Source organism: Priestia sp. TRN 1309 (assembly GCF_050846875.1).
GTDB classification, from domain to species: Bacteria; Bacillota; Bacilli; order Bacillales; family Bacillaceae_H; genus Priestia; species Priestia zanthoxyli.
In genome coordinates this window covers 115,343-230,685 of sequence record NZ_JBOZGM010000005.1, presented here as the reverse complement: position 1 = coordinate 230,685, position 115,343 = coordinate 115,343, and the positions used below count along the sequence as shown (strand labels likewise).

At 38.4% G+C, this 115,343-nt stretch carries 109 protein-coding genes (2 of these 109 running past the window's edge); 18 read left to right on the top strand and 91 right to left on the bottom strand.

Going from position 1 to position 115,343, the window contains the following annotated elements; translation table 11 throughout:
• Together uvrA and uvrB are read right to left on the bottom strand one after the other, a co-directional pair.
• On the bottom strand, positions 1-1,414 hold the 5' portion of the coding sequence (gene uvrA / locus ACRPLQ_RS20635) for an excinuclease ABC subunit UvrA (RefSeq protein WP_028412038.1). Its footprint begins 1,463 nt before the window's first position; the window shows 1,414 of its 2,877 coding nt (coding positions 1-1,414); the start codon lies at positions 1,412-1,414; its stop codon lies beyond the left edge, outside the window.
• 6 nt (positions 1,415-1,420) lie between these two features.
• Positions 1,421-3,400, bottom strand: a complete 1,980-nt coding sequence (uvrB, locus tag ACRPLQ_RS20630) for an excinuclease ABC subunit UvrB (RefSeq protein WP_033580416.1) — start codon at positions 3,398-3,400, stop codon at positions 1,421-1,423.
• A gap of 335 nt (positions 3,401-3,735) precedes the next feature.
• Here uvrB and ACRPLQ_RS20625 point away from each other — a divergent pair, with 335 nt between their 5' ends.
• Entirely contained in the window at positions 3,736-5,397 is a 1,662-nt protein-coding gene (locus ACRPLQ_RS20625; protein ID WP_033580415.1) for a sigma-54 interaction domain-containing protein, read from the top strand.
• A gap of 64 nt (positions 5,398-5,461) precedes the next feature.
• Here the strand turns inward: ACRPLQ_RS20625 and ACRPLQ_RS20620 are convergent, their stop codons facing one another.
• The 7 genes from ACRPLQ_RS20620 to ftsE all read right to left on the bottom strand — a co-directional run bounded on the left by ACRPLQ_RS20620 (position 5,462) and on the right by ftsE (position 12,844).
• Positions 5,462-6,376 carry a proline dehydrogenase family protein gene (locus tag ACRPLQ_RS20620; protein WP_028412035.1) on the bottom strand — a complete coding sequence of 305 codons (915 nt, stop codon included), beginning with the start codon at positions 6,374-6,376 and terminating at the stop codon, positions 5,462-5,464.
• A 315-nt stretch (positions 6,377-6,691) separates the two neighbouring features.
• On the bottom strand, positions 6,692-6,922 hold the full coding sequence (locus ACRPLQ_RS20615; RefSeq protein ID WP_205689522.1) for a DUF2198 family protein: 231 nt from the start codon (positions 6,920-6,922) through the stop codon (positions 6,692-6,694).
• 20 nt (positions 6,923-6,942) lie between these two features.
• A complete protein-coding gene (locus tag ACRPLQ_RS20610) occupies positions 6,943-8,133 on the bottom strand; it encodes a PDZ domain-containing protein (RefSeq protein ID WP_328141563.1) in 1,191 nt (396 codons plus the stop codon).
• A 162-nt stretch (positions 8,134-8,295) separates the two neighbouring features.
• Positions 8,296-9,735 (bottom strand): S41 family peptidase, encoded by a 1,440-nt coding sequence (locus ACRPLQ_RS20605; RefSeq protein WP_028412032.1) that lies wholly within the window; start codon positions 9,733-9,735, stop codon positions 8,296-8,298.
• Positions 9,736-9,908: 173 nt separating this feature from the next.
• On the bottom strand, positions 9,909-11,117 hold the full coding sequence (locus ACRPLQ_RS20600) for a murein hydrolase activator EnvC family protein (protein WP_033580413.1): 1,209 nt from the start codon (positions 11,115-11,117) through the stop codon (positions 9,909-9,911).
• A gap of 160 nt (positions 11,118-11,277) precedes the next feature.
• A complete protein-coding gene (gene ftsX, locus ACRPLQ_RS20595) occupies positions 11,278-12,168 on the bottom strand; it encodes a permease-like cell division protein FtsX (RefSeq protein WP_014457813.1) in 891 nt (296 codons plus the stop codon).
• Positions 12,158-12,844: a cell division ATP-binding protein FtsE gene (gene ftsE / locus ACRPLQ_RS20590; RefSeq protein ID WP_013085414.1), complete on the bottom strand. Its 687-nt coding sequence runs from the start codon at positions 12,842-12,844 to the stop codon at positions 12,158-12,160. Before ftsE ends, ftsX begins: the two co-directional genes overlap by 11 nt.
• 338 nt (positions 12,845-13,182) lie before the next feature.
• Between ftsE and ACRPLQ_RS20585 the strand changes: the two genes are divergently transcribed.
• Positions 13,183-13,719 (top strand): flavodoxin family protein, encoded by a 537-nt coding sequence (locus tag ACRPLQ_RS20585; protein WP_028412030.1) that lies wholly within the window; start codon positions 13,183-13,185, stop codon positions 13,717-13,719.
• A 25-nt stretch (positions 13,720-13,744) separates the two neighbouring features.
• Here ACRPLQ_RS20585 and cccB read toward each other — a convergent pair whose 3' ends face one another.
• From cccB to secA, 6 genes are all read right to left on the bottom strand, one after another.
• Positions 13,745-14,059, bottom strand: a complete 315-nt coding sequence (cccB, locus tag ACRPLQ_RS20580) for a cytochrome c551 (RefSeq protein WP_013059743.1) — start codon at positions 14,057-14,059, stop codon at positions 13,745-13,747.
• Between the two features lie 124 nt (positions 14,060-14,183).
• Complete coding sequence (gene tatC, locus ACRPLQ_RS20575) at positions 14,184-14,900, bottom strand: twin-arginine translocase subunit TatC (protein WP_028412029.1); 717 nt, start codon at positions 14,898-14,900, stop codon at positions 14,184-14,186.
• Between the two features lie 59 nt (positions 14,901-14,959).
• The gene (locus tag ACRPLQ_RS20570; protein ID WP_028412028.1) at positions 14,960-15,178 is read right to left on the bottom strand and encodes a twin-arginine translocase TatA/TatE family subunit; all 219 of its coding nucleotides are present in this window, start codon (positions 15,176-15,178) and stop codon (positions 14,960-14,962) included.
• A 26-nt stretch (positions 15,179-15,204) separates the two neighbouring features.
• Positions 15,205-16,938 (bottom strand): alkaline phosphatase D family protein, encoded by a 1,734-nt coding sequence (locus ACRPLQ_RS20565; protein WP_432236272.1) that lies wholly within the window; start codon positions 16,936-16,938, stop codon positions 15,205-15,207.
• A gap of 305 nt (positions 16,939-17,243) precedes the next feature.
• Positions 17,244-18,342 (bottom strand): peptide chain release factor 2 gene (gene prfB, locus ACRPLQ_RS20560; RefSeq protein ID WP_114896991.1). Its coding sequence is split into 2 segments (ribosomal slippage): positions 17,244-18,278 and positions 18,280-18,342, totalling 1,098 coding nucleotides; the frame shifts between segments, so codons are not numbered across the junction.
• Between the two features lie 99 nt (positions 18,343-18,441).
• Positions 18,442-20,958, bottom strand: coding sequence for a preprotein translocase subunit SecA (secA, locus tag ACRPLQ_RS20555; protein WP_193426663.1), 2,517 nt, complete (start codon positions 20,956-20,958; stop codon positions 18,442-18,444).
• A gap of 226 nt (positions 20,959-21,184) precedes the next feature.
• Here secA and ACRPLQ_RS20550 point away from each other — a divergent pair, with 226 nt between their 5' ends.
• Complete coding sequence (locus ACRPLQ_RS20550) at positions 21,185-21,589, top strand: GNAT family N-acetyltransferase (RefSeq protein WP_028412025.1); 405 nt, start codon at positions 21,185-21,187, stop codon at positions 21,587-21,589.
• A gap of 73 nt (positions 21,590-21,662) precedes the next feature.
• Here ACRPLQ_RS20550 and hpf read toward each other — a convergent pair whose 3' ends face one another.
• From hpf to ACRPLQ_RS20525, 5 genes are all read right to left on the bottom strand, one after another.
• On the bottom strand, positions 21,663-22,214 hold the full coding sequence (hpf, locus tag ACRPLQ_RS20545; protein ID WP_013059750.1) for a ribosome hibernation-promoting factor, HPF/YfiA family: 552 nt from the start codon (positions 22,212-22,214) through the stop codon (positions 21,663-21,665).
• 188 nt (positions 22,215-22,402) lie between these two features.
• Entirely contained in the window at positions 22,403-22,618 is a 216-nt protein-coding gene (locus ACRPLQ_RS20540; protein WP_223546273.1) for a hypothetical protein, read from the bottom strand.
• 125 nt (positions 22,619-22,743) lie between these two features.
• Positions 22,744-23,145: a flagellar export chaperone FliS gene (fliS, locus tag ACRPLQ_RS20535; RefSeq protein WP_432236262.1), complete on the bottom strand. Its 402-nt coding sequence runs from the start codon at positions 23,143-23,145 to the stop codon at positions 22,744-22,746.
• Positions 23,146-23,161: 16 nt separating this feature from the next.
• Positions 23,162-24,964, bottom strand: a complete 1,803-nt coding sequence (gene fliD / locus ACRPLQ_RS20530) for a flagellar filament capping protein FliD (RefSeq protein WP_432236261.1) — start codon at positions 24,962-24,964, stop codon at positions 23,162-23,164.
• A 202-nt stretch (positions 24,965-25,166) separates the two neighbouring features.
• On the bottom strand, positions 25,167-25,853 hold the full coding sequence (locus ACRPLQ_RS20525) for a YpmS family protein (RefSeq protein WP_224980629.1): 687 nt from the start codon (positions 25,851-25,853) through the stop codon (positions 25,167-25,169).
• 325 nt (positions 25,854-26,178) lie between these two features.
• Here ACRPLQ_RS20525 and ACRPLQ_RS20520 point away from each other — a divergent pair, with 325 nt between their 5' ends.
• The gene (locus ACRPLQ_RS20520; protein ID WP_028412020.1) at positions 26,179-27,576 is read left to right on the top strand and encodes an amino acid permease; all 1,398 of its coding nucleotides are present in this window, start codon (positions 26,179-26,181) and stop codon (positions 27,574-27,576) included.
• A 39-nt stretch (positions 27,577-27,615) separates the two neighbouring features.
• Here the strand turns inward: ACRPLQ_RS20520 and ACRPLQ_RS20515 are convergent, their stop codons facing one another.
• On the bottom strand, positions 27,616-29,328 hold the full coding sequence (locus ACRPLQ_RS20515) for a sodium:solute symporter family protein (RefSeq protein WP_028412019.1): 1,713 nt from the start codon (positions 29,326-29,328) through the stop codon (positions 27,616-27,618).
• A gap of 630 nt (positions 29,329-29,958) precedes the next feature.
• Here ACRPLQ_RS20515 and betB point away from each other — a divergent pair.
• Positions 29,959-31,449, top strand: coding sequence for a betaine-aldehyde dehydrogenase (gene betB, locus ACRPLQ_RS20510; protein WP_430078322.1), 1,491 nt, complete (start codon positions 29,959-29,961; stop codon positions 31,447-31,449).
• 21 nt (positions 31,450-31,470) lie between these two features.
• Positions 31,471-32,673, top strand: a complete 1,203-nt coding sequence (locus ACRPLQ_RS20505; protein WP_432236260.1) for an iron-containing alcohol dehydrogenase — start codon at positions 31,471-31,473, stop codon at positions 32,671-32,673.
• A gap of 42 nt (positions 32,674-32,715) precedes the next feature.
• Here the strand turns inward: ACRPLQ_RS20505 and cudC are convergent, their stop codons facing one another.
• From cudC to ACRPLQ_RS20430, 15 genes are all read right to left on the bottom strand, one after another.
• Positions 32,716-33,270 carry a choline uptake/conversion transcriptional regulator CudC gene (cudC, locus tag ACRPLQ_RS20500; RefSeq protein WP_028409671.1) on the bottom strand — a complete coding sequence of 185 codons (555 nt, stop codon included), beginning with the start codon at positions 33,268-33,270 and terminating at the stop codon, positions 32,716-32,718.
• A gap of 226 nt (positions 33,271-33,496) precedes the next feature.
• Positions 33,497-33,727: a carbon storage regulator CsrA gene (csrA, locus tag ACRPLQ_RS20495; RefSeq protein WP_029714345.1), complete on the bottom strand. Its 231-nt coding sequence runs from the start codon at positions 33,725-33,727 to the stop codon at positions 33,497-33,499.
• 24 nt (positions 33,728-33,751) lie between these two features.
• Entirely contained in the window at positions 33,752-34,174 is a 423-nt protein-coding gene (fliW, locus tag ACRPLQ_RS20490) for a flagellar assembly protein FliW (RefSeq protein WP_028412016.1), read from the bottom strand.
• Between the two features lie 81 nt (positions 34,175-34,255).
• Entirely contained in the window at positions 34,256-35,137 is an 882-nt protein-coding gene (gene flgL, locus ACRPLQ_RS20485) for a flagellar hook-associated protein FlgL (RefSeq protein WP_034264317.1), read from the bottom strand.
• Between the two features lie 2 nt (positions 35,138-35,139).
• Positions 35,140-36,663: a flagellar hook-associated protein FlgK gene (gene flgK, locus ACRPLQ_RS20480; protein WP_154992153.1), complete on the bottom strand. Its 1,524-nt coding sequence runs from the start codon at positions 36,661-36,663 to the stop codon at positions 35,140-35,142.
• 18 nt (positions 36,664-36,681) lie between these two features.
• Positions 36,682-37,143 (bottom strand): flagellar protein FlgN, encoded by a 462-nt coding sequence (locus ACRPLQ_RS20475; RefSeq protein WP_321201868.1) that lies wholly within the window; start codon positions 37,141-37,143, stop codon positions 36,682-36,684.
• Between the two features lie 21 nt (positions 37,144-37,164).
• On the bottom strand, positions 37,165-37,419 hold the full coding sequence (gene flgM / locus ACRPLQ_RS20470; RefSeq protein ID WP_432236259.1) for a flagellar biosynthesis anti-sigma factor FlgM: 255 nt from the start codon (positions 37,417-37,419) through the stop codon (positions 37,165-37,167).
• Between the two features lie 159 nt (positions 37,420-37,578).
• Entirely contained in the window at positions 37,579-37,992 is a 414-nt protein-coding gene (locus ACRPLQ_RS20465; protein WP_048021753.1) for a TIGR03826 family flagellar region protein, read from the bottom strand.
• Between the two features lie 61 nt (positions 37,993-38,053).
• Positions 38,054-38,647: a ComF family protein gene (locus ACRPLQ_RS20460; RefSeq protein WP_321201865.1), complete on the bottom strand. Its 594-nt coding sequence runs from the start codon at positions 38,645-38,647 to the stop codon at positions 38,054-38,056.
• A 95-nt stretch (positions 38,648-38,742) separates the two neighbouring features.
• The gene (locus ACRPLQ_RS20455; protein ID WP_321201866.1) at positions 38,743-40,233 is read right to left on the bottom strand and encodes a DEAD/DEAH box helicase; all 1,491 of its coding nucleotides are present in this window, start codon (positions 40,231-40,233) and stop codon (positions 38,743-38,745) included.
• A 97-nt stretch (positions 40,234-40,330) separates the two neighbouring features.
• Positions 40,331-41,176 carry a DegV family protein gene (locus ACRPLQ_RS20450; RefSeq protein ID WP_033580406.1) on the bottom strand — a complete coding sequence of 282 codons (846 nt, stop codon included), beginning with the start codon at positions 41,174-41,176 and terminating at the stop codon, positions 40,331-40,333.
• Between the two features lie 106 nt (positions 41,177-41,282).
• Positions 41,283-41,720, bottom strand: a complete 438-nt coding sequence (locus ACRPLQ_RS20445) for a YaaR family protein (RefSeq protein WP_028412008.1) — start codon at positions 41,718-41,720, stop codon at positions 41,283-41,285.
• Between the two features lie 120 nt (positions 41,721-41,840).
• Positions 41,841-42,272 carry a flagellar export chaperone FliS gene (gene fliS / locus ACRPLQ_RS20440; RefSeq protein ID WP_081732844.1) on the bottom strand — a complete coding sequence of 144 codons (432 nt, stop codon included), beginning with the start codon at positions 42,270-42,272 and terminating at the stop codon, positions 41,841-41,843.
• A gap of 378 nt (positions 42,273-42,650) precedes the next feature.
• Positions 42,651-43,334 carry a response regulator gene (locus ACRPLQ_RS20435; RefSeq protein ID WP_013059772.1) on the bottom strand — a complete coding sequence of 228 codons (684 nt, stop codon included), beginning with the start codon at positions 43,332-43,334 and terminating at the stop codon, positions 42,651-42,653.
• Between the two features lie 77 nt (positions 43,335-43,411).
• Positions 43,412-44,560, bottom strand: coding sequence for a sensor histidine kinase (locus tag ACRPLQ_RS20430; protein WP_013059773.1), 1,149 nt, complete (start codon positions 44,558-44,560; stop codon positions 43,412-43,414).
• A gap of 438 nt (positions 44,561-44,998) precedes the next feature.
• On the opposite strand from ACRPLQ_RS20430, the gene ACRPLQ_RS20425 reads away from it, so the two are divergent.
• Positions 44,999-45,634, top strand: coding sequence for a YigZ family protein (locus tag ACRPLQ_RS20425; protein WP_028412006.1), 636 nt, complete (start codon positions 44,999-45,001; stop codon positions 45,632-45,634).
• Positions 45,635-45,829: 195 nt separating this feature from the next.
• Entirely contained in the window at positions 45,830-46,828 is a 999-nt protein-coding gene (locus ACRPLQ_RS20420) for an LCP family protein (protein ID WP_028412005.1), read from the top strand.
• A gap of 38 nt (positions 46,829-46,866) precedes the next feature.
• On the opposite strand, the gene ACRPLQ_RS20415 is transcribed toward ACRPLQ_RS20420, so the two are convergent.
• Complete coding sequence (locus tag ACRPLQ_RS20415; RefSeq protein WP_013059776.1) at positions 46,867-47,919, bottom strand: glycosyltransferase family 4 protein; 1,053 nt, start codon at positions 47,917-47,919, stop codon at positions 46,867-46,869.
• Positions 47,920-48,549: 630 nt separating this feature from the next.
• Here ACRPLQ_RS20415 and ACRPLQ_RS20410 point away from each other — a divergent pair.
• Both ACRPLQ_RS20410 and ACRPLQ_RS20405 read left to right on the top strand, forming a co-directional pair.
• Positions 48,550-49,083, top strand: a complete 534-nt coding sequence (locus ACRPLQ_RS20410) for an NfeD family protein (RefSeq protein WP_013059777.1) — start codon at positions 48,550-48,552, stop codon at positions 49,081-49,083.
• Between the two features lie 20 nt (positions 49,084-49,103).
• Entirely contained in the window at positions 49,104-50,633 is a 1,530-nt protein-coding gene (locus ACRPLQ_RS20405; RefSeq protein WP_028412004.1) for a flotillin family protein, read from the top strand.
• Between the two features lie 36 nt (positions 50,634-50,669).
• Here the strand turns inward: ACRPLQ_RS20405 and ACRPLQ_RS20400 are convergent, their stop codons facing one another.
• The 3 genes from ACRPLQ_RS20400 to galU form a co-directional block, all read right to left on the bottom strand.
• A complete protein-coding gene (locus tag ACRPLQ_RS20400) occupies positions 50,670-51,377 on the bottom strand; it encodes a WecB/TagA/CpsF family glycosyltransferase (protein WP_028412003.1) in 708 nt (235 codons plus the stop codon).
• Positions 51,378-51,443: 66 nt separating this feature from the next.
• A complete protein-coding gene (locus tag ACRPLQ_RS20395) occupies positions 51,444-52,727 on the bottom strand; it encodes a nucleotide sugar dehydrogenase (RefSeq protein WP_028412002.1) in 1,284 nt (427 codons plus the stop codon).
• Between the two features lie 246 nt (positions 52,728-52,973).
• Positions 52,974-53,858, bottom strand: a complete 885-nt coding sequence (galU, locus tag ACRPLQ_RS20390; protein ID WP_028412001.1) for a UTP--glucose-1-phosphate uridylyltransferase GalU — start codon at positions 53,856-53,858, stop codon at positions 52,974-52,976.
• Positions 53,859-54,099: 241 nt separating this feature from the next.
• Here galU and ACRPLQ_RS20385 point away from each other — a divergent pair, with 241 nt between their 5' ends.
• The 3 genes from ACRPLQ_RS20385 to ACRPLQ_RS20375 all read left to right on the top strand — a co-directional run bounded on the left by ACRPLQ_RS20385 (position 54,100) and on the right by ACRPLQ_RS20375 (position 59,627).
• Positions 54,100-55,662 carry a replication initiation protein gene (locus ACRPLQ_RS20385; RefSeq protein ID WP_098112245.1) on the top strand — a complete coding sequence of 521 codons (1,563 nt, stop codon included), beginning with the start codon at positions 54,100-54,102 and terminating at the stop codon, positions 55,660-55,662.
• Entirely contained in the window at positions 55,655-58,285 is a 2,631-nt protein-coding gene (locus ACRPLQ_RS20380) for a DEAD/DEAH box helicase (RefSeq protein WP_432236258.1), read from the top strand. The genes ACRPLQ_RS20385 and ACRPLQ_RS20380 overlap by 8 nt, the downstream gene beginning before the upstream one ends.
• Positions 58,286-58,580: 295 nt before the next feature.
• A complete protein-coding gene (locus tag ACRPLQ_RS20375) occupies positions 58,581-59,627 on the top strand; it encodes a LysM peptidoglycan-binding domain-containing protein (protein ID WP_432236257.1) in 1,047 nt (348 codons plus the stop codon).
• A gap of 282 nt (positions 59,628-59,909) precedes the next feature.
• On the opposite strand, the gene ssb is transcribed toward ACRPLQ_RS20375, so the two are convergent.
• Entirely contained in the window at positions 59,910-60,272 is a 363-nt protein-coding gene (gene ssb, locus ACRPLQ_RS20370; RefSeq protein WP_028411997.1) for a single-stranded DNA-binding protein, read from the bottom strand.
• 96 nt (positions 60,273-60,368) lie between these two features.
• On the opposite strand from ssb, the gene ACRPLQ_RS20365 reads away from it, so the two are divergent.
• On the top strand, positions 60,369-60,806 hold the full coding sequence (locus ACRPLQ_RS20365; protein ID WP_048021732.1) for a YwpF-like family protein: 438 nt from the start codon (positions 60,369-60,371) through the stop codon (positions 60,804-60,806).
• Between the two features lie 523 nt (positions 60,807-61,329).
• A complete protein-coding gene (locus ACRPLQ_RS20360; protein WP_028411995.1) occupies positions 61,330-61,752 on the top strand; it encodes a helix-turn-helix domain-containing protein in 423 nt (140 codons plus the stop codon).
• Positions 61,753-61,780: 28 nt separating this feature from the next.
• Here ACRPLQ_RS20360 and fabZ read toward each other — a convergent pair whose 3' ends face one another.
• The 40 genes from fabZ to ACRPLQ_RS20160 form a co-directional block, all read right to left on the bottom strand.
• A complete protein-coding gene (gene fabZ / locus ACRPLQ_RS20355) occupies positions 61,781-62,215 on the bottom strand; it encodes a 3-hydroxyacyl-ACP dehydratase FabZ (protein WP_013059788.1) in 435 nt (144 codons plus the stop codon).
• A gap of 83 nt (positions 62,216-62,298) precedes the next feature.
• Positions 62,299-63,120 carry a flagellar hook-basal body protein gene (locus ACRPLQ_RS20350; RefSeq protein WP_033580402.1) on the bottom strand — a complete coding sequence of 274 codons (822 nt, stop codon included), beginning with the start codon at positions 63,118-63,120 and terminating at the stop codon, positions 62,299-62,301.
• 23 nt (positions 63,121-63,143) lie between these two features.
• Positions 63,144-63,968, bottom strand: coding sequence for a flagellar hook-basal body protein (locus tag ACRPLQ_RS20345; protein WP_098112247.1), 825 nt, complete (start codon positions 63,966-63,968; stop codon positions 63,144-63,146).
• Positions 63,969-64,082: 114 nt separating this feature from the next.
• Positions 64,083-65,084, bottom strand: a complete 1,002-nt coding sequence (locus ACRPLQ_RS20340) for a rod shape-determining protein (protein WP_013059791.1) — start codon at positions 65,082-65,084, stop codon at positions 64,083-64,085.
• Positions 65,085-65,270: 186 nt separating this feature from the next.
• Positions 65,271-65,534, bottom strand: a complete 264-nt coding sequence (gene spoIIID, locus ACRPLQ_RS20335) for a sporulation transcriptional regulator SpoIIID (protein ID WP_013059792.1) — start codon at positions 65,532-65,534, stop codon at positions 65,271-65,273.
• A gap of 275 nt (positions 65,535-65,809) precedes the next feature.
• On the bottom strand, positions 65,810-66,640 hold the full coding sequence (locus tag ACRPLQ_RS20330; protein ID WP_028409695.1) for a M23 family metallopeptidase: 831 nt from the start codon (positions 66,638-66,640) through the stop codon (positions 65,810-65,812).
• 160 nt (positions 66,641-66,800) lie between these two features.
• Positions 66,801-67,823: a stage II sporulation protein D gene (gene spoIID / locus ACRPLQ_RS20325; RefSeq protein ID WP_028411991.1), complete on the bottom strand. Its 1,023-nt coding sequence runs from the start codon at positions 67,821-67,823 to the stop codon at positions 66,801-66,803.
• A 161-nt stretch (positions 67,824-67,984) separates the two neighbouring features.
• Entirely contained in the window at positions 67,985-69,289 is a 1,305-nt protein-coding gene (gene murA, locus ACRPLQ_RS20320; protein ID WP_028411990.1) for a UDP-N-acetylglucosamine 1-carboxyvinyltransferase, read from the bottom strand.
• A 31-nt stretch (positions 69,290-69,320) separates the two neighbouring features.
• The gene (locus ACRPLQ_RS20315) at positions 69,321-70,061 is read right to left on the bottom strand and encodes a YwmB family TATA-box binding protein (RefSeq protein ID WP_028411989.1); all 741 of its coding nucleotides are present in this window, start codon (positions 70,059-70,061) and stop codon (positions 69,321-69,323) included.
• Positions 70,062-70,221: 160 nt separating this feature from the next.
• The gene (locus ACRPLQ_RS20310; protein WP_013059797.1) at positions 70,222-70,458 is read right to left on the bottom strand and encodes a DUF1146 family protein; all 237 of its coding nucleotides are present in this window, start codon (positions 70,456-70,458) and stop codon (positions 70,222-70,224) included.
• 274 nt (positions 70,459-70,732) lie between these two features.
• A complete protein-coding gene (locus ACRPLQ_RS20305; protein WP_028411988.1) occupies positions 70,733-71,137 on the bottom strand; it encodes a F0F1 ATP synthase subunit epsilon in 405 nt (134 codons plus the stop codon).
• Between the two features lie 26 nt (positions 71,138-71,163).
• Entirely contained in the window at positions 71,164-72,585 is a 1,422-nt protein-coding gene (gene atpD, locus ACRPLQ_RS20300) for a F0F1 ATP synthase subunit beta (RefSeq protein ID WP_013059799.1), read from the bottom strand.
• 36 nt (positions 72,586-72,621) lie between these two features.
• A complete protein-coding gene (locus tag ACRPLQ_RS20295; protein WP_013059800.1) occupies positions 72,622-73,479 on the bottom strand; it encodes a F0F1 ATP synthase subunit gamma in 858 nt (285 codons plus the stop codon).
• A 105-nt stretch (positions 73,480-73,584) separates the two neighbouring features.
• Entirely contained in the window at positions 73,585-75,093 is a 1,509-nt protein-coding gene (gene atpA / locus ACRPLQ_RS20290; RefSeq protein ID WP_013085461.1) for a F0F1 ATP synthase subunit alpha, read from the bottom strand.
• A gap of 15 nt (positions 75,094-75,108) precedes the next feature.
• On the bottom strand, positions 75,109-75,654 hold the full coding sequence (locus ACRPLQ_RS20285) for a F0F1 ATP synthase subunit delta (protein WP_176344908.1): 546 nt from the start codon (positions 75,652-75,654) through the stop codon (positions 75,109-75,111).
• A complete protein-coding gene (locus ACRPLQ_RS20280) occupies positions 75,651-76,169 on the bottom strand; it encodes a F0F1 ATP synthase subunit B (RefSeq protein ID WP_013085463.1) in 519 nt (172 codons plus the stop codon). Before ACRPLQ_RS20280 ends, ACRPLQ_RS20285 begins: the two co-directional genes overlap by 4 nt.
• Before the next feature lie 102 nt (positions 76,170-76,271).
• Positions 76,272-76,484, bottom strand: a complete 213-nt coding sequence (gene atpE / locus ACRPLQ_RS20275) for a F0F1 ATP synthase subunit C (RefSeq protein WP_013059804.1) — start codon at positions 76,482-76,484, stop codon at positions 76,272-76,274.
• A 90-nt stretch (positions 76,485-76,574) separates the two neighbouring features.
• Complete coding sequence (gene atpB / locus ACRPLQ_RS20270) at positions 76,575-77,285, bottom strand: F0F1 ATP synthase subunit A (protein ID WP_013059805.1); 711 nt, start codon at positions 77,283-77,285, stop codon at positions 76,575-76,577.
• 18 nt (positions 77,286-77,303) lie between these two features.
• A complete protein-coding gene (locus ACRPLQ_RS20265) occupies positions 77,304-77,675 on the bottom strand; it encodes an ATP synthase subunit I (RefSeq protein WP_165635062.1) in 372 nt (123 codons plus the stop codon).
• Positions 77,676-77,681: 6 nt separating this feature from the next.
• On the bottom strand, positions 77,682-77,903 hold the full coding sequence (locus ACRPLQ_RS20260) for an AtpZ/AtpI family protein (RefSeq protein WP_013085464.1): 222 nt from the start codon (positions 77,901-77,903) through the stop codon (positions 77,682-77,684).
• 297 nt (positions 77,904-78,200) lie between these two features.
• A complete protein-coding gene (locus ACRPLQ_RS20255) occupies positions 78,201-80,393 on the bottom strand; it encodes a S8 family serine peptidase (protein ID WP_165635063.1) in 2,193 nt (730 codons plus the stop codon).
• A gap of 67 nt (positions 80,394-80,460) precedes the next feature.
• Positions 80,461-81,612: a non-hydrolyzing UDP-N-acetylglucosamine 2-epimerase gene (gene wecB / locus ACRPLQ_RS20250; protein WP_063248427.1), complete on the bottom strand. Its 1,152-nt coding sequence runs from the start codon at positions 81,610-81,612 to the stop codon at positions 80,461-80,463.
• Positions 81,613-81,634: 22 nt separating this feature from the next.
• Positions 81,635-82,264, bottom strand: a complete 630-nt coding sequence (gene upp, locus ACRPLQ_RS20245) for a uracil phosphoribosyltransferase (RefSeq protein WP_013059810.1) — start codon at positions 82,262-82,264, stop codon at positions 81,635-81,637.
• A gap of 213 nt (positions 82,265-82,477) precedes the next feature.
• The gene (glyA, locus tag ACRPLQ_RS20240; RefSeq protein WP_013059811.1) at positions 82,478-83,722 is read right to left on the bottom strand and encodes a serine hydroxymethyltransferase; all 1,245 of its coding nucleotides are present in this window, start codon (positions 83,720-83,722) and stop codon (positions 82,478-82,480) included.
• 117 nt (positions 83,723-83,839) lie between these two features.
• Positions 83,840-84,391 (bottom strand): TIGR01440 family protein, encoded by a 552-nt coding sequence (locus ACRPLQ_RS20235; protein WP_432236256.1) that lies wholly within the window; start codon positions 84,389-84,391, stop codon positions 83,840-83,842.
• A gap of 35 nt (positions 84,392-84,426) precedes the next feature.
• Positions 84,427-84,888: a ribose 5-phosphate isomerase B gene (gene rpiB, locus ACRPLQ_RS20230; RefSeq protein WP_028411981.1), complete on the bottom strand. Its 462-nt coding sequence runs from the start codon at positions 84,886-84,888 to the stop codon at positions 84,427-84,429.
• Positions 84,889-84,967: 79 nt separating this feature from the next.
• Positions 84,968-85,396 carry a low molecular weight protein arginine phosphatase gene (locus ACRPLQ_RS20225; RefSeq protein ID WP_028411980.1) on the bottom strand — a complete coding sequence of 143 codons (429 nt, stop codon included), beginning with the start codon at positions 85,394-85,396 and terminating at the stop codon, positions 84,968-84,970.
• A gap of 231 nt (positions 85,397-85,627) precedes the next feature.
• Positions 85,628-86,188, bottom strand: a complete 561-nt coding sequence (locus ACRPLQ_RS20220) for a manganese efflux pump MntP (RefSeq protein ID WP_028411979.1) — start codon at positions 86,186-86,188, stop codon at positions 85,628-85,630.
• A 67-nt stretch (positions 86,189-86,255) separates the two neighbouring features.
• Positions 86,256-87,296, bottom strand: a complete 1,041-nt coding sequence (locus ACRPLQ_RS20215; RefSeq protein WP_325077558.1) for an L-threonylcarbamoyladenylate synthase — start codon at positions 87,294-87,296, stop codon at positions 86,256-86,258.
• A gap of 192 nt (positions 87,297-87,488) precedes the next feature.
• Positions 87,489-87,935 carry a GNAT family N-acetyltransferase gene (locus ACRPLQ_RS20210; protein ID WP_033580397.1) on the bottom strand — a complete coding sequence of 149 codons (447 nt, stop codon included), beginning with the start codon at positions 87,933-87,935 and terminating at the stop codon, positions 87,489-87,491.
• Positions 87,936-88,020: 85 nt separating this feature from the next.
• Positions 88,021-88,914, bottom strand: coding sequence for a stage II sporulation protein R (gene spoIIR / locus ACRPLQ_RS20205; RefSeq protein WP_099000242.1), 894 nt, complete (start codon positions 88,912-88,914; stop codon positions 88,021-88,023).
• Between the two features lie 121 nt (positions 88,915-89,035).
• Positions 89,036-89,887, bottom strand: a complete 852-nt coding sequence (gene prmC, locus ACRPLQ_RS20200; RefSeq protein ID WP_047749575.1) for a peptide chain release factor N(5)-glutamine methyltransferase — start codon at positions 89,885-89,887, stop codon at positions 89,036-89,038.
• Positions 89,887-90,954, bottom strand: coding sequence for a peptide chain release factor 1 (gene prfA / locus ACRPLQ_RS20195; RefSeq protein WP_013059820.1), 1,068 nt, complete (start codon positions 90,952-90,954; stop codon positions 89,887-89,889). Before prfA ends, prmC begins: the two co-directional genes overlap by 1 nt.
• Positions 90,955-91,092: 138 nt before the next feature.
• Positions 91,093-91,707, bottom strand: coding sequence for a thymidine kinase (locus ACRPLQ_RS20190; RefSeq protein ID WP_153252841.1), 615 nt, complete (start codon positions 91,705-91,707; stop codon positions 91,093-91,095).
• A gap of 204 nt (positions 91,708-91,911) precedes the next feature.
• A complete protein-coding gene (gene rpmE, locus ACRPLQ_RS20185) occupies positions 91,912-92,112 on the bottom strand; it encodes a 50S ribosomal protein L31 (protein WP_013085477.1) in 201 nt (66 codons plus the stop codon).
• 154 nt (positions 92,113-92,266) lie between these two features.
• Positions 92,267-93,541 (bottom strand): transcription termination factor Rho, encoded by a 1,275-nt coding sequence (rho, locus tag ACRPLQ_RS20180; RefSeq protein WP_014457752.1) that lies wholly within the window; start codon positions 93,539-93,541, stop codon positions 92,267-92,269.
• Positions 93,542-94,066: 525 nt separating this feature from the next.
• Positions 94,067-95,353: a UDP-N-acetylglucosamine 1-carboxyvinyltransferase gene (locus tag ACRPLQ_RS20175; RefSeq protein ID WP_028411974.1), complete on the bottom strand. Its 1,287-nt coding sequence runs from the start codon at positions 95,351-95,353 to the stop codon at positions 94,067-94,069.
• A 207-nt stretch (positions 95,354-95,560) separates the two neighbouring features.
• A complete protein-coding gene (fsa, locus tag ACRPLQ_RS20170; RefSeq protein WP_099000243.1) occupies positions 95,561-96,205 on the bottom strand; it encodes a fructose-6-phosphate aldolase in 645 nt (214 codons plus the stop codon).
• Between the two features lie 137 nt (positions 96,206-96,342).
• The gene (locus ACRPLQ_RS20165; protein ID WP_013059826.1) at positions 96,343-97,200 is read right to left on the bottom strand and encodes a class II fructose-bisphosphate aldolase; all 858 of its coding nucleotides are present in this window, start codon (positions 97,198-97,200) and stop codon (positions 96,343-96,345) included.
• A gap of 224 nt (positions 97,201-97,424) precedes the next feature.
• Positions 97,425-97,799: a response regulator gene (locus ACRPLQ_RS20160; RefSeq protein ID WP_087944205.1), complete on the bottom strand. Its 375-nt coding sequence runs from the start codon at positions 97,797-97,799 to the stop codon at positions 97,425-97,427.
• A 237-nt stretch (positions 97,800-98,036) separates the two neighbouring features.
• Between ACRPLQ_RS20160 and ACRPLQ_RS20155 the strand changes: the two genes are divergently transcribed.
• Positions 98,037-98,567 (top strand): DUF2529 family protein, encoded by a 531-nt coding sequence (locus ACRPLQ_RS20155; RefSeq protein ID WP_033580394.1) that lies wholly within the window; start codon positions 98,037-98,039, stop codon positions 98,565-98,567.
• Positions 98,568-98,605: 38 nt separating this feature from the next.
• On the opposite strand, the gene ACRPLQ_RS20150 is transcribed toward ACRPLQ_RS20155, so the two are convergent.
• The 9 genes from ACRPLQ_RS20150 to ACRPLQ_RS20110 all read right to left on the bottom strand — a co-directional run bounded on the left by ACRPLQ_RS20150 (position 98,606) and on the right by ACRPLQ_RS20110 (position 111,865).
• Positions 98,606-100,213 carry a CTP synthase gene (locus ACRPLQ_RS20150; protein ID WP_033580393.1) on the bottom strand — a complete coding sequence of 536 codons (1,608 nt, stop codon included), beginning with the start codon at positions 100,211-100,213 and terminating at the stop codon, positions 98,606-98,608.
• A 320-nt stretch (positions 100,214-100,533) separates the two neighbouring features.
• Positions 100,534-101,070 carry a DNA-directed RNA polymerase subunit delta gene (gene rpoE, locus ACRPLQ_RS20145; RefSeq protein ID WP_165635065.1) on the bottom strand — a complete coding sequence of 179 codons (537 nt, stop codon included), beginning with the start codon at positions 101,068-101,070 and terminating at the stop codon, positions 100,534-100,536.
• A gap of 349 nt (positions 101,071-101,419) precedes the next feature.
• The gene (icmF, locus tag ACRPLQ_RS20140) at positions 101,420-104,662 is read right to left on the bottom strand and encodes a fused isobutyryl-CoA mutase/GTPase IcmF (protein ID WP_033580391.1); all 3,243 of its coding nucleotides are present in this window, start codon (positions 104,660-104,662) and stop codon (positions 101,420-101,422) included.
• Positions 104,659-105,303, bottom strand: coding sequence for a TetR/AcrR family transcriptional regulator (locus ACRPLQ_RS20135; protein ID WP_014457745.1), 645 nt, complete (start codon positions 105,301-105,303; stop codon positions 104,659-104,661). Before ACRPLQ_RS20135 ends, icmF begins: the two co-directional genes overlap by 4 nt.
• A gap of 27 nt (positions 105,304-105,330) precedes the next feature.
• Positions 105,331-106,464 (bottom strand): acyl-CoA dehydrogenase, encoded by a 1,134-nt coding sequence (locus ACRPLQ_RS20130; RefSeq protein ID WP_013059833.1) that lies wholly within the window; start codon positions 106,462-106,464, stop codon positions 105,331-105,333.
• A gap of 11 nt (positions 106,465-106,475) precedes the next feature.
• Complete coding sequence (locus ACRPLQ_RS20125; protein WP_028411970.1) at positions 106,476-107,603, bottom strand: acyl-CoA dehydrogenase; 1,128 nt, start codon at positions 107,601-107,603, stop codon at positions 106,476-106,478.
• A 12-nt stretch (positions 107,604-107,615) separates the two neighbouring features.
• Positions 107,616-108,470 (bottom strand): 3-hydroxybutyryl-CoA dehydrogenase, encoded by an 855-nt coding sequence (locus tag ACRPLQ_RS20120; protein ID WP_033580390.1) that lies wholly within the window; start codon positions 108,468-108,470, stop codon positions 107,616-107,618.
• A 15-nt stretch (positions 108,471-108,485) separates the two neighbouring features.
• On the bottom strand, positions 108,486-109,649 hold the full coding sequence (locus ACRPLQ_RS20115; protein WP_028411968.1) for an acetyl-CoA C-acetyltransferase: 1,164 nt from the start codon (positions 109,647-109,649) through the stop codon (positions 108,486-108,488).
• Between the two features lie 104 nt (positions 109,650-109,753).
• Entirely contained in the window at positions 109,754-111,865 is a 2,112-nt protein-coding gene (locus ACRPLQ_RS20110) for a (Fe-S)-binding protein (RefSeq protein ID WP_432236255.1), read from the bottom strand.
• A 198-nt stretch (positions 111,866-112,063) separates the two neighbouring features.
• Here ACRPLQ_RS20110 and cls point away from each other — a divergent pair, with 198 nt between their 5' ends.
• A complete protein-coding gene (gene cls, locus ACRPLQ_RS20105; RefSeq protein WP_051137078.1) occupies positions 112,064-113,257 on the top strand; it encodes a cardiolipin synthase in 1,194 nt (397 codons plus the stop codon).
• 24 nt (positions 113,258-113,281) lie between these two features.
• Positions 113,282-114,235: a UV DNA damage repair endonuclease UvsE gene (uvsE, locus tag ACRPLQ_RS20100; RefSeq protein ID WP_034263994.1), complete on the top strand. Its 954-nt coding sequence runs from the start codon at positions 113,282-113,284 to the stop codon at positions 114,233-114,235.
• Between the two features lie 32 nt (positions 114,236-114,267).
• Here the strand turns inward: uvsE and argS are convergent, their stop codons facing one another.
• Positions 114,268-115,343, bottom strand: partial view of an arginine--tRNA ligase gene (gene argS / locus ACRPLQ_RS20095; protein WP_432236254.1) — the 3' portion only. 595 nt of this gene lie beyond the right edge of the window; only the last 1,076 of its 1,671 coding nucleotides appear in the window; its start codon lies beyond the right edge, outside the window — the gene reads right to left on this strand; its stop codon occupies positions 114,268-114,270.

Below are 115,343 nucleotides of genomic sequence, written 5' to 3'. Positions count from 1 at the left end.
TAATGAGAAAGCTTAGACGCTCACGAATTTCACGCAGTATCATATCCGCAATCTTCATGTCTTTTTCAGATAAACTGAGACTTTCAAAAAAGTCATATGCTTCTTTTACTGAAAAGCGTGTTGTATCTCCTATATGCTTTTCGTCAATAAGCACCGCTAAGCTTTCGCGTTTTAAACGATTTCCTTTACATTTTGGACAAGCTTGCTGAGCCATGTATTTTTCCATTTGCTCACGGATATAATCAGAACTTGTTTCATGATAACGGCGTTCTACGTTCCGAAGCACACCTTCAAATTCGATATGATTTTCTCTTACTTGGCCAAAATCATTTTCATAGCGAAAGTAAATTTTTTCTTTACCGCTGCCATATAATACTTTATCAAATAAATGTTCCGGGATATCTCGAACCGGCACATCCATGTCGATGCCGTAATGTGTACATACGGCTTCAAGCAGCTGCGGATAGTATTGAGAACTTGTTGGCTCCCAAGGTGCAATAGCGTGCTGATGAAGTGTTAAGTCATAGTTAGGAATCACTAAATCTTTATCCACTTCCAATTTCGTTCCTAACCCGTCACACGTTGGACACGCCCCGTACGGACTATTAAATGAAAACATGCGGGGCTCAAGTTCTCCAATGGAGAAGCCACATTTTGGACAAGCATGATGCTCGCTAAAAAGTAATTCTTCCTCACCTATTACATCAATAATTACTTTCCCATCTCCAAGGCGAAGAGCTGATTCCAAAGAGTCCGACAAACGAGCGGCTACACCTTCTTTGACAACAACGCGATCAATCACTACTTCAATGGAGTGCTTTTTGTTTTTTTCCAGTTCAATTTCTTCTGTTATTTCACGCATTTCTCCGTCTACTCGAATGCGAACGTACCCTTCCTTTTTAATATCTTCTAATACTTTTACATGGGTGCCTTTTCGGCCAGATACCACAGGGGCCAGTACTTGAAGTTTTGTACGTTCAGGGTACTCTAAAATTCTATCTACCATTTGCTCAATCGTTTGAGACGTAATTTCAATTCCATGATTAGGACAAATCGGCTTTCCTACACGAGCAAACAAAAGGCGCAAATAGTCATAGATTTCGGTCACAGTTCCGACGGTTGAACGAGGGTTTCGGCTCGTTGTTTTTTGATCGATTGAAATAGCAGGCGACAATCCTTCGATCGAATCTACATCTGGCTTATCCATTTGACCTAAAAACTGTCTTGCATACGCCGAAAGTGACTCGACATAACGTCTTTGTCCTTCAGCATAGATTGTATCGAAAGCTAAAGAAGATTTACCAGAACCTGACAACCCTGTTAATACCACTAATTTGTCTCGCGGGATTTCAATATCGATATTTTTCAAATTGTGGGCTCGTGCACCTTTTACCACGATTTTTTCCATCGCCATGTTTTATCACCCTTCCGCTTTTAATTCTAGAATCAAGTCACGAAGCTCAGCTGCGCGTTCAAAGTTAAGCGCTTTGGCTGCTTCTTTCATTTCTTGTTCCATTTCTTCTACGAGCTTTGCTTTTTCTTTTTTATTGAGTTTATCAAATGCCGGTGCTTCTTCATACGTTTCTGTATCTTCTGCTACTACTGTTGCACGAATTGAGCCTCGAACTTCTTTTTGAATCGTTGTCGGTGTAATACCATGCTCTTCGTTGTAAGCTTCTTGAATACTTCTACGACGCTTGGTCTCATTGATAGCAATGTCCATGGAGTTTGTGATGCGATCTGCATACATAATGACATGTCCATTAGCATTTCGCGCAGCACGTCCGATGGTTTGAATAAGCGATCGTTCTGAACGCAAGAATCCTTCTTTGTCCGCATCTAATATGGTTACTAACGAAACTTCTGGAATATCTAAACCTTCACGAAGTAAGTTAATCCCTATGAGCACATCATATTTTCCAAGCCGCAGCTCTCGGATAATTTCAATACGCTCGAGCGTCTTCACCTCAGAGTGAAGATATTGAACTTTAATGCCAATTTCTTTTAAGTAGTTCGTTAAATCCTCAGACATTTTCTTTGTTAACGTCGTGACGAGCACTCGTTCATTTCGCTTAATCCGGTCGTGAATTTCTCCAATTAAATCATCAATTTGCCCTTCAATTGGTCGAACTTCAATATTTGGATCTAATAATCCCGTTGGACGGATAATTTGTTCAATCACCTCAGGCGCCTTCTCAAGTTCGTAAGGACCTGGTGTTGCTGAAACATGGACGATTTGTTTAATATGCTGTTCAAATTCATCAAATTTAAGCGGACGGTTATCTAATGCAGACGGCAAGCGGAAACCATGGTCCACCAACACTTGTTTACGCGCTTGGTCTCCATTATACATTCCTCTAACTTGAGGAATGGTAACGTGGGATTCATCCACCACAAGAAGGAAATCTTCCGGGAAGAAATCCAGCAGTGTATAAGGTGTGGAACCAGCCGGACGAAGCGTTAAATGACGAGAGTAATTCTCGATTCCTGAACAAAATCCCATTTCTCTCATCATTTCTAGGTCGTAGCGAGTGCGCTGTTCCAAGCGCTGCGCTTCTAAAAGCTTTCCTGCTTCTTTTAACTTCTCTAGCTGTTCTTCTAGTTCTTTTTCAATGTTTTGAATGGCCACACGCATTTTTTCTTCCCTCGTGACGAAGTGAGATGCCGGGAAGATAGCCACGTGTTCACGATCTCCAATAATTTCTCCTGTTAAGGCGTCGACTTCGCGAATGCGGTCAATTTCATCCCCGAAAAATTCCACGCGAATACAGTGTTCATCTCGAGACACAGGAAAAATCTCAACAACATCACCGCGAACGCGGAACGTTCCGCGCTTGAAGTCAATATCGTTTCTTTCGTACTGTACATCCACTAGCGTACGAAGCAGCTGATTGCGTTCTTTTTCCATTCCTACTCGAAGAGATACGACCATTTCTTTGTATTCTTCCGGAGACCCTAATCCATAAATACAGGATACGCTGGCAATAATAATGACATCTTTTCGTTCAAAAAGAGCAGAAGTTGCTGAGTGACGAAGTTTATCAATCTCGTCATTAATGCTTGCATCTTTTTCAATAAATGTATCTGTTTGAGGTACATAAGCTTCAGGCTGATAGTAATCATAGTAACTGACAAAGTATTCGACTGCATTATTAGGAAAAAACTCTTTAAACTCACTGTACAATTGACCAGCAAGCGTTTTGTTATGAGCCATAATTAATGTTGGCTTATTTATTTCCTTAATAACATTAGACATAGTGAAGGTTTTTCCCGTTCCTGTAGCACCTAACAAAACTTGATGCTGCTTACCTTCTTTAATTCCTTTCACAATCTTTTCAATTGCCTTTGGCTGATCACCTTGCGGTTGATATGGGGATACTAATTCAAACTGATCTTTCAAATGAAGGCCTCCGTTTCTATTTTCTTGTTTTATCTATTTTTATTACGATATGTAAAAACCGAAAACACGAACTGATATTCGTATTTTATCACTTTATACTCATAAATGAAACTAATGAGTATTAATCTTATATAGTGTTTGTTTGTTTTGATTTTTTACCCTGTTACTTTATTACCCACTAAATTCTTATACTACCCTTTTCGAGGGGAATACAACTCTTTAGATGAAAGCAATAAAAGAAAGTAAGCTGCCTAATTGTCTGAAAAGGATAGGCTTTTGCGCCAATTTCTAAATTATGATACAGTATAAAAAATATGTACTGAGAGGGGTTTAGTATGGCAAGCGTTGATCAAGTTCTTATAAATAACTCCTTTATAACAGTTGAAGAATCAACTTCTTTAGCTAAAGTGAAATCTGAACTTTCCAACTATGATTTCGTTGTAGTCACAGCAAGTACCTTTTATGTAATACAAAAAGATGAACGATACCTTTTAACAGGTCATGACGAGGCATCGTCCATTAAAAAAGTAATAGCGGACACAAATTGGCCTTCATCTTCTACTTCTACGTTAGCCAATTTACAAGCCAACACAAACTGGAATAGACCAGTCCTCATTCAAGCAGAAAACCAAGAAACCACAATAGGACTTGTAACACCTTCACAGTGGATTACACATTTGCATAGCCAAAATGAGATATTAGCTTCCTATTTTGATACATTGGCAGAAACCATTAATGATGCAGTGACAGCGGTCGATCATGAAGGAAATGTAATCTTGTGGAATACTGCTGCGGAACATACGTATAAGATTCAGAGAGATAATATTATTGGTAGAAAAATCGGAGAGCATTTTAAAGATGAATCCATCATTCTACATACGATTCTAAATGAAGGGCGTCCTGTGCGCGGAACGTATCATCGTCCTAATGAACAAACTCACGTGCTCATCAATGCATCTCCTATTATAAGAAACAACCGAGTCATAGGTGGAGTAGCAACCGAACATGACATTACCAATATTGTAAGACTAAATGAAGAAATTGATGTATCTCTTCTCATTCCGAAAGATAATCCATTTTCTTCTTTTGCGGGTATCAGTCCTGAAATTAAGCAAGCCGTTGACATTGCCAAAAAAGTGGCATCTACAGATATGCCTATTTTATTAACAGGAGAACCTGGTTCTGGGAAAGAAATGCTGGCTCAGGCCATCCACTACGGGGGATCCAAACATAAAGAACCTTTTTTATCTTTAAATTGCGCCACTATTCCATCTGGACTTCTGGAAATTGAACTCTTTGGTCATCAAAAAGACGTCTTTTCAGAAGATCCAACGACCATTGCAGGAAAACTGGAGCAGGCTCATAACGGGACGTTATTTATTGAAGAAATTGATAAAATGCCTCTTGAAATTCAAGTTAAGTTTCTCCGTTACTTGGAAGAACGAGCCTTTTATCACGTTGGAGGCACGGAAGAAATTCAAGTCCAAACCCGAATTGTAGCCTCTACTACGACGCCTTTGGAAGAGTTGCTAAAAGCCGGTGAATTCCATGAAAATCTTTACTATTTGCTGACCGTCATTAATATTATCATTCCGCCGCTTCGAGACCATAAAGAAGACATTGAAGCATTAACGCAGCAATTTGTACAGGAATTTAGTAAAAAGTATAAAAAGAAGGCTCCTTTCATCAGCTCTGAAGTTCTCGAAGCCTTTATGCAATACGATTGGCCAGGAAATATTCGCGAGCTGAGAAATACGATTGAACGAATGATTTTTCTTAGTGATCAGTCGTTGATTACCCTTACGCACCTTCCTGACAATCTGAAGGATGCCAGTTCTTTCACAGAAGTTCAAAAAGAAGAAGATTCTCTCCAAGAAGCTAGGCTAATAGAAGAGACTCTTCAAAAAACCTATGGAAATAAAAGTGCAGCAGCAGATCTGCTTGGCATTTCGCGCGGCACCCTTTATAACAAAATCAAAGAATACGGATTAAACTAATTAAAAAATTCGACACGAAGCTCAGGATACTTGTGTCGAATTTTTTATGTTTCTTGGACTGAACTTATTTGGAGAAATTTTTTAATACGAACCATACGTTGGCGGGGCGTTCGGCTAGGCGTCTCATGAAATACCCAAACCAATCAATTCCGTAAGGAACATAAACCCTGACTTTATATCCTTCTTTGACCAGACGATCCTGTAGCTCTACGCAAATTCCATAAAGCATTTGGAACTCAAACTGATCATTTGAAATGCCGTTTTCTCTTACTAATCGTTTTGTATACTGAATCATTTCCTCATCATGACTCGCTACAGCTGTATAGTGTCCATTTAATAAATGCATTTTAATGATTTTTTTATAGTTTTCATCTACGTCTTTCTTTTCCGGAAACGATACTTCTGGCGATTCTTTGTAAGCTCCTTTTACCAGACGTAAATTAGCTTGATATTGATGTAAGTCATTCATATCTTGTTCTGTACGATAAAGATACGCTTGAATCACAATTCCAATATTATCAAATTCTTTGCGTAATTCTTTATACATATCAAGGGAGATTTGGCAGTGCAAGTAGTCTTCCATATCAATTCGAACAAAAATATCATTCACTCTGGCTGTGTGTAGAATTCTGCGCATATTTTCCATACAAAGCTCTTTGCTAATATCCAATCCTAAAGAAGTCATCTTTAATGATAAATTTGATTGAACGCCCGATGCTGCAATGGCTTCTAGTGTCTGAATGCACATGGCCGTAGATAACCTAGCTTCCTCTTCTGTAAAAACAAATTCGCCTAAATGATCGAGTGTCACAACTTTCCCACCATTGTTAAGCTCCTTGGATGTTTGAATTGCTGATTCAATTGAGTCTCCAGCAACAAAACGAGCTGCCCCCATCCGCAATCCATACTTTTTAGCTAATTTATTCATTGAATGATTTTTGCCAAGCGACTGAAACATCGTTCTCATTAACACTTCCATCGATACTAAACCTCCTTTTATTCATAAAAATCAAAATAAATATAATTTTCAGATTAATTTCTTTATTTTTCTATACCCTAACTACATATTTGTACACGTATTTAAAATAATTTACACAAAATTGTTTAAGTTATTTTATTTACAAACATATTTGTATAATTAATTTAATTATACTCATTTATCGATGGAACCGTAACAACAGTGTTATGAGTTCTAACTCGTTTTTCGACATAAAAAAGCTCTCCACATTTCGTAGAGAGCTTTTGCGTACGTTTTGATAATAGGACGATTCACTTATCATCAAAGCAACAATCTTTATTTTCCAGCTGCTAGCATGCCTTTTGCATATATAAAACCAATGGCTGCTGAAAGTAAATCTATTAAAATAATAAGTGGATAATCTGCGTACCCTTTATATACAGAAACAGCTATCAACAAAAGCGTCAGCGCTGTGGCAACATATAGGTTATATGTTACTCTAGCAAACAGAACAAGCAATATGGCGGGTAGAAAAACTGCGGCAATCGTTTTGACTTCCACAAACATTTCTCCTTTTTATCCGTCTTTTAACCAGCTTGTGAATTACGTTTTGTATAATTGTGTACAAACAAAATACCTAGTTCATGATGTTCGTTGTCATACAATGCTCGCTGAGTAAAGCGAACTTCTCCATTTTCGTCAATAACTTCTAGCTTACAAAAAGCACGGTTATTCACTTGTAATGCTTCATAAAATTTATGGACTTCAGATATAGCGATTCCATTTACTTTAATAATCACTTCTCCTACTTTCAAACCCATTTTCTCTGCCGGAGAATGAGGGATGATTCCTAACACAACCAAACCTTGTGTACGCTTAGTAAATAGTGCGGGCGCTTTTTCATCGCTTCGACGCTGCTGCAAACGAATCCACTCTCTTCCTATGATCGCTAGAATAACAACAGCGACAGCGGCAGGAGGATAAAAAATAGCAACAATTGTAATAATCGTTAATCCCACGCCTAATGCTAATACACGCTTACCGGTAAATTCAATAGATTTAAACGGAACCATACTTTGAATTCGCTGATAAAAACCGATAGCAAAAGGAACAAAAAACAGGCTAAATGATGTTCCGTCAATAGATAACACAGGCCACCATGGAAACACAGACGTAATGGCGCTGCCTGGAATTAAGACAAAAAGCGGAACAACCCATAATTTTTGAGAATAATGAGCCCCAATTTCCTGCCCTCTTTTACTTTTCACAATGGCTGGAGACGTACCTTTTGCTCCAAACTTCCAAATTAAATATCCTTCTGCTAATACAAGCAGCGACATTAAAATAGTAAGAGAAGGTAAATCTGCGTTATGAGCTTGCACAGACCACGTTTGAATAAATCCTTCACCGAAACCAGCTGCAGGAATAAGCAAGGTCGCAAGCACAGCCAGTCCTACGGTATAAGAAGGAGAAAGCCATTTAAACGTCCACGGGCCGCTTATGATAAAAGTTAAAACAGCTACAAGTACAATCGTTCCTATAGATACATAGACACCTAGCAACACGGTAACAACGGATAAAATCAAACCAATAATGATACCTGGAAAAAATAAATATTTTGCTTCTAAAATAAAATCAAACACGCGAACATGAAAATTCTGACGCTCTCTCTTGACGCGAGAAAGACCTACAAAAAACGAGACGAGCAGAAATAAATAAGTTAACGGGTGCAAAAATAAACGCCCGATACCTTTTAAAAGCTCTAATGCAAAATCCATTTTTTCACCACCTGTATTTTTCACATTTTTATTACAACATTTACGATTGATTGTTATGTATCATAGGCTTCTTTATTTTATCAAAATGCATCACTAACCGACAATGTTGTTTTTACTAAAAAAGTTCCGTGCTTTGGAAAAGCACGGAACTTTTTCTACTTCTTATTGACTAGCTAGCTTTAAAGCCGTTTGAAGCTGACGATCTTCATCTTTGGATTTAATTTTTTCTAATAGTTTTGTTTGTAAAAGCGCTGCTGTATCTTCATCAATTTCACCTGTAGCTTTTTGCTTATTGGCTTTTTGGAATGCAGTTACAGCTGTTTCTGTCTCTTTACTAAAATATCCGTCTGTACGTCCAGGTTCAAAGCCAAGGCCTTTTAGCATCACTTGAGCATTCTTCACTTGGTCACCTGTCATATCACGTGTTAATGGCTTTTTATCAACTTGAATTGGATTTGCATAATAGTAATCCGGCTGCTTGACTTCTACCGTTGGTTTTATACCTTTTTCGTTAATCCAGTTTCCATCAGGCGTTAGCCATTTATAGAACGTTAATTTTAAATTACTGCCGTCTTCCATTGGAACAGCTTGTTGAACCGTTCCTTTTCCATAGGATTTTTCACCGACTAGCTTGTATCCGCCTGCTTCTTTTAATGCCCCGGCAAGAATTTCAGAAGCAGATGCACTTCCTCCATCAATCAAGGCCACAATTGGATAATCCTTTTGCTTTTTCATTGAAGAAACCACTTTTTGACGTTCACCGTTACGATCTTCAATTTGAATGTATGGCTTTTTATTCGTTACTAATTTATCGAGCATTTTTTCAACACTCGTTAAATAGCCACCAGGATTTCCACGAACATCTAGAACTAAACCATCAATATGTTTATTTTCAAGTTTTTTCAACTGTTTCGTAAATTCGTCTCCCGTTGACTCAGAGAATGACGTAATTTCCATGTAACCAATTTTTTTATTGTTTACATTTTTAACAGAAGAATAGACGGTTTCAATTGGAATCTCATCTCTTACAACTTTTACTTTCATCGTTTCTTTCACGCCTGGTCTTTGAACATCTAATGTCACGGTAGAGCCTTTTTTACCGCGAATTTTTAATACCGCTTCATTCAATTCAAGACCCGCGATACTTTTACCATCGATCTTTAAAATCTGATCATTTGGTTTTAATCCTGCTTTTTCCGCAGGAGATTGTTTAAACGGAGCTACGATTGTTACTTTTCCATCTACCATGCTTACTTCAGCACCAATCCCCTCAAACGATGAATCAAGAGACTGCGTGAATTGCTGTGCCGTTTTCTTATCCATGTAAGATGAGTGAGGGTCTCCTAAGGTTTGTACCATTCCTTGGATTGCGCCATCTAATAATTTTTTGTCATCTACATCTTTGTAATATTTTGAAGATATCAGTTCGTAAGCCTGCTTGATTTTGTCTAGCTCTTCCTTTTCCACTTTACTATCATTTGAAGAAGTTGTAAGGGGGGTACTGACCGTTCCAGCATTTGCATACTGAATGCCAAAATATGTACCTGCTGCTCCAACAACTAAGGAGAGTGCCATTAATAGTGCAACGATTTTCCGATTCAAGTTCTTTCATCCTCCTCAACCTTAAGCCATCTCTTCTTATTATAATAGATACAACCAAAACTATGTAATAAAAAGGATGCATGTGTTATTTGTAGCAAAAGGCACCACACAAATCAAGTGCGATGCCTTTTTGTTAAACTATATGTTGAGCTTGTACCACGTATGCTAGGAACTTAAAATTTAATATAACGTTCAGGGTTTACAGCAGAGCTTTTGCCTTTCCAATCGCCCTTATGCAATTCAAAATGCAGGTGAGCACCAAACGAACGTCCTGTGTTCCCTATATAACCTAATTGTTGACCTTTATTGATAGATTGACCACTTGAGACGCTGTAGCTCTCTAAGTGAGCATAAACTGTAACCCACGTCTGACCTTCGACATTGTGACGAATAAATACGGCATTACCAAAAGAAGAAGAATGATATGCTCTAATTACTTTTCCGCTTGCTGCGGCTACAACTGGAACACTTTCTCCTCGCTTTCCAATATCAATACCGTAATGTCCTCTTCCAAACGTTTCTCGATATCCAAAATGAGATGTTACCGGGCCCTTTGCCGGCCTCATAAACGACCCGCTTGTAACAGGTGGTGCCTCCTCTGTTGCCCCGGCTTTTTCAATTTCTTGCTGTTGAGCTTGTGCTGCATTTTTTTGATCGGCTAAAATAGAAGCTTGCTCTTCTAATCCAACGGCTTCTTCATTAAATTCTTTTTCCTGATCTTTGAGCGTTTGCATGAGGTGATTCTTTTCATCCACTTGTTTTTGCAGCTGCGCACGAAGATTTTTAAGTTCTTCAAGCGCTTGATTTACTTCCGTTAGCTTGTTTTGAACTTTTGTTTCTTTCTCTTCTTTTGCCTTTTTATCAGCTTCATGCTGCATTAACAAATCGCGGTCAGCCCCTACAATTGTCGAAACCGCACTCACTCTGCTAATAAAGTCTCCGAAGCTTTCAGAGCCTAGCAGTACATCTATGTAATCCACAGACCCGCCGTTTTCTTGTAAAGCACGAGCACGCTTTTTTAATAGCTCATTTCGTTTTTCAATTCTTTTTTTTACAACGTCAATTTCATTTTTCAGCTTTTCGATGTCTTGCTTTGCTTTTTCTACTTCAGCTTCACGGCTGCGGATGTCTGCATTTGTCTGTCCGACTTCTGAATCCAAACGCGCAATCTCAGCTTCTTCGTTTTTTTGCTGTTCTTGAACTTCTTTTAATTTCTCTTTATTTTGATTAATATTTTGGTTCACATCGTTACTTTTTTTCTCTAAATCACTGAGTTTAGTAGTGCTGGCACTTTCTGCATAAGCAACTTTTTCATTACCTATCCAAGCTGTACCTAGTCCAACTAAAACTGCTGCTGTCATTACTAATGTCTTACGTGTCATTTGTTTCTCCCCATTTGCACATATTTCCCCGTATAAACGGGCATTAGCAAGACCCCCATTAGCACTTTTTTCTATTTTTATCTGTAATTACACAACAACCTCACATCTGATAAACATCAAATGTGAGGTTGTTATAATCTATTATGTTAAAAATCTATCTTTATTTTCGTAAGAATTTACGGATGGATAATGTACTTCCCCACATCCCAATTAGACCACCGATTACAAGTAGTAATAGCGATACTTGAAGCACGAATGGAAAAGCAGGTAAAAGTTCAAAGAATCCATCGAACTTAGGCTGAACTTCATTATATAAAACGCTGTACACACCGATAATAACAGCAATTGGCACAATAGAACCAAGCACTCCTAAAAACAGACCTTCAATAAAGAACGGCCAGCGAATAAAGGAGTTTGTGGCTCCAACTAAGCGCATAATTTCAATCTCTTCACGGCGAGCTACAATCGTAATTTTAATTGTATTTGAAATGAGGAACATCGCTGTAAATAGAAGCCCTAAAATCAGTACTACTCCGATATTACGAGCTACTTTCAGCACTTTAAATAACTTTTCAACTTGATCTTGTCCGTATTGAACTTTTGCTGCATACGGATATTTCTCAATTTGTTTAGCTACTTTTGCGACATCAGTCGGCTCTTTTGTTTTAACAACAAACACATCATTTAATGGGTTTTGCTGCTCAAACGGTTCAAAAGCTTGTCCTTCATCACCCATACTATTAATTAAATCTTTTAACTCTTTATCTTTAGAAGAAAACGTCACCGTATCAACTTGCTTAATTGCATCTAGCTTTTCTTTCATTGCTTTTCGATCATCCGCTGTCGCTGCAGCATCAACGTGAACGCGAATTTCCACATCATTTTCAATCAATTTAGCAATGTGATTTAAATTCATCATCAACATAAAAAATACGCCTACAAGCAAGAGCGTCACGGTAACCGCGCTTGCAGATGCGAATGTCATCCAGCCGTTTCTTCCTAAACTTTTAGATCCTTCACGTAAGTGGCGACCGAATGTCCTAGCCTTCATATCCGTATTCACCTCTTACTTCATCACGCACAACATTTCCATTTTCAATCGCAATTACGCGCTTTCGAATTGTATTTACAATTTCACGGTTATGCGTTGCCATTAAAATAGTCGTACCGCGTTTATTAATCTCCTCAAAAATATCCATGATTTCCCATGAGGTCTCCGGATCAAGGTTCCCTGTCGGTTCGTCGGCGATGACAACCTTAGGACTATTCACAATTGAACGCGCAATAGACACACGCTGCTGCTCTCCTCCAGATAATTCATCAGGGAAAGAATCCATTTTACCCTTTAACTTAACAAGCTCTAGCACCTCTAGCACTCGCTTTTTAATTTCTTCGGGACTTTGCTCAATTACTTCTAGTGCAAAAGCAATGTTTTCATAGACCGTTAATTTTGGAAGCAGCTTGAAATCTTGAAAGACTACACCAATATGACGTCTAAAGATAGGAACTCTGCTATCTTTTATTTTTGCTACATTTGCACCGTTTACAATGATATTTCCTGAAGAAGGCTTTTCTTCACGATACATCATTTTAATAAAAGTGGATTTTCCTGCTCCACTTGGTCCTACGATATAAGCAAACTCACCTTGATTAATCTTGATGCTAATGCCATTGATTGCTTTTACACCGTTCGGATACGTTTTATATACATTTTGCATTTCAATCATAAGTAATCACCTAATCAAGTGTGTTATTTTAATACTATGTAAAACTTGTCAAAATACGACAAAACTCTACAATTCAAACCAAAAATTCGACTCTTCTCACGCGCTTTCTCATTATAACATCACTCTTCGTGAAAATAAGCCCCAAAAATATTACATTTTTATTTCAAATATGACATAAGTAGGATATTTTTAGCAGGGTATGAGAATTTATCCTTATTTTTAATTCTGTTGTTTTTTGCTGTTCATTTTTTTACGAATATCGTTAGACAAAGCACATTCATGTCTACTTTTTTACAAACAAGGTATGATAAATAAGAAAAACGATGAGGAGAGATAACATGATCACTATTTATGGAAGTTCACGGGAAAACGGAAATACGGAAGAATTGGCTAAAGCAGTCTTAAAAGATATCAATACTGAAGAAGTTTACTTACGTAGGCATACCATTAACCCCATTACTGATATGCGTCACGATGAACATGGATTTACCAATCAACAAGATGATTATTATGATATAGCGAAAAAGATGGCAGCGCACGATACTATTTTATTTGTTACGCCTCTTTACTGGTACGGTATGAGCGGATTGATGAAGAACTTTGTGGATCGTTGGTCTGAAAGCCTTAGAGATTCGACAATCAACTTTAAAGAACAAATGAAAAATAAGCGCGTCTATGTATTAGTAGTCGGGGGCACAGGCGCATCTGTAAAGGCCCTTCCTCTTATTATGCAATTTCAATACATTGTCGATTTTATTGGTTCTTCCTTTAGCGGATACATCATTGGAGAAGCCAATGCACCTGGAGACATAGCAAAAGATGTCAAAGCTCAACAGCAAGCTATTGTCTTAAATGAACAATTAAAGCAGCTTTAACACAAAAATAAGACGGATACCCGTCTTATTTTTTCTTTGCCAGCCAAGCCGCAACTTTTTTGGCATCTTCTTCATTAATCAGTCCTTTTGGCATACCGCCTTGACCATTGTTAATAATGTTTTCAATTTCAGCTTCTGAGTGCTTGCTGCCTACATGCTGCAAGCTTGGCCCATTTGCTCCTCCTAAATCTACACCGTGACAGCCTGTACAGTTTTTCTTCACAATATCTTCTGCACTCGCTGAAGATTCACCGGCAGATTCATTTTTGGAACTGCCTCCGCCGCACGCGGACAAAACAAGCGCTAGGCCAATTGTTAACGTTAATAATACTTTTTTCAAGCCTTCTCCCCCTTGCTGTAGAGTTTTCACTCTATTATAACCTACTCAAGAATGTTTAAAACACTCTGTTTACAAGGACTTTGTTTCAATTTCATGAATTCTCTCATCGTATTTATGTATGAGGTCAAGCAATTGATTCGTTTCCTAAACGTTTTTTGTATACTACGCGTGAAATTGTCACACTGAGCTCATATAAGAGCAGAAGCGGGACAATGACTAAAATATCCGAAATAAAATCAGGAGGAGTAATAAGCACAGATATCACAATTAAAGCAAAATAAGATAACTTCCTTGCTTTAGCTAACCTCACTGGATTTAGAACCCCTAAACGCGTTAAAAATAAGACAACTAAAGGCATTTCAAATAAAAAACCAAATGGTAAACACAGATTAAGCATAAAACGGAAATAATGCTCCGCCGTAAACATGAGTGAAAACTGATCATTCGACAAACCTGTTAAAAATGCTAAAACCATTGGAAATAAAACAAAATAACCAAACCCCAAGCCACTTACAAATAAGAGAAAAAAGAATGGAATGAAGGTAATCATAATCTTATACTCTTCCTTTTTTAATCCCGGTGAAACAAACCGAAATACTTGATAAGCAGCTACTGGAAGTGTAAAAGCAAGCGCAAAAACAAATGCAATCACCATATAAATCCATACAATTTCACTTGGTCCAAGTACAGCAAGCTTGCCGTCCAAATCTTTCACTAGCCACTGATAAATATCTTGTACAAATACAAAACTGACAATAAGTAAAACTACAAATGCACAAAGTGTTTTAATAATACGAACACGCAATTCTTCAAGGTGCTCCATCAAGCTCATTTCTCCCATTGTCTATTTCTCCTTTCTGACAAGTAGAAATAGACGAGTTTCCTCGTCTATTTCCTTACTTACAATGTCGATTCATTCCTTTTTTGTTCAGAAACGGTTGCTGCCTGCTTTTCTTTAACACTTTCATCATCTGATACGAGCCCTTTTGCTGCTCCTTTAAATTCAGTTAATGTTCGCCCAAACGCCCGTCCAACTTCCGGCAGCTTAGACGGCCCAAAAATAATTAACGCAATGACCAAAATAATAACTAAACCAGGAATTCCAATATTAGAAAGCATACTTGACCTCCTTTCCCTTACTCAATTTACTGCTGTACTTTTTCTTTCTTTTTCAACTCTTGTTTTTCATGTGCTTTCCCGTGTGCCCGCATACGATCTTCCTCTACTTCCTTAGAAATCTTTAGCCCACGCGGCACGTTATTTACTTCAACTTCTGTCATACCTTTTCCATCTTTTTTATATTGAAAGGAAGCTCGAGTTGAAATTTCCGCACCAGGTTCTGTTACAAAAGGCACAACGCGATAATCAGCTTGCCATATATCAGAAGTGACCGTACACCTTACATATCCTCTGTAATCATTAAAGAATGTGAGATGTGGATTTTGACTTAAAATTTTATCCGTATCAGCTCGTTTATCTGCTCCGTTCCCTCCGGAAGTGATGGAGGTGCCAACGAACTCTGCACCAATAATTCTTGAATTAAGATTGGCAAAATCCGTGTGTAAATTAGAAGCCCAGTTAGCGTGCACATCTCCAGTTAGTACAATGACGTTGTCCAACTTTTTCTTTTCAATAAAATCAATAACACGCTGACGATTCGCCGTATACCCATCCCATGCATCCATGCTGTATGTAGGCTTAGCCGCCGTTCCAAATTTTCTGGGAGCAAAGAAAATTTGTTGAGCCAGTACGTTCCAATGACACGCTGATTTTTCAAGATTAGTAAAAAGCCATTTTTCTTGTTCAATCCCTAATAGCGTACGTTTAGGATCAAGAGATTCTGGCGTTTGCGGCTTTGTTCCGTCTCCATTTGCTTGATCGTCTCTGTATTGACGCGTATCCAACACTTGAAAGGAAGCTAGTTTCCCATATGAAAAGTCACGATACAATCTCATATCCGTTCCGTGAGGCAAGGATGTTTGACGCAAAGGCATATGTTCGTAATAAGCTTGATAAGCTGCCGCGCGGCGTTGAATAAATGCTTCTACTGATTGTCCTTTTTCAGGAATTACATTTGCATAATTGTTTTCTACTTCATGATCATCCCACGTCACAATCCACGGAAAAGCAGCATGAGCAGACTTCAAATTGGCATCTGACCTGTACTGAGCATGCCTGTTTCGATAGTCTTGAAGCGTTTGAATTTCTGCGCTGCTGTGAGTACGAACATTTCCGCTTGCAGCCACATACTCGTTTGGTCCATATTCATAGATGTAATCGCCCAAATGAACCACAAAATCCAATTGTTCTTTAACCATATGTTCATAAGCTGTAAAGTAACCATGTTCATACTGTTGACACGAAGCGAATGCAAACGTCATGCTGGCTACTTCTGCATTTGCTGAAGGAAGTGTTTTTGTTTTTCCAACCGGGCTTAACTCATGACCGCTTTTAAATCGATAATAATAAATACGGCCTGGCTTTAATCCTTTTACATCAACGTGAACAGAGTGAGCAAGTTCAGGTCTAGCTATTTCTGTTCCTCGTTTGACAATTCGATGAAAGTCTTCATCTTCGGCAAGCTCCCATTTTACTGGAACGGGTTGATTAGGCATTCCCCCGCCATTCAATGGGTCTGGTGCTAATCTTGTCCAAAGAACAATACTATCTGCTAAAGGATCTCCCGATGCGACGCCTAAAGTGAACGGATAACTTGAAAATTTAGGCGCTGCCGCTGAAACTTCTACTGCATTTAAACCGATAGACTGAGCAATTGTTAAGCCAAGTGATACTCCTGCTACTTTTCCAGCTCCTTGTAAAAAATGCCTTCTATCAAACCCTTTACTCGAAGAAAAACTGTTCTGTTTTACTTGCTCTATTAATTCGTGTAACGATTTATTTGCCACTGCACATGCCCCTTCCTCTTGATTTAACTCAAATTATAAAAGCTGTTTGTAAAAGAGGTATAAAGGATTGTAAAGAAGCATTTACCATAAAATAGGTATTTTAAACCATTTTATTTCATTGACAAAATAAGCGAACGGACGACAGCAACCTTTAAATTTCTGCATTTTCTTAATTTTCTATCTACAAATAGTTCTTTACGCTCGTTTTTCTTCATTCAAATTTTACAAAGTCCTAACAACTAAAAAAAGGCAGCATACCGAGGTATACTGCCTTTTGATTAAATATGAGAACGTAAATACGCATCAATAAACGGATCTAGATCTCCATCCATTACACTTTGCGTGTTTCCGACTTCCGTATTTGTGCGGTGATCTTTTACTAACGAATACGGATGGAATACGTAAGAACGAATTTGACTTCCCCATCCAATATCTTTTTGTTCTCCGCGGATTTCAGCTAGCTGTTCTTGCTGCTTCTCAATTTCTAACTGATACAACTTAGATTTTAACATCTTCATTGCTTGCTCACGGTTTTTAATTTGTGAACGTTCCGTCTGACAAGATACGACTACATTAGTGGGGAGGTGAGTAATACGAACAGCTGAATCTGTTGTATTGATATGCTGACCTCCGGCACCGCTTGCACGGTACGTATCAACCTTCAAATCTTCCGTACGAATATCAATTGAAATTTCATCGTTAAATTCCGGCATTATGTCGCACGATACGAATGACGTATGGCGACGGCCTGATGAATCAAACGGAGAAATACGAACGAGACGATGAACGCCTTTTTCAGCTTTTAAATACCCGTACGCATTATGGCCTTTAATTAAAAGCGTTACACTTTTAATACCAGCTTCATCCCCAGGTAAGTAATCAAGTGTTTCTACTTTGAAACCTTTTTTCTCCGCCCAACGCGTATACATACGTAGTAACATTGAACCCCAATCCTGTGATTCTGTTCCACCAGCACCTGGGTGCAATTCTAAAATGGCGTTATTTTTATCATACGGCTCGCTTAAAAGCAGCTGTAATTCAAAGTCGTTCATGCCTGAAATAAGCTCTTTTAGTTCACTAACTAGTTCTTCTGCTAAATCTTCATCGTATTCTTCTTTTACAAGTTCATGAGATATCTGTAAATTTTCGTATGTTTCATCTAAGTGGTTAAATTGATTTACTGCATCTTTTAAACCATTGGCTTCATTAATAACAGTCTGAGCTGCCTGCTGGTCATTCCAAAAATTTGGATCAGCCATAGTCTCATCTAATTCATCGATACGAGCTTGTTTTGTATCGAGGTCAAAGAGACCCCCTAAAGTCCGCTAATCGCTTAGCTGTTTTGTCAAGTTCTTGCTTAATTTCTACTAAATCCATGAGTTAAACACCTCTATTTTATTTTTGACGCACAGGAAGGAAATGAGAAGACTCATTTCCTTCCTGTACTAGTTCATTCTATACTAATTGACTCTTATTTTATGATTCTTTACCGCAGCAGTTTTTATACTTTTTGCCACTTCCACAGATACAAGGATCATTTCGGCCAACTTCTATCGCATTTACTTTTGGCTTCTTCTTAGCCGGCGCGTCTCCTTCTTTTGGATGAACAGCCGCCTGACCTTGCGCTACTTCTTGACGCTCAAGGTTGTTGTTAATTTCTGCTTTCATGATATACTTCGTCACTTCTTCTTCAATGGTTGCAATCATATTTTCAAACATCGCAAAACCTTCCATTTGGTATTCGCGAAGAGGATCTGTTTGGCCGTACGCACGAAGGTGGATGCCTTGGCGAAGCTGATCCATCGTATCGATATGATCCATCCATTTAGAATCAACTGCTCTAAGAACAACTACTTTTTCGAATTCACGCATTTGTTCTTCAGGGAGCTGCTCTTCTTTTTCATTATAACGAGCTTTTGCATGATCTACCAGCAGTTCTACCATTTCTTCAGGCTCTTTACGGCGAAGATCTTCTTCTGTGACTTCACCTTCCTCAAGAACATTAGCATTTACGTAATCAATAATCGCTTGTAAATTCCATTCTTCTTCTAATTCTTCACGCGGTGTATTTACCTCAACCACACGCTGTAGCGTTGATTCAATCATACGTTCTACAATCGCACGTAAGTTGTCTGAATCAAGCACTTCAAAGCGTTGTTTGTAAATAACTTCACGCTGCTGACGAAGAACATCATCATATTGAAGCAATTGTTTACGCGCATCAAAGTTATTACCTTCAACGCGTTTTTGAGCGGATTCAACAGCTCTTGTTACAATTTTACTTTGAATTGGCTGTGAATCATCCATACCAAGACGATCCATCATCGCCATCATATTATCAGAACCAAATCGGCGCATTAATTCATCTTCCATGGATAGATAGAATTGAGACACCCCTGGGTCCCCTTGACGTCCAGCACGTCCGCGGAGCTGATTATCAATACGGCGTGATTCATGACGCTCTGTACCAATTACAGCAAGACCTCCAGCTTCAACGACACCTTCACCTAGTTTAATATCCGTACCACGACCGGCCATATTCGTTGCGATTGTTACCGCACCTTTGTGACCCGCATTCTCGATAATATCCGCTTCACGCTCATGCTGTTTTGCATTTAAAACGTGATGGCGAATGCCTTTTTTCTTTAATAATGCTGATAAAACTTCAGATGTTTCAATCGCAACTGTACCAACAAGAACAGGCTGTCCTTTTGCGTGGCGCTCGGAAATATCTTCCACTACCGCATTAAACTTGCCTTCCATTGACTTGTAAATTAAATCCGCTTTATCATCACGTGAAATTGGCTTGTTTGTCGGAATAACGACAACGTGCATGTTGTAGATATTACGGAATTCTTCTTCTTCCGTTTTAGCTGTACCCGTCATACCTGATAATTTTTCATACATACGGAAGTAGTTTTGGAATGTAATTGTAGCTAACGTCATGCTTTCATTTTGAATCTCAACGTTCTCTTTAGCTTCGATAGCTTGATGCAAGCCGTCACTAAAACGTCTTCCTTTCATCAAACGACCAGTAAATTGGTCAACGATTACGACTTGATCTTCATCAATTACATAATCCACATCGTTTTGCATCGTTACATGTGCTTTAAGCGCTTGGTTGATGTGATGGTTTAGCGCTACGTGTGAAATATCAAATAAGTTTTCAATGCCAAATGCGCGCTCGGCTTTTGACATACCTTCTTCGGTTAGCTGAACGCTTTTTGTTTTGATATCAAAAGTAAAATCGGTTTCTTTATCAAGCGTGCGAACGAATGCATTAGCTTGAATATAAAGCGCAGTCGATTTCTGTGCGCTGCCGGATATAATAAGCGGCGTACGTGCTTCATCAATTAAGATAGAGTCAACTTCATCGATTACAGCAAAATGAAGCGGACGTTGAACCATTTGTTCTTTATAAAGCACCATGTTATCACGTAAATAGTCAAATCCTAGTTCATTATTTGTACTATACGTAATATCCGCTGCATATGCTTCTTGTTTTTCTTCACGCGTTAAATGGTTTAAGTTTAACCCTACTTTCAAGCCTAGGAATTCATATAAACGACCCATTTCACTAGCATCACGGCTCGCTAAGTATTCATTGACTGTTACTACATGTACACCTTTGCCTGTAATGGCGTTTAAGTATACAGGCATAGTAGCTGTCAACGTTTTACCTTCACCCGTTTTCATTTCCGAGATATTCCCTTCATGCAGAGAAATACCCCCCATTAGCTGAACTTTGTACGGATACATGCCTAACACACGTTTCGCTGCTTCACGTACAACCGCAAAAGCTTCATCTAATAGGTTATCGAGCGATTCACCATTTTGGTAGCGTTGTTGAAATTCAGCTGTTTTTTCACGAAGCTGATCGTCCGTTAAAGACGCTATTTCAGGACCTAACGCATCAATTTGGTCCGCCATTTTTTCTAAACGGCCGATTTGGCGCTGATTGCCGTCAAACACTTTTTTAAATAATCCAAGCATATTAAAACGCTCCTCTATTTATAATCAGTACATTTTATACTATTTTCATTCATATCTGTATCTTTCATTATAAAACATTCTGAGTAAAATTGTAACATTGCAGCTAAACAAGTAGCAACTTGTACCCTTTTTCGTCTGTCTCTTTACTAGTACTACTCTATTAAGGAGTTATTTTCTATTGTGATTTTCCCTGCCTCACTCTTACAATAAAAAAGGGGAATGTAGAATGAACGTTCAAACGATTACGAAAGAACAAGCTTGGGAAGTCCGACATATCGTCATGTGGCCTCATAAAGATTTCAGTTATGTTCAGCTGAAAGAGGATCCATCAGGCATGCACTATGGACTGTTTGAAAAAGGAGAGTTAAAATCAGTTGTTTCCTTATTTATAACAGGTGATGAAGCTCAATTCCGGAAATTTGCTACGCTCAAAGAAGAACAAGGAAAAGGGTACGGCAGTCATTTGCTAAAAGAGGTTTTGTTCAAACTCAAGAATCTTGGGATACGAAGGGTCTGGTGTAACGCACGAGAAAATAAAGTATCTTTTTATCAGGCATTCAAAATGAAAGAAACCACGCGTGTATTCACCAAATCTTCTACACGCTATGTAGTTATGGAACTATTTTTTTAAACAGCTAAAAAAGCAGCGTGCGGAAGCACGCTGCTTTTATTTTACTGCTCTTATTTAAGAAAGACTGTAACCTTTAGTTTGGTTCAATCAATCCATATCGGCCATCTTTTCTTCGGTACACAACGTTTGTAATGTTTGTCTCAGCATTTGTAAATACAAAGAAACTATGTCCTAACATATTCATTTGTAAAATAGCCTCTTCGCTATCCATTGGTTTTAAATTAAATCGTTTTGTACGAACTAGCTCTAATTCATCCTCTTCAGTTGCAACAGCTACGTTCGCTTCACTTTCTAATGCTGCAAATAGATACTTCTCAGCACCTTTTTCACGCATTTTTCGATTCACTTTTGTTTTATGTTTACGAATTTGACGCTCTAATTTATCTAGGACAAGATCGACAGCTGCGTATAAATCACTGTGGGTCTCTTCAGCTCTCAATACGAGATCATTCATTGGGATTGTGACTTCTATTTTTTGATCGTTATTGTAGACTTTTAAGTTTACATTTACGTCAGCAGTTGGTGTCTCGTCGAAATAACGCTCTAACTTACCAAGCTTTTTCTCTACGTATTCCCTAATTGCTGGAGTCACCTCAATGTTTTCACCGCGAATGTTATACATCATGTTCGAACTCCTCCTTTAATCCATTGCTATACCTCTACAATTCTACAATACCCGACACAATCCCTTCCTAAACTATTAAAATTTTTAGAAAATTTAGTGAAAATTTTTGGAACCTGAGAAAAGTTTATGAAAAAACCAAAAAAATAGACCTTCTTCATAAGAAGAAGGGTTGTATTTTTTACGCAAAATTAATTTTTTTTATCGTAAAACATCCCATCAAACGATTTCATTTCGTAAGGGTTTACATAGCTGTTATTATGCTTTTTTTTCACTTTTAGCAAACGGAGATCTTCCATGATTCGATGCCGGATGAAGATCAGATTTTGATCAATCGTCTTATTCATTTCGACAATTTTCTTACCCATCCATTCATGATCTCTACTTTTTGGCGGCAGCTTCTCCATGAGGTCACGTCTTTTTAATAGAAGATACTCTAATTTCTGAATGTCCTCTTCTCGATTTTTGTCAGAAAATATTTGAGTAAGTCGGTAAATCTCGTCAGTTATCTGATACAGTTCGTTTATCATATTTATGCTTGGCCGCCGCTTCCATGGACTTGCTGGCGGTGAAGCTGCACAACTTGCTTCCACGTATCGCGGAACTCTGTTACATATTGTTCGGCTTCATCCAAGCTCTCTATGTCATTTTTTGTGTTCGCTTCAATTAAACACTGGTTGATATAGTCATACATAGTCATCATAGACTTAGCAACTTGCACTTTTGTATCAAGGGTAATCATTAATTCTTGAATAATATTTTGTGCTTTTAACAAATTCGTATTTTTTAGCTCAATATTTTTTTCCTGTATGCCTGTTCGTGCAAGTTTGATAAATTTCAAACACCCGTTATACAGCATAAGCGTTAACTCTCCTGGAGAGGCAGTCTGAACAGCTCCCTGCTGATACGCTTGATATGGATTATTTGCTGCCATAAACGTTCACTCCTTCTTAACTAAAATATTGCGATAACTGCGCGCTTTGAGCATTTGCATTTTGAATGGCTTTCTCCATTGCTGTAAACTGACGATAATACCGGTCCTCTACTTGTGTGAGCCTGCTTTCAAAACTAGTAATTTGGCTGTTTACGCTTTTTAAATTCCGCCCAAGCAAAAATTGTTCACTTGTCCATGTTGAACGGCCAGCGCGCTGCTCAACTTTGGATACGGTTTGAGTAATCGTATCTCGTAAACGTCGTACAATCCCTTTTTCACTTGTTGTACTTCCACTTTTCATAAATAAATCCATAACAGACTGCGGGTCTTTTTCAATTGCTTCTTTTAATTTAGTCCCGTCACCTTCAATCACTAGCTTGCCTCGATCACTATAGTTTGCGCTAGTTGAAATACCGATGTCCGTTAGCTGTGAAAATGCTCCGCTCACTCCTGATACAGAGGCATACCAGTTAGAACGCATTTGATTCAGCCCGCTTGATAAAATTGTGTCTCCTTTTAACAAACCGCTTTTTGCTTTATCATCCCACTGCTCAGCTTGTTTGTCCGTTAGCTTTTCTCTTTCTTGATCCGTCAAAGGCTGATAGTTTCGGTCTCTTTCTTCGGTAATCTTTCCATTAATTTTCTCAATCAGCTCATTATATTTAGTCACAAAATCTTTGATTGTATCAAATACTTTTTGCGTATCATTGCTTACGTTAACGCGCACATCTCCTGTGAAATTATTTTGAAGGGTATAGGTAACGCCTCCCGTTGTAAATGTATTAGACTTACGAGTTGTTTCTAGACCGTTTAGCGTAAATTTTGCGTCTGTTCCTTTCGCATCACCGGCAAGCTGCAGGAATCCCGTCAAAAATTCTCCTGAAAAAACCATATTGGGTCCATCTGGACTGTCGATAGAAGATAAATTCCCCGTATCTTTACGAGTCATGACAACTTTATTCGTTCCTTCATCAAAAAAAGCTGAAATGCCTACTTTTGAATTACTGATTTGTGTGAGAAGGGTGTTTAATGAGGTGGAACCGTCAAATTCAAATGGCGTACTTCCCCCATCTTGAATATTTCCTGTTGCTTTGCCTGTACTATCATAAGTTGTCATAGAAAAGTGCAGCACATTTTGCTGATACGAGAACGCTTCAATTGTGCTGCCGCTTGTTAATGTTGTACCAAACGTCATTTCACCTGTGTCTTCGTTAATGAAAACTTCATCAGAGCCTAATGTTTCCACCTTTGTTCCTATTTTTATGGTATACGCTTTACTTGTACCATCAGTGGTAACAGATAAAGTGCCTATATCCTTATTTACAGCAGAAACAGAACCCTTAGCTAATTTTATTGTGCTAGTATCAGCACTTAACGTTATAGCCGCTTGTTCCACCGTTTTCTCAGTCCACACACTTGAAGCTGTTTGGATTGAATCTCTTTGAGACCACAAGCTTTTTGTTGGATCAATACTAGAAGCAATACTGTTAGCGCTAATACTCTGCGCAGCAGTCGCCATTGTCACGTTTGAAAGGGTATAAGACGCATTTCCTGCTGAGGAAGTAGCTGATGCTTTTACTTTTGTTTCATCTGCTGAAGATACCGTTTTGGACGAATAAGAAGACTGCAAGGTCATATTAAAAGCAAGATTATTAAAGTCTGATAACAGCAAATTCATAGAGCGATAATCGTCGCGCTGCCACTCTAACGTTTGCTTTTGTTTTTTCATCTTATCAATAGGCATTCGTTCAGCCTTCATTAAATCACTGACGATTTGATCAATATCCATCCCACTTGCTAATCCACTTACTCTTACCACTTACCATCACCACCGTTTTTTTATTCATCTATCCATCAACTGCTAGCCATAAAATATAAGTATATTTTTTCGAATCTCCCTATTCGTTCATAGGTTCACCACTTCTCTATTTTGTATCGGTAAAACGAACATTTTTTTCATAGGTCAAAGGGTGCAAGATAGAAAAAGCTCACTTATTTTTTTACAATAAGTGAGCTTTTTATTATTGGCCAAACAAGTTCAGTTTTTGGGATAAATTCCTTTGAATATCCTTAGGAATAAGGTATGGTGCTAGATTTATAATATCTCGTAACGAATCAATGGTTACAGAGGCAGATAAATTTATATATTCATCCGTTGTATCTGCTTGCTCAAACGAAATGGAATCTGGCAAATTATTGAGCAGAGTAATTTCATTCATTTCTTTATCGACCGTGACATCAGAAGACTCGTTAATATTTAAGCGATCCCATACAAGAGACCTCGGAATCGGCATTCTTCCTAAATGCACACTATTCACCTTCAAAACAAGCTTTCCATTCTCGGCATTTGGTGTTACATCAACTACAAACTGTGATTCCATAAAAGATACTACATGTTTATTAATATAAAATTTTATATGTTCCGGAAGCAACTCCGCTTCTGCTCCCTCAACCGTTTCATCATTTTCATAAAGGTAGCTGCGCAAATAATCGTTAACATCGCTCTCGCTCAATCGGTAGCCTAAAATAGGGGAGCCTCCGTTCAGTTCTAGCGACGTCGCACGAGCGGACTTTTCTTGTGCTAGTGAAGATAATGAAGCAGTCTGATCAAGCTTTTCAACATTTCTAACTGGACTAACGAAAAAATACAACCCAAATAAAAGGATAATAAATAGAAAAATAACAGCTATAAATTTTCTCAAACACACGCACCCTTTCAAACATTCTTCTTGGAACATAATACCGATTTATCTTTTATCATACAAGATAAATAAGATGTATGTCGAAAACTTGTATAAAATGTACGTATATACTCGACATCCCAAATGGCGAATAAGTCTATAGTGAATAAAACGAGTCTTTTTCGACTTAAAATGCGTCGATTTTAGTAACTTAAAGTCGATTTTTATAGGAATTTGATAATTGGCACACTTCTTGCTTATTATAAAGGTAAGGGGAGGAATTTCTATTTATATTTTCAGAATTTACTTTATTTTCTAATAGTCTTTCGATAATTTTAAAGGAGTGAATACGATGGGAAACAAAACAGAATCACACGGAAAGTTAAAGCAACGTCACGTTTCCATGATTTCCATTGCAGGTATTATCGGGGCCGGCTTGTTTGTAGGAAGCGGATCCGTTATTAACGCAACAGGCCCAGCAGCAGTAGTTTCATATGCAGCAGCCGGACTGTTAGTCGTTCTATTAATGCGTATGCTCGGTGAAATGGCTATGGTAAATCCAGATAAAGGTTCATTCGCGACATATGCTCAGCAAGGAATTGGCCCGTGGGCAGGTTATGCTGTTGGATGGCTTTACTGGTTTTTCTGGCTAATTGTAATTGCGATTGAAGCCACTGCAGGAGGAGCAATTGTTCATGAATGGCTCCCTTCCGTACCAATTTGGCTTTTAAGCTTAATCTTAACCTTTGCATTAACCTTAACAAACTTATTCTCTGTCAAATCATTTGGAGAATTTGAATATTGGTTTGCTATGATTAAAATTGTGGCAATCGTTGCTTTTATGGGAATCGGTTTAGCTATTATTTTCGGATTAATCCCAGGTACATCTTCACCTGGTTTAGCTAATTTAACGGGGCACGGAGGCTTTATGCCAAAAGGTACGAACTCTATCTTTTTAGGAGTTATTACCGTTATTTTCTCTTATTTTGGAGCTGAAATTGCGGCTATTGCAGCTAGTGAATCAGAAAATCCAGCAAAAGCTATTACAACTGCTATTCGCAGTGTCGTATGGCGAATTTTAATTTTCTATATTGGTTCAGTTGCTATTTTAGTAACTCTTTTACCTTGGAACTCAGCTGATTTACTAAAAAGTCCGTACGTAACAATGTTAGAAATGGTCAACATTCCAGCGGCTGCACAAATTATGAATTTAGTCGTATTAGTATCCGTTTTGTCTTGCTTAAACTCTGCTTTATATACGAACTCGCGAATGATTTTATCATTAGCTCAAAAAGGACAAGCTCCTCGTGCTTTAGCAAAGGTAAGCAAATCAGGCGTGCCGGCAAGAGCCGTATGGATTAGCACAGCTGCCGCATATGTATGTGCTATCTTTAGCTTCGTTTCGCCGGATAAACTCTTTTTATTCTTAGTTAACGCATCAGGAGCCATTGCTCTTATTGTGTACTTAGCTATCGCTATTTCGCATTTACGCCTGCGTAAGAAAATGATTCAAGCCAACCAGCCAATTAAAGGAATGAAAATGTGGTTGTTCCCGTATTTAACATACGTAACAATTGCTGTTATTACCGTGATCTTCTTATCAATGGCATTTATTGATTCGATGCGCTCACAGTTTTTCTTAACTCTTGGATTAACCGCTGTTGTTCTTCTTTCATACTCGTTCATCAAAAAAACAAATAACAAGCGACCTGACGATCAATTTTCCGAGTCAGAAAATATTGCAAAATAAAAAAAGCCGCATCTGCGGCTTTTTTTATTTTGTTTTTGATTATTTCTCAACCGATATGTCACGATGAAGGTTTCGAAGCGGCTGAGGAGGGCAAATACGTCGCGTTGCGTAAGAAACAATAAAAATAGTTAACAACCCGCCTACCATCGCAAATGTACGAAATGGAAACATGACCACCCCGTCTTCTATCATCGGATACGGAAGCAGCGCTTTTAAATGAAGCAGCGGTTCCCCTCCACCGATTCGAAGAACAAGAGACACAATGAATCCAGCCAAAGATCCGTACCAGTTTGCTCCTTTAAAGAACAAAGCGCAAACCAATTGTGGAAAAAGAATACAATACACTAGGTCCCCTGATAAATACCATAAGGAGTAGACACTCTCAGAGTTTAAAGCAATTAAAGTTGCTCCAGTTCCAATGATAATGATAGAACGTTTAATAACTTTATCTAACTGCGCCTGTGTCGCATTTGGTTTTACAATCGGACGATACACGTTCCAAGCTGCCATTCCCGAAGCTGAAAGTAACGAAGCCGCTACTGCAGCCATGACGGCAGCAGCTAGTCCTCCAAGCGCAATCGCTCCTACTAAATCAGGCGTTAGATATTTAAATACGTATGTTAAAATCATAGACGCGCTCTCAGGGCTTGACGCTCCAAATGAAGACCAGTCCGCACTGTAACCAATCATTCCTATTAAAGTTGGAGGCAAGGCCGCTAGAGCGCAAAAAATGCCGGCTGTAATAGATAGCCACATTGCTGCTTTTTCATTTTTAGCAGATAACACGCGCTGAAAATAAATCTGCCATGGAATACCACCAAAAATAAGTAAAAATGTGCTATCCCACCATTGCCAATATGTATTTCCCCATTTTGGATCTTCCCAGCCTTTTAATGGAGGAAATAAATGAAGAGAACCAGTCATACCTTCTGAATAAGTAGAAAAAACGGCTCCCACCCCTCCCGTATTCGAAAATGCAAAAGGAAGCACCAGAAATAATCCTAAAAACATAATAGAAAGCTGTAAGATATCGGTATGTGCTACTGCCCACAAGCCGCCAATCACGGTGTATGCAATGGCAATAAGTGCGGAAAGAATGATGGAAATTGAAAAACTGAGGCCTAAAATCACACCGAATGTTGTTCCTAAAGCAGTTAAGATAGCTGCGCTCCAAAACAGCTCTCCTAATATAGCTGGAAAATAAAGAACCGTAGCCATTTTCTTACCGAAACGAGATTCTAGAGGATCGAGCATTGTCATAAACTCAAACCTTCTCATCTTTCTAGCAAAAAAGATACCGCCTAAAATTAAGCTGATTGAATAACACCATGGCGCTTGCGTCCAAGTCAGTCCTGAGGAATAAACAGTTTCGGCCGTTCCAGCAATATACCCTCCACCTACCCAAGTAGCGGTCATTGTGAACATTGAAATCCATAGCGGCATAGATCTTCCCGCAACAAGCATATCATCTGATTTTCCTTTTTTACTTGCAGCAGCTCGAGCACCAATAAAGTAAATAACACCATACATAATGAACATTAAAATGAGGCCTGGCCAATAGAGATCTGGATTATAGAGAGAATAGATAAATGCGACAACCATAAAGATGAAAAATCCTATAATAGTTGTCCATAAGGGGGTTAGTAGACGGTTGTTTCTGTTTGATTTCCCTGAAAAGTCAGAAGTCTCATTCGACTTTTCAGGCCTGGCTTGTTGTGTGTCTGAACGAAATGGCTTTTTAGCATTTTGCATCGTCTCACATCCTTTAAATTGATAAAGAAATCTAAAGACATAACTGTCCTCTATTCCTTTTTCCTACCAGCATACAATTAAACCTAAAAATAGATTTTTTTAGAATAAACTATAAATAGTTGGATTATAAATACCAATACGAGGGGGAGAAATTACGTTTATATAATTATATTAAAATAATTTAAATTGACTTATTTTATTATTCAGCTAAAAATTCATAATTATTTTCATCTTCTCTCTAAACTCCTTTCTTAATTTCCACATTCAAAATCCTTTGTTTCTCAAGGTTTGTATGCAAGCAGATATCGTACTATGGTTAATATATCTGAATGTTTAGGATATTGTCAAAAAAGTTTAAGGGTTTTCATATAAAAAAAGAATAATATTCTCATAGCTCATACATAAAAAAACCTTTTGTATCAAGGGACATAGCAATCAGTATTTTTTAATTACTTTTTGTTAAATTTTTTCTTAATATCCGAATAATCAGCTCTTAATAGAGAAGAAAATCAATTTAAATTCAGAACATTTAAAGTTTTTGGATTTGACTAAATTAAATGGCCGATGCTATAATTCAAATTGTTAAGAACGTTAAATATAAATTTAACAAATTCTATTATTTGGAGGTCGATGCTATTGGAACAAACACTTATGCTTGAGAAAATGCACATAAACGGCCAATGGGTTGAAGCACGTAGCGGCGAGAAAAGAGAAATTATAAACCCCTTTAATCAAGAGGTTATCGCTGTCGTTACAGAAGGAAATCGTGCTGATGCCATAGAAGCCATTGAATCAGCTAGAAAAGCTTTTGATGCAGGTGAATGGTCTAAATTTACAGCGGCCGAAAGAGGTTCTTTGTTATTTAAAGTAGCGGAAGAAATTCGCAATGATCGCGAGGAACTAGCAAAGCTTGAAACCTTAAATACCGGAAAAACCCTCGTTGAAAGCCTAGCAGACATGGATGGAATTGCTGATGTCTTTCAATACTATGCTGGATTAGCAGATAAAGATGGCGGACAGATGATTGAGTCACCTAATCCCGATTCTGTTAGCCGCGTTGTCCGTGAGCCTGTAGGCGTGTGCAGTCAAATTACTCCTTGGAATTACCCGTTATTGCAAGCCTCTTGGAAATTGGCTCCCGCACTTGCTGCTGGGAACACAATTGTTATTAAACCAAGCGAAATCACCCCTTTAACAACTATTCATATGATGAAAATTTTTGAAAGAGTTGGCTTTCCAGCAGGCGTCATTAACATTGTGCTCGGTCCAGGTGCGACCGTTGGACAAGAAATGGCAGAGAGTCACTTAGTAGATTTAGTTTCCTTTACAGGTGGCGGAGTATCTGGACGTAAAGTCATGCAGGCTGCCGCAGGCAACTTTAAAAAAATTGCTCTTGAACTCGGAGGGAAAAATCCGAATATCGTCTTTGCTGACGCTGACTTTGACACTGCGGTTGACTATGCATTAAATGCGGTCTTCTTTCATGCTGGTCAAGTTTGTTCAGCTGGTGCGAGATTACTCGTTCAAGATGATATTCACGATAAATTTGTTTCAGCAGTTATTGAACAAGCCAAAAAAATTAAGCTAGGGGACGGCATGGACGAAGCCACTCAAATGGGACCCGTTATCTCAAAAGAACATCTAGCTAAAGTGGAACATTATATTGAGCTAGGGAAACAAGAAGGTGCTTCTCTTGTTTTAGGAGGCAAGCGTCCAACTCAGGATTCTTTACAAAAAGGATTATTTATCGAACCAACTATTTTTACAAACTGTCATGGAGACATGAAAGTTGTCCAAGAAGAGTCATTTGGTCCGATTATGACAATTGAGCGCTTCAGTACTGAAGAAGAAGCAGTCGCACTTGCTAACGATACGATCTATGGATTAGCTGGAGCTGTTTGGACAAGTGATATGAACCGAGCTGAACGTGTAGTGAAAGCACTCCGTATGGGAACAACTTGGATTAACGATTATCATCCCTACTTCCCGCAGGCTCCTTGGGGAGGTTATAAGCAATCTGGGATTGGAAGAGAGCTTAGCCATATCGGTCTAGAAGAGTATACGGAAATTAAACATATTTATACCAATACAAATCCACAGCCAATGCGCTGGTTTCAATAAAAATTAAGGGGGAATTTAAAGATGTTTATGCGATTTGAAAGAATGGAACGTTTAAAAAGTTTTGAGATGCCAACGGTTGTAAAACATGGAATTGGTGCTGTAAAACATACTGGAGAGGAAGTAAAAAACCTAGGTGTGTCTAAAGTTTTATTAGTAACAGATCCTGGTGTAAAAAAAGTAGGTTTAGCAGATCCCGTAATCGCTAGTTTAAAAGAAGCGGACGTAGACGTTATTCTATTTGACCAAGTAGAAGCCAACCCTTCTATTCACGTAGTAGCAGACGGCACAAAAATGTACAAGGAAAATGGATGCAACGGACTAGTAGCTGTTGGAGGCGGAAGTTCAATGGATACGGCAAAAGCTATTGGTGTAGAAGTAGCTCATAATGCTCCCGTCTTAGATTATGAAGCAGCTGAAGGAAAAAAACCTTTAACAAAACGTATCCCTCCTTTAACAACAATCCCTACAACTGCGGGTACAGGAAGCGAAGTCACACAATGGGCCGTCATTACGGATCCTGTTCGTGAGTTTAAGTTTAATACAGGTGGACCTTTAATTGCTGCTCACTTAACAATTATTGATCCAGAACTGCACGTATCTATGCCTTCACATATTACGGCCGGTACAGGAATTGACGCATTAGCTCATGCAATTGAGTGTTATACATGCCACTTTGCGCAACCAATGACAGACTCTGTTGCTTTATTGGCTATTGAATACGTTGGAAAATACTTACGACGTGCAGTTGCAAATGGACAGGATATCGAAGCACGCTATGGAATGGCGCATGCAGCTATGCTTGCTGGCCTTTCATATGGAAGTGAATCTGCAGGAGCAGCTCACGCGATGGCTCAAACATTAGGAGGCATTTATCCAATTGCCCATGGCCCTTGCGTAGCAGCAATGCTAGGTCCTGTAATGGAGTATAACTGGATGGGTGAGCCTGAGAAATTTGCGCGCATAGCTCAAGCTCTAGGGGTTAATACACATGAACTAACACTTGAAGAAGCAGCTCAAGCAGCTGTTCGTGAAGTATATCAATTAGTTAAAGATGTACAAATCCCTTCTTTAGAAGAACAAGGTGTTCCAAAAGAAGCGGTTTCTCGCTTAGCGCAAGAAGCATTTAATGATCCTCAAACAGTTGGGAATCCTCGTGATTTAACTGTAAAAAGTTACGAATGGATTTATAACCGCTGTTTTGAAACTACACCATTAACCGTATAAAAATGATAAAAGGCTGTTGATTTTTCAACAGCCTTTTTTATGTTACTCTTTCGCTAATTCTTCATTTAAAATATCGATGATTCTTCGGTCGTCAAAAACTTTCACTACTTTTTTCAAGAAATGATAATAATGTTTGGACTCTATAATCTGCGCTAAATTACGCTTTGCTTTTACTGCGATCTCCTCAGGTACATCTTCATCATTTAAAAGAATCTGCAGCTTGTTTTCCGCTTCTTCGATTGCCTCTAAATTAACTGAAATTTCTCTTTGCCACTTCTTACAGAAAAATGAAAAAAAGGACTTAGAAAAATCTTTTTCTGCTTCATATAAGTCTTTTCGAACACCTTTTTTCCACACTTTGTGGACCATGTCAATATTTTGCAGTGAACGAATAGATGTACTCATCGTTGGTTTACTCATACCCAATTCTTCACTCATTTGATCTAATGTAACAGGTTCATCCATAAAATAAAGCATGCCATACAGCCTTCCTACTGAAGGTGTAACACCATATAAATCCATCGTATCAGCTAAAGCACTGACAACCACATCTTCGGCTTCTTTTAATAAATCATGATACTCTTGAACATCACTCATTTACTCTTCTCCTCTTTTGTTAAATTTATTTGAATTATACTTAATAAATTTAATGATACACGATAAAAAGGAAAAAAACAGAAATTCAGTTCAATTTTTTGATAAAAAAGAAGCCTTCTCTTAAAGAGAAAGGCTTAAGACATAGTGGGGAATACTATATGTTTATCTTTCCCGATTTAGATATTATTTATACGGTATATTTTTAATTATTTTCAATCTGATTGTTTTATTTCTTTTTCGGTAATTGTTTCAGCATATCAATAGCATGTAATGTAATTTGAGAAGCACTTTTATTTTCGTTACGTATTTCTTCATAAATCTCTTGTCTATGAATATCTACAGACTTTGGAGCTTGAATTCCTAACTTTACTTGATCACCATTAACTGCAAGGACGGTCACTTCAATTTCATCACCTATTTTGATTGTTTCATGTAACTTTCGTGTTAAAACAAGCATAGACTCACTCCTTATCTATTCCTCTTACTCAAATAACCTGTGCTTCGTTTCGTAAGCTGTATTCATTAAAATCACTTGCTTAGCAAGCTGTTGCTTTGTATTAATAATAACAGGAGCCTGCAAATTAGCCGTTATCTTTTCCACAGAATCTGACATCGTAAGCAATACGTAAACAGCTGCATCTTCCGCTTGTTGTAATTGAAGCTTTTCGATTTCCTGAGGTTCTAGTTGAAAATCATAATCTAAAAAAAACTGAAATGGATCCGTGATAATAAAAGCTAATTCTTTGGTTTGAGTAGACTGCAGAACTTGGAAAGCTTCGGCTTCCGGAAGTGGTAAAATAACAAATTCAGTTTCTTCCAAAAAACCTGGAATCCCTTGATTAAATGTCAGTGTTTGCTGATTATCTATTTCTATATCTCCATGATAGCTTGTGGAAATTTTCATCTCATCACACCTTTGCTAATTAATTTTTTCTTGTTATCTTTTTTCATTATAAAAAAGCTCCTTCTGTGTAGAAGGAGCTTTTTAACGCAAGAAATCTAGCAGCGTAGGCTGAATAATTTGAGCCCCTACTCCCAAAGCAGCACGATGCACGCTTTCTTGTACGGTTAAATCCGTAATGACTTTTTCAATATCTGCATCTTCATTATTTGAAAGCATCTTAGTAGCCGTAATTTCCTGTGAATCAAGGCGGTTTTCGATCAGCTCAAGCCGATTGCTCCTTGCTCCCAATTCAGATCGCTCCGCTAATAGCGTAGACAGCTGCGTGTCTACCTGTGTAGAAAGATCTTTTAGTGAGTTTACATCGTTTTGTTCAAAAGCTGTTTGAACATTGTTCATTAAGTCGAATGCACCTTGTCCAAAGATGTTTTCAGGATGAATATTGACTCTCAGCTGGATACCTTTTGATACCTCAACTGAAAAAGGATCTAGGTTAATAGTTGACTTGATTGTACCACTTGCGTCCTCACTAACAGGTGGCGCTCCTACATTTACACCGTTAAAGATATAGTTTCCTGCCACCTGCGTATTGCCGACTTGCATATAATCCAGCTTTAACTGTTCAATTTCACGTGCAATCGCTTGTCGGTCATCACTTTCATTCGTACCGTTTAACCCTTGCACGACCAGCTCTTTAGTGCGCTGAAGAATGGAATTGACTTGTTCAAGTCCTGATTCTGAACTATCAAACCAAGACTGAGCTTCTGTTAAATTACGTTTATATTGATTTACTTCAGAAAGATTAGACCGATACGCCATTCCTTTCGTAGCGACTACCGGGTCATCGGAAGGACGAGTAATTTTCTTTCCCGTTGATAATTGGTTTTGAAGGGTTTCCAGCTTATTATAGCTATTGCTAATCTGTTTTAACGAATTAGCCGCTAACATTCCTTGTGTGACACGCATCTTTACCTTCCTCCAGTTCCAAGACCGTTTACAATTTTATCAAGCATTTCATCAATCATCGTCACCATACGGGCACTAGCGTTATATGCATGCTGAAACTGAATCATATTGGTCATCTCTTCATCCAATGAAACTGCACTGGTAGACTGGCGCCTTTGCTCCACAGCTCCTTGGAGAGTTTCTGAATTACTTTTTAAGCGGTTGGCTTGTTGGGCATCTACTGACATTTGGCCAATGACAGATTGATAAAATCCATCTAATGAAACAGCTCCGTTTCCGGAATTAATAAGCACCTTTTGACGAAATTGAGACAACAGCTGAGCATTTTGTCCATCTCCTTTGCGGCCAGTTCCATCATCTTCAGAAGAGGCCGAAGAAGCAGCAGCGATATTATTTGTGTTTTGTTTGATTTTATCAGCAATAACAATTCCAGTTGCAGCTCCTTCTTTTTGAGAAATCTCATTAAAAAAGGACACACCATTCTCACCATCTAGCGTGACACCTTGTTCGTGCTTATCATTAAACCAGTTCACAAATTCATATGCCATTTCATCTAAATCATCAATCATTGAAGCGTAAACACCAGTTCTATTACCACTATTATCTATATATCCAGAAGCCTCAATTAACCCTTTAAGTTTTCCTTGAGGAAATGACTCAGGTTTCCGTATCTCATCCCCTATATGAATGCCCGTCACATAGGAATCTTGATTTGTTGTCAAACTGATGGTATTTATTTGATGAGTTTTCCCATCTAAAAGAGTAATAGGTCCTTGAGACGTTTGAAGCTGAACCGTTACCACTCCTTCTGACGTTGCAGAAGCGTTCCCGCTGCTTTTTGTATACTCTAAAGAAACCGGCATAAATTTAGAAATCTCATCTAGCAGCCGATCTCTTTCATCATACAAATCATTAGGTAAATAGCCATTTGGTTCTACGTTTTGTATTTGTTGGTTCACATTATTTATTTGCTCTAGCAACGAATTTACTTGTGTTACGGCTACGTCACGCTCGTTTTGTAAATCACCTTGAATCGTTTTTAAAGAAGTAGATAAATAAGAGAAAGTATCGCCTACTGCTTCAGCTCGTTCAATCATAACAGACCTGGCTCCTGCTTCTGAAGGGTGTGAAGCTACATCTTGAATGGCCTCAAAGAATTGATTAAAAACAGCTGAAAGTCCATCTTCAGTAGGTTCATTCATAATTTCCTCCATTTTTTCAAGAGCACCAGCGCGTGCATCCCAATACCCCACTTTAATGGTTTCATCTCGATACTGGGTATCTAAAAATGTATCACGTATTCGCTCTACCGTGCTGGCTTCTACTCCCATTCCTATTTGACCCGCAGTCCCAGTCTGATTCATCCCTGGGGCCGGATAAGCTGGGAACGTTTCTAAACTTACTCGCTGACGCGTATAGCCCGGCGTATTTGCATTAGATACGTTATGGCCAATCGTGTAAAGAGCCGCTTGTTGGGCGTCCATTCCTCGTTTAGCCACCTGCAAACCATGAAATGTTGAACTCATTCTGCTTTCCTCCGTTCTTTATGCCTTCGAATTAAAAATAGAGTTGGACTGAAACGATCTATTATTTGTTTTTGTGTAATTGAACGAATCCTCTCGCTTCGATGGAACAAGAAGGTCTAGTTCGGTATGAATCAACTGTAAAGACTGTGTGAGCAGCTGATTGTTTAAGTCATTTGCATACTTTATATCTTGAATGATATCTATTAGCTGTTTTTGAAAGGGTATCAAGATGGAGTATTCAGAGAATGAGCCTGCTATTTCTTCAATGGAGCGAGCAGTATGTCCGACTTTTTCCATTGCTTCTATACGTTTTGTTTCCAGTGCAGAAATAGCAGCTATATGAGATTGCTCTTTTTGCAAAGAAGCCGTCAATGCCTTTACATCTTGTTTAATAATAAAATTCGTTTTCTCTTTAACAATGACAGACAAACTTTTATGAAGCGTTACTTGTTTTTCTAGTATCGTTTGAATTTCTTGCACGTTCAATCAATGTCAGTCCTTTTATTTTTTATAGAAATCTACAATACTTTTAGCAATTTCTTTTCCGTTAATTTCGTATGTTCCGTTGTTAATTTGCTGTTTGAGCTTCTCCAATTTTTCAAGTCTTTCTGGAGATGGTTCATTTCCCTGAAGTTTCTTCGCCTCAGGTGAAATATGAATCTGATCTTGTGGATTTTTTTTAGAGACCTGTTCTGTTTTTTCTGATTGTTTTTTGTACGGATTTATTCCAAATAAGTTCGATGGGTTAATCTTCATCTCTCTCACCTCTTTTTATATTTGTATCCGTTATCTCTATTCATTATATCGGAATTTCCACCTAAACCTTTAGCATCCGCAAGGAAGTTGAGACCATTTTCACAGTCCACCTTAAACATAGGTCTATAGATAGAGAGTCTGCAAACATTCAGCATACTTTTACTCTTTTTTTCTTTCGTTAGAACGATAGGTGGGACGCGTGGGCTCTTCATTTGAACGAATCATCTCACGATTATGCTTTTCTAACCCATGTTTAATTTCTTGAGAGCATGAATGGCAAAGTTTCCCTTCCCGAATCTGAGCGTTGCATTGCATGCATGGATAGCTTATATTTGGAAAGTTAGCTAACACTAAGCGACCTTGTCGAATAAATTGATGAATTAACAAATCTGAAACGCCCGTTTCTTTCATCACTTCGTAAGTCGTTGCTGTACGATTTGCTCTTTTCTTCAAGAATGAAGAAACACGTTGAAACAGAGCTTCTTCTTTGTCAAAACATGATTTACATATATTTATTGATCCAATTTTCACAAATAAATGACCGCATTCCCTGCAATTATCTAACGTTCCCATATTCGAAACTCCTCATTTGTTTTTTATTTTACTATCGGTCAAAGTTTTAAATTATACATCTTCATGCACGAATTAAGGTGAGCGAACGAACTGAACGTGCCCCAGCTTCCTGCAAACACTTTGCCGCTTGGCGCACGGTTGCTCCTGTTGTATAAATGTCATCAATCAAGAGAAATTCTTGATTCGTAACCATTGAGGAGTCAACTACTTTAAATTCCAGCCTTTCTGTCAGCCGACTTCGCCTATTTTTTTTTGATTGCTTTGTTCCTGAACAACGAACAAGAGGCATTTCTATGTTGTCACTGATCAGTTCAGCTAGTGCTAAAGATTGATTAAACCCTCTTTCGTATAATCTCTCCTCCGTTAAAGGTACAGGAACTAGTATAGCTTTTGGGTTACATTCTTTTTTATAGAACTTATACCACTCCTCCTTGAATGCTTGGATAATTTCATAGTCTCCTTGAAATTTAAAACGCTCTATTATGCTTTGCATAAAATCACTGTACGTATAAAGAGAACGGTTAAAAAAAGAAGCATCATTCCATTTCTGACAGTCCTTACATGTGTCTAGCTCATAATGAGAAGGAGCCAGGTCTGCAAGAGAGCGGCCGCATCCCCTGCAAACGCTACTAGTGATGATGGGACATCTTTGCAAGCAAACAGTGCAAATCCTATCCGTTGAAGAAGATTTTAATAATGACCTCCAATCGAAAGAAGAGACCAGAGGTTCAAAACAAATCAGACATATTGTCATCGATCAATCAGCCCTTCCTTATAAGCTAGAGCATTCATATGTTCAATATGTCCTTTTGCTTTTCGCATAGACAGAGATTGTCCATAATGAAAAAAGATCACGTCTCCCGTTGGAAATTGAGCACTCCTCCCCACCCTTCCTGAAATCTGCACAAGAGCACTTTCAGTAAAAATCGTTTCTTCTGCTCCCAATACTGCAACATCTATGTTGGGAACCGTTACGCCTCGCTCCAATATGGTTGTCGTTACTAAAATAACGAGCTGCCCTTCTCTAAATTTCATTACTTTTTCTTTTCGCTGGGAATCTTCAGCATGGACACCGTCTACCTTTTCGGTCAGCTTTCGAATCATGTCTGTGATCGGAGCAATCCACTTAATTTGCGGGACGAAGACAAAGCATTGTTTCCCTTCATCTATTCTTTTTTTTACCCATTTCTCAACATTAGCAGGCAAGGTATCTGTTTTTATTTTTTTCTTCCAATTGCCACACCATTCAAACCGAGGAACAGGAATAAGCATTCGGTGATAGCGGGCTGGAATTTTAACTACTTGTTTTTTTCCTTGCTCAACGTCTTTTTTTAATGATTCACTTGGAGTCGCTGTTAAATAAATCTTTGACGCAGCGTGTTTAGCTGCTTTTGCAACAGCATAGTGCAGCATAGGCTCTGTTGAATATGGGAATGCATCTACTTCGTCAATAATCAGCACATCGAATGCTTGATAATAATGCAAAAGTTGATGAGTGGTGGAAATAATAAGAGAGGATTCATGAAAACGGTCTTCGCTGCCTCCATACATAGCCAGCACAGATATATCCGGAAATGCCGATTGAATTCTTGGCTTTAACTCAATAACCACGTCTGTTCTTGGAGTAGCAATACAGACTTTCTTTCCGCTGTTCAACGCGGATTCAATACCTTTAAATAAAATTTCCGTTTTTCCTGCTCCGCAAACAGCCCAAATTAACAGCTCTCCATCCTTTTTTATAGCTTGAATGAGTTCATTTGAAGCACGTTCTTGAGCTTTAGACAGCGTGCCTTTCCAATTCATCACGCTGCTTTTTGGCAGGACATTACTTGCTGGCCCTTCCCAGTTTATAAAGGGTGTGCATTCACTTACTTTGCCCATTACAATACATGCTCGGCAATAGTAGCAGTTCTGGTGACATCTACTGCATGGAAATGAAGCGAAATAAAAAGGGCTATCATTTCCACACCGGTTGCATCTATATCGATTTTCTTTTTGGGTTATTGCTTTTTGATAGGAAATATATCCGTTTAGGTAATGTTCATGAATGAGGGGTAAAGGATAGGGAGTCTGATTGAGTAGCAGCTGCTTTCCGCTTAAAGAGCGCTGAAGATCTAAAGAGTAAGGGTATGAAGGATTTAAAGGTGGAGTTCTCCACGTATCGATTTGAGAGAGAGGAAAAGCATCAGGACTAGGCACTTGAACGGGATCTAGCAGTTCTTGTTTAACAGTAAAAAGCATCTCTTCATTCCTTTCCATTTTTATCGTACACATCTATATACGCAAAAAAAGGTGTTTTTTCCTGCAAAAAAACCAAATCAAATGATTTGGTTTTCGATTACTTTTTATACCAGCCTATACCGATGGCACCTTCACCTAAATGCGTGCCAATGACAGCCCCAAAATAAGAAAGGCTCCATTCAATATGAGGATATTCTTGTTCTAAATCTCGTTGAATTTCTTTTGCTTCATTTTCACGATTAGAATGAATAACTACAGCTTTCATAGGTACGTTTTCTTTTGCATCTTCATCAAGAAGCTCGGTAATTCGTTTTAATGCTCGCTTACGCGTACGAATTTTTTCAAACGGAACGATTTTTTTAGATTCAAAATGGAGCACGGGCTTTACTTGAAGAAGACTGCCAATAATAGCCTGAGCAGCATTTAGGCGACCTCCGCGCTGTAAGTGAGATAAATCATCTACCATAAAATACGCACGCATTGATAGTTTCATCTCTTCGAAACGCGCAATGATTTCGTCAGGATGTTTATTTAATCGGACCATCTCGGCTCCTTCAATCGCATAAAAGCCCTGAACCATACAGCTGATTTCTGAATCAAATACGTGCACATCAAAGTCTTCTACCATGCTACCTGCCGTCAAAGCACCCTGATACGTTCCGCTAATTCCACTAGATAACGTAATAACGATAGCAGCATCGAACTGATCTCGTTTTAACTGTTCAAACAACTCTACAAATTCTCCAATAGCAGGCTGAGAAGTGGTTGGAAGATTTTTTGCTTCTTTAATTTTTTCAAAATATTGATTTGCAGTCATATCTACTTCTTCACGATATGTTTCTTCACCAAAAATAACGCTTAGCGGTACCATATGTATATGATAGTTTGATCGAATTTCCTCTGATATATAGGCGGTACTATCTGTAATAATTGCTGTTTTCATAAGATAGGGATCCATCCTTTGTTATATAAAATAATTTCACTCTATTCTACAACATTTAGGATTAAAATGCATGTAACGAGAGGTTTACCTATTAGTAAAAGCTCCTTCACGTATACATATTAATTAACAAACCTTGAATTTCCCCTACCTGCTTGAGTAAATTTAAACTGTCTTTTTCTTTTTGAAGGATATCATTTGTCAAGTCAACTAGTTTCGTATCCACTTCTTTCACTAGCTTATATACTTTAGTCGTTCCTCTGTGGTTAAATCCTCTTTCTTCATGCAGTTCAAAACTATTTTTAACGACTTCGTTCATAAACTGCTTCACAAGCGTCTTGTATTTCCGCAAAGAATCAATAGTTTGACTTTTTACTAACTGCTTTCCCTGTTCTTCAATTTTATTTATCACTTGAGTTAAATGTTCATAGGTCAGTTCTTTTTGTTTCTTTACCATTACTCCTGTAAATGAAGCCGAACTACTTACTTCTTTTTCTCTAATGAGATTCACGGAAGAAGAAAGACCGTTAATTCGCTGTAACTCCACTATGTATCTCTCCTTTCTCTGTTAGTATACACTTCATTCAGTTTAGACTTTTAGATGTGCTTGCTTGATTAGCTGAAAAGTTTCGAGAGGCATCTGATGCGTGGATATGATGATTATCCTTTAGCTAAGAGTAATACGTATGTGCTGTTCATAAGAAGACAGCTTGTTTTTGCGGGGCGAAGAGGTAACTTTAGGCGTCTCTTTTAACACTTCATTCCAAGCGTTAGAAAGCTTCTTCATCATTTGTTGAACTTCACATAAAATAAACGTATCTTTTTTTAAATTAGCCATAATTAATCTCTCAGACATATAGTTGTAAAGGGTATCTAACTGCTCTGCAATAATACCTGCTTGATATGTTAAGCCAATTCCTAGACGATATAAAATATCGTTGCACTGTTTAATTTTTTCATTCGCTGTAAAATAATCGCTGTGTTGAATTGCTCTAACAGCTTCATCAATATTTTGAATAAATTTTTCATACATCATAGCTGTTAGCTCTTGAGGAGATTTATGATAGATTAATTCTTCCGTTATAAAATTCAGCTTCATCACCTTCTTGCCTTCTTTAAATCCATTTTCTATGTGTTGCGCTATAACTCTTAAATTTTTAAAGTATACCAGTTGAGGTTTGAATAAATTCTTTTACGACCTCATATGTATCTGAATGTATTGAAGACCTTCCTTTACAAGAGCTTGCATCAAATGGATGGACATTGTTTTGAGGTATGGATGCTTTTGTCGAAAGTTGAAGGACGAGTAAATGCACAGAGCTATCACCCTTCGCCTTCCTAGAAGATATCTTCTTCCCTTAACTTATCGGTTGGTTTCCTCTCTCATTACACATGACTTTTTACCCACAATTTCAAAAAAAGTTATAAAAAGAAAAAAAAAGTCCGATATACCTAGCGGTATATCGGACTTTTGAACTTATCTTACTTCTACCCAACCGTTTTTGATTGCCACAACAACAGCTTGCGTGCGATCATTTACATTCATTTTTTGCAAAATATTACTCACATGGTTTTTAACGGTTTTTTCACTAATATATAATGCTTCTCCGATTCCTCGGTTACTTTTACCATCAGCCAACAATTGTAGCACTTCGCACTCACGACGTGTTAGCAAATGCAGTGGACGGCGAATCTCAATTGGTTCGTGCGGATAAGAAGACGACTGTCCTTGAGCTGCTAGTCGACGGTACTCTTTTACTAAACTATGTGTTACTTTAGGGTGTAAATATGAACCACCTTCTGCAACTACTTTCACCGCTTCAATTAACGCATCCGCATCCATTTCTTTTAGCAGATAGCCTCGTGCCCCTGTTTGCAAGGCATGAGTTACATACGTCTCATCATCATGAATAGATAAGATAATAACTTTAGCATCCGGATTTACTTCTACAAGCTTTTTCGTAGCTTCTACACCATTCACAGCCGGCATGTTAATATCCATGATTACAACATCAGGTTGATGTTCTTCTACAAGGTCAATAACTTCGCTACCGTCGTCACCTTCTGCAACTACTTCAAAATCTTTTTCGAAATCTAAAATTCTTTTTACTCCTTCACGGAATAATTGGTGATCGTCGATTATGATAATTCTTGTCTGCATGTTTGATTCCTCCCCAAATCGAACAACAAATGTTTTACTCTATATTGACCCCTATTTATATACATATCTCTGCCTTTTTAAGCGGCTATAATCGGTACTTTAATCATAACAAGCGTGCCTTGGTTAATTTTCGAATGAACAGAAATAGTCCCATCTAACAAATCAACACGCTCTTTCATTCCTATTAAGCCGAACGAATTCTCTTTTTTCTCTTCTTGATTAAAACCACAGCCGTCATCTTTGACCAGCAAAATAGCGTGTTCATTGTTGAACTCTATCTTCACCTGGATTTCCGTCGCGTCTGCATGTTTTAATGCGTTCGTTACAGCTTCTTGCACTAGACGAAACAGTGCTACTTCTAATTTTGAAGCAGTTCGCTTCTCTTGTCCAATGGAAATAAACGTAATCCGAGGCTTGCCTTCGTTATAATCTTCGATTGTATCAAGATATTTACGCAGCGTCGGAATTAGACCTAAGTCGTCAAGTGCCATCGGTCTTAAATCATATATAATTCGACGTACTTCGTATAGGGCAGAACGAACCATTTTTCGTAAATCTCGAATTTCTTCCATTGCTTCTTTTGCACTACGTTCCCGGTAAATTCGGTCAATTAATTCTGATCTCATCATAACATTTGCAAGCATTTGAGCTGGGCCGTCATGAATCTCTCTTGACAAACGTTTCCGTTCCTCTTCCTGAGCTTCAATAATCCGAAAGCCAAAATACTCTTTTTGAATAGCATCTTCTACTATTTCCCCTACTTGTTTTAAGTCACTTGTTAAATAATTTAACACAACGGAAATTTGACCTACTAAGTGATCTGCACGTTTAATCGTTTCTTCCAATGTAAGCAAGCGTCTTTCTAGTTCATCTCGACGATTACGCAGCTGATATTCGCTTTGCTGATTCATCAGCAGCTTAGTTTGTAATTCGTGTGCTTTTTCATAAGCGTCTTTTACTTCAGGCTCTGAATAAATTTGAAAATGTCGGCTCACATCAGACAAACGCTTTCGAGCCAACCTTGCCTGAGTTTCCAATTTATCACCTTGCTCTATCGTCTCAAGAACTTTTCCTTTTAACACTTCTAACTCTTCTTTAATTTGCTGATATTCTTGTCTGGCATCTTCAGAAAGGCGATAGACTTCATTTTTACTATCTCCCACTGTGCCAATAATCTTCTCAAAAATTTCATCAAGTGCCTTGCTTGTTAATTTATGTTTCGACATTTACTCACCCCAAACTATACTCACATTCGGAGAAATGTCTATACGTTCATGCTATATATAGTATTCGTATGACCTATCTGAATTGTGAGGATAAGATCCATATTTTCTCCCTATCTGACTTTTTATATCCAAAAAGTAACGGTTGTTTTAGTACCCTCAAACTCGACATCAATCGACGCTTGACTCGCGTTATTTGAATAGATTACCATTTACGCTCACTCTTCAACAGTGACTAACTGCCTGTTTAAATCATTTCATTATTTAGCTATACAAGCCTGCACACTATTTTATTATAACGTATATTCTGTATGGCTTGTTTAAGTGATGTTGAATTTGATTAATTGATGTCTTTTCATAAACATTTTATACTAATAGCAAGTAAACAGTACGTAAATACCCGTTTTTCTTCTATTTATAACGCTAAGGAGGATTTTTTGATTGTTATCACAATATTATACCGTAAAACAAGAAGGTTCACATGAAATCACTATTCAAAAATCTAGATTCATTTGTCATATGAAACGTGTAACAACTGAGGAAGAAGCTCAGCAATTTATTCAAGACATTAAAAAACAGCACTGGAATGCTACTCATAACTGTTCAGCTTACCTAATTGGAGAACGAGATCAATTTCAAAAAGCAAACGATGATGGAGAACCAAGTGGAACAGCAGGCGTACCAATGTTAGAAGTGCTTAAAAAGAGAGGCTTAAAAGATACGGTAGTCGTCGTTACGCGCTATTTCGGAGGTATTAAATTGGGCGCAGGTGGATTGGTGCGCGCGTATGGAAAATCCGTTTCCGAAGCGTTAAATGAATTAGGTACAGTCAAACGAACTCTCATGGCGGTTATGCATACAACCGTCGACTATACATGGCTTGGAAAATTAGAAAATGAGCTTCGCAGTTCCGTTTATCTATTAAAAGAAATCCACTACGCAGACATGGTAGAGATTGAAACATTTGTAGAGGAAGCTCAAACAGAAGCATTTATTGAATGGATGACCGAGCTAACAAACGGCCAAGCAGATATTCGAGCAGGTGAGACGACCTATTTAGAAGAAGATGTAGAATGAATTATTTACTCTTATTAAAAAACATTGTACAATTGATAAATAGCGCAACTATTCTGATGGTTGCGCTACTTGTCAATGAGTAAAAACCTCGTAAAGACGCATAGCTTTGACGAGTTTGATTCATACATTCCAATTTATAACACATACTAAGTGTCACAATAAGTGTTCGAATATACGAATAAAAGGAGAAACCGTATGGCTCAATATAGACGTTTTCAAAAAAGAGTAAACAAACGGAAAAGAAAACGAAGGCTTTTTACATTTTTTCTGTTACCTATCCTTATTTTAGGGCTTTCTGCAACCGCTTATGGCTCTTATTTATTTGTTAAGGCTAAAACAGTAGCTTCTGATTCTTATGAAGGACTTGGAGATCGCGATAACTCTCCTATGCGTGATCGTAAAATCGATCCCAAAAAAGATGATATATCCATTTTATTTATGGGCGTAGATGACAGTGAAACCAGGAAGTTCGGAAAATCAGCCCGTACAGATGCTTTGATTTTGGCGACCTTTAACGAAACAAATAAAACCGTAAAGCTTGTAAGCATACCTCGAGATTCGCGGGTTTATATACCTGAAGTGAACAAAAAAGATAAAATTACGCATGCGCATGCGTACGGAGGTCCAAAAGCAACTGTAGAAACGGTAGAACAGCTGTTTAATGTCCCTGTTGATTACTATGTTAAAGTGAATTTTAAAGCTTTCACAGACATTGTAGACTCACTTGGGGGAATCGATTTTGATGTACCTTATGCGATGAGTGAAAAGGACTCAAAAGATCGTCATAATGCTATTGTCTTAAAACCAGGAAACCAACATTTAAATGGTGAAGAAGCGTTAGCTGTTGCTCGAACACGAAAACAAGACAACGATATTGAGCGAGGAAAAAGACAGCAGCAGTTGATCGAAGCCATGATTAAAAAAGCTGCTTCCATTGGATCACTTAATAAATATGGCAATCTTATCGAAGCTGTTGGCGATAATATGAAAACGAATTTAATGTTCGGTGAAATGCTTTCGTTTTATGATTACGCTTCGAAAAAAGTAGACATCGAAACCATTAACTTAGACGGTAGCGATGAAAAAATTAACGGCGTTTACTACTTCAAACTAGACAATGATTCAGTGGAAAAAGTAAGTGAAAAGCTCCGCAAGCATTTAGGCATTGAATCAACTTCAGATACAACAGAATAATTAAAAAGACCTCTTGGATATGCAAGAGGTCTTTTTAATTAATTTTTTAAACGAAGCCCACGAACCATGTTAAGAATTGGCCTATATGTCTTATCAACTAATCCTATTTTTTCAACGATAATTTCAATCGCCACAAGGAGGATAGCTAGTACAAGAAAAGACCCCCACATTGTTTGTACCTTTGAAAAGATAACTGCCGCTAAGCCAAATATCGCACTCATTCCATAAATAATTAAAACCGTTTGTCTATGGCTGTACCCTAAGCGCAACAAGCAATGATGCAAATGAGATTTATCAGGAGCCGATAGCGGTTGATTTTTTACGATTCGGCGAATAATAGCAAAGAACGTATCTGAAATTGGTACCCCTAAAATAATAACTGGAACAATGAAGGAAATAACCGCTACATTTTTAAATCCTAACAGAGACAATACAGAAATCATATAGCCTAAAAATAGTGCTCCTGTATCGCCCATGAAAATCTTAGCGGGGTGAAAGTTGTAAAACAAAAATCCGAGCGTACTTCCCAATACGATGAAACCCATGCTTGTCACAAACACATTACCCATCATAATAGCCATACCAGAGATGGTAATCAATACAATAGAGGAAACGCCGGCAGCTAATCCATCCAATCCATCAATTAAATTAATAGCATTGGTAATTCCTACAATCCATAATACCGTAATTGGAATACTTAACATTCCGAATTCTAATTTTCCGCCAAACGGCAAGTTAATGAAGTCAATTTGGACTCCACCGTATACAACAACAATTAATGTCGCTACTAGCTGACCGCCTAATTTAATTTTAGCGGATAGCTCAATCATATCATCTAAGACACCGGTAATGATGATAATGATGCTTCCGATTAAAATCGGCAGCGCATATTTACTGTCAGGCTGTAAAACGAGGTATCCAATAAGAAAACTAAAAAATATCGCCAAACCTCCAAGGCGAGGCATAATTTTTTGATGAACTTTTCGTTGATTTGGTTTATCCGTTGCACCTATTTTAAACGCCAGCTTCTTAACCAGCGGAGTGATCAGAATAGATGTAATAAAACAAATAAACAAGGTCAAATATAGCATGGAGACCCTCCTCAGGTTTATGTTAACCAAAACCATAAAAAATGTATCCAACTTTATATAATTGGATAGTATTTCAAATTGCGTATAACAATAATTACTTACTTATTCCCAAAATGGATTATATCACAATGATTCTACTACTTAAATAGAAATTTATTCTCAAAAATTAGCACATTTACAAACTATTAATAGAAAAGAACTGTATTTTTTGGTGTATAAACAGCTGATTTACTTTATTCTTATGTGGTTATTTTATGTAGAACATTTTCTTTACTATATTTTATTAAAATATAAGCGAACTCCCCCCTTTTCGTCTAATTTATTCGTCATCTTTAACTCTTTTTCCTTTTTATTAAGCATATTTAAACCTTTATTTTTATTTCACATGGCCCCACTCATTATATGAACAAACTTTTGACCTATGCATGTCCACTACTTCAAACCACATTCGCTGAATCGTTGTCCTTATCTTATATCATTTAAAAGTTAAAATATAGTGAAATGGACAGAGATAAAATTAAACAAAAAAAGGAATTTTATCAAAAAAATGAAACTTTTTTTTGATACGGTTCGTAATACATAGTAGAAACAGTATCAATCATCTTACATAAAGGGGGTGTTGAATGAACTATGTTTGGTCTATCTGTTCAAACAGTGTATTTGTATGGATTAATTATCTGCGGAAGTCTCACCTTCTTATACATTTTATTTAGCGATTTGTTAGATGGATTATCTGAAGCGATACCTTTTTTTAACCCCACTCTTCTTTTTTCTTTTTTAACATTCTTTAGTGCCAGTGGATATTTGTTCACCTATACGTCATTGCAAAATTATTGGATTATTTCGATTTCCGCTCTTATTGCCCTTCTACTCGTTATTTTGCTCAACGTTTTCGTATTGATTCCTTTATCATCGGCTGAAGAGTCTCTTGCTTTTACTGAAGATTCGTTAAAAGGAAGACTTGGTACCATTATTACTTCCGTTCCTGCAGATGGTTATGGAGAAGTATTTATCGAAGGGGTTAGCGGCACGATCTCCAAACCCGCTGCCAGCTTTAAAAACACTGCTATACCTTTAGGCAGCAAAGTGCTTGTGGTAGATATACAAAGGGGCAACGCACTCGTTGTGATTTACGAAGAAGTTATGACCAATCACTCATTATAAATAGTATTAGGGGGAGTTTTATGTTTTCAACACCTATATTAGTTGTCGTTGGAATTGTTGTTTTTTTATTAATTGCGCTGATTGCCGTATTTATTACAAAATACCGTACAGCAGGTCCAGATGAAGCGTTAATTGTAACAGGGAGCTATCTCGGAAATAAAAACGTGCACGTCGATGAATCCGGAAACCGCATTAAAATTGTTCGCGGCGGCGGTACGTTTGTGCTGCCAGTTTTTCAGCAGGCTGAGCCTCTGAGCTTGTTGTCAAGCAAACTGGAAGTATCTACACCTGAAGTATATACAGAACAAGGTGTTCCAGTTATGGCTGATGGGGTATCAATCATCAAAATTGGAGGTTCTATTTCAGAAATCGCAACGGCCGCTGAGCAGTTTTTGGGCAAAGCAAAAGAAGATCGTGAAACCGAAGCTAGAGAAGTCTTAGAAGGTCACCTTCGTTCGATTCTTGGTTCTATGACGGTCGAAGAAATTTATAAAAACCGTGAAAAATTCTCTCAAGAAGTACAGCGCGTAGCTTCACAAGATCTAGCTAAAATGGGATTAATTATTGTATCGTTTACAATTAAAGACGTTCGGGATAAGAACGGCTATCTAGAATCGCTAGGGAAGCCTCGTATTGCTCAAGTTAAGCGAGATGCTGACATTGCAACAGCGGAAGCTGAAAAAGAAACAAGAATCAAGCGTGCCGAGGCTCATAAAGATGCCCAAAAAGCGGAGCTTGAGCGAAATACAGAAATCGCGGAAGCTGAAAAAATGAATCAATTAAAAACCGCTGAATATCGTCGCGAACAAGATATTGCCAAAGCTCGTGCTGACCAAGCGTATGATCTAGAAACAGCTCGCGCGAAACAAGATGTAACAGAACAAGAAATGCAAATCCGCATTATTGAACGTCAGAAACAAATTGAATTAGAAGAAAAAGAAATTCTTCGTCGTGAGCGTCAATACGATTCTGAAGTAAAAAAGAAAGCAGATGCAGATCGTTACTCTGTTGAGCAATCCGCAGAAGCTGAAAAAGCAAAACAGCTTGCGGAAGCTGACGCCAACAAATATCGAATTGAAGCAATGGCTAAAGCTGAAGCTGAACGCGTTCGAATTGATGGTTTAGCAAAAGCTGACGCTCAGCGTGCCCAAGGTGAATCTGAAGCTGAGATTATCCGCTTAAAAGGTTTAGCAGAAGCAGAGGCTAAACAAAAAGTTGCGGAAGCATTCGAGCAGTTTGGTCAAGCGGCTATTTTAGATATGATTATCAAAATGCTTCCTGAATATGCAAAACAAGTTGCAAGTCCTTTAGCAAATATCGATAAAATTACGGTTGTGGATACAGGAAGCAACGGTGAAAACAGCGGAGCTAATAAAGTGACTGGTTATGCAACAAATTTAATGTCTTCTCTTCAAGAATCGCTGAAAGCATCCTCAGGTATAGATGTAAAGGAATTGATTGAGAACTTTTCTGGAAAAGGAAATGTGCGCCAGAGCTTGCACGAACTAACGGATGAAATCAAGCAACAAAACAAAAAAGAAGATATCTAAAAATAAAAAGCATGCGGATATAATCCGCATGCTTTTTTAACCTCTTAACACTCGAAGAAGAAACCTAGGCAATTCTAACTGACGCTTCCATCTCCATGGTTCTTTTAATAGTCGATAAAGCCACTCTAAACCAAATTTTTGAAAAACAGCCGGTGCCCGGTTCAATCGTCCTGAAATAACATCAAACGAGCCGCCTACGCCTTGATAAACAGAAGGATTGAGTTTTTCTTTATGAGCAATAATCCAATTTTCTTGCGCTGGACTGCCTAAAGCGACAAACACAATTTCTGCTCCTGAATCATTAATCGTACGTTCAATGACTTCTTCATTTTTTTCATAGCCATTTAATGTTCCAACAATTAAAATCCCTGGAAACATCTCTTCCAATTTAGCTTTGGCTTCATCTGCAATGCCAGGCTTGGCTCCGTATAAAAAAATTCTTTTACCGTTATTAGTTGCTTCTTTGCACAGCTTCAGCATCATATCAATACCCGTTACACGCTCACGAATACGTCCCTTTTTGAGCTTTGAAGCTAAAATCACACCGATTCCATCTGGAATTTGATAAGTCGCTTGATTTAACAGTGACTTTAGTTCCTGATCTTCTTGTGCTTTCATAATTTTTTCAGGATTGATTGCTACAATAAATGATTTTCGGCCTTTATCTATATCCTGAAGTAACTTTGCCGCTAGCTCATCGTACGTGTCGCTACAAACGTCTATTCCTAAGATGTTTTCCTTCATTAAATCACCCGTATGTTGATTTTTTAGTTTTTTACAAACGAAAGACAGGCTGTTCAGCCCGTCTTTTTATAAAGTAGAAACTTTTGAATCACCAAGTAACACTACGTCAAAGCCTGCTGCTTTCCATTGATCACGCTGAATGCAGTTTTTCGTATCAAAAATAATCTTTGTACGCATATGATTTTCAACAGCTGATGGAAGAAGCTCTTTGAACTCATTATGATCTGTTAAAATAAGAATCACATCTGCATGTGCAACAGCTTCATCCAAACTTTGCGTTTGACGTTCGATTTTATTCTCTTTGATATGAGGATCAAATGCTGTGTAATCAACACCTAGCTTTTCTAAGTGATGAAGCACATCCGTTGATGGACTTTCACGCATATCATCAATATTTCCTTTAAAAGCTAAACCTAAAACAGCTACACGTCCATGTTGAATGCCCTTCTCATCTAGTAGGCTTTTCGTTTTTAATGCTGTATATTCAGGCATTGAATCATTTGTCTGACGAGAAAGAGAAATAATTTTCGCAAGTTCTGGCTGAAGCTCCGTTAAGAACCAAGGGTCAACAGCAATACAGTGGCCGCCTACACCAGGACCTGGTAAATGGATGTTTACACGTGGATGATAGTTCGCTAACTTAATCGCTTCCCACGCATTTACACCAATTTTTTCACTGATTTTTGCCAGCTCATTTGCAAAGGCAATGTTCACATCACGATATGTGTTTTCAATTACTTTCACCATTTCAGCTGTTGTAGCATCCGTTACGTGAATATTTCCTTTTACAAATGTTTTATAAAGCTCAACAGTCAAGCGACTGGACTCTTCGTTAATACCACCGACAATACGGTCATTATTTACTAGTTCCTCAAATACTTTTCCTGGAATAACACGTTCAGGTGAGTGAGAAACAAATAACTCACTGCCTAATTCTAAACCAGTTTCTTTTAGCACAGGTAGCATAACGTCTTCTACTGTACGCGGAGGAACTGTGGATTCTAAAATAACTAAATTTCCTTTACGAACGTAAGGAACAATTGATTTTGTCGCTTCTCGAACATAGTTCAAGTTTGCCGTTTTATCTTCATTAATTGGTGATGGTACAGCAATAATAAAAATATCCGCCTCTTCAGCTGTTGTGCCTACCGTAAAGTGGCCGTTGTCAACTGCTGATTCTAAACGTTCTTGTAAGCCATTTTCTTCTATATGAAGTTGCTTATTTTTAATTAATTCTACTGCTTTTTCATTTACGTCAACACCATGTACATATAAGCCGTGATTGGCAAACATAACAGCTGTCGGTAAACCTATATATCCTAAACCAACTACACACAATTTCTTTGTCATTGCAGAAAATCTCCTTTATATGACATGCTTAATAAATAAAACCTATCTGATATTATATCGAAAAATGTCATTTCATGATAGCATTTATATAAAAACATGAAATAATTTCTTTTACTTATTATTATGTAACATTTTATGAGAATTCATCAATAAACGATATAACCATCTTTTGTACAACGGGCTCTAACCCAAAAGAACTATTGAAAATCTCCATGATTCCCAATAGTTCTCCTAGTAAATCTATTTTTACATATGCCCTTCTTTTTCGACAATTTCTCTAAAATAGCTCACTAACTCTTCTCGCAGCGGTTCTCTTTGTAAGGCTAAATCAATTGTTGCTTTAATGAATCCAAATTTATCTCCAACATCATAACGTTTTCCTTCGAAATAATAAGCAAGAACACGTTGAAATTCATTCAGACGTAAAATAGCATCTGTTAATTGAATTTCTCCACCTGCACCAATCTCTTCTCTGCTTAAGATATCAAAAATTTCCGGTGTTAAAATATAGCGCCCCATAATTGCATAGCCTGAAGGGGCATCTTCTGGATTCGGTTTTTCAACGAGCGTTTCTACGTCTAATAATCCTTTTTCAAGAGGCTCTCCTTTAGGGCCTACAATTCCGTACTTTGAGGTTTCTTTCCTAGGCACCTCCTGTACACCAACTACAGCGCATTCATATTTTTCGTATACGTCCATTAACTGTTTCAAACAAGGTGTTTCTGATTGAACTACATCATCCCCTAGCATAACAGCAAACGGTTCATCTCCGATAAAACTTCTTGCACAGTGAATGGCATGACCTAATCCTTTAGGTTCCTTTTGACGAATGTAGTGAACATTAGCCAAATTCGAAATCCCCTGCACTTCTTCAAGCATGTCCCACTTTTCCTTTGCCGCTAATGTTTCTTCTAGCTCATATGATTTATCAAAATGATCCTCGATTGCTCGTTTTCCGCGACCGCTTACAATTAAAATATCTTCAATACCTGATGCTACTGCTTCTTCCACAATGTATTGAATCGTTGGTTTATCTACAATTGGCAGCATTTCTTTAGGCTGTGCTTTTGTAGCCGGCAAAAAGCGTGTCCCTAATCCAGCTGCTGGAATAATAGCTTTACGAATTTTCACTTACTTTTCCTCCTGTCAATGTCAATCGTGCTTATTGGTTATAGTATAGTAAGTCTTCGATTGAGTATGTACACAAAGTCATGTTGAATCCATTTCTTTTTATAAAGAGTCATGTTGGATTCTGCTTTATCATAACAAAAGATTTTGTATAATTCTATTTTTATCATTTATAATGAAAAGAAAATTAATCACTTATAAATATAATTTTATGTTCCACTTATGTATAGAAAGGAATGGGATTATGAGTTCGTTTTCAGATCACTTACAGCACCAATTTATACATCATTTCCCGTACAGTGATGCAAGCTATCGTACAAATGCCCAAGCAGGACTAGACCTTTACCGTACCCATTCATTCTTCATTTTGCACAATGATGAACAGATATTAAACGTTAAAATCGATTCGTTTTATGTTGAACTAAACAAACAGCTGCTCCCTGAAAGTACCTGTTCTTGTCAGCATAACGGATTTTGTGAACACTGCTTTGCAGCGTTTTTTTATATGTATTCATTAATAGAACCGCTTTCGCCCCTATTCAAAGAATGGCGAAACCATGAGAAAGAAGCTTTGACTATGCTATCTGCCAAACAAGTGTTAAAAAAACCCAAGGCAACTTTTCAAGAGTGGAGACAAACTTTTGAGGAGCAGTATACGCTTTTTATGCAGGGGCGGAACGAAAATGACCGGTCCATTTATCATGAATATTATCAGTACTATTACCGTTCTTTAGTGAAAAAAGCTCCTGAGCATCCACTGCTTTATGCTTTATTTTGTATGTATGGAGCGGTTCATACATTTTATAAACTATCAGCTCAATTACAGGCACATCAGCTTTCTACTAACATCGAGGAATCATTCGTATATAGTCACGTCTACAAAATAACAAATGAAATTTATGCTACCGCTGATTCATTAAAGCAAACGAAATACGATCGGGATGCATTATCTATTATAGAGGACAGCATCCCATACATCCGAGAATTATTGCATAATGATATGCCTTTACAATATGAGCGTATTGAAATTTATCGCGTTATTTGGCAAAAAGTCTTCACGTTAGAAAGATGGCGAAAAAATGAGGAACGCGAATTAAAAGCCAAGCATGGTTCTTTTATAAATAATACAGCTCTTTCCTATCTTTTATTTCTTCAAGAAAAAGATAGAGAAGCAAAAGAACGTTTGAGCGATGGAACATTACAAATGATTCCCTATCTTATCCCTTGGTTAAATGATTTATTGCACGAAAAAGAAACTGACCGCTTTGCTCAGTGGGGCTCTTATATAATGACCTATATAGGAGATTACGTACGCACCGTTCCAACTACTTATCAAGGAAGCCGAAATATGGTCTCCATGATTGTAAATTTATTTCAGCACTATAAAGACTTAACGAACGAGCAAACTTTGTATACTGAAGCATTGCAAACATTACTTCCCTATAGTTTTATTGAATACAGTGATTTTCTATATGCTTCTAACCAATTAAAAAAATGGGTTGAATTACAGGTGCTTCTTCAATATGACAGCATTAAATATGACGAGCAAACGATAGAGACCTTAAAACAAAAAGATGAAAAGCTGGTTATTCCTCTTTATCATCAAATGATTTCAAAGCTGATTTATGAAAAAAAGAAAAGCAGTTATCAAGAAGCCTATATCTACTTACAAGAATTAAAAAGACTTTATCTACAAATGAATCGCTCTCTACTATGGGAACATTATATAGAAGAATTAGCGATAAAAACGAAGAAACAGCGCGCATTTCAACAACTATTAGAAAAAGGAGATTTACTGAATGTTTGATTTGTTTCATTTAACACTTGAAGTCGAACCTGTACACGATGACTTTTTTCTCTACTGTGTATCACCTAGCGGCCAAATTTTGCTCCCTGATACATGGAAAGATGCGCTGTTTCTATGGCATGAACAGACCTATTACGGAAGTGAAGCTACACAGGTTGAGATTAATGGAAAAAAAGGAATTCTTCTTTCTGCATGGCAAATGTTCACTTTCATACAATCACCTATTCAACAGCATGTGTTGAAACCGGCTTTGTCCGCTTCAGCGGAAGATTATCAGCAAATTGCAGTCGATATGACAAAGAAGATTATCCAAGGGAAATTTCATTCTCTTCCTTTAAAAAAACAAATGACTGGATCGCTTTCACAAGCTGATGAGCAAGAGTGGCGAGCACAAATTAAAGAGAGCCTATTAAAAAAAGAAGGAAAAGACTTTTTAATAAGCATAGGAGGCGAGAGCTATAATCCTCCCTTTGACCTTTCATTGCGTGTTGTAGAGCCAACGACCGATGGAGATGTATGGACGGCTGAAACATTTGTGATTCCCCACGATGAAGCCAAAGAACCTTTTATACTGGGAAGAACACTTCCTAAAGAGTGGAATCACTACGAATCATATATCGCTTACGAACACGAACGATGGAAAGCATCGGCTCCTACTTTATACCAAAAAGGAGCGTTTATTCAGTCTGTCCTAACAGATGAGGAAGTATGGGAATTTCTAACTCAAGATAGTGCAGCATTGATTGAACAAGGTGTCTCTATCCATTTGCCAAGCTGGTGGGAATCATTAAAAAAAGCCACCATAAAAGTATCTGGCGCTATAGAAAATACTTCATCTGCATTGTTTGGTAAACAAGCTATCAGCAGCTTCCGCTGGTCATTTTCTATTGGCGATCAAACTTTTTCAGAAGAAGAGTTTCGGAAATTAGTCGAACAAAAACGCCGATTATTATCTATTAACGGACAGTGGATTCAACTGGATTCTAGATTAATTAAACAAGCGCAGAAAATTGTTAAAGAAGCTAGTAAAAAAGGCGTCTCAATTCATGAAATTTTAAAAACGAAGCTAACCTACATGGCAGACAGTAAAACTGATGAAGAAGAGGTAAAAGTTGAATTCCAACTCCCCGCTTCCTTTCAATCATTTATTACATCCTTAACGGATTTAGAACGGCTGCCGGAAGTGCTGCCTCCCTCTGAATTTAAAGGGATATTAAGACCTTATCAGCAGCAAGGCTTGAATTGGCTCATGTTTTTGAGAAAGTTTAACTTAGGAGGATGTCTAGCAGATGACATGGGGCTAGGTAAAACCATTCAATTAATTAGTTATTTAACAAACATTCATCAGTTACATAGCTTTCCTTCTCTTATCGTTTGCCCAACTTCTTTAATTGGAAACTGGGAAAAAGAATTACAGAAATTTGCCCCTTCTCTTCGTGTTCATGTTCATTACGGGCCGAAAAGAACCGGCGGAGATGCATTTGAGAAGATATGTGAAAGTACTGACGTGGTGATTACGACTTATCAAGTTGCCCTTTTGGATGTCGAATTGTTGAAAGGGTTTATATGGAACAGCATTTCCTTAGACGAAGCGCAACATGTTAAAAACCCGCAGACTAAACAGGCGAGAGCCATTCGTCAGCTGCAAGGAAGACACAAAATTGCGCTTACTGGAACTCCAATTGAAAACCGTCTGCTGGAACTATGGTCATTATTTGAATTCATCAATCCCGGTTACTTAGGAACAATCAATTCATTTAAAAACCGATTTGTAGCCGGCATTGAAAAAGGCGAGAAACCTGAACGAACTGTTGAGCTTAAAGCACTCATTCAACCTTTCTTATTGAGAAGAACAAAACAAGATAAAAGCATCGCCCGCTCACTGCCTGATAAACAAGAACAAAAAGAATATATCCCGCTGACAGCGGAACAAGCTTCACTTTACCAGGAGCTAGTTCAAGAAATGCTTCAAGAAACAGAGGAAAAAACAGGATTTGAACGAAAAGGCATGATTTTGCAAACACTAAATAAGCTAAAATTATTATGCAATCATCCAGCTTTGTACTTAAAGGAAAGTGCAGCTAAACAAACGGTACGGCGATCTCATAAAAGTGAAAAAATTATTGAACTCGTAGAGAGCATTCGCACACAGCAAGAAAGCTGTTTAATCTTTACTCAGTATATTGAAACAGGACTCATGCTACAACGAACCTTAGAAAAAGAAATCAACGAGCCGGTTTTATTCCTTCACGGAAGCTTGTCAAAAGAGCAAAGAGATGAAATGGTTGCTCAATTTCAAGCAAGGAAAAAAGCCACCTTTATCCTTTCTCTTCGCGCAGGTGGAACTGGATTGAATTTAACAGCTGCAAATCACGTTATTCATTTTGACCGATGGTGGAACCCAGCCGTTGAAAACCAGGCAACCGATCGGGCCCATCGCATTGGTCAGAATAAATTTGTTCATGTTCATAAATTCATTACAAGAGGAACGATTGAAGAAAAAATTGATGAAGTGATCAATCAAAAACAACATCTAAACAATGAACTCATCCAAGGAGATCAATGGGTAACAGAACTTTCGAATAAAGAGCTACAAGAGCTTCTTGCTTACAGAAATGAATAAGAAAAATTATAAAATGTGTTACACCGTTACCAAAAAGAGGACTTTTTTACTTGTCCTCTTTTTTTATTAGATCATTCGACACAAAAAAATAAGTGTAAATCGTTCTTCAACTACTGATAAAGATACAAAAAACGCGATAAATATCGTTTTTTGAATAAAAAGGTATTTTTATAGCGAAAAAGACCCTTTACTTTCTCTTTAAATTCCAGCATATTTATACATATAATATTTTTGTAATTTAATAGACATATTGGAAAAAAACACGGAACATTTACATAATTAGGGGGATTTATTAATGAAAAAAAGGCAGCTCGCTTTATCTCTAGGCGCCATTGTTGGCGGGACATTCTTATATCAAGCTTCAGCTGAAGCATCTGCTTCAACTGTTCAAGTGAAAGCTGGAGATACACTTTGGTCGTTATCTACTAAATATCATACAACGATAGAAGCTTTAAAAAGCGTAAATAAGTTATCTTCAAATACAATTCGCATAGGACAAACGTTATCGATTCCTTCTGCTTCAACCTCTCAACCATCTAATAAGGAAGAAAAGCCTTCAGCTCCTGCTACTGGTTCAACCTATAAAGTTCAAAGCGGCGATACCCTTTGGAAAGTGGCTACTCGTTTTAATATGAGCGTAGAAGAATTAAAACGTTTGAACACTCTTTCTTCCAACATCATTTATATTAACCAAACGTTAAAAGTAAATGGAAGCAACAGCGCATCGACTCCAACTACGAGTAAACCAGCAGAAACTCCTTCTAAGGATGCAAACGGAACTTACAAAGTTCAGCGTGGAGATAGCCTGTCTAAAATAGCTTCGGCATTTCACATGAGCGTGAGCGAATTAAAACAAATAAATGGATTAACGTCTAATACGATTTATGTAAATCAACAATTAAAGGTATCAAAAAGCGCCCAAACAACTACGCCAACAACAAAACCAAGTACATCAACATCTTCAACTTCTAGCGGAACATTAAATGTATCGCAAATGATTTCAGATGCAAAACGTTATATGGGTGTTCCTTACAAATGGGGTGGCACAACTCCTTCTGGTTTCGACTGCAGCGGATTCATTTATTACGTAATGAAACAACAAATTTCTACAACGCGCTATACGACGGCTGGTTATTGGAGTGTATCAACACCCGTAAGTAATCCACAGCCTGGTGACCTAGTGTTTTTTAATACATATTCTAGCGGCCCTACACATATGGGCATTTACCTTGGTAATCGTCAATTTATTCATGCTGGATCTTCTACCGGTGTAACCATTGCAAGCTTAGATAACAGCTACTGGAGCAAGCGCTACTTGGGTGCAAAAAGGTTTGCTAAATAACTGATAGAAGCTGAGACAAGAGTATGTTAGCTGAAGGAAGATCCGAATGAGTTTGATTCTTGATGGAGAATCAAACTCGTTCGGATCTTTTCATTAAAAAAACCGTTAAATAATTTAACGGCTGAAATAGAGGAATAATTCGGGGATAGTGCATACTTTAATTTTCTCTCTTGAGAATATAGAAAGAGCCTTGCTCTTAAGGAGGATCTATCTTCTATTATGATAGATAAGGGGAATTAAAACCTTAGCTGAACTAATCACCCCCTTTCATACTAGATCACTTTATTCTTCTTGTTGATTTGAACCAAATGAAGAAGAATCAGATGGCTTTCCACTTAAAAATTTAACCGCATCAGCCACAACGTCGGTCATATATACTCGTTGCTGAAGATTATTTTCAAATGTGCGCGTTTGTACACGCCCTACCACGCCTACAACCGCTCCTTTATCACAGTAAGCAGCTGTATTTTCTGCATTTTTTCTCCACAGAGTAATGTTGACAAAATCAGCATCATATTCACCTTCAACATTTCGAAACGTTCGATTAATTGCTAACGTAATAGTAGATACGGCAATCCCTTCATGGGTATATCGAAGCTCCGGCTTTTTTGTCAGTCTTCCTACAAGAACAATATGGTTAATCATAGTCTACCACTCCAACTGATTGAATAATGGGAATCTTTAAGCTCATTCATGTTATAATATGGATAACCTACTATTTACGTAAAGGAGGAAACATCAATGAAAACATTTAAACTTGTGTCATTTCAATTGGTTGATAATCAAGAAAAGCGTCAGTCTGTCTCACTAACTAATGGCCTTATTATTAATAAAGAAGACGGCGAAAATAACTGGATTTTAGAAGCAGTTATCGATAAGAAATGGTACGATGAATTTCATGTTTTGTTGAAAGATAAACAAAAAGTGACGGTAGAAGCTAAAATTACGAAAGAAACAAATGATCCAGCTACCTTTATAGCTACCGTGGCTTCCATTACTTCAATTGGTGAAAATCGTATTAGTTTGTTGATGAAAGGTGTTTTAAAAGAACGGAGACTTCATTATGCTGAAATGCTCTTAGAGGATTTAATTAACCAAGGGTTATCAGGTCAAGATTTACTTCAACAGTTCAAACTGCAGCTTCGAAACAGACCGGTAAAAAGTACATCTAAAAAATAAGTCAAGTCATCTCAAGGTGTCTGGATTTAAAAGAGAGGATTATTGTTTGAGGTCTTTTTCGTTGGTCCATGAGAAGGGTAAAGAAAAGAGAACTCACTGGAGAGGTACCTTTCTTTTTTTCCTAAAAATAAATGTGCATGACTAGAACGTTTGAAGCGATTATCTCTTATGCGAGCACCTTGCCTTTTCAAATAAAAATTTGTCATTTTTTCACTCCTTTTTCTTTGTAATTCGTATATTAATGCATTTTTCCCCGTTATTCAACCATTTTTTTCAATATACCGAACAAAAAATAGGATTTTTTTACTATAAAAACCTCTATTTTTGTTCTTTTTTTTATATCCATGCAGAAAAATGAATCTTTTTAGAGAAAAAAAAGAAATAAAAACAGGTTTTATTCCCTCTATTGCAGAAAGTAAAGTGTATATGTTTCATATTGTGCAAATTAAGCATGTTACAAAGAACATGAACTACATTCGAACAATAAGACATATACTTATCTTTACGAAATCAGGTGATGCATATGAAAGATTTTGGAGAAAGAATTAAACATTTCAGACTAAAAGGAGGATTTTCACAAGAAGAATTAGCAAATCAGTTGAATGTTTCTCGTACAACTATTTCAAAATGGGAATGTTCGAAACAAACGCCTTCCATTTTTGATTTTCTATCTCTATGTAATTGTTTTCAAATTACGCTAGACCAACTTATTGAGCCTTCCTCTTATAAACAAGATTATTTACATGACTTCCAACTTCTTTACTTAACAAGAAAACGTGAATCGGATTCACAGGAAAATACCATTTTAACCCTCATAGATAAACAGCCCTTATTAAAACATGTGCTCTTACAATTTTCATCTCTGTCACCAACTCTTCAAAAAGAGTTGCTAACGGATATTATACCTTTATTAAAGAAACTTTTTTCTGCTTTGCAGCGCCAATAAAAAAAGCTGCATCAGCAGCTCTTATGTACTATTCTTTTTTATCGCCTAAAGCAAACATAATATCTGTTTCGCAGACTAACTCTCCATCTACAGTTGCGATACCTTTTCCTTTGCCAATAGATCCACGCGCACGTACAATTTCAACCTCTAAACGCAGTTGATCACCAGGTCTTACTTGCTTTTTGAAACGGCAGTTGTCAATGCCTGCAAAAAATGCTAAACGTCCTTGATTTTCCTCTTTTTTTAGCATAGCTACTGCTCCTACCTGAGCCAAAGCTTCTACAATTAAAACCCCTGGCATCACAGGATAGTCAGGGAAATGCCCGTTAAAAAATTCTTCATTGGCAGATACGTTTTTTAAACCAACTGCTTTCTTTCCCTCTTCCACTTCTAAAATACGATCGACCAATAAAAATGGATATCGGTGTGGAATAATTTCTTTAATTTGTTCAATATCAAGCATAAATAAGTCTCCTTTCAAACCGCATGTAACATACGATACTATTATCAATATACAGAATGCTCAATTGAGAAGCAACTACTTGCTTAAGCTCTGATTCCATTCACCAAGCCCATCATTTGGTCTGCAATTGAAATAGAGCGGGAATTAAACTGATACGCACGTTGGGCAATGGACATATCAGTGAGTTCTTTGCTCAAATCTACATTTGACTGTTCCAATTTCCCTTGATCTACGCCTGCTGTTTCTCGAGCTTTTCCAGTCAGATCTGTAAACATATTCGGTTGGTTCATCCCAGCTGGAAAAGCAAATAGATTTTCTCCTTTAGCTTCTAGCTCCTGCGGCTTTTGGACATTTGTTAACCCAAGGGTAAACTGGTCAACGCCCGTATTCGTAGTAACCGTTATCGTTCCACTTCCATCAATCTGTATATCTTTAAATGCGTTACTGAAAATAATAGCTTGACCATTTTCCCCCAGCACATCCTGGCCAGAACCGTTTACTAATTTAACATTGTTGGGGCCTTCAGGCCTAAGGTGAAATGAACCATCTCGCGTATATTGTACAGGCTGTTCGGAATCGTTTACGGCAACTTGAAAATAAACGTTTGGATTTGATGCAGCTACATCTAATGGTTTGTCTGTATTTTCAAAAGCACCTTGCGTCATATTTAAGCGTGTTTGGTCTAGATAAGCTCCTGAACCTTGTCGAATTCCAGACGGTGTAAGCCGCTTTTCTGTTCCCTGGTCTACTTGATTATTTACTTGTTGATACAGCATATCGTTAAATGAAGCGTCTCTCGATTTATATCCTGTCGTATTTGTATTAGATAAATTGTGACTGATGACATCAAGCTGCTGCTGTAGCTGCCCCATTGTATTAGCCGCTGTTATCATTGTACGGTTCATTCTCTTCATCTCCCCTGTTGCTTTTAGCGCACACGTCCAATTTCATTTGCCGCTTTATCCATGCTTCTATCGTAAGCTTGCATTATTTTTTGATTTGCTTCAAAAGCTCTGTAAGCTGTTAGTAAATCCGTCATACTTTGAGCAGCATCTACATTGGAACGTTCAACAAATCCTTGCTTTAACTGATAAGAAATGCCTGGATTATTTCTTGCTGAAGGCAAGGACTGATTGTTCAACGTTTCATACAATCCATTCCCTGCCTTTTTAATCGTTTGTAAATCACTAGAATAAGCAATACCGATTTGTGCAATCTGCTGATTATTTTCCGTTACGTTACCCTGTGAATCAACTGTAAAGTTTTCACTTTTCAGTTGAATTGGCTGATTATTTGTATTTAATACATAAGCTCCCGTAGACGTAGTTAAAAACCCTTCTTGATCTAATGTAAAATTACTGTTTCTTGTATATTGAGGCGTATTATTAGGGCTTTGTACCACAAAAAATAGGCCGCCCTCTTTTGTAGGCATATTTTGCTCCATCAATGCAATATCAGTTGATTGAGACGTTTGCTGAAGATCACCTTGTGTAAAATTTGGAACTGTTTCTTGCATATACACACCCGTATTAATTGTACCTATGTCTTTTTTGTTCTGAACAGAGATGTTACGGTCAGTGGGTAAATCTTCAGATTCCATTCGCTGCAGTAACATATCAGGAAATGCCTTTAACGTACCTTGATCTGCTTTAAATCCTGGCGTATTAGCATTTGCTATGTTATTCGTTAATAAGTCAGTTTGACGCTGCTGAGACAGCATACCCCCTGCTGCCGTGTAAAACCCTTTAAACATACTTCATCCTCCTTACAAGTAAACGTTGTTCGTTATAGCCGGCTGACAGAGTATAATAAATAAAAGAAGAGACTCCTCTGTATGAAACGAGCCAATAGAGGAGTCTTCATTTATTTAAACAATATTGCGACGAGATAGTTTATCAATATTATCAAGCATAATACCTGTTCCAACAGCTACACAACCCATTGGATTTTCTGCAATTAGCACAGGCACCTTTAATTCTTCCGCTAACAGCTGATCCATACCGTGAAGCAATGCTCCACCGCCAGTTAAAATAACGCCTCTGTCTATAATATCGGCAGAAAGTTCGGGAGGTGTACGCTCTAATACACTTTTCGAAGCTTGTACAATGACGCTGACAGACTCTCTAAGTGCCTCCTCTACTTCCTCAGAATAAACAGTAACCGTACGAGGTAAGCCTGAAACCATGTCTCGCCCTCGAATGTCCAGCTCTTCATTACGAGCTTTAGGAAACACTGTGCCAATTTTCACTTTAATTTCTTCTGCTGTACGCTCTCCAATTAAGAGCTTATATTTTTGTTTAATGTACTGCAAAATTTCCGCATCAAAACGATCACCAGCCATCTTAATAGAAGCTGCTGTTACAATATCGCCCATTGAAAGGACAGCCACATCGGTTGTACCTCCACCAATATCTACGACCATGTTTCCGCTCGGCTGAAAGATATCCATTCCAGCGCCAATAGCCGCGACTTTTGGTTCTTCTTCCAAGTAAATGGTTTTTCCACCGCTTTTTTCAGCAGCTTCGCGAATTGCTTTTTGTTCAACAGAGGTAATATTTGTTGGACAACAAATTAAAATACGAGGCTTGGATAAAAAACCTTTTACATTTAATTTATTAATAAAGTGTTTGAGCATAGACTCGGTAATTTCGAAGTCAGCGATAACGCCATCTTTTAATGGACGAATGGCAATAATATTACTGGGCGTTCTTCCTACCATACGTCTCGCTTCTTCCCCTACTGCTAGCACTCTATTTGTATTTTTATCAATCGCCACAACAGACGGTTCATTTAACACAATTCCTTTGCCTTTAACGTGAATTAAGACGTTAGCTGTACCTAAATCGATACCAATGTCTTTTGCTAACATACCTTAAATCCTCCTTCTATTTACATATCTTTGCATGATAACCATTCTTTTTTCCTAATTTACTATTTTATCACAATTTGTATATGTATGTTGTTATTAGCAAAAATATTTATTATATACCTATTTTATCCAAAAATTAAAATGCCCTATACTACCTCTATAAAAAAGGCAATATCGGGCATTCTTTTACTTTACAGTTTCTTCTTCTTTTTTGTACTTTAATTTTGTTGCTTCTCCTCCACGCAAATGCCGAATAGATTTATGGTAATCAAGAATTTCTTTTACTTCATTTGCTAACTCAGGATTTATTTCTGGTAGACGCTCTGTTAAATCTTTATGGACAGTACTTTTCGAAACGCCAAATTCTTTCGCAATTACACGAACTGTTTTCTTTGTTTCTACAATATACTTTCCAATCTTGATAGTTCTCTCTTTGATGTAATCGTGCACACTACTCGCCCTCCCCAAATTGGATATGAGAAGTATCCAAGGGAATGTATATATTATCCCTTTTCTAACATTCTCTTTATAGGTTTGTAACAGTTTATTAGCTTGTGTGCAGATATATGCTAGAAAAGTCAGTAAGGACAAGTGATTTCTTATATTTTTTTGAAAATTTAGTGTTTTTTATTTACTTTTTTAACATAATGCATCTCATTTTAGAAAAATTCATAAAAAAAGAAGCTCGGTTTTATCCAGCTTCTTTTCGTATTTATGGTCTTGCTTTATGCATTTGGTTTAGACGTATCTGTTGAAGGTTGTTTTGAATCTTTATCTTCTTTAGTCTTTTCATCAGATGATTTTTCGCTATCCTTTGATTCTTCAGAAGAAGAGTCGTCTTTTGGTTCTGTCACTTCAGCTGCTTTGACTTCTTTGATAGAACTAACCGATTTTCCAAAATAACTGCTTGGATTAATTGCTACACCATCTTTACGAACTTCAAAGTGCACATGTGTTTTTGCTTCTTGATTATATAAGCTTTTTCCAGCTTTTGCGATCGTTTGGCCTTGTTTAACAATATCTCCTACTTCTACATCAGCTTTCTCAAGAGATTGATACTGTGTTACTAAACCATCTTTGTGATCAATTTCTACTACATAACCTAGTAAAGGATCTTTTGTTGCTTTTGTTACTGTACCGCTAGCTGCTGCTACAACATCAAATGATTTATCTCCCTTAACAGCTAAATCAACACCTGTGTTTGGATGATACGTATTGTTGTAGAAAACTAGTGCTTCTTCTTGTTGTTTTTCAGATGCTTGATCGTCGTAGAAAGGCTTTTTCACGATAGCTGATGCTTCACTAGCAACTGGCATTTTTAAATTTTCAAGCGAAGCATTTACCTCTACAGCGTCGTCTCGATAAGCCGTACCGTCTTGGCTATAGCCGCTTTTGTCTTCTTTGCTAATATCATTTCCATTAGCTTGAAACCAAAGGACTGCTGTAAGAATAATTGCTGCACTCGCTAAATAGATAGCCGGGAACACCCAACGCTTTCTAACTAATTTTTGAACTTTCGATTTTGGAGAAGTACGTTTCTTTTCTTCCTCTCTCATATATCATCACCTCAGCAATCAGTCTGAACACAATTGAATGAATATATACACAGCGATAAAAAATTTTTTTCGATTATTTTTCAACAGATGAATCTAAAATATACATTTTATTTAAAAAAGTGAAAAACATAAAAAAGACCCTGCTATAAGGGTCGTTGAATTAGCGTTTAGCTGTCAATTGTGCAACAAACTGATCGTTAGGAGTAATCGCAACACCTGTATAATAATGAGTAACAATATCTTTATACGTTTTTCCTTCCAGTGCCATACCATTTGCTCCGTACTGACTCATCCCAATACCATGTCCATATCCTTTTGTATTGATGATAATTTCATTCCCTTTTTTTGTCCAATGAAAGTCGGCTGACGATAAATCCAGTTTTTCCCGAACATCTTTTCCCGACAGTTCTTTACCGTTTATCTTTACGTAATCTACGCGCTGCCCCGGCGTTCTAGAGACGATTTCACCTACTGATCCACTGTTTGTTAATTTCACTCCAAGCCTCTGTTCAAAGCTAGCAACAGACATTACTTTCTGATTTGTAAATTCAGGAGACTTTTTATCCCATGGACTAGCTACACTTTTTAGATAAGGAATGGAATTCTTCCAATACGCTTCTGAATTTTCAGTGTAACCATTGCTGGTAGAAAAGAACGTAGCATTAATTGGCTTATTTTTATACGTAAGAATTTGACCTTGGGTGTCCTTCACTGCTTCTTGAATTTTTTTGATTTTCCAATCATAGTCTTTGTTCCATCGGCTTCTTAGCTCATCTTTATTTAAATATACTTGGTACTCTACGGTATCAGTCACATCCGCTCCTTGGGGAAGATGACTATTTCCATTCATCATAGTTTGCACAATATAGGTTCTGGCTGCCAAACTTTGAGCCTTAAGTGCTTCAAGTTCAAAAGTAGCAGGCATTTCAGCTGCTACTACCCCTACAAGATAGTCTTCGAGCGGCAGTTTTTCTACTTTTTTCGTTTCCGTACGATAAACACTGACATCAAGAGGAGACGCTGTCACTTTTTGTAGTTTTTCGGTTTTTGGGGTCTGTTTGACATTTTCATGTAGCTTTCCATCTGTCTTTTCAGTAAAAGGAACAACGAGAAGTGTTGGGATGAGTAACACAACGAAAAAAAAGATGACTCCTAGTACGACGATTGGCTTTGCTTGTTTCATGAACGCCTAGCCTCCATATCTATTATTTTGACAAGGAACACCTATATCCCTATATTCCATATGTATGGAGGTGGACAACCTTTTATGACAGCAAACCGGCCATAAGGGTCGTCCAACGACAAAAAAAGCATCTCGCTATGAGATGCTTTTTTATGACATATTTACTTGACGTCTGAAGCCTGTTGAGTTTGTTCTACCTGCTTTGTTTCGTCATTTACACGTTCAATATCAGCGCCTAAAGCGGCTAATTTATTGTGGAAATTTACATAACCACGATCAAGGTGTTTTAATTCCGTTACACGCGTATAACCGTCTGCTACAAGTCCTGCTAATGTTAACGCTGCTGCTGCACGAAGATCTGTTGCTGCTACTTCAGCGCCTTGTAGTTGAGAAGGTCCGTTAATAATAACAGAGCGTCCTTCAATTTTAATATCAGCGTTCATGCGGCGAAACTCTTCTACGTGCATAAAGCGGTTTTCAAAAACTGTTTCTGTAATCATACTTGTGCCTTCTGCTGCTAATAATAATGCCATCATTTGAGATTGCATATCCGTAGGGAACCCTGGATGAGGCATTGTTTTAATATCTACTGATTTTAGCTTTTCAGGTCCTACAACACGTAAGCCGTCGCCTTCTTCAGTAATTTCAACACCCATTTCTTCCATTTTAGCAACAAGTGAACTGATGTGCTCTGCTACTGCACCGCGTACAAGTACGTTTCCACCTGTAATAGCTGCTGCTACCATGAATGTTCCAGCTTCGATACGATCTGGAATAATTGCATGTTCTGCACCATATAATTTATTAACACCTTCAATACGGATCGTACCAGTTCCTGCACCGCGAACTTTAGCGCCCATTGCGTTTAAGAAGTTTGCTAAGTCGACAATTTCAGGTTCTTTTGCTACGTTTTCCATAATTGTAGTGCCTTCCGCTAATGCTGCTGCCATCATAATATTTTCTGTGGCACCTACACTTGGGAAGTCTAAATAAATTTTAGCACCTTTTAGTCTTCCTTCAACTTTTGCATCAATAAAACCATTTCCTACTTGAACTTTAGCACCCATTGCTTCAAAGCCTTTAAGGTGCTGATCAATCGGTCTTGATCCAATCGCACATCCACCAGGTAAAGCTACACGAGCCTCACCCATACGCGCCAATAAAGGACCCATTACAAGTACTGAAGCGCGCATTTTTCTTACATATTCAAAAGGTGCATCTGTTTTTAACTCTCTTGATGCATCTACAACTACACGATTTGTTTCAAAATCTACTTCTGCATTCAGATGTCTTAAAACTTCGCCAATCGTAAATACATCGGAGAGAGCTGGTACATCATTTAGAATTGTTTTTCCTTCACTAGCTAATAAGGTTGCAGTGATAATAGGTAAAACGGCGTTTTTTGCTCCTTCAACTTTAACTGTACCGCTTAATCTATTTCCACCGCGGACGATGATTTTTTCCAAGGTATTCCCCTCCGCGTCCATTTTCTCTATATTAATATTCAGACGTAATGATAGGTGTGCCAACAACTATGGTTGTTTGACCGCCCATTCTTGTCTTGCGTAATGCAATTTGTAAGTTCATTTCCTGCTTTTTCGTTTGAAGAGCTTCTTTCCACAGTCCAGTATATGCTGAAACAGAGGTAAATGACTCTTCCACTAGAGATTCCACTGGTTTAGCATTGAAAGCTCGTAATAGGTCTTGAATTTCAACAGACAAAACACTTTCCATCTTATCATTGATTTCCCCTGTTGCACAAGAGAAAATTATGGGTTCTGACAGGAAAATTTTTTCATAATTTGTCTGAAATACATTTTGAAAATGGGTCATATTTTTTTCTTTTAAACCTTGTCCCGTTACATGATACGATATGTACGCATTGCTGTGTTCATCGATCGCATAAGTTAACAGAATGACTTCGTTCACATCTTCACTTTTGCGTGTACCTATTGCTTTCCATAGGTCTCTTTCCCTCTTCACTTCCCATTTAAAACCTCTAAAATTACTTTTAATACTTTCAGCTTGCGAATAAAAGGTTTTTTGGTCAGTAACAGCTTTTACTTCTTCTCTTGCATACAACGATACTTCAGTTAACGAAACATGCTGCTTATTTAAGGTGTGAACAATCTTCTCAATAGTAGTTTCATTGTTTTGGGCATTGCTCACATAACTTCCATGATATACGAATAAGCCAGTAATGAAAATAGCCAAAAAGACACTAATTTTTTTAAACATTTCGCCACTCCCTCTCCGTACTCATCAGTCTTTCCAGAAGGCGATGATACATACATGAAAAGGGTCGTCATATTTAGACATAGCGACATACATTAGCGTATAAATTCGTATATCTTCAACGAATGAACGTCTATTTTATCATAGACTCATAGCCTGCCAATCATTGAAAAAATGAGGGAATGCGCTGTGACCAAAATAAATAATCCAAAAAGAAATTACTTACTGTTGATGAAATAGTAATGGTCAATAAAATAAGCATTAATTTTGCTTGAAACACATGATTAGGTTTCATCAGCTTTTCAATTTGAAAGCCTTGCAAAGCATACCAAGTAATCACAATAAAAATCAAATGTGAAATCATGGTTAGTAACGTTTGCTGCTCAATTCCTCCAAACAATAAAAGCACTCCTTTTAAACACCATATGAAAAGAAGAGACGATCATCGTCTCTTCTTTTCATATTAAAGCACACTTATGCAAATTCGTAAACGGTAACATGAAAAACATTTATTTTATTCCCTATTTTAAGATCCTTTTCCATTATTAAGAAAAATAAAGAAGACGGATACGCTTAGTTAAATGGAATATATAATCATAGACGAATGCTATTTGCTCTTCCTCTTTTATATAATAGAGCAAAAAAGCCCTCTCATTCGTTTGAGAGGGCTTTTTTTAGAACTTACGTTGACTAATATCTAAACGATTGACTGCCCGTTTTAAGGCAATTTCAGCACGCTTAACATCAACGTCGTCTTGTTTGCTATCAAGGCGCATTTCAGCGCGCTTTTTCGCTTCTTCTGCACGAGCTACGTCAATCGCTTCAGCTGTTTCAGCAGCCTGTGCAAGAATTGTTACTTTGTCAGGTCTTACTTCAAGAAATCCTCCGCTAACAGCCACAAGTTCTGTACTGCTTGCTTTCTTCAAGCGGACGGCTCCAATTTGTAAAGGAGCAACCATCGGAATATGGCCATGTAAAATACCAAGCTCACCGCTCTGTGCTCGGGTACTTACCATTTCCACTTCTGATTCGTAAACTGGGCCATCAGGAGTCACTACACTGACATGGATTGTCTTCATTTAAAAAACCTCCTATGTCCCTTAAATTAAACTTCTACTCCCATACGTTTCGCATTTTCAATAACTTCTTCAATGCGACCAACTAAACGGAACGCATCTTCAGGTAAATGATCGTATTTACCTTCCAAGATCTCTTTAAATCCTTTAACAGTTTCTTTTACAGGAACATAAGAACCTTTTTGACCTGTAAATTGTTCTGCTACGTGGAAGTTTTGAGACAAGAAGAATTGAACGCGACGAGCACGTTGTACAACGAGTTTATCTTCATCAGATAACTCATCCATACCTAGGATTGCAATGATATCTTGTAACTCTTTATAACGCTGTAACGTTTGTTGAACTTGACGCGCAATTGCATAGTGCTCTTCTCCAACAATTTCAGGAGATAAAGCGCGAGATGTAGATGCTAATGGATCTACCGCAGGGTAAATACCCATCTCTGATAATTTACGCTCTAAGTTTGTTGTTGCATCTAAGTGAGCAAATGTTGTCGCTGGAGCTGGATCCGTATAGTCATCGGCTGGTACGTAAATCGCTTGAATCGATGTTACAGAACCTACGCTTGTTGACGTGATACGCTCTTGAAGCTGACCCATTTCTGTCGCTAATGTTGGCTGATAACCTACTGCTGATGGCATACGGCCAAGTAATGCTGATACTTCTGAACCCGCTTGTGTGAAACGGAAGATATTATCGATAAAGAATAATACGTCTTGACCTTGTTCGTCACGGAAGTATTCTGCCATTGTTAATCCTGTTAATGCAACACGCTGACGTGCACCAGGCGGCTCATTCATTTGTCCAAATACCATAGCCGTCTTCTTAATAACACCAGAGTCTGTCATTTCATGGTATAAGTCATTACCTTCTCGCGTACGCTCACCTACACCAGCGAATACCGAAATACCGCCGTGCTCTTGAGCAATGTTATTGATTAACTCTTGAATTAATACTGTTTTACCTACACCGGCACCACCGAATAGACCGATTTTTCCACCTTTAATGTAAGGAGCTAATAAGTCTACTACTTTAATACCTGTTTCAAGAATTTCAGCTTGTGTAGATAGATTTTCGAACTTTGGTGCTTGACGGTGGATCGGATCACGACGTGCACCTGCATCGATTGGGGCGTCTAAGTCGATTTTTTCACCTAATACGTTAAATACACGACCTAACGTAACGTCACCAACTGGTACTGAGATTGCTGCACCTGTATCTTCTACTTCTAATCCACGAACTAAGCCGTCAGTGGATGACATTGCTACTGTACGAACTGTGTTATCACCTAAGTGAATCGCAACTTCTAATGTTAATTCGATTGCAACTTCACTTGCACTGCTCGGTTTATGTGAAATTTTAAGGGCGTTATAAATTGCCGGAAGGTGTCCGTTGTCAAACTTTACGTCTACAACTGGACCCATGATTTGAGTAACGCGTCCTTTTGTCATCGTGTTCCCTCCTAACTTGCTTTTCCATTAAACTTTCTATTCTAACGCTGCCGCTCCGCCAACAATTTCCGTAATTTCCTGGGTAATTGCCGCTTGACGCGCACGGTTATATGACAATGTAAGATTATTGATAAGATCTTTTGCATTGTCTGTTGCACTTTTCATCGCTGTCATACGAGCAGCATGCTCACTTGCTTTTCCATCAAGCAGGCCGCCGTAAATTAAACTCTCTGCATACTGAGGAAGTAATACTTCTAAAATCTCTTCTTGTGATGGTTCAAATTCATAACCAACAAGTTTACCAGAAGGTTGAAGATCTGTTAGAGGCAATAGCTTCTTCTCCGTCACTTCTTGTGAAATCGTATTGATAAAGTGATTATAGTATAAGTAAAGTTCATCAAACGTACCGTCCGCAAACATTTGAACTGTTTGTGAAGCAATTCCTTGAATGTCAGCAAAAGCTGGCTGATCTGCTAAGCCTGTGATTTCAAGCAAAACCGGAATACCGCGTTTTACGAAGAAATCTCTCCCTACTCGTCCAATTGCAATCACACCGTATTCATCAGGTGATTGATGGCGTTCTTCAATAGCTTGAGATACTTTTCGCAAAATATTACTGTTATATGCTCCTGCTAGACCGCGATCTGAAGTGATTACGATATAACCAGTCTTCTTCACGCTGCGCGCAGTTAACATTGGATGTGAAGCGCCTCTGCTGCCTAGGGCTACACTTGAGACTACCTCTTGAATTTTTTCCATATATGGAACAAACGATTTTGCATTTTGTTCCGCTCTATTCAGCTTTGCAGCTGAAACCATTTCCATTGCTTTCGTAATCTGGCTCGTTTTTTTCGTCGATGTGATTCGAGTTTGTATATCACGTAATGATGCCAAAGGTTTCACCACCTTGTTTTAGAAGATCACGTGGTATGAAAGGTGAACAAATGTTCACCTTCACCTTATTGAAAGATTGTCTTAACATACCATGCTGACAATATATTATTCAGATGCAATAAATGTTTTCTTGAATTCTTCAAGTGCTGATTCGAATACGCCAGCTTCAGGAAGGCCACCAGTTGTACGGATTGATTCAAGTACTTCTTTACGGTTTGATTCTAACCATGTTAAGTACTCGTCTTCAAAGCGTGTAATATCTGATACTGGAACATCATCTAAGAAGCCTTTTGTTAATGCGTAAAGCACAGCTACTTGTTTTTCTACGCGAAGCGGTTTGTGTAAACCTTGTTTTAAGATTTCAACTGTACGCGCTCCTCGATTTAATTTTGCTTGAGTTGCTTGGTCAAGATCAGAACCGAACTGAGCAAACGATTCAAGCTCACGATAAGATGCAAGGTCTAGACGCAGTGTACCTGCTACCTTTTTCATCGCTTTAATTTGTGCAGATCCCCCTACACGTGATACAGAAAGACCAGCATTAATCGCAGGACGTACGCCTGAGAAGAATAGATCTGACTGTAAGAAAATTTGTCCGTCTGTAATCGAAATTACGTTCGTTGGGATATAAGCAGATACGTCTCCTGCTTGCGTTTCAATAAATGGAAGAGCTGTTAATGAACCTCCACCTTTTGCGTCCGATAACTTTGCCGCACGCTCTAATAAACGAGAGTGCAGATAGAATACATCCCCTGGATACGCTTCACGACCTGGAGGACGGCGTAATAGTAATGAAAGTTCACGATAAGCTGATGCTTGTTTTGTTAAGTCATCGTAAATAACAAGTACGTGCTTACCGTTATACATAAACTCTTCACCCATTGTTACTCCAGCGTATGGTGCTAAGAATAATAGTGGAGCTGGTTGTGAAGCTGATGCTGTTACAACGATTGTGTAATCTAGAGCACCGTGTTTACGTAATGTCTCTACTACGTTACGAACTGTTGATTCTTTTTGGCCAATCGCTACATAGATACATACCATATCTTGATCTTTTTGGTTTAAGATTGTATCGATTGCTACCGATGTTTTACCCGTTTGACGGTCACCGATAATTAACTCACGCTGTCCACGGCCGATCGGCACAAGTGCGTCAATCGCCTTGATACCTGTTTGAAGCGGCTCATGTACTGATTTACGATCCATAACGCCAGGTGCAGCACCTTCAATTGGACGTGTTTTTGTTGTTTCTACCGGGCCTAAGCCGTCTACTGGCTGACCTAATGAGTTAACAACACGACCGATTAACTGCTCCCCTACTGGAACTTCCATGATGCGTCCTGTACGGCGAACTTCGTCACCTTCACGAATTTCTGTATATGGTCCTAAAATAATGATACCTACATTGTTTTCTTCTAAGTTTTGTGCCATTCCCATGACACCATTTGAAAATTCAACCAGTTCTCCAGCCATGACATTGTCGAGGCCATGAGCACGTGCGATACCATCCCCAACTTGGATAACAGTACCTACATCACTCACTTTAATCTCAGACTGATAGTTTTCAATTTGCTGCTTGATCAGCGCACTAATTTCTTCAGCTTTGATGCTCATGAATTTCACCCCTATCTACGATCTGTGTGCAAGAAGTCCTCGGTGGATCGTTTCTAATTTGCTGCTAATGCTGCCATCATAGATACGATTACCAATGCGAAGCTTCACGCCGCCGATTAGGCTTTTATCTACTACATTTGAAATATTTAACGTATGTTTTCCAACTTTTGAAGCAAATGATTGCGAGATTGCTCGTTTCTCATCTGCGCTTAAAGGTTTGACAGAATAAACAGTTGCGTCTGCCACGCCACGTACTTCGTTCGCTAGGAAACGATACTCTTGCACCATTTGGCTAACAATTTGAATGCGGTGACGCTCTAATAATAGAAGAACCGTATGTTGAACAGTTGGTGAAAGTTCAGCAAATGCCTCACTTACAAACTGTTTTTTTCGCTCAATTGTAATTTTTGGATGAGTTAATACATCCATTAATTCAGGTGTTTTAGCAAACACCTCTTCAACGATTTGTAGCTGTTCTTGCATTTCATCGATCATCTGTTTTTCTGTTGCTAATTGAAAAAGAGCTAGTGCATAGCGCTTGGCTACAGCTGGTTGACTCATCGTACATCCCCTACTTCTTGGATATATTCATGAATTAACTTCTCTTGATCTTGTTCAGAAAGTTCTTTTTCAATAACTTTCGACGCAATTAAAACAGATAATGAAGCAACTTGCTCACGTAACGCAGCAACTGCTTGATCTTTTTGCTGTTCGATTTCTTGTTTTGCTGCAGCTTTTAGACGCTCAGACTCTTCGCGTGCTGCTGCAATGATTTCTTCTTTTTTATCTTCTGCAGACTTTCTAGCGTTTTCCATCATTACTTGCACTTCTTGACGAGATTGCTTTAAGATTTCACGCTGCTCTTCAACAAGCTTCTTCGCTTCCTCATTTTGCTTTTCTGCTTCATCAATCTCACCGGCAATATGCTCTTCACGTTTTTTCATGATTCCCATTACAGGACCAAACGCGAATTTTTGAAGTAACGCAAGTAGGATAAGGAACATCACTAATTGGAAAAGAATATCTCCACCATTAATGCCTGCTGCTCCTAACACAAACATGTTCGACACGGCCATGTTCACTCCCTTCAGAGACTCCACATATATAATTTACTTCTTAAAGACATAAAGTAATGGCGAAGGTTCTTTTGAATGATCTTCGCCACATGTAACACATTATTATTTACCTTGTACCATGAATGCAATAACTACGGCGATAATTGGAAGCGCCTCAACTAAGGCAACCCCAACGAACATCATTGAAGTTAATGTACCACGTGCTTCTGGTTGGCGAGCTGTGCCTTCAATCGTCTTAGAAACGATAAGACCGTTACCAATACCAGCACCTAGTGCCGCTAAACCAATCGCAATTGCAGATGCTATTAAACCCATTTTATAAAGTCCTCCCTTAATATATATGATTTTGTTTAACTAAGTTTTGTTTTGTCCAAATTGGGTATTACTTGAACAAAGCTTTATAAATTAATGGTCGCTACTCACTTTGTGAGATAAATAAACCATCGTTAACATTGTGAAAATGAAGGCCTGAATTGCGCCTACAAAAATACTGAATCCTTGCCATAAAAGCATTGGGATAGCAGCTCCAATTGTACCTAGGAAGCCTGTTGTTGCTAAACCAGCTAGCAAGCTTAACAAAATTTCCCCAGCATAAATATTACCGTAAAGACGAAGGCCAAGCGTTAACGTATTGGCAAACTCCTCGATAATCTTAAGCGGGAATAAAAATGCCATTGGCTTGAAGTAATCTTTCGTGTATGCAGAGAAACCTCGCATTTTAATACCATAATAATGTGATAGTACAACTACCATAACGGCTAACGTCAGCGTAATTGCTGGATCAGCGGTTGGCGATTTCCACCATAAGTTATGGTCAATCACGATGGCGAATGGAAGACCCAACATATTTGACACAAAAATGTACATAAGTAAAGTTACACCTAGCGTCAAAAAGCGGCCACCTGTTTTCCAATCCATATTGCTATTAACGAGTCCTTTAACAAAATCTAAGACCCATTCAATAAAGTTTTGTGCACCGCTTGGCTTCATAGCAAGAGTACGAGTACATAAAACTGCAATTAAGAATACAATAACAGAAGCTACGGTAACCATAAGCAAGTTACTTTGACTAAAAGTAAGGCCTAGAAACTCTATAGTTGGTGATTCATGACCCAACTGTGTTCACCTCTCTTTCTATCTTCTACGCATATTTTGAACAACTAAATCTATGATAATGACAACATAATACGTCATTAATCCCACAACTACACTAATAATATGAAAGGTTTTTGGATAAGAGATGGTAATCACAACTGCGAGAGCAGCTGTTGCAAATCTTACAACAGTCCCAATTGAACGGGGCTTTTTCCCCTCATCCAACGCCTGTCCAAACTGCTCAAACTTTCTTACTAAGTTCCACAAATTATACAAACTCAGGGCGGTTCCTAAAATTAAACCTGCAAAAACAGCCTTATAACTTGTAAATTCCCAGCCGAGAACGTATAATGCTAACAAATACAATATGTATGAACGAAGTCTTGGAAAAACGTGCTGCAAATCCTGCATGAATTATTAATCTCCTGAAAAAAAATGGTGGACTGTCCGCAGCATCATAAAAACACCTGCTGCTAGCCCTGAAAGAAGGCCTAAAATCAAAAATAGTGGTTCGGTGTCAAGCCATTGATCAGCCCATCTTCCAGAGAATAAGCCAATTAAGACTGAACCTGCTAACTGTGATAGAATGATTGACACTAATGCCATCGCTTGCAAAGGATGACGGTTGCGATCTTTCATAAGCTCATACCCCTTTTGCAAAATTTTCTTTTTTCCGAATTCTCTATCGTTTTCATAGCTCAATATATGATAGAAAGGCAAAAAAAATTGCTAAAAAAGGTAAAAACAGCTAATAAAATACGCAGAAATATCAACGGTTTTCACAGGTTGAAAACCTTATCATTTATATTCCCTGTAAGCATACAATAGCGTATATTTAATGTCAATGTGTTTAAGCTAAAAACTTCACAATCTCTTCTTATTGTTCACATTTCTGCCACACATAAAACCTCTTCAAATGAAAACATTTAAAGAGGTTCATTCAATCGTTATTGTACTGTGTACAACCTGCTCTTGTCTATGCTTTTTCACAAATGCAAATATTTGGTACACTCCTGGTACAAGCGATTCATCAATCGTTATTTTTCGTTTTCTCATGCCTCTTTCTACATCCACGTCAACATCTAAATACGATACAAACTGTAAAGACTGCTTATCAAAAAGAGCGACGCCTAACTGATCTGCTCCTTCAGGCAAAAACAGTTCATAGCTATACGTATTTTTCTCTTTTTCCGCTGCTACTTGCAATCCCATGACACGAGGATAATCTGGAATGCTAATCATGTACATATAGGGAAGCGAAAATGTTTCACGTGAATCATTTATTTCCAAATATCCGTCATATATACCTTTATTTTTAAAACGGGGCTGCACCGATAAAGTAACAGCTATCTCTTTTGTCTGACGGGGTGGCACCGTGACGGGTAATGGAACATCCCAGTTCACTCCTTCATCCCTTTTTGGAACGTTTAAGCGATACGTTTTTGCTTTATCAGACTGGTTATCAATTTTAAAAGATAAAACTTTCTTTGATGGACGCGTAAAAATACCAAAAGATAAAGAAGATGGATAAAACAAAGATTCTGCTGTGACGGCTTTTGCTATTTGAATTCTTCCCGCTCCTTGTTCATATACGCGATACGTTTGACCGTTTAGCTGCTGCATTACTTTACTGGTGTTCATCAATGAAGCTTTGACTTGTTCAGGAGACCAGTTCGGGTGAGCTTGTAAAATCAGCGCACACGCTCCAGCTACATGGGGCGCAGCCATACTTGTGCCATGCATGCGTTCATATCCTCCAGGAACTGTACTATTAATGAAGTAACCTGGTGCGACGACGTCTGGTTTGATTCCCCAAGTAGTCGTTACAGGCCCTCTTGAACTGAAAGATGTGAGCAAGTCTTGCACCACTTGCTGCCCAGTGCGTAAGTACGGTTGTTGAGACTGAATGTGTTGGCTAATGGTGTCACCGCTTTTTTTACTTACCCATATCACGGGAATATTTACTGACTCTTTTAGTTTACTGACTATGCTTTTTTCTGTCGGGCTATATAAAATAACCGCTTTTGCTCCCGCCTGTTCAGCTTGTTTAATCTTTTTTTGAACCGCATTTCCTTCTGCTTTTAGCAAAATGACGTTACCCGACGCATGCTTTTGCTCTTTGGAATCTTCTTCATTTATTACACGCAGCGTTTGATTAAACGTCCATGGACGAGACCCTTCTACTGGCGCCATCATAATTTTTTCTTTGTTAAATCCAATTGTTAGAAATTGAACTGTTGTCGGAGAAACAGAAGCGCCAACGGAAATAGCTTTTCCCGCTGTACCCGGAGAGCCCACCGTCCATAAACCTGGACCTGAATTGCCGCTAGATGTAACCGTTACAATTCCTTTTTCAACAGCTCGATCTAACGCTAAGCTTGTTGGTAAATCAGGGCCATTCACATCATTTCCTAATGATAAATTAATAATATCTACATCATCTTGAATTGCTTTTTCAATAGCTAGAATAACACTTTCAGACGTTCCAGCTCCTCCAGGTCCAAGAGCTCGGTATGCATAGATTTCCGCTTGGGGTGCTACGCCTGTAATATTCCCATTCGCTGCAATAATACCAGCTACATGAGTACCGTGCAGAGTCGGTTCTCCTTGCTCACGAGTGGTTTCCATCGGCTCATAATCTTCATCTATTACATCGTAACCCCCTCTGTAGGTTTGTTTTAAATCAGGATGAGAATAATCAACCCCCGTATCGATAACGCCTACTTTGATCCCTTTTCCTGTTAAGCGCTGATTGTGAGTATCAAACAAGCCTCTTACCTGTTCTGAGCCAATGAACGTTACGCTATTTTCTTCTGTAACCTGATAGTTTTTAATAGAATGTGAACTAATAATAGATGGATTCTGAGATAGTTTTTCCAAATCCGAGATGGAGCCGTTTAATGAAAGTCCTGTAAACACCGTGTGAAATTCGCTCTTAATCTTTATATTAGGATAATTTTTTTGTAGCTGACTTTTAAAGTTCGTGAATTTTTCTTTTTTAATCATCACAATGATTGATTTTTCCTGATGATTCATTTCTTGTTTTATAGAAGGAAATGTCGGATTGAGCGACATTTGCCCTCCCCCACTCCCAAATATAAAGCTAATCATTAACCATTTAATCCACATAAAAAAACACCTCTCACACTATCGTGTCTCAAAGAGACGCTTTTCATGTGAAAGGTGTTTAGAAATCTTACGAAAGCGGATTAAAAGCTTCCGGTCTGTTTTCACGGCGGTTGAAATAGTAGCTAATAGCATCACAAATGCGTTTAGAAGCTAAGCCGTCTCCGTAAGGATTCGATGCTTGTGACATTTGCTTATATACGCCTTCATCTATTAACAGCTCTTTTGCTAGCGTATAAATCGTTTCTTCTTCCGTGCCTGCTAGTTTGAGCGTTCCTGCTTCAATTCCTTCCGGGCGCTCTGTTGTATCGCGAAGTACCAATACAGGTACGCCTAATGAAGGAGCTTCTTCTTGAACACCGCCCGAATCTGTCAAAATAATATGAGCGCGCTCAGCGAAGTTATGGAAGTCAATTACATCTAACGGTTCAATTAAATGAATGCGCGGGTCATTTCCTAAGATATCGTTTGCTGTTTCTCTAACTACTGGATTCAAATGAACAGGATACACAACTTGCACATCTTCATGTTCATCTACAATACGCTTAACAGCACGGAACATATTTTTCATTGGTTCGCCTAAATTTTCGCGGCGATGTGCCGTTAACAAAATAAGACGATCATCTCCCAATTTCGTTAACACTTCATGCTCATATGTCTCTTTTACTGTTGTTTTTAACGCATCGATAGCTGTATTTCCAGTCACAAAGATTCGCTCTTCTTTTTTGTTCTCTGCTTGCAAATTAGCTGCAGACTTATCTGTTGGAGCAAAGTGCAAATCAGCGAGAACACCTGTAAGCTGACGGTTCATTTCTTCCGGGTATGGAGAATATTTATTCCATGTGCGCAAACCTGCTTCAACATGCCCGACCTGAATCTGATTATAAAAAGCTGCTAGCCCAGCAATAAACGTCGTAGTTGTATCACCGTGTACAAGTACCATGTCCGGCTTTACTTTTTTCATTACGTCGTCCAAGCCTTGTAATCCTCTGGTCGTTACGTCCATAAGGGTTTGGCGATCCTTCATAATGTTCAGGTCATAGTCAGGCTGAATGTCAAAGATGCTCAATACTTGGTCTAACATTTCACGGTGCTGAGCCGTTACTGTAACAATTGCTTCGAACTCTTCTGGTCGCTTTTTAAGCTCTAATACTAGAGGAGCCATTTTAATTGCTTCTGGTCTTGTCCCGAATATCGTCATTACTTTAATTGGCTGCTTCATGTTCATCACCCAAATCTACAAATTATTTTGTACCGAATAAACGATCCCCTGCATCACCTAAACCTGGAACAATATATCCATGGTCATTTAATTTTTCATCTAATGCTGCAATGTAAATATCTACGTCAGGGTGTGCTTCTTTTACAATTTCCACGCCTTCAGGAGCAGCAATTAAACACATAAATTTAATGTTTTTAGCGCCTCTTTTTTTCAGAGAGTTGATTGCTTCTACAGCTGACCCTCCTGTTGCAAGCATAGGATCTACTACAATAAAGTCACGCTCTTCTACATCATTAGGTAGCTTTACATAATATTCAACAGGCTGTAATGTTTCTGGATCACGATATAAGCCAACGTGTCCAACTTTAGCAGCTGGCATTAGTTTTAAAAATCCATCTACCATGCCGATACCAGCACGAAGAATTGGAACGATACCAAGCTTTTTCCCTGCAATAACTTTTGACTTTGTTTTGCAAACCGGTGTTTCAATTTCAACATCTTCTAGCGGTAAATCACGTGTTGCTTCAAAAGCCATTAAGCTTGCCACTTCATCAACTAATTCACGAAACTCTTTCGTTCCCGTTTTTACATCGCGTATGTAAGTTAATTTGTGTTGAATAAGCGGGTGATCAAATACGTATACTTTGCCCATTGATATCTCTCCTTATATATAAAGATGTACACATTAAAATACCATTCAACGAATTGAATGGTACGTACTAGTAAAAACATATCTCTTGCTAATTAAATTTATACATTGCATTCATTTTACAGAAAAAAGTTTTTGAGTTCAAGCATTATTCAAAAAATGATTGGATTGCTACCACTTTCTCCATAAAAAAACAGGCACAAAGGCCTGTCTCTCTTAAAGTGATTTATACATTTCAAACTTGCTTGTTAAAGCTTCAACACGTGTTTTAGCTTCAGCTAACTTTTCTTCATCTTCAATATTTTTAAGCGTTAATCCGATGATAGAAGCAATTTCATCCATCTCTTCTAAGCCAAATCCGCGAGTTGTAACCGCAGCTGTACCAATACGGATACCGCTTGTTACAAATGGGCTTTGCTCATCATAAGGAATTGTATTTTTGTTTGTTGTAATACCTACATCATCAAGCGCTTTTTCAGCTACTTTACCTGTCAAATTCATTGAGCTTACGTCGATTAACACAAGGTGATTGTCTGTTCCTTCAGATACAAGAGCAAATCCTTCTTTCTTTAATCCTTCTGCTAAACGATTAGCATTGTCGATGATATTTTGAGCATAGTGCTTAAACTCATCTTGTAATGCTTCACCAAATGCTACTGCTTTTGCAGCGATAACGTGCATCAATGGACCACCTTGAATACCAGGGAAGATCGACTTATCAATCTTTTTCGCAAATTCTTCTTTACATAAAATCATACCGCCGCGTGGTCCGCGTAGTGTTTTATGTGTTGTAGTTGTAACGAAATGAGCATGTGGCACAGGATTTTGATGAAGTCCTGCAGCTACTAGACCAGCAATATGAGCCATGTCTACCATTAAATAAGCGCCTACTTCATCAGCGATTTCACGGAAACGCTTGAAGTCGATTGCGCGTGGATATGCGCTTGCACCAGCCACAATTAATTTTGGTTTGTGTGTACGAGCTTTTTCTAATACGTCATCGTAGTTAATGCGATGTGTTTCGCGATCTACACCATATTCGATGAAATTGTACTGAACACCACTAAAGTTAACAGGACTTCCGTGCGTTAAGTGACCGCCGTGCGATAAATTCATACCAAGTACTGTGTCTCCAGCCTCTAAAACAGTGAAGTATACAGCCATGTTTGCTTGTGCACCTGAGTGAGGTTGAACGTTCACGTGCTCTGCTCCGAAAATTTCTTTTGCACGATCACGAGCTAAGTCTTCTACTACATCCACGTGTTCACAACCACCGTAGTAACGTTTAGCTGGATAGCCTTCAGCATATTTATTTGTTAAAACTGAACCTTGTGCTTCCATTACCGCTGTTGTTACAAAGTTTTCTGAAGCAATTAGCTCAATCTTAGTACGTTGTCTTTGTAATTCATCCTTGATCGCATTATAAACTGCTGGATCTTGTTGCATTAGTTGTTTCTCCATCAAAATCCTCTCCTCGTTTCGTATTCGCAATGTTCGTTATTTGTTAATTCAACTACATTGTAACATGATTTATTTAGAATAAAAAAGAAAAAATGTGTATTATTTTAATATATTTAATTACGAAAGTTCGTAAAACGCTCTCATTCCACCGATTAGTTTTGGACGCGTCTTTGCTAAAGTAACATAAGCGTGTCCAACTGCGTTCAACGTACAACGAACGGGTACTGCGACATGCTTTAAATGCATACCAATGAATGTATCTCCAATATCAATCCCAGCATCAGCTTTAATAAACTCTACTAAAACAGGATCTTTAAGCTGGCCATAGGCCTGTGTAGCCATTGCTCCACCTGCTTTATGAATAGGAACAACACTAACGATTTCTAAGCGTTCTTTACGAGCTAATTCTCTTTCTACTACCAGTGCTCGATTAAGATGTTCACAGCATTGAAATGCTAAGTGGACACCCGTTTTTTTTCGAAAATCTGCTAGTGTATCAAAGATCATTTCTGCAACTTCCATTGCGCCTGCGGTTCCTATTTTTTCACCAATTACCTCGCTTGTACTGCATCCAATGACAAGTGTATGTTCTGAAGATAACTGCACTTGTGCTGAAAAATCAGATAAAACTGTTTCCAACTGCTCTTTCCATTTCGTAAGTTCAGACACGTTTTTCTTCCTTTCTTCCATTGAATACGTTCACATTATGCCGTTACTGTTGCATCACTTTGCTGCTCATACTGTTTAATTTTATTCACGCGATTTTCATGTCGCCCGCCTTCAAATTCTGTCGTTAACCAAATTTTCGCAATTTCACGTGCAAGTCCCGGCCCAATGACGCGTTCACCCATTGCTAAAATGTTGCTATCATTATGTTCTCTTGTGGCTTTTGCACTAAACGTATCATGCACTAGAGCGCAGCGAATTCCCTTTACTTTATTAGCTGCTATGCTCATACCGATGCCTGTTCCGCAAATAAGAATGCCTCGACTTACTTCTTGGCTCGCCACTTTTTGAGCAACGGGAAGTGCATAATCCGGATAATCGACAGATGCTGAGCATTCACACCCTAAATCCACATATTCAATATTTAATTCTTCCATTAAAGAGATAATTTCCTGTCGTAAATTTATACCGCCGTGGTCAGATGCAATAGCTACTTTCATCTTTGTTTCCTCCTCATACATACCTTCATCTTCTATTAATTTTTGTTCAGTTTAAGTCTGCAAAAATTTATGGGACCTTTTATAATTTGTCGACTATTTTGTTAATCATACGCTCTAACTCTTCTAAAGTCTGTTCGTACGTCTGTAATGATCCGCCAAACGGATCAGATACTTCACCTTGCTCGCCGGCAAATTCTTTTAGCGTAAATAATTTATCACTTACGTATGGAGCTTGGTTCAAAATTAGCATTTTATGCTGCTCCGTCATCGTAAAAATATAAGTAGCCCACATCAATTGTTCTTCCGTTAATGCTGCCGAAGCATGAGAACAAGCTATGCCTTTCTGTTGAAGGGCAACTTGTGCATGAACAGAAGCTTCACTTCCATTTGAAGCGAATACACCTGCAGACTTCACGTTTATTCCATCTATTTTTTTAGCTTTCAGCAACGCTTCTGCCATAGGGCTGCGGCACGTGTTTCCTGTACATACAAATAAGATGTTTTTCAAGATACATCCTCCCTTGCTTTCACTATGTGCGACTATGTTGATATTCCACCCTATTGTATCTCTATTGCTTGCATAAATCCAGTTAGCTTTTTTGGGTGTTTTTTATCCATGATCTCTTTATTTATCTTGAAAAAAACACCTTCGCTTTCCTTTTTTTATTGCTGTAATTTAAAAGAAGCAAAAAAAGACCATAACCTGCATGGTCATGATCCTTTACCTATTTATATATAGTTAAAAAGGTAATAGCAATTTGATGCCAAAAGCTAATAAAATGCTCCCGCCCAGTGCCTCACTATATGAACCAAGCCAGCCTTGTACTCTTCTGCCGAGCAACAGTCCTAACCAAGTTAATAGCATACTCACTACGCCAAAAACAATAATGGTCAAAAACGTTCTTGCCCCAAAAATACCTAAGCTAAGTCCAACAGAAAAACTATCTAGACTCACGCTGAGCGCAAAAAATAACAGTCCAAAGCCAACTGGTTTGATAAACGGCGTATCGTCATGCTTAAAGGAGGAATAAATCATCTGCGCCCCAAGAATCAGCAATAAAATTCCACCGCCATAGGTAGCAAACATTCCAAGTTTATCAGACAAAAGTCGTCCAATAAACATGCCCAATAGCGGCATCCAAATATGAAATATACCGATAACAACACCAATGTAGAAAATTTGGCGAAAGCGTAAACGAATTAACCCCATTCCCAAACCAACTGAGAAAGCATCCATGCCTAAGGCAAACGCCATAATGACTAACGTGATCATTTCACTAATTAACTGAGATACATTCATCTTTACCCTCCTCGGACGTGCTCCTATTTCAAAATATGCACATTCGAAAAGGTTTAGAAGATGAATTTTATTGCTTAATCACGTGATGTCCTGCAGCTTTCATTAATCGATTCATAACGGCATGACCGACTCCTTCTTCAGAAAAACTTTCACTAACGATAATATCTACATCGCACTCATTAAATGAACGAAGAGACTCATATAAGTGGCTAGCAACCGTCTCTAAATTTGAGCGAGATCCACATGTAATGACGGCATCGGCTTTATACACATTTTCATGTTCAGATGTCGTTAATACCCCTACTCGCTTACCCTGATCTTGATAGTGATCAATAATAGATTGGAAAAAATCTGAACTGCCGTCAACAATGACAAGCGGTGCATCAGGTGCGTAATGCGTATATTTCATACCTGGAGATTTTGGCGCTTCTTTATCACTTAGTAACGCTCGATCTACTTTTACGGGACCAATTACACTTTCTAACTCTTTCTGAGTAATGCCGCCTGGACGTAAAATAATAGGAATCTCTTCAGTACAATCAAGGACAGTCGACTCTACTCCTACCCCTGTCGCTCCTCCGTCTACAACTCCGCTAATACGCCCTTCTAAATCATTCATCACGTGGTGAGCTAAAGTGGGGCTTGGCTTGCCGGAGAGGTTTGCACTAGGAGCCGCGATAGGCAAAGCCACTTTTTTCAATAATGCAAGAGCTACCGGATGTGATGGCATTCTCACTGCAATGCTGTTTAAACCAGCCGTAACCTTATCTGAAACTTGATCTTTTTTAGGTAATATCACAGTAAGAGGACCTGGCCAAAAAGCATCAATCACTTTCTCTGCTTTTGAAGGAATTGACTCTACAAATGTATGCAGCTGCTCTTTATCTCCAATATGAACAATAAGAGGGTTATCACTAGGACGTCCTTTCGCTGCAAAAATTTTATCCACAGCTTTATCCGATGTTGCATCTCCTCCTAATCCATACACCGTCTCTGTAGGAAAAGCAACCACTTCGTGGTTGCGCAGCAAATCTGCTGCTTCTTCTATCTGTGGATAAATATCTTTTTCGTTCATAAAATTATCCACAACCCATAACTTAGTTTCCATCTTCTTCAACTCCTTTTTCTTTCTATATCTAGGTTTTTTTTACTTTAAAAGTACAATATGTATCAAAAACAGTAAAATACATGTATTCATTATATCAGCAAACAAGCTTTATCCACAAAATGTGGATAAAGCTTAGGTTTTTGTGAATAACATTGTGGATACCCCATTAAAATGATTTATCCACATTTCCTTTTAACTAGCTGCATAAAACATCACGTAGACATCCTTAGGATTTGGTAACTGTTTTAAATACGAATGTTCTTTTAACAAATCAGGTAGAGCACTATAAGATGTTTGCTGAAAATTCATCATTTGAAAAAAATGCAGAGAGGATGCCTTATTTGTTAGTAAATATAGTTGCTTCACACCATGCTTTTGAGCCAGCTGAACGATACTTTTAAATAGCAGCAGAATATCAGATTGCATCAAAGAAGGTGACACGACAAGGGAGCGAAGAATTCCGTCCATGCCTTCTTTTTCAAACCCAACTGTTGCTAGCAGCTCGCCTTCTTCACTTTCCATGATGACAAATTGATGAATATGTTCTTCTACACCCGCTGTGCTAATACCCGCTTTTTGTAAAAACTTCTGAATTCGAATATAATCATTTTCACTGGCAATTTTTAATTGTTCTCTCATTTTAATCACCTCAACTTGTTTTCTAGTAACAAATCTATGAGATGGTTAAAAAAAGTAGAACTGAATTTTATTTTTAATGATTCTATTAATTAAATACGGACGATACCCATTCTACTACAAAAAACTTAACTTCTACAGAATCTTCTTTCGATTTAGCATCAGCTTTTTTCTTAGATGAAACAGACTTTTCAGCTTCCTTACTTTCCTTTTTCTCAGCCTTAGCGCTTGTTTCTTCTTTTACTGTGTTGCTTGTATCCTTTGCAGCTGCTTCTTTAGAAGATGCCGTTGGTTGAGAAGGTTCCTCAGCTTTCTGCTTAATAGAATCCGATGTAATAGTTGCAGATTGAATTTCTGTCTTCACTGCGGGTTCTTTACTTTCAGCCGACGTATCATCTGTTTTGTCTGCAGATTTTAATTCAGAAGCTGCTGGTTTTTCTTTTTCTACCTTTGGTTCTTCTTCAGATGGCTCTGGCGCTTTTACCGCTTCACCGTTTGAAAAATCTAAGAAGCATAAAGGAGGAAATAGTACACACCACCAGTTTGCTCCTTCTCCTTTACCAAGAGTAATAAGCACGGCTTCATACTCACCTGCTGGATATAAAAACTGACCGTACAACTTAGTAGGAAACTCTACTTTTCCGAATTTAACGTGAACAGATTCATTTACGCCTTCTTCTTTTAGCACTTCTTTCGCAATTGTCTCAAGCGCTGGCAAATTTTCTTTAATTGTTTTTCGAGCTACAGTTACAGATGTTAAATCTTTTACCCATTCTGTAATTTGTTCGTTCACACGGTCACGAATCAGACGTTTTACGTACTGATCTTTTTCACCGTCGCTGTTTGCTAAAATACGCAGTCGAATTGCCTCGTCTGGAATGACTGCAGGCTGATCTGCCTGCACTTGGTTATGTGTATATATAAGTTGAGCATTTGCTCCAATAATTAATAAAATAAAATAAATGATAGCATATTTCTTCATTTCGGCCACCGCCCTTTCATAGGAACAGTATGGCCGAAAGCAAGATATCTTAAACTAGTAATTTAGTAAAAAAATGCATGATTTTCAAAAACCAAAGGGAAAATCATTCCCTCTGATTTTTTTAGTTATCACGAAGTTGTGCAAAAACCATTCGATCTTTTCCATTAATATCATATACACATTCTACAAAAGCTGTCGGAAACGTTTTTTGCAGCATCTCAGCTACATCTTTTGTCTGTCCGGCCCCCACTTCAAATCCAATAATACTGTTTGACTTCGTTACATATGGCAACTCTTCCATAAAACGTCGATAAAAATCCAGACCATCTTTTCCACCAAAAAGAGCTCGATTTGGCTCATGATCTTTTACCACTGTGGACAATTTATCATCTGCTGGAATATAAGGCGGATTAGACACAATTACATCAAATTTCTGATTTGATGATAGGAATGGTTGTAATAAATCTCCCTGTATAAACGTGACAGCAGCGTCCAGATTTTGAGCATTCTCCTTGGCTACATTTAAAGATTCTATAGCTATATCTGTTGCTGTAACATTGACGCTGTCAAGCTCCAACGCTAAAGTGATAGCAATCGCCCCACTTCCCGTTCCAATATCGACAAGCTCAATAGACTGGTGTTGAAATTCTTTTTTCATTCGAGAAATCATTCCATATACGAGCTCTTCTGTTTCCGGTCTTGGAATTAATACATGTTCGTTTACAATAAATGAACGTCCGTAAAATTCTTCTGTCCCGATGAGATATTGTACAGGCATCCCTGCTTTATGAGCATGGACATCTTGTTCAAACCTTTTTAGCGTTTCTTCTTCTAGTTCTTCCTGCAGAGCACCTAGCAAATGAGTTCTCGTCATCTGTAAGTGATGGCGAAGCAAGAGTTCTCCCGCGTTTTCATCTCGCTTTGCCTCTTTCAAAAAAGAAGAAGCCCACTTAAGGGCTTCAAATACTTTCATTAGTTCGAATCTTCCATTCGGCGCGCTTGGTCTTCCATTACTAATGCATCGATGATTTCATCAAGCTTGCCTTCTAAGATTTGATCTAGCTTTTGAATCGTCAGACCAATACGGTGGTCCGTTACGCGATTTTGCGGGAAATTATACGTACGGATACGCTCAGAGCGATCTCCTGATCCAACTGCTTGTTTGCGCGTTGCATCGTACTCTGCTTGTGCTTCTCGCTGGAATTTGTCGTACACGCGAGCACGCAATACTTTCATTGCTTTTTCTTTATTTTTAATTTGAGACTTTTCATCTTGACATGATACCACTGTATTTGTTGGTAAATGTGTTAAACGAACTGCCGACATCGTCGTATTAACACTTTGGCCACCAGGTCCACTTGAAGCAAATGTATCTACACGGATGTCTTTTTCATGAATGTCCACTTCAACTTCTTCCGCTTCAGGAAGACATGCTACCGTTGCTGTAGATGTATGAATACGACCGCCTGATTCTGTTTCAGGAACTCGCTGAACACGGTGTGCACCGTTTTCAAATTTCATCTTTGAGTACGCACCTTTACCGTTAATCATAAAGATAATTTCTTTATAACCGCCTACTCCAGTAGTCGTTGCTTCCATTACTTCTGTTTTCCAGCCTTGTGATTCAGCAAAACGAGAATACATGCGGTACAAATTAGCTGCAAATAACGCTGCTTCATCTCCACCAGCCGCTCCACGAACCTCCATGATTACGTTTTTATCATCGTTTGGATCTTTTGGAATTAATAAAATACGTAGCTTTTCAACTAGCTCTTCTTGCTGCGTTTCTAACTCGGCAATTTCTTCTTTGACCATGTCGCGCATATCTGCATCAAGCTTATCTTCAAGCATTGTTTTCGCTTCTGATAACTGCTCTTTTACATCTTTGTATTCCTGATAAGCGGCTACCGTTTGTTGTATATCTGATTGTTCCTTCGAATATTCTCTCAACTTAGAGGGGTTGTTTACGATCTCAGGGTCACTCAGAAGTTCGTTTAACTTCTCATAGCGCGCCTCTACCGCTTCTAAACGATCAAACACGTCATTCACCTCATTCTTTATCCATAACATTGTAATTATAGTATAGCTTTAAAATAGAGTCAAAACCTTGTTAATACACGTATATGAACAAAAAAACAGAACTGCGCGTTCTGTTTTTATCATCATAAAATTCTTGCTTTATTTTTCGACCATTTCGCTTGAGTCCACAGACACAGCCTGTCCTTTGGACTTTTGCACAACGTGGCAATGACGACATCTTGGTTCGTACGATTCAGACGCACCGACTAAAATAATAGGGTCGTCATAAGAAGCAGGCTCACCGTTAATCAAACGCTGCGTACGGCTCGCAGGAGAGCCACATGAAGCGCACACGGCCTGTAGCTTTGTTACCGATTCTGCAATAGCCATTAACTGGGGCATTTGTCCAAAAGGTTCACCTTTGAAGTCTTGGTCTAACCCTGCTACAATCACACGAAAGCCTTGATCTGCTAAAGATTGAACAATTTCTAAAATATCTGTGTCAAAAAACTGTACTTCATCTATCGCTACTACGTCTGTCTCTTCATTTACTCGCTTTAAAATATCGCGCGATGCTGAGATTGAATAAGCCATAACAGATGTACCATTATGTGAAACGACAGCTTCTTCACTATATCGATTATCAATTGCAGGCTTGAACACTTGTGCTTTTTGTTTAGCAAACTGCGTACGGCGCACACGTCGAATCAACTCTTCTGATTTCCCTGAAAACATACTGCCACAAATTACTTCTATCCAACCGCTTTGTTTCATTACGTACACCACTGCGGGACTCTCCCTTCTTCTCGTTCCGTTTCTGAGCGAACCGCTACTAACTTAATCTACGTCTTCTATGTAGATCTTATTCCTATGATAAAGTACCCACTTTTTTATCAAGCAGACACTGTTTTTCTACTTTTTTAAGCAAAAAAACAGGCAAGAAGTTAAGCTACTTGCCTGTTTGTTTCGACAATGTGATTACTTAAGACCGTATTTTTTGTTGAAGCGATCAACACGGCCACCAGCTTCAGCGAATTTTTGACGACCAGTGTAGAATGGGTGACATTCAGAACAAGTCTCAACGCGGATCTCTTCTTTTACAGAACCACTTTCAAATTCGTTTCCGCAAGTACATTTAACCATAACTGTTTTATAGTTTGGATGAATTCCTGTTTTCATTCGTTTCATCTCCTTCCGCCCTGAATCATTCTGAAACAGAGTTTATTGATAAAGATAGTGATGAAATAATAACTATTTCACTGTGTACTTTATCAACACACATGATGAAATTATAACAAGGGTTGTATGCTTTTGCAACCACATGTTTTATAACTTATCGTTTATTTGCTAGAAGCGTTTTTTTCTCTTCCGTTAACATCGAAAAGAACTCTTCATTTGTCTTTGTTTGACGTAAACGTTTTAAGAATTTTTCTGCAAAATCAGGAGCATCTGCCATTGATTTGCGAATTGCCCATAAGTGGTCTAAATGCTCTTTTGGAATTAACAGCTCTTCTTTACGTGTGCCTGAACGACGAATGTCAATCGCAGGGAAGATACGTTTTTCAGCTAGTGAACGATCTAGATGCAGTTCCATGTTACCTGTACCTTTAAATTCTTCATAAATAACATCATCCATACGAGAGCCTGTATCAATTAAGGCTGTTGCTAGAATGGTTAAGCTGCCTCCATCTTCAATGTTACGCGCAGCTCCAAAGAAGCGTTTTGGACGATGAAAAGCAGCTGGATCAATACCCCCTGATAGTGTACGACCGCTCGGTGGAATAACTAAGTTATAAGCACGAGCAAGTCTTGTAATGCTATCCATCAAAATGACAACATCTTTTTTGTGTTCGACAAGTCTCATCGCACGTTCAAGGACAAGTTCCGCTACTTTAATGTGATTTTCTGGCACTTCGTCAAATGTAGAACTGACAACATCACCATCAACCGAACGCTCAATGTCCGTTACTTCTTCAGGACGCTCATCAATAAGAAGAACAATCAATTCCGCATCAGGATGATTGGTTGTAATGCTATTGGCAATTTCTTTTAACAGCATCGTTTTACCTGCCTTTGGCGGCGCAACAATTAGTCCCCTTTGCCCAAATCCAATTGGTGAAATCAAGTCAATAATACGCGTAGAGAAACTTCTTGGCTGAGTTTCCAGCAGCATTTGCTCATTTGGATAAATCGGGGTTAGTGCTGGAAAATGTACGCGTTCTTTTGACGTTTCTGGGTCTTCTCCGTTTACTGCTTCTACATGCAGTAACCCGTAGTAGCGCTCATTTTCTTTCGGAGGACGAACTTTCCCCGATACCTTGTCTCCATTACGCAGATCGAAGCGACGAATTTGTGAAGCTGAGATATAAATATCTTCTGAACTCGGTGAATAGTTAATTGGTCGTAAGAAACCGAATCCTTCTGACTGAATAATTTCAAGAACGCCTTCCATAAATAAAAGCCCATCTTGTTCAGCTTGAGCCTTTAAAATAGCAAAGACAAGTTCTTTTTTCGTTAATTTACTATAGTACGAAACTTTATACTCACGAGCATGTTCATATAGCTCTTTTAATTTCATATTTTCTAAACTGGATAATGTTAAGTTCATTAGGACACCACGCTTTATAATGAATAATTTTTAACCGTTCCTCCCATATTAAATTCAAATATAAAATTGAGAGATGATATGGATGGAATAAATCTGTGAAAATGGAGAATATAACCTTTGAAGTATAATAAGTAGAATCAATTGATTAACCATACACTTTTAGAAGAATAATTCCGACATAAAACCATTTATATTATCTTGATAAATTTAACGTAGCAATTTATATTCTAACCTTTTTCTATCTTTTTAATCAATCTTTTTTTACTTTAGAAGATGAATAAAAAAAAGGAAATTTAATAGCTTAAGAGAAGCAAGGAAAACCTTTTCATAATTTCACATTAAAGGAAATAAACTGGACGTTAAAATAAGAAGTGAAATTTATCTTTTAGCTTCCCCTTTTTATCTATTTACCCTATTCATAAATATATAAGCTACACAGACATAGAAGAACGTTCCTACACCTGTGTAGCTTATTTAACGGCTCATTTCTAGAATTTGCTTTCCTGACTGTTGTGCAATTTGCCTCTATGAATTTTGAAATTGTTCAATTTCTTCTTGAGTCATCTCTTCACGCCAAATCATTGCCCCTAAATCCGATAGCTTGTCTACTAAATGGCTGTAACCTCGGTCAATGTGCTCTAAACCCGTTACTTCTGTAATCCCTTTGGCCATTAAGCCTGCGGTTACAAGGGCTGCTCCTGCTCGTAAGTCCGACGCTTTCACACGTGCACCTTGTAAGTGAATGGGACCATTAATAATAGCTGAACGTCCTTCTACCTTAACAGATGCATTCATTCGTCTCAGCTCGTCAATATGCTTAAACCTTGCACCGTAAATTGTATCTGTCACAACGCTTGTACCTGATGCTCTTGTTAGAAGCGTCGTGAATGGCTGCTGTAAATCAGTTGGAAAACCTGGATATACTAACGTTTTAATATCTACGGGCTTCAACAGCTGACGAGTCGCTACGAGAATCTGATCTGAGCTTGTTTCGATATGAATACCCATTTCCCGCATTTTAGCCGTTAATGACTCTAGGTGCTGAGGGATAACGTTGTCAACAACAACTTCTTTTCCCATACTCGCTCCCATAATCATATACGTGCCTGCTTCAATTCGGTCTGGAATGATGGAATGACGGCATCCTTTTAATTGATCTACGCCATCAATTCGAATAACGTCCGTCCCTGCACCTTTAATACGGGCACCCATACTTGTCAGTAACGTAGCTACATCGATAATTTCAGGCTCTTTAGCAGCATTCTCGATAACGGTACGCCCTTTTGCTCTCACAGCAGCTAGCATGATATTGATTGTTGCTCCTACGCTCACAACGTCTAAATAAATTCGAGCACCAATCAGTTCATCAGCTCGAATGTAAATAGCTCCTTGCTCATTTGTTACTTTCGCACCAAGAGCTTCAAAGCCTTTAATGTGCTGATCGATTGGTCTTGGACCAAGGTAACAGCCTCCTGGAAGACCAACTACCGCTTTTTTAAAGCGTCCCAACATCGCCCCCATTAAATAATAAGAAGCGCGTAATTTTTTTACTTTTCCGTTCGGTAAAGGCATTGCAACCATTCCGGATGGATCTACTGTTAATTCGTCGTTATCAATGGTTACTTTCCCACCAATTTCTTCAACTAAATCCCCTAATAACTGCACGTCTGAAATATCAGGCAGACCTTCAATTGTAACAGGTGACTCGGCTAAAATTGTTGCTGGAATAAGCGCAACGGCACTATTTTTAGCACCACTGACGCGGACGGATCCACTTAAGGTAAAGCCACCTTGTATTTTTAACTTTTCCATTTATAGCTCCCTTCTAGTGAAAGAAAGTTTCTCACCTAGTAATTGAGGAAAATTTTGGTACAAAGAATACCTAAAAGAATGGTTATTTTTCCTATTACCTACTAGTGTACACGAAAATGAAAAAATCATGTATAGTTTCGACAAGATAAAAGAAAAATATGGCATTCACCTGTCAGGATGGTAAATGCCACACAAATTTATACATGTTTAGACATTTCGTTTTTCCCAATCTGCTAAAAATTGGTCAATTCCTGCATTTGTTAACGGATGTTTGAACAATTGCATTAAAACTTTGTAAGGAATTGTCGCAATATGTGCTCCATTTTTTGCAGCTTCTGTTACGTGCATCGGATGACGAATAGATGCTGCAATAATTTCGGATGGAATGTCATGAATTGCAAAAATACCTGCAATATCTGAGATTAAATCGAGGCCATTAAAACCAATATCGTCTAACCTTCCCAAGAAAGGCGATACGTAAGTAGCACCTGCTCTTGCTGCCATTAACGCTTGGTTAGCTGAGAAAATAAGCGTAACGTTTGTCTTAATACCTAAACTAGTAAATTCTTTTACTGCTTTTAAGCCATCTGGAGTCATCGGTACCTTGATTGTAATATTCGGCGCAATCGCAGCAAGCTCTTTTCCTTCGCGAATCATGCCTTCTGCATCAAGCGCAATCACTTCTGCACTTACAGATCCTTCAACGAACTCTGTAATTTCACGAAGACGATCTTCAAACGTGATGTTCTCTTTAGCTACTAAACTAGGATTTGTTGTAACCCCCGCTAACAAACCTAATGAATGCGCTTCCTTAATCTCGTCTAAATTAGCCGTATCAATAAAAAACTTCATGAATGCCATCCCCCTGTGTTATGTATTCAGAATGATAAGAAAATTATAGTAAAAATAAAACCGCCTTACAATAAAAATAAGACGGTTTTATTTTTCAGACTCAACTAACTGCAAACAGGCCATCCGAAGATTTCAAATTATGCTTTGTTAGAAGAACCGAATTCACGCATTTTACCTTGAACCGTTTCTTTGATTGCTTCGCGAGCAGGTCCTAAGTATTTACGTGGATCATATTGTTCAGGTTGCGCAGCTAATACTTCACGAACAGCTTTAGCTGAAGCAATTTGGTTTTCAGTGTTTACGTTGATTTTAGCAGTACCTAAAGAAACTGATTTTTGGATATCTTTTGTTGGAATACCAGTTCCACCGTGTAGAACTAATGGTAAGCCTGTACGATCTCCGATTTCTTTCATTTCAGCAAAACCTAGGTTTGGTTCACCTTTGTATGGTCCGTGAACTGATCCTAATGCTGGAGCTAAGCAATCGATACCTGTACGGTTAACAAGTTCTTCACACTCGTTAGCATCTGCATAGATAACACCCTCAGCAATAACGTCGTCTTCTTGTCCACCAACAGTTCCTAGTTCTGCTTCTACAGATACTCCGTGGAAGTGAGCTAGTTCAACTACTTTAGAAGTAATTGCAATGTTTTCTTCAAATGGGTGGTGAGAAGCATCGATCATTACAGAAGTGAATCCAGCATGGATTGCTTTTGCACATGATTCAAAGCTTGAACCGTGGTCTAAGTGAATTGCAACTGGTACTTGAACGTCGTAATCTTCGATTAGAGCTTCAACCATTGCTACAACAGTTTTGAAACCGCCCATGTAGCGTGCTGCACCTTCAGATACACCAAGAATAACTGGAGAGTTTTCTTCTTTTGCTGCTTGAAGAATAGCTTGAGTAAACTCTAAGTTATTTAAGTTAAATTGACCTACTGCATAGCCTTGTTCTTTTGCTGTAATAAGCATTTCTTTCATTGATACTAAAGGCATATTGAAATCCTCCTTAAAATCAACCTTAGATTAGATGCTAACCAAAAGGCACACTCAAATAGTATGCTCTTGAATTGAGTGTTTCATGTAGAAACAACGCGCATCTTTACATAATAGATTGTCGAATTATGAATACAGTAATTAGGATACCAACTAACAATGAAAACAGCAACATTTTTAGGCTGATATTCAAAATTTGTTAGGATGAAAACCCTACCAAAACCTTAATTCGACTTTACTGGTATATATTCCCTAACAACTTTGCGGATTTCATCAATATCAAAAGGTTTTGCAAAGTGAGTTAACGCTCCTAGATCTTTTGCTTCTTGAATCATATCCAATTCACCATAAGCGGTCATAATGATGACTTTAATCGTTTCATCGTGCTGCTTTAACCTTTTTAAAATTTCGATTCCATCCATTCCTGGAATTTTCATATCTAATAAGACAAGATCCGGTGCTTGCTCTTTTGTAATATCAATCGCCTGGAAGCCGTTCGCCGCTTGAAATGTCGTATAGCCTTCTTTTTGCAGCACTTCCGTTAATAAAATACGTATACCATACTGATCATCAACAATTAAAATTTTCTCTGCCAATATAATCCCACCTTTTATATTCCTCTTCTACAGACAAAACTAACATATGTATTTCGCCTTTAAAACAAAAATCCCTGCTAATTAGAGAAATTGTTACAAAACATAGCTTTTTTTGTCATCCATCTAACTTCATTGCACTTTACTTTCATTGTAGCTCATTTCAAGATAGAATACAGATAGCTTTTTTCGTTATAATGTGTAGATAGACGGCTTTAGCCGCTTAAATCGAAGGGAGATTCTATGCTTAAAATTTTCACAACTCAACTTTCAGGTTTTTTTAAACGAATTGAAGAACAAGAAGAATTCCAATTTGAAGATGCCGCGCGTATTTTAGCACAGGCCTCTGTCGGAGAAGGATTTATCTATATTTATGGTGTAGAAGAAATGCATGCCGTTACACTAGAAGCACTAAGCAGTGCAGAACCTTTAAGTCAGGCAAAACCTTTGCCTTTACATGAATTGGATCAGCTGACTAGCGTCGATCGCGTACTGCTTGTCTCTCGATTTTCAACAGATCACAAAGCTGTAGAAATAGCTGAACGTTTAAAGAAACGCGATATTCCATTTGTCAGCATTGCTGCTGTCCCTAAAGAAATAACCGAACCTTCTTTAACAGCACTCGCAGATGCTCATATTGATACAAAATTGTTAAAGCCCCTTATTCCTGGAGAAGACGGCTCAAGATTTGGTTTTCCAGCAATGATGGTCGCTTTATACGCGTACTACGGTTTAATTTTTACATTAAAAGAAATCGTAGAAGAATATGAATAAAAAACACGCTGTCTAAAGACAGCGTGTTTTTATTTCACTTATTTGTTTTGGCCTGACTCCATTGATGCGCGAATAAATTCTTTGAACAATGGTTGCGGTCTTGTTGGACGAGACGTGAATTCTGGGTGGAATTGTGAAGCCAAGAACCATGGGTGATCTTTAAGCTCTACAATTTCAACTAAACGGCCATCCGGGCTTGTACCAGAGAAGATAAAGCCTTTCTCTTCCATTTGCTGGCGATATTCGTTGTTAAATTCATAGCGGTGACGATGACGCTCATACACCACTTCATCTTGATATGCTTCATATGCAAGCGTATCTTCAGACAATTTACAAGGATATAATCCTAAGCGTAATGTACCACCTAAGTCTTCTACGTCTTTTTGTTCCGGTAATAAGTCGATAATTGGATAATTTGTTTCAGGTGCAATTTCTGCTGAATGTGCGCCTTCTAATCCTAATACATTGCGTGCAAACTCAACTGATGCTAGCTGCATACCTAAACAAATACCTAAGAATGGAACTTTTTGCTCACGTGCATATTGTGTTGCCACAATTTTACCTTCGATTCCACGATCCCCAAATCCACCTGGAACTAAGATACCGTCTACATCACCAAGTAAATCTTGAACATTTTCTTTTGTTACAAATTCAGAATTTACCCACTTGATATTTACATCTGCATCGAATGCATATCCAGCATGTTTCATTGCTTCTACAACAGAAATATAAGCATCTTGAAGCTCTACATACTTACCAACTAATGCAATTTTTGTTGTGTTTGAAAGTCCTTTTACTTTCTCAACAAGTGCTTTCCACTCAGTCATTTCTGCCTCTTTGCAATCTAATTTCAAGTGATCGCATGTGATTTGATCTAAGTGCTGCTCTTGTAGAGATAGTGGAATTTCATATAATGTTTCAGCGTCTGCACACTCAATAACTGCTTTTGGATCAATGTCGCAGAATAAAGCTAGCTTATCTTTCATATCTTCAGAAATTGGCATTTCTGTACGAACAACAATCACGTTTGGCTGAATACCTAAGCTACGTAATTCTTTTACACTATGCTGTGTTGGTTTTGTTTTCATTTCACCAGCCGCTTTTAAATATGGCACAAGTGTACAGTGAATATACATAACGTTGTCACGGCCAATATCGCTTTTGATTTGACGAATAGCCTCTAGGAAAGGAAGTGATTCAATATCTCCTACCGTTCCGCCGATTTCAGTAATAACAACATCTGCGTTTGTTTCTTTGCCTGCACGGAAAACGCGTTCTTTAATTTCATTTGTGATGTGCGGAATAACCTGAACTGTTCCGCCTAAATAATCACCGCGACGCTCTTTTTTCAATACTGTTGAATATACTTTACCTGTTGTTACATTGCTGTAGCGATTTAAGTTGATATCGATAAAACGCTCATAGTGACCTAAGTCTAAGTCTGTTTCCGCGCCGTCATCTGTTACGAATACCTCACCGTGTTGGTATGGACTCATTGTTCCTGGGTCTACGTTAATGTATGGATCAAACTTTTGAATCGTTACGTTCAACCCACGGTTTTTTAATAAACGGCCTAAAGAAGCTGCTGTAATCCCTTTTCCTAGAGATGATACAACACCGCCTGTTACGAAAATATACTTTGTCATCTATACTTCCCCCTCTAAATAATTTGAACTGTACAATATTAAAAGTTTTCACATAAACAATCACAATTCATTCATTGTGCATGCGAAATTATAAGAAACCTTATGAATGTGAAACGTTCAAGAACCAAAAGAAAGTTTCTATCAAGGATTTATAAGAACATATCGGGGTGTAAAACATTGATAAATAAAATAAAAAAATTGCTCCCAATACCAAAACTGGATTGGGAGCAATAGTCTATTTTAAATAAAAACTTTTTAAATGCTTGTTTAAAGAGCCCAAAAAAGATTCTACCTACTTCGCTTGAAAAAGTCAAGAAGGATTATTTTTCTTTTTCGTCCTCATAATCGTCTTCTTCATCTTCCTCATCATCGTCTAGATCATCTTCTAAATCGTCAAAATCGTCTTCTGCAAGATCCTCTTCATCTTCTTCTAGCTCGTCGATGTCTTCAAAATCTTCTTCTTCGTCTAGATCGTCAACATCTTCATAATCTAAATCTTCTTCTAGATCATCAAAGTCTTCAACTTCTTCAACAACAGCTTTTTTCGCTTTTTTCTTTTTAGGTTTTGCAACCGGAATAACTTCTTCTTCAGCCTGGTCAAAAGGATACCATCCACGAAGACCCCAATGGTTGTCCCCTACTGTTAAAAAGCGACCATCAATATTAATATCTGTATAAAACTGAGCTAATCTCGTTTTTAATTCTTGATCTGACATTTCCGCTGCTGCTTTAATTTCAGCAATAATTTCTTGGAATGACATTGCTTGACGATCTGTTTTTTCTTCTAGAAGCGCGTAAGCAATCTCAATCATCGACATTTCTTTTAAATCCGTTTTTGAGTACTGTGCTAAACTCAAATCTGGCACATCCTTTCTATGGCTATGTATATCGAAAATCTATTAAATCAATTCATCATATGTGTAAATGATGGAAACGAATAAATACATACCATTCATTATAAACAAATTCAATACATTTATGCTAGCCTCGTTTCTAAAATTCTCGAGAATTTCGCATAAAACAACGAAAAAATAGACATTTTATTACTATAATACATTCTACTTGATACACCAACAGTATCCTTTGACCAAAAGGAATTCACCATCAGTTATTCTGAGTCCGTTAGGGTTAAGTCTATAAAAGCCGCGATGACCAAAAATAGTCACCGCGGCTTTTAATATATCACTATATACTAACGATACATTATTACATATTTCGACGATATTGCCCACCGCATTCATATAAAGCTCGCGTAATTTCTCCTAAGCTGGCTACTTTAACAGTCTCCATTAACTCTTTGAAAATGTTCTCTCCTTCTGTTGCAGCTTTCTTTAACCTTTTCAGCGCGTCTTCTCTTTTTTCTTCATGCTGCTGTTGAAACTTCTGAAGCTGATTAATTTGATGATTTTTTTCTTCTTTTGATGCGCGGGCTAACTGCATGTCATCAACTGAGGAACTTTCCTCTTCATTTGGATTAATATACGTATTTACTCCTATAATAGGTAAAGCTCCCGTATGTTTTTGCATCTCGTATTCCATCGATTCATCTTGAATCTTACCTCGCTGATACTGCATTTCCATCGCACCTAAAACGCCGCCTCGATCATTTAAGCGTTGAAATTCAGCCAATACCGCTTCTTCTACCAAGTCTGTTAGTTCATCAATAATAAAAGAGCCCTGTAATGGATTTTCATTCTTAGTGAGTCCATGCTCTTTTGTAATGATTAGTTGAATGGCCATCGCTCTACGTACAGATTCCTCTGTCGGTGTTGTAATTGCTTCATCATACGCATTGGTATGAAGAGAGTTGCAGTTGTCATGAAGAGCCATTAAGGCTTGCAGCGTCGTACGTATATCATTAAAATTAATTTCCTGTGCATGAAGCGATCGGCCGGATGTTTGAATATGATACTTAAGCTTTTGACTGCGTTCATTTGCGCCGTATTTATCACGCATCACAATTGCCCATATTCTTCTTGCCACACGTCCAATAACCGTGTATTCAGGGTCAAGTCCATTACTAAAGAAAAACGATAAATTAGGAGCAAAATCATCAATATGCATCCCTCGGCTTAAGTAATATTCCACGTACGTAAAACCGTTGGCTAATGTAAACGCGAGCTGAGAAATTGGATTCGCCCCTGCTTCAGCAATATGATAGCCTGAAATAGACACAGAATAATAGTTGCGCACTTTCTCGTCAATAAAGTACTGCTGAATATCTCCCATCATTTTTAACGCAAATTCTGTGGAAAAAATACACGTATTTTGGCCTTGATCTTCTTTTAAAATATCCGCTTGAACGGTTCCTCTCACTTGTTTCAACGTACCCGATTTTACTTCCTCGTATTCCTGTTCCGTTAAAGGACGCTTTAATTCTTCTTCTTTCTTTTCTACCTGCTGGCTGATAGCTGTATTCATAAACATAGCTAATAATATCGGAGCCGGCCCATTAATCGTCATCGAAACGGAAGTCGAAGGATGGCAAAGATCAAATCCCTTATACAAAAGTTTCATATCATCAAGCGTACAGACATTTACGCCGCTTTCGCCAATTTTCCCAAAGATATCCGGCCTTGGATCCGGATTTTCTCCATAAAGCGTTACAGAATCAAACGCTGTACTTAAACGCTTGGCCTCATCATCTTTTGACAAATAGTGAAAGCGGCGATTGGTTCGTTCTGGTGTTCCTTCACCTGCGAATTGACGCTTAGGATCTTCACCTTTTCGTTTGAACGGAAAAACACCTGCTGTGTATGGAAATGCACCTGGCACGTTTTCTTTATAAAGAAAACGAAGAACTTCCCCGTATTCATCAACCTTTGGAAGGGCCACGCGCGGAATACGCAGTCCTGATAGCGTATCAACTTGCAAAGACGTTTTAATTTCTTTATTTCTTACCTTTGTAATAAGTTCTTCTTGCCGATACTGACTTTTTAATTTAGGCCAGTTTTCCAGCTTTTCAATCGATTCGGCCGTTAGCTGTTTTTGATATTTCTCCTTTAGCTGAGTGAGCTCTTGCTTGGCTGTTTCTGTTTCCACTTCTTCGAGAGCACCCTCTAGCTGATAAAATTTACGCGCTGTTTGCGCTTGAACGTCCGTATTGCGGTGATAAGAGCGAACGCTGTTTACAATCTCCTGTAAATATTGCTGTTGATCATTAGGAATGATGGTATATTTCTTTTCACTTACGCGCTCTGATGATTTTTCTACGTGCCAAGACGTACGGCATGTTTGATGCAGATGATTTACAAGATCTTCAAATAAAATATTTGTTCCCCCGTCGTTGAACTGACTCGCGATTGTTCCGTAAACTGGCATCGTAGAGAGACTATTTTCAAACAGCTGATGATTGCGCTGATATTGACGCTGCACTTGTTTTTTTGCGTCTTCGGAACCTTTTTTTTCAAATTTATTGATGACAATAAAGTCTGCGTAATCAATCATTTCAATCTTTTCTAACTGCGACGGCGCGCCAAATTCGCTTGTCATGACATAAAGAGAGACGTTTGCAATATCTTTAACTTGAGCATCAGCTTGCCCGATGCCGCTTGTTTCGACAATGATAATGTCGAAGCCCGCTTTTTTCACGACGGCAATTCCATCTCGAATGGCCGCCGATAGCTCATGTCCAGATGAACGCGTGGCCAAACTTCTCATATACACACGAGGAGACGCTGCGATGTTCATGCGAATTCGATCCCCAAGAAGCGCTCCTCCGGTCTTTTGTTTAGTTGGATCAACGGATAAAACAGCTACATGAATATCTGGAATATGTTCAATAAACCTTCTTACTAATTCATCCGTAAGCGAACTTTTCCCCGCTCCTCCTGTTCCTGTGATTCCAATAACCGGTATTTTTTGATCCGTCTCGCTGTCGATTACACTTTCTCGTATTTCTTCAAGAGCGGCTGCATGCTCTTTTGTGTATTCATAGGCTTCATTTTCAGCACATGTAATAAGCTGGGCAATTAAACGGTCATTAGCCGGCGTTAAGGTTCGATCATTCGGCAGTGCAGGGGGATTTGTGTAATAACAATCATCGATCATGAATTGAATCATGCCTTCTAACCCCATTTTTCGTCCATCTTCCGGAGAAAAGATTTTAGAGATGCCGTAATCATGAAGCTCTTGAATCTCACTCGGAATAATTACCCCGCCGCCGCCGCCATAAATTTTAATATGAGAAGCCTGTTGTTCTTGGAGTAAATCGTACATATACTTAAAATATTCTACATGGCCGCCTTGGTAAGAAGAAATGGCGATCCCCTGAACATCCTCTTGTATAGAAGCGTTAACAATTTCTTCAACAGATCGGTTATGCCCCAGATGAATGACTTCTACCCCCTTGGCTTGAAGAATCCGTCTCATAATATTAATAGACGCATCGTGGCCGTCAAACAGGCTAGAAGCGGTTAAAAAACGAAGCGGTCTTTTGCTTGTATTCAAACTGTCTCCCCCTCACACAGTTGTTGAAATGAAAAATTTTTAAGTAAAAAATCCAACTGCATATTTGTATATTCTTCTAGTGAATAATGCTTTTGCAGCCACCATCTGCGAAATGCCCACATCTGACCTTGAACAAATAAATGATGAGCAAACAGCGAAATTTCTTTATCCGTAAGTGCAAATTGATTGTTTTCTACGCAGCCTTCGATAATAACCTTAAACATTTCAACCATATCCAGCTCTTTTTTTAATACATATGGAAGCGCATCTTTAGACAGCGATTTCGCTTCTTGGTACATGACTAATACTTCATCTTGAAGCTCATCTACAACTTTAAAATAGTGTTGAATCGCTTGTTGAAGCTCAGCGATTGTATAACGATCCACTACCATCTCTTCTAATCGCTCTCTCACTTCGTCGTAAATGTTGTCACATACAAGATATAAAACATCTTCTTTAGATTGAATATATTCGTAAAGTGTACCGATACTGAACCCAGCGGCTTTGGCAATTTCCCTTGTTGTTGTTCGGTGAAAACCTTTTTCCTTAAATAGCGTGACGGCCCCTTTAATCATTTGATTACGACGCTCTACAATCAGCTTTTCATCTTTAATGGATGTGAGAACTTCTCTCTTTTTCATTTTTTCACCTCTCCTACAACAAGTGTTTTATTTAGCAAGATACCTAGAAATGACGAGACGCTGAATTTCTTGTGTACCCTCATAAATTTGCGTGATTTTTGCATCTCTCATAAAACGTTCTACTGGATAATCTTTTGTATAACCGTACCCTCCAAATACTTGAACAGCTTCTGTCGTTACTTTCATTGCTGTATCCCCAGCATATAATTTTGACATGGCTGATTCTTTGCCGTATGGCAGCCCTTGAGACTCGAGCCAAGCAGCTTGATAGGTTAACAGTCTGGCAGCTTCTATACTCGTGGCCATGTCGGCTAACTTAAACGCAATTCCTTGCTGAGAAATAATGGGCTTTCCAAATTGCTGACGTTCCTTTGCATAAGCCACCGCCGCATCTAACGCTCCTTGAGCAATTCCTACCGCCTGCGCTGCAATACCATTTCGGCCGCCATCTAGCGTCATCATGGCAACTTTAAATCCTTCTCCTTCATTTCCTAGCAAATTTTCTTTTGGAACACGGCAATCCTCGAAAATAATTTCTGTGGTAGGTGAAGAGCGAATGCCCAGTTTCTTTTCTTTTTTACCAACTGAAAATCCCGGCATATCTTTTTCAATAATAAAAGCGCTCGTGCGTTTTTCATTAGGATCGATGCGAGCAAATACGACGTAAATATCCGCTTCGCCGCCGTTTGTAATAAAGATTTTAGAACCATTTAAAATATAATCTTCTCCGTCCTTTACAGCGAGCGTTCTCATTCCTCCTGCGTCTGATCCAGCACTCGGTTCCGTTAACCCATAAGCACCTATTTTCTCACCCGTTGCCATAGGTTTCAGGTATTTTTGTTTTTGTTCTTCTGTTCCGAATGTATAGATTGGCCAGCCGGCAAGAGAAGTATGAGCCGACAACGTAACGCCTGTTGATGCACATACTCTAGATAGTTCTTCAACGGCAATGCAATAAGCTAGATAGTCACTGCCGATTCCTCCGTATTGCTCTGGCCATGGAATACCTGTTAATCCTAGATCAGCCATTTGTGTAAAGATTCCTCTGTCAAAACGCTCTTCTTCATCTCGTTGTGCAGCTGTCGGAGCCACTTCGTTTTTGGCAAAGTCTCGCACCATTTTTCGAATCATTTCGTGCTCTTCTGAAAGTTTAAAAAACATGATTATTCCCCCTATAGTTGACTGCTAATGACAATGCGCTGAATTTCGCTTGTACCTTCGTAGATTTCGCACACTTTGGCGTCACGAAAATACCTCTCTACTGGATAATCTTTCATATAACCATAGCCTCCCAAAACTTGAATCGCATCGATTGCTACATTCATAGCCGTCTGGGAAGCAAACAATTTCGCCATTGAGGCTTCTTTTTTGCAAGGAAGTTTTTGATCATATAAAAAAGCGGCTCTGTACATTAAAAGCTTCGCTGATTCAACAGCCGTTTCCATATCAGCCAGCTTAAAGGCAATTCCCTGCTGAGATAAAATCGGCTTTCCAAATTGATATCGTTCATTTGCATAGTTTTTGGCTGCCGTTAACGCACCTTCAGCAATTCCTACCGCCTGAGCAGCAATACCAATTCTTCCAGCATTTAAATTAGCCATAGCAATTCGAAATCCTTCACCTTCTTCTCCGAGACGATTTTCTACAGGCACCTGCATATTTTCAAAGTGCAGTTGAACCGTTCGAGAACCGTGAAGACCCATCTTATGTTCATCTTTTCCTACTGAAAATCCCTCCATCGTCTTTTCAACGATAAAGGCGCTCATCCCTCTCGACCCGCGTTCGGGATTCGTTTTAGCAAATACAATATATGTATCCGCTTCTCCCCCGTTTGTAATGAAAAGCTTTGACCCATTTAAAAGATAGTGGTCTCCTTTTCGTTCTGCTTTTGTTTTTAGGCTTGCGGCATCAGACCCTGCACTAGGTTCTGTTAGGCAAAAAGCACCTAAATATTCACCTGTCGCAAGTTTTTTTACATACTTTTGTTTTTGATCTTCCGTCCCAAATACGACAATAGGATTCGTACCTACAGAAGTATGAACAGACAAAATGACGCCGAGGGCTGGACTTACTTTTGATATTTCGTGGATGGCAATCATGTATGACACAAAGTCCAGTCCACCTCCTCCGTATGTTTGAGGAACGGGAATGCCCATCAGGCCAAGATCAGCCATCTGCTTTAATAAACCTCGAGGAAATTCACCCTTTTCCATGTTTGGCACAGCCGCAGCGACTTCTTTTTCACTAAAATCAGCTACCATCTTTTTAATCATGTGTTGTTCAGACGTAAAAAAGATCATTTTGCCACTCCTTTATGTTTCGTACGTAAAAAATCCTTTTCCTGTTTTTCGACCAAGCCATCCTGCCTTTACATATTTCCTAAGCAATGGACAAGGACGATATTTGTCATCACCAAACCCTTTATGGAGCGTTTCCATAATAAACAAACATGTATCGAGGCCGATGAAATCTGCTAATGTCAAAGGTCCCATTGGATGGTTCATTCCTAGTTTCATCACTTGATCAATATCCTCTTCGTTTGCTACACCTTCATAGAGCGTAAACACAGCTTCGTTAATCATTGGCATTAAAATTCGATTTGAAACAAACCCTGGAAAATCATGAACTTCCACCGGGGTTTTATTTAATTTTTTTGTTGTTTCATAGACTGCTTGATACACTTCATCAGCAGTAGCCAGCCCTCTAATAATTTCAACGAGCTTCATCACGGGAACAGGATTCATAAAGTGCATGCCAATTACTTTTTCAGGTCGAGTGGTCACAGCTGCAATTTCAGTAATAGGAAGCGAAGACGTGTTGGTTGCTAAAATAGTATGACTCGGGGCTAACGAATCCAACTCCGCAAAAATGGCTTGCTTGACTTCCATCTTTTCCACAACCGCTTCGACGATTAAATCTGCTTTTTGTGCTGCTGTTATTTCATTTGCCAAGTGAAGGCGCTCCATAATCCCTTCATATTCCTTAGCTGAGAGAGAACCTTTTTCCACCTGTTTTTTCAGACGTTTATCAATACCTTCTATTCCTTTTTGTGTATTTTTTTGATCAACGTCATACAAAGAAACTTGATATCCGCTCGCAGCAAATACTTGCGCAATGCCTGCTCCCATCTGACCTGCTCCAATAACCATAACTGTTTCAATATTCAAGTTGATCTCCCCCTTTTACACTTCTACCATGATGGCATCACCTTGGCCGCCGCCGCTGCAAATAGAAGCAATGCCTAGTCCGCCGCCTCGTCGTCTTAATTCATGAATGAGCGTTACAACAATACGGGCGCCGCTTGCTCCAATCGGATGTCCAAGTGCCACTGCCCCGCCGTTCACATTTACTCTTTCAGCCGGAAGCCCTGCAATCTCCATACTCATTAATGCTACTGCTGAAAAAGCTTCATTGATTTCAAACAGCGCAATATCGTCTACTGTCTTCTTTGTTTTTTGCAGTAGCTTGTTAATAGCAAACCCAGGCGTTTTCGGAAATTCCCTTGGCTCCATCGCAAGAGAAGTATGGTTTATAATCGTAGCCAACGGCTCATAGCCATTTGCTTTCGCCACATCTTCATCCATTAGCATGAGCGCAGCTGCTCCGTCATTCACGCTAGGTGCATTTCCTGCTGTAATGGTTCCACTGTGGCCAAATACAGGCCGAAGAGACGAGAGTTTTTCTAACGACGTATCTTTTCTTGGTCCTTCATCTTTTTGAACCGTTATCGTTCCTTTTTTAGACGGAATATCAACTGAAATTCTTTCTGCATCCCATCTCCCTTTTTCTTCTGACTCTACCGCTAATTGATGACTGCGAAGCGCCCATTCATCCTGCTTTTCTCGGGAAATATTCATTTCAGAAGCTATTTGATTTCCATACGTACCCATTTGCACCCCTGTAAAGCTGCATGTCAAACCGTCATGAACCATCAAATCCGTCACCACGCTATCTCCCATCCGGAATCCCCATCTTGCTTTTGGAAGAAGATACGGCGCGTTACTCATCGATTCCATTCCACCTGCAATGATTGTTTTTGCTTCTCCTAATCGAATCAGCTGATCAGCAGTTGTAATACTGCGCATACCCGATGCACAAACTTTATTAATGGTTTCCGTCTCTACTTGCCACGGTAAACCTGCATAATGCATGGCTTGCCTAGAAGGTAGCTGTCCTTGGCCCCCTTGCAGCACGCACCCCATAATAACGGAATCAATTTCTGTACGTCCCTTTGATGCTGCTTGAATCGCTCTCCCCCCTAGTTCTGCCGCTTTTAGTCCGCTTACGCTGCCACCTAATTTTCCAAAAGGTGTTCGAACTGCACTCACAATAACTGTTTTCCCCACTATTGTTTCCTCCCCTTTTTCCTACTCTTTGTCCTTGCCGATTGAACGCTTGCTCAATTTCCTTTCTTTAAAAAGTAGAGATGAATACCATCTCTACTTCTCCTTTATGAAACCTGTTCTTGCACGTCACCATAAATTGACTTTTCAAGCAGTTCTGCTACGTCATACGTATGAACCTTTTCTTCTACTTCTTTTGCTTTTGTTCCGTCACTTAGCATCGTTAAGCAGTACGGACAACCTGAACTGATAATGCTTGGATTAACGGCTAAGGCTTGTTCCGTGCGCGCTACATTAATGCGCTGGCCGGTCGTTTCTTCCGTCCACATTAACCCTCCTCCTGCTCCACAGCACATACCATTTTCACGGTTGCGATCCATTTCAATCAAACTAACACCTGGAATCGCTTTCAAAATTTCTCTTGGTGGACTGTATACTTCGTTATATCTTCCTAAATAACAGGAATCATGGAAGGTAATTTTTTCATTAACCGCATGTTTTGGTGTCAGCTTACCTTCTTTCACCAACATAGCTAATAATTCTGTGTGATGATACACTTCTCCTTCAAAACCGAAATCTGGATATTCATTTTTGAAGATATTGTAAGCATGTGGATCAATCGTAACAATTTTTTTGATTTCATTTTTTTCAAATTCAGCGATATTTTTAGAAGCTAACTCTTGGAATAAAAATTCATTGCCCAACCTGCGGGGCGTATCACCAGAATTTTTTTCTTTATTTCCTAAAATCGCAAATGAAACACCAGCTTCATTGAGAAGCTTAGCAAACGATAGAGCGATTTTTTGACTGCGGTTATCATAAGATCCCATCGAACCTACCCAGAACAAATACTCAAACGTTTCACCCGCTTTACTTACTTCTTTAACAGTCGGAATGTGAACATCTTCTCTTACATGTCGCCATTCTTCACGCTCTTTTCGGTTTAATCCCCAAGGGTTTCCTTGACGCTCAATATTCGTCATGGCACGCTGAGCATCCGCGTCCATCTTTCCTTCGGTTAATACTAAAAAACGTCGTAAATCTATGATCTTATCTACATGCTCGTTCATTACGGGACATTGATCTTCACAGTTTCGGCACGTTGTACATGCCCAAATTTCTTCTTCCGTAATGACATCTCCAATTAGGGCGGGATTATATTCCGCTGTTGCTGCGGCTTCTGCTCCGCCTTGGCTGGCCGCCATCATCGCCAGCTGATTTCCTTTTGTTTTAGAGAATGCATACGTAGGAACCCAAGGAGCCTTAGATGTCACAACCGCTCCTTTTTCTGTTAAGTGATCGCGCATCTTCAAAATTAAATCCATTGGAGACAAAATTTTCCCCGTACCCGTTGCCGGACACATATTCGTACATCGACCGCATTCTACACAGGCATATAAATCAATGAGCTGATGCTGCGTGAATTCTTCAATCTTACCAACCCCAAACGTCTCCTGCGTCTCATCTTCAAAATCAATCTTTTCAAGCTTACCTGGCTTAGAAACACGGTTAAAAAATACGTTAGCCGGTCCAGCCAGTAAATGAGCATGTTTTGATTGAGGAACATATACTAAAAACGTCAATAATACGGCTAAGTGAATCCACCATGAAACATAAAAAATGGAGATAGCGGCAGTATCATTGATTCCCTTAAACAAGATGGCAATAGATGACGCAATCGGTTCTGTCCATGCTGGTTCATGATTATGCCAGATGATTGACATGCCGTTTCCAACAAGCACTGACAGCATAAGTGCTCCAATAAAAATCAGTACTAAACCAGATTTAAATCCTCTTTTTAAACGCACAAGCTTTTCTACATAGCGACGGTGAAAAGCCCAGACAACTGCTACTAAAATCAAAAACGTCACAATTTCTTGGAAAAATGTAAAGCCGGGATATAAAGGTCCAAGCGGCAAATGTTTACCTGGAAGCAAACCTTTTATAATGAAGTCTAACGCGCCGAACTGAACTAAAATAAACCCATAAAAAAATATGACGTGCATAATTCCACTTTTTTTATCTTTTAACAGTTTCTTTTGTCCAAACACATTCACCCAAATTTTTTGCAGCCTTTCTTTTAACCGCTGATCAAATTCAACTTTTTTTCCTAATTGAATGTACTCAATGCGTGTGCGAATTAAATATACAAACAAAGAGATAGCGTAAGCGGTTACAATAATAAAAAAGAGAAAATTCACCCACAGCAACCCTGTCATCTCGTCCCCTCCTTGAATAATTTGTTACCTTTCTTTCCTCCTGACGACTAAATTTTCTGATAATATATCTGTTTTCATTGTATATAATGAATGAGCATTCAGTCAATATCTTTTCGTTCTTTTGTTCATATTCTATTTAAACAAGGTGACACTAAGAACAACATAAAATGTATTTACATCGGGAAAAGAGGTGACATGATGAGCGGCATGATTGTGATTTTACTTTTTATTATTTTTATTGCTTGGCTTGCAATTGACCTTGGTGTTGGAAAGAAAGTATTTTCCCAGGCTGAAAATACTTTTCCAAAACGCCGTGCTTCTCTCTTTTTGTTCGCAGACGGGAATGTCTTGTATAAAGATTTATTTCACGAAATAGAAAATGCCTCTTCATTTATCCATTTATCGTTTTACATTGTACAAAATGATGAAATTAGCCAAGAATTTTTAGATTTACTAGTCCAAAAAGCACAGCAAAATGTTGAAGTCAGATTATTGGTAGACCGTGTAGGAAGCTATAAAATCAAGAAAAACAAAATTGCATTCTTAAAGAAACAAGGTGTTCATTTTGCTTACAGTCGAACGCTACGGTGGCCTTATTTGTTTTATACACTCAACGCACGCAATCACCGTAAAATGGCTGTTATTGATGGGAAAGTTGGCTACATTGGCGGTTTTAATATTGGAAGAGAATATTTAGGACTCGACGCCAAGCTTGGGGTGTGGAAAGATTACCACCTGCGTATGGAAGGGGAAGGTATACAAGACCTTCAAATGCAACTATTGAGCGACTGGTATGCTGCTACCGGCTTAGACCTGCGTAAAGTGGAAAGATACTTTCCACCAACCTCTGAAGGAGACTATGTTATTCAGCTAAAGTCGACTGAAGGTTTTTCACTTGAAGAAAGCTTTTTATCGATTATCAACCAAGCCAATAGGGAATTGTACATAGGTACTCCTTATTTTATTCCAAGTGAACCTTTGATGAATGCTTTACTCCAAGCTCGTGCACGGGGAGTAAAAGTTCATATTTTAATTCCAATGCGTGCAGATCAACCGCTTGTTCATCATGCTGCGTTTGCTTATCTTCCCACATTACTTCAAGCAGGTTGTATGATTTATCAATATTATTACGGTTTTTACCATGCCAAAGTATTAATTGCAGACAATGTTATCTGCGATGTAGGAACGGCTAATTTTGATAAAAGAAGCTTGTTCTTAAATGCTGAAATCAACTGTTTAATCTATGATGCAACGTATATTGAAGAAGTAAAGAACAGCTTTAAAGCTTGTATGGGGGAATGCCCAATTTTGTCTTTAGAAGATGTCAAAAACCGAAAATGGAGTGAAAAACTAAAGCAAGGATTTGCAACCTTTATTTCTCCGTTACTTTAATGAACGAAAAGAGGAAGATTTATCATGAAAATTAGATTTGGCTATGTATCACATGCCCTGTCGCTTTGGGACTGCTCACCTGCTAAAACCCTCACGTTTACTAGATGGGGAAAAATGAAAAAAGATGAGAGGCTGGATAAGCTTCATCACGTCACAAAACAAAATTTGAATCATACTAAGCGCGCTTTGCATTTTAATATTGCCCACGAAATTATGCTGTATCGATTGTCATCTTCTCTTGTCCCTTTAGCTACTCATCCTGAAGTAGCTTGGAATTACATTGATGCGTTCCAAGAAGACTGGTCAGAGATAGGAGAATTGATTCGGAATCATCAGCTGCGCGTGAGTTTTCACCCCAATCAGTTCACATTATTTACAAGCGACAAAAAACACATTACAGAAAATGCGGTAAAAGATATGGATTATCACTATAGAATGCTTGAAGCGATGGGAGTAGCTGATCAAGCTCTTATTAATATTCATGTAGGAGGAGCTTATGGCAATAAAGAAAAAGCGATTGGTCGATTTCATGAAAACATTCAAACGCTGCCGCCTGCCATTAAAAAGCGCATGACTCTTGAAAACGATGATAAAACATACACAACTGAAGAAACATTAGCCGTATGCGAAAAAGAGAAAGTCCCTCTCCTCTTTGATTATCACCACCATAAAGCAAATGAAGGAGAAGAACCTCTTGACCTATTGCTCCCTCGTATCTTTGACACGTGGAAACATATCGGATTAAAACCAAAAGTACATATCTCTTCTCCTAAATCTGAAAAAGAATTTAGAAGTCACTCTGATTATGTCTCAACTGATTTCATCGCACCTTTTTTGCAAATAGCTAAAGATATGGGACAAGATTTTGACGTAATGATTGAAGCAAAGTTAAAAGATAAAGCGCTGCTAAAATTAGTGGAAGATTTAGCATCAATGAGAGGAGTAAAGCGTACGGGAGGCGCCACGCTTGTTTTTTAAATAAAAAAAGAGCCAAGAGGCTCTTTTTTTATTTACATTTTTTCAGGTGCTGAAACACCAATTAGTTTTAAGGAGTTTTGAAGCGTTACTTGAACAGCTTTCACTAGTTCAATACGCGCTTTACTTGTTTCAATATTATCGCTGTCTAATACTTTTTCTGCATTATAGAAGCTATGGAACGTAGAAGCAAGATCAAATACATAGTTCGTAATGCGGTGCGGAATACGTTTTGTTGCTGCTTCCGCTACGGCCTGAGGGAACTCTCCGATTTTCTTCAGCAGTTCCATTTCTTTTTCTGCACTAATTAATGAAAGGTCGGCGCCAGATGTTGATTGAATCGCCATCTCTTCACCTTGACGAAGAATACTGCAAATACGGGCATGAGCATATTGCGCGTAGTATACAGGATTTTCATTAGATTGAGAAACAGCTAAATCTAAATCAAAGTCTAAATGTGTATCCGCACTTCTCATCGCAAAGAAGTAGCGAGTTGCATCAAGGCCTACCTCTTCTACTAGGTCACGCATTGTTACTGCTTTACCTGTACGTTTGCTCATCTTCATTTTTTCGCCATTTTGATACAGTTGAACCATTTGAATAATTTCTACTTCCAGCGTATCTTTTTCATAACCAAGCGCTTGAATCGCCGCTTTCATACGAGGAATATATCCATGGTGGTCGGCTCCCCAAATATTAATTAGCTTATCAAATCCGCGTTGAATTTTGTCTTGGTGATACGCAATATCTGGCGTTAAGTACGTAAATGAACCGTCATTTTTAATTAACACACGGTCTTTATCATCACCAAATGTTGTAGAGCGGAACCACGTAGCACCTTCTTCTTCATATACGTGGCCTTGTTTTTTCAACGTTTCAAGTGCAACTGAAATTTTATCATTTTTATAAAGAGACGTTTCAGAATACCATACGTCAAATTTCACACGGAACTGTTCAAGATCACGCTTTAATTTAGCTAACTCATAATCTAATCCGTATTGACGGAAGAATTCAAAACGCTCTTCTGCAGAGGCGTTTACATACTTGTCTCCGTGCTCTTTTGCTAACTCTTTTCCGATGTTTATAATATCAGCACCATGATAGCCGTCTG

What these genes read in the sequence shown, in the direction of transcription:
- ACRPLQ_RS20625 (WP_033580415.1), top strand. Translation starts at nt 3,736, where the DNA reads ATGGCAAGCGTTGATCAAGTTCTTATAAATAACTCCTTTATAACAGTT.
- ACRPLQ_RS20620 (WP_028412035.1), bottom strand. Translation starts at nt 6,376, where the DNA reads ATGGAAGTGTTAATGAGAACGATGTTTCAGTCGCTTGGCAAAAATCAT.
- ACRPLQ_RS20615 (WP_205689522.1), bottom strand. Translation starts at nt 6,922, where the DNA reads ATGTTTGTGGAAGTCAAAACGATTGCCGCAGTTTTTCTACCCGCCATA.
- ACRPLQ_RS20610 (WP_328141563.1), bottom strand. Translation starts at nt 8,133, where the DNA reads ATGGATTTTGCATTAGAGCTTTTAAAAGGTATCGGGCGTTTATTTTTG.
- ACRPLQ_RS20600 (WP_033580413.1), bottom strand. Translation starts at nt 11,117, where the DNA reads ATGACACGTAAGACATTAGTAATGACAGCAGCAGTTTTAGTTGGACTA.
- ftsX (WP_014457813.1), bottom strand. Translation starts at nt 12,168, where the DNA reads ATGAAGGCTAGGACATTCGGTCGCCACTTACGTGAAGGATCTAAAAGT.
- ftsE (WP_013085414.1), bottom strand. Translation starts at nt 12,844, where the DNA reads ATGATTGAAATGCAAAATGTATATAAAACGTATCCGAACGGTGTAAAA.
- ACRPLQ_RS20585 (WP_028412030.1), top strand. Translation starts at nt 13,183, where the DNA reads ATGATCACTATTTATGGAAGTTCACGGGAAAACGGAAATACGGAAGAA.
- tatC (WP_028412029.1), bottom strand. Translation starts at nt 14,900, where the DNA reads ATGGGAGAAATGAGCTTGATGGAGCACCTTGAAGAATTGCGTGTTCGT.
- ACRPLQ_RS20570 (WP_028412028.1), bottom strand. Translation starts at nt 15,178, where the DNA reads ATGCTTTCTAATATTGGAATTCCTGGTTTAGTTATTATTTTGGTCATT.
- secA (WP_193426663.1), bottom strand. Translation starts at nt 20,958, where the DNA reads ATGCTTGGATTATTTAAAAAAGTGTTTGACGGCAATCAGCGCCAAATC.
- ACRPLQ_RS20550 (WP_028412025.1), top strand. Translation starts at nt 21,185, where the DNA reads ATGAACGTTCAAACGATTACGAAAGAACAAGCTTGGGAAGTCCGACAT.
- hpf (WP_013059750.1), bottom strand. Translation starts at nt 22,214, where the DNA reads ATGATGTATAACATTCGCGGTGAAAACATTGAGGTGACTCCAGCAATT.
- ACRPLQ_RS20540 (WP_223546273.1), bottom strand. Translation starts at nt 22,618, where the DNA reads ATGGAGAAGCTGCCGCCAAAAAGTAGAGATCATGAATGGATGGGTAAG.
- fliS (WP_432236262.1), bottom strand. Translation starts at nt 23,145, where the DNA reads ATGGCAGCAAATAATCCATATCAAGCGTATCAGCAGGGAGCTGTTCAG.
- ACRPLQ_RS20520 (WP_028412020.1), top strand. Translation starts at nt 26,179, where the DNA reads ATGGGAAACAAAACAGAATCACACGGAAAGTTAAAGCAACGTCACGTT.
- ACRPLQ_RS20515 (WP_028412019.1), bottom strand. Translation starts at nt 29,328, where the DNA reads ATGCAAAATGCTAAAAAGCCATTTCGTTCAGACACACAACAAGCCAGG.
- betB (WP_430078322.1), top strand. Translation starts at nt 29,959, where the DNA reads ATGCTATTGGAACAAACACTTATGCTTGAGAAAATGCACATAAACGGC.
- ACRPLQ_RS20505 (WP_432236260.1), top strand. Translation starts at nt 31,471, where the DNA reads ATGTTTATGCGATTTGAAAGAATGGAACGTTTAAAAAGTTTTGAGATG.
- cudC (WP_028409671.1), bottom strand. Translation starts at nt 33,270, where the DNA reads ATGAGTGATGTTCAAGAGTATCATGATTTATTAAAAGAAGCCGAAGAT.
- csrA (WP_029714345.1), bottom strand. Translation starts at nt 33,727, where the DNA reads ATGCTTGTTTTAACACGAAAGTTACATGAAACAATCAAAATAGGTGAT.
- fliW (WP_028412016.1), bottom strand. Translation starts at nt 34,174, where the DNA reads ATGAAAATTTCCACAAGCTATCATGGAGATATAGAAATAGATAATCAG.
- flgL (WP_034264317.1), bottom strand. Translation starts at nt 35,137, where the DNA reads ATGCGTGTCACACAAGGAATGTTAGCGGCTAATTCGTTAAAACAGATT.
- flgK (WP_154992153.1), bottom strand. Translation starts at nt 36,663, where the DNA reads ATGAGTTCAACATTTCATGGTTTGCAGGTGGCTAAACGAGGAATGGAC.
- flgM (WP_432236259.1), bottom strand. Translation starts at nt 37,419, where the DNA reads ATGAAGATTAACCCATCGAACTTATTTGGAATAAATCCGTACAAAAAA.
- ACRPLQ_RS20465 (WP_048021753.1), bottom strand. Translation starts at nt 37,992, where the DNA reads ATGGGAACGTTAGATAATTGCAGGGAATGCGGTCATTTATTTGTGAAA.
- ACRPLQ_RS20455 (WP_321201866.1), bottom strand. Translation starts at nt 40,233, where the DNA reads ATGCTTTTTACTGTTAAACAAGAACTGCTAGATCCCGTTCAAGTGCCT.
- ACRPLQ_RS20450 (WP_033580406.1), bottom strand. Translation starts at nt 41,176, where the DNA reads ATGAAAACAGCAATTATTACAGATAGTACCGCCTATATATCAGAGGAA.
- fliS (WP_081732844.1), bottom strand. Translation starts at nt 42,272, where the DNA reads ATGAAGCTGAATTTTATAACGGAAGAATTAATCTATCATAAATCTCCT.
- ACRPLQ_RS20435 (WP_013059772.1), bottom strand. Translation starts at nt 43,334, where the DNA reads ATGCAGACAAGAATTATCATAATCGACGATCACCAATTATTCCGTGAA.
- ACRPLQ_RS20430 (WP_013059773.1), bottom strand. Translation starts at nt 44,560, where the DNA reads ATGTCGAAACATAAATTAACAAGCAAGGCACTTGATGAAATTTTTGAG.
- ACRPLQ_RS20420 (WP_028412005.1), top strand. Translation starts at nt 45,830, where the DNA reads ATGGCTCAATATAGACGTTTTCAAAAAAGAGTAAACAAACGGAAAAGA.
- ACRPLQ_RS20415 (WP_013059776.1), bottom strand. Translation starts at nt 47,919, where the DNA reads ATGCTATATTTGACCTTGTTTATTTGTTTTATTACATCTATTCTGATC.
- ACRPLQ_RS20410 (WP_013059777.1), top strand. Translation starts at nt 48,550, where the DNA reads ATGTTTGGTCTATCTGTTCAAACAGTGTATTTGTATGGATTAATTATC.
- ACRPLQ_RS20405 (WP_028412004.1), top strand. Translation starts at nt 49,104, where the DNA reads ATGTTTTCAACACCTATATTAGTTGTCGTTGGAATTGTTGTTTTTTTA.
- ACRPLQ_RS20400 (WP_028412003.1), bottom strand. Translation starts at nt 51,377, where the DNA reads ATGAAGGAAAACATCTTAGGAATAGACGTTTGTAGCGACACGTACGAT.
- ACRPLQ_RS20395 (WP_028412002.1), bottom strand. Translation starts at nt 52,727, where the DNA reads ATGACAAAGAAATTGTGTGTAGTTGGTTTAGGATATATAGGTTTACCG.
- ACRPLQ_RS20385 (WP_098112245.1), top strand. Translation starts at nt 54,100, where the DNA reads ATGAGTTCGTTTTCAGATCACTTACAGCACCAATTTATACATCATTTC.
- ACRPLQ_RS20380 (WP_432236258.1), top strand. Translation starts at nt 55,655, where the DNA reads ATGTTTGATTTGTTTCATTTAACACTTGAAGTCGAACCTGTACACGAT.
- ACRPLQ_RS20375 (WP_432236257.1), top strand. Translation starts at nt 58,581, where the DNA reads ATGAAAAAAAGGCAGCTCGCTTTATCTCTAGGCGCCATTGTTGGCGGG.
- ssb (WP_028411997.1), bottom strand. Translation starts at nt 60,272, where the DNA reads ATGATTAACCATATTGTTCTTGTAGGAAGACTGACAAAAAAGCCGGAG.
- ACRPLQ_RS20365 (WP_048021732.1), top strand. Translation starts at nt 60,369, where the DNA reads ATGAAAACATTTAAACTTGTGTCATTTCAATTGGTTGATAATCAAGAA.
- ACRPLQ_RS20360 (WP_028411995.1), top strand. Translation starts at nt 61,330, where the DNA reads ATGAAAGATTTTGGAGAAAGAATTAAACATTTCAGACTAAAAGGAGGA.
- fabZ (WP_013059788.1), bottom strand. Translation starts at nt 62,215, where the DNA reads ATGCTTGATATTGAACAAATTAAAGAAATTATTCCACACCGATATCCA.
- ACRPLQ_RS20350 (WP_033580402.1), bottom strand. Translation starts at nt 63,120, where the DNA reads ATGAACCGTACAATGATAACAGCGGCTAATACAATGGGGCAGCTACAG.
- ACRPLQ_RS20345 (WP_098112247.1), bottom strand. Translation starts at nt 63,968, where the DNA reads ATGTTTAAAGGGTTTTACACGGCAGCAGGGGGTATGCTGTCTCAGCAG.
- ACRPLQ_RS20340 (WP_013059791.1), bottom strand. Translation starts at nt 65,084, where the DNA reads ATGTTAGCAAAAGACATTGGTATCGATTTAGGTACAGCTAACGTCTTA.
- ACRPLQ_RS20330 (WP_028409695.1), bottom strand. Translation starts at nt 66,640, where the DNA reads ATGAGAGAGGAAGAAAAGAAACGTACTTCTCCAAAATCGAAAGTTCAA.
- spoIID (WP_028411991.1), bottom strand. Translation starts at nt 67,823, where the DNA reads ATGAAACAAGCAAAGCCAATCGTCGTACTAGGAGTCATCTTTTTTTTC.
- ACRPLQ_RS20315 (WP_028411989.1), bottom strand. Translation starts at nt 70,061, where the DNA reads ATGTTTAAAAAAATTAGTGTCTTTTTGGCTATTTTCATTACTGGCTTA.
- ACRPLQ_RS20305 (WP_028411988.1), bottom strand. Translation starts at nt 71,137, where the DNA reads ATGAAGACAATCCATGTCAGTGTAGTGACTCCTGATGGCCCAGTTTAC.
- atpD (WP_013059799.1), bottom strand. Translation starts at nt 72,585, where the DNA reads ATGACAAAAGGACGCGTTACTCAAATCATGGGTCCAGTTGTAGACGTA.
- atpA (WP_013085461.1), bottom strand. Translation starts at nt 75,093, where the DNA reads ATGAGCATCAAAGCTGAAGAAATTAGTGCGCTGATCAAGCAGCAAATT.
- ACRPLQ_RS20285 (WP_176344908.1), bottom strand. Translation starts at nt 75,654, where the DNA reads ATGAGTCAACCAGCTGTAGCCAAGCGCTATGCACTAGCTCTTTTTCAA.
- ACRPLQ_RS20280 (WP_013085463.1), bottom strand. Translation starts at nt 76,169, where the DNA reads ATGGCCGTGTCGAACATGTTTGTGTTAGGAGCAGCAGGCATTAATGGT.
- atpE (WP_013059804.1), bottom strand. Translation starts at nt 76,484, where the DNA reads ATGGGTTTAATAGCATCTGCAATTGCGATTGGTTTAGCGGCACTAGGT.
- ACRPLQ_RS20265 (WP_165635062.1), bottom strand. Translation starts at nt 77,675, where the DNA reads ATGCAGGATTTGCAGCACGTTTTTCCAAGACTTCGTTCATACATATTG.
- ACRPLQ_RS20260 (WP_013085464.1), bottom strand. Translation starts at nt 77,903, where the DNA reads ATGAAAGATCGCAACCGTCATCCTTTGCAAGCGATGGCATTAGTGTCA.
- ACRPLQ_RS20255 (WP_165635063.1), bottom strand. Translation starts at nt 80,393, where the DNA reads ATGTGGATTAAATGGTTAATGATTAGCTTTATATTTGGGAGTGGGGGA.
- wecB (WP_063248427.1), bottom strand. Translation starts at nt 81,612, where the DNA reads ATGAAGCAGCCAATTAAAGTAATGACGATATTCGGGACAAGACCAGAA.
- upp (WP_013059810.1), bottom strand. Translation starts at nt 82,264, where the DNA reads ATGGGCAAAGTATACGTATTTGATCACCCGCTTATTCAACACAAATTA.
- glyA (WP_013059811.1), bottom strand. Translation starts at nt 83,722, where the DNA reads ATGGAGAAACAACTAATGCAACAAGATCCAGCAGTTTATAATGCGATC.
- rpiB (WP_028411981.1), bottom strand. Translation starts at nt 84,888, where the DNA reads ATGAAAGTAGCTATTGCATCTGACCACGGCGGTATAAATTTACGACAG.
- ACRPLQ_RS20220 (WP_028411979.1), bottom strand. Translation starts at nt 86,188, where the DNA reads ATGAATGTATCTCAGTTAATTAGTGAAATGATCACGTTAGTCATTATG.
- ACRPLQ_RS20215 (WP_325077558.1), bottom strand. Translation starts at nt 87,296, where the DNA reads ATGGAAACTAAGTTATGGGTTGTGGATAATTTTATGAACGAAAAAGAT.
- ACRPLQ_RS20210 (WP_033580397.1), bottom strand. Translation starts at nt 87,935, where the DNA reads ATGAGAGAACAATTAAAAATTGCCAGTGAAAATGATTATATTCGAATT.
- spoIIR (WP_099000242.1), bottom strand. Translation starts at nt 88,914, where the DNA reads ATGAAGAAATATGCTATCATTTATTTTATTTTATTAATTATTGGAGCA.
- prmC (WP_047749575.1), bottom strand. Translation starts at nt 89,887, where the DNA reads ATGAAAGTATTTGAAGCCCTTAAGTGGGCTTCTTCTTTTTTGAAAGAG.
- ACRPLQ_RS20190 (WP_153252841.1), bottom strand. Translation starts at nt 91,707, where the DNA reads ATGAAACAAAGCGGTTGGATAGAAGTAATTTGTGGCAGTATGTTTTCA.
- rpmE (WP_013085477.1), bottom strand. Translation starts at nt 92,112, where the DNA reads ATGAAAACAGGAATTCATCCAAACTATAAAACAGTTATGGTTAAATGT.
- rho (WP_014457752.1), bottom strand. Translation starts at nt 93,541, where the DNA reads ATGAACTTAACATTATCCAGTTTAGAAAATATGAAATTAAAAGAGCTA.
- ACRPLQ_RS20175 (WP_028411974.1), bottom strand. Translation starts at nt 95,353, where the DNA reads ATGGAAAAGTTAAAAATACAAGGTGGCTTTACCTTAAGTGGATCCGTC.
- fsa (WP_099000243.1), bottom strand. Translation starts at nt 96,205, where the DNA reads ATGAAGTTTTTTATTGATACGGCTAATTTAGACGAGATTAAGGAAGCG.
- ACRPLQ_RS20165 (WP_013059826.1), bottom strand. Translation starts at nt 97,200, where the DNA reads ATGCCTTTAGTATCAATGAAAGAAATGCTTATTACAGCAAAAGAACAA.
- ACRPLQ_RS20155 (WP_033580394.1), top strand. Translation starts at nt 98,037, where the DNA reads ATGCTTAAAATTTTCACAACTCAACTTTCAGGTTTTTTTAAACGAATT.
- ACRPLQ_RS20150 (WP_033580393.1), bottom strand. Translation starts at nt 100,213, where the DNA reads ATGACAAAGTATATTTTCGTAACAGGCGGTGTTGTATCATCTCTAGGA.
- ACRPLQ_RS20135 (WP_014457745.1), bottom strand. Translation starts at nt 105,303, where the DNA reads ATGAAAAAGAGAGAAGTTCTCACATCCATTAAAGATGAAAAGCTGATT.
- ACRPLQ_RS20130 (WP_013059833.1), bottom strand. Translation starts at nt 106,464, where the DNA reads ATGTTTTTTAAACTTTCAGAAGAGCACGAAATGATTCGAAAAATGGTG.
- ACRPLQ_RS20125 (WP_028411970.1), bottom strand. Translation starts at nt 107,603, where the DNA reads ATGATCTTTTTTACGTCTGAACAACACATGATTAAAAAGATGGTAGCT.
- ACRPLQ_RS20110 (WP_432236255.1), bottom strand. Translation starts at nt 111,865, where the DNA reads ATGACAGGGTTGCTGTGGGTGAATTTTCTCTTTTTTATTATTGTAACC.
- cls (WP_051137078.1), top strand. Translation starts at nt 112,064, where the DNA reads ATGAGCGGCATGATTGTGATTTTACTTTTTATTATTTTTATTGCTTGG.
- uvsE (WP_034263994.1), top strand. Translation starts at nt 113,282, where the DNA reads ATGAAAATTAGATTTGGCTATGTATCACATGCCCTGTCGCTTTGGGAC.